Origin of the sequence: Sedimentibacter sp. MB35-C1 (assembly GCF_030913635.1) — a bacterium.
In the GTDB taxonomy this organism is placed as follows: domain Bacteria; phylum Bacillota; class Clostridia; order Tissierellales; family Sedimentibacteraceae; genus Sedimentibacter.
The window spans coordinates 1,960,828-2,076,170 of sequence record NZ_CP133188.1 but is presented as its reverse complement, the minus strand read 5'-3'; the positions used below and the strand labels follow the sequence as shown (position 1 = coordinate 2,076,170).

Sequence of the window (115,343 nt, the reverse complement as noted above, 5' to 3'; positions counted from 1 at the left end):
GGTATTATTATTTCGGAAATGGCATTTATGGACACCATAGAAACTGTATGCGATGTGTGTCATGGCAAAAGATTTTCCAAGGACGTACTCAAATATACGTATCACGGCAAAAACATTGCGGAGGTAATGGATTTCACTGTAGAAGAAGCAATCGACTTTTTCAAGGTAGAAAACTTCACGAAAAAGCTTGAGTCACTTGAAAAGGTAGGCTTAGGATATCTTCACCTTAATCAGTCCATGACTACACTGTCCGGCGGAGAACTTCAAAGAGTTAAGCTTGCAAGCCAGCTTAATCAAAAGGGGGCTGTTTTTATACTTGACGAACCTACAGACGGGCTTCATCTAGAGGATGTAAGAAAGCTTATGAAGCTTTTTAACAAATTAGTTGATGAGGGCAACAGCCTGTTTCTCGTTGAACATAGTCTCGAGGTTATGAAGGATGCCGATTACATAATCGAACTGGGCCCTGGAGGTGGAATTTCCGGAGGCAATATTCTGTTTTCCGGGACTGTTAAAAACTTACTTAATTCCGACACTTCAGTAACAAGGCCGTACTTGATTGACAGTCTGCCGTAATTAAAAATTATAAGATGGAAAATAACAAACTTATAATTTATATACCACTGCTTGTTTAACTTATAATCATTATATATAGAAACCTCCGAGTAATTAATATTTACTCGGAGGTTTCTATATGCTATTTTTTTTCAGATGACACATATACACGCGGAGGTCTTGGAAGAATTCTTGCAACTATTTCATTTTTATTTGTACCGGCAAGTTCACTTGCCTCCTGTATGCTCATTGTGTTATTTTTACCGTCCCCATATATTATTGCCTCATCTCCTACTTGAGGATCTGAAACACCTGCAAGATCAACCATGCATTGATCCATGCAAATAACTCCTAGTATGGGACACTTTATACCTTTTATAGTAACATATCCTTTATCTCTCATATTTCTTGGATAACCGTCTGCATACCCAAATGGAAGAGTTCCAATTTTTGTATCCTTTGTTGCTCTCCACAAATAATCGTATCCTACGCCTTCACCTTTTTTAATGTCATGAATTTGAGAAATACGTGTTTTAAAGCATATGCATGTTTCTACTCCTATAAAACCTTTATGAAAACCTCTCAGCCCATATATTAATGCGCCGGGGCGCACCATATTCATCCTATACTCAGGATAATCCACAAGACTTATGCTGTCAGAAATATGTTTATATCTAAATGTAATTCCTCTTTTTTCAAGTTTATTTATCATATCTGTAAACTTGCCAAACTGCATTTTATTCTCTTCATCATTTACAAGAGCTAAGTGTGAAAAAATTCCTTCAGCTTCTATGTTTGGATATGAACAAATTGAAGCTATTTCATCTTCATCATAAATTCCAAGTCTGTGAAATCCCGTATCTACTTTAATGTGTATTTTTACTTTTTTATGTGAACTTGCTGCTATGTCTGAAAGAATTTTTGCCTGTTCTGAGCTGAAAATTGTCGGTATTAAATTATATTTTACTATTTCTCCAAGAAGCCTGTTAGGTGTATGACCAAGAATCATTATGGGATAATATTCATAAGCTTTTCTTAATTCTATAGCTTCTACAAGTGTTGCCACCGCAAGATGAGACGCCCCTGATTCCATTAACGTTTTAGCTATTCCAACTGCACCGTGCCCGTAACCGTCAGCTTTTATTACAGGCATAACAGCTACATCATTTCCGCACATTTCCTTAATCAGCTTCATATTGTATTTAATTTTATCCAAATTTACTTCTACAACTGTATCTCTTAAAATCATTTTACCACCTTTTTTTCATTTAAATTATTATTTTTTATTCATAGAAAGCAATTTAAGAGCTCCCAACACTTCCAAAAATATTTATTGCATAACACCATTATATTTTGATTTAATTTGAGAGTCAACAGTTTGAATTATGAACATTTTATATAAAAGCTACAATAAATATTTTGTTATAAGAAAAACATATCACAATAAGCAAAATAATTAAATATTCTTTTAGCAAACAAGAAATAAAAAAAGGACGTTTCAACATCATCCATGACATTTGAAACGTCCATAATATTCTATATATTCAAAGTTATTTTAATTCCTCTGCAACTGCTTCTGCTGATAATTTTCCTGCAGTCAAAGCCCATGCATTGTTAGCGCCTGAAGGTGAATCATCACCCATTACTCCTCCGACAACTTCACCTGCTGCACTTCTCTTACCATTAGTAAATTTTTTTGGTTTTTTAAGATATAAATGTTATAAGTTGAAAGGTCATCCATCTAATTGAATAGTATTTAAATACATGTCGGTACATAATTAATCGCCGTATTTTGAGGGAATCCATTCATTATATTCAGGTTTTGTATAGCCTGTCCCGCCGCCCCTTTTATTAGATTATCAATTGCGGCAAATATGATTAATGAATTGTCCTGTTCATCCACTTCGAAATTTATATGGCACATGTTTGAATTTCTAACCCATTTTGTTTCCACATACATGCCGCGATCCAGTATTTGAACGAACTCCTTGCAATGATAATACTTTTCGTATATGCTTCTGATAAAATCATAGTCAACTTTCATTGCAGTCCTAGTATAGCAGGTAACAAGCATACCTCTCTGCATAGGGACAATGTGAGGTACAAAGGTTAATTTTACTTGTTCATGGGTAAAATGCTCAATCGCTTTCCGAGCTTCTACTTTGTGGGGGTGATTTATAATTTTGTAAGGCTTAACTGATTCGTTCGCCTCAACAAAGTGGGTTCCAAGTGTAAGAGTTCTACCTGAACCTGACAGCGCACATTTTCCGTCAACTATCACGTCGGTCAAAATTATTTTTTCTTTGATAAGCGGTAGCAGTGCAAGCTGGATTGCCGTTGCAAAGCATCCGGGATTAGCAATGTTTTCGGCTTCTTGTATCTCATTTTCATTCCACTCACAAAGGCCATAGGTAAACCTAGGCGAAAGATGAATAGATTTATGCTCCTTGCTATAATACTGTTTATACTCCATACTGTTCAATAAACGATAATCCACTCCCAGATCAATAACTGTTACATTATTTAATATATCGTCATTAAGCCTTTCCATCAAAGCACCATATGGCAGAGATGTGAAAAGCACATCAATACCGTCTGCAATAGTTTCATAATCAAGAGCAGAACAGACATTCTGGCTAAACCCGGTAAAATTCCGGTATACGTAAGAATACTTGTTATCCATATAGGTTTCCGAAATAGTTTTAATTATTTTTACTTCCGGATGGCCGTATAGCAGCCTTACTAATTCCTGTCCGGCATATCCGGTGGAGCCTATAATTCCTACTTTTATCATAATATACCTCCCATGCACATGATTTCATTGTTTTCCTCTTGTTACACGCCGTACCTCCATATTTTAAAAATACTATTCATCGTATTATGCTCCAAAACCCAGATATGCAATAAAACATGCCGCAAAAGTTATAATGCAAAATGTCAATGTAATAGTACTTTCTTTCCAGCCACTCTTCTCCAGGTGATGATGGAAAGGCGCTATCTTGAAAACTCTTTTATTAAAATATTTTAATGAAAACAACTGTATTATCACGCTGATTGTTTCAAAAATACAAACGCAAAGTACAATAAATATCCATAGGGGTATGTTCAATTCAATCAAAAATACAGCAATTGACCCTCCTAAAAAAAGAGAGCCTGTGTCTCCCATAAAAATTTTAGCAGGATATCTGTTAAAAAACAGAGTACCAAGACAGGCTCCCTCCATGATTATGGCTCCAAACAGTACTTTATCGTCCCTCAATTGGTATGCACATATTCCAATGAAAACAAAGACTATAGAACATATACCCAACGCAAGCCCGTCTACTCCGTCTGTAATGTTGACACTATTACTTGCTAAAACAATCAGAAACACCGTAAAAACACCGTACAGATATGTGTTAATTTCTATCGAGTTACTTATGAGCGGAAACATAATTTGTGTATTTATCTGTCCGGAGAGAATTAAATATATAGTTATAATTACACCTATAATAATAAGACCGGCTAACTTTTCTTTTGGAGTTATGCCATCCCTCTTCTTTTTAACTTTTATATAATCATCAACAAACCCCATCAGACCGAATAACAATAAGAAAAAGTTACTCCATATTATTCTACTCGTTGAAGCACTGTAAGCTACAGTGGAAATAAATAATGTCAAATTAATAGCAACACCTCCCATTGTTGGAGTTGCAGCTTTATGCTTATGCAATTCCTGTATGCAAGACTTCTTATTGCTGTCTATATTTTCTGTTCTTTTAAAAAAGCTTGTTTTAGATAGCTTGTCAATAAATACCTTTAAAAATAAAGCTGTAAAAAGCAAGCTAAAAGTAAAATATTGTATCATAGATCTATTTCCTCCGAAATGTATTATAATAACAATTCTTAGCTGGACTTGGTACTAAAATGAAAAATATAGGTAATTATAATATTCGCCCCAATTCTACCTATTAATTAACCAGATACATATGGCAAAAACCTAGTCCCCAAGGCGAAGATTAAACGTTAAAATTGCTTAAATTTCACTATATTGCTCTTCGCCGAAATTAATACCTTGACTCCCAGTTTCTTTCTAAATAAATTCCGTACAGAATATTTTTTATATTTATGTTTTCGATTTGGTTTGTTGTTTGATTGTATAGCTTCTTTCCATCGTTGTGTTCCACACCTTTAACGAGTTTTAGCAAAAAGCTTTTAAAAACCTCTTTATCTGAATCGTCAGGAGGAATATCCTCGAGGGCCATCACCGATTCTGAGATTTTATCGGTAGTTAATTCGGATGTATATAATTTTTTCAGATTTTCTGCTGCCTCTTTATAGTCTCCGAAATACAAATTTAGATAAAAGAGATTGTCGGGTACATAATCATCTATTTTTAATAATGTCTCTCTTGCTTTCTCCCAATTTTCGTAAGCGATATAACACCTGCTCAACAGCCTGTTACCTTCTGTTCCAAGATTTTTATCACTTTTTTTTATAGCTGAATAAATTAAGTCCTTATTTTCCTTTATTTCATCTCTGTCCATTGTGTCCAACGTTCTGAAAATCAGCTGTGTATCTCCAGTTAAGCCGGCATATTTCTTGCCAAGCTCAACTGCCCTCTCAATATTTCTCTCACCTTTTTTCCATCCAATGCCGTAAATTTTGATCAAATACATCAATGCATCTGTATTGTCAGGTTCTTCCAAGAGAATATTTTCGTAATACTCTATTGCCTCCGGATATTTTTTATCTATAATCATTTTTTCTCCGTCGGTAACACTGCCTTCTATTGTAATACTTGGTATTTGGTCATAATATGTTCGCATAGGCAGGCTTCCGGTAATAATTTTGCCGTTTTCGTCACATGCGTTTACTGTAATTGGATATTCTATTCCATGTAAAAAGCTTCCTAATACTCCTTCATAACCAAGAAGCATTTCTTCCCCTTCATATGAGATTCCTATTGATTTTTCCTTAAGTTTATCCACATCAAACACAGCATAGTTTTCGTTAAATTCAACATTTCCGTTCTTGTCAGAGATTGGTGTTGTTACACTGCTCCCGCCTTTTTCATAGGGATTAGAAAACACTACCACTTGAACAGTATAGTGATCCGCTCCTTCTACTTTTTCCCAAGAAACGGTAAATTCATTACCTGATATTTTTTCTCTTGGCTTTGGTGAACTAACATTTATGGTGCTGTTAAAAACAAAATTCATTTCTTTATCTGCACCACCAATAGTGACATATTCATAGCCCGCGCGGCTAATAACCTTATCCTCCAAAAGCGAAGTATTCAATCCCATTCCTATACTGTATATTCCGTCTTTTAAACCGATGGTCTTAAATTCTCCTTTTTCATTTGTTATTCCAATATAACTGTCACCGCCTCCTCTGAGACCTCCTGCTTCCTGTACATATATTTCAACAAAGGGCATAGGTTGCCCCTTATAGGTTACGGTTCCTTTAACAACATTGCTTCCTTTCATATTTTTGCTGAATTCATCCAGCCAGTAGTTTCTGTCGTAGTATCTTGATGATCCAAATACTATTTCATCACGCGTTTTCCAATCTATGTTCGTTATTTTTTCTGAGATTAATACAGCTTCATCATAATTTTCATTGAAAAGAGCTGTCTCCATTTTTAATATATCAAGCTTAACATCCGCGTATTCTGTACCCTCATACTCAGAAATTATTTCTTCGGCTCGCTCATTATTTCCGTTTACGTGCATTAAAAATCCATTATATATGTCTGAAATGTATTTTATATCCTGGTCATCATTCTTCTGCCCAAACGAAATCCATTCACGGAGAGTCTCTGAATCTCCCGTAGAAATTGCAATATCCATAAGCATTTTATAGGACTTGATAACATAGTGTTTTTCTGATTTTTTGTAGGAAGTTGAATTAACTATACGAGAAAATAATTCCTTTGCTTTTTCCATATCTCCAAGTTCCTGATTTGCTCCGCCCCAACCGTTTAAAAAAATAGTGTACTTATCAAAACCTTCTACCAGCTTATCTGCATAGACATACCATCCCTCTACACTTGATGTTGTTGGATAGGAAGCATATTTTTCATAAAACAAAACTGCTTTGTCAGAGTTCTTCCTATCAAGATAATCAGCTATTCCTAAAATTGAAGATGGTACTACCCACATAAATATTGCAGTAAAAATACAAACTATAAAAATCAATGTTTTTACTTTAATTTTTATTTTCATTTCAAGCTCACCTCACAGCTTTCTCTGACAATAACCTGCGAACCGCCTATGTCAATTATTTTTTCATTTTGTAATTTAAAAGCGCTTCTCGGAATCAATGTAACAGCAAACAAAGCTGCAAATCCTATTAGGACAGGCGCTAAAGGAATTTCTATTTCTCTGTTTAAAAACTCATTTATTTTTTCTTTAAGTGTTTTCTTTCTGTGATTAAGTATATTATTCAATGCCGCCTGCGACAGGACTATATCTTTTGTTTCTTCTTCCATTATTTTTTTTATTTCTAATCCAATATTGTCTCTGTTATCCATTGAGTCGTCCTCCTTTCAACAAACTTTCCTTCAATATGTTTCTTCCTCTTGACAGCCTGCTTTTTATGGTTCCTTCTTTTTCATTAAGCAGAACTGAAATTTCTTTTATGGAAAGCTCTTCAAAATAAAACAGCACCATAACTTCCATATACATAGGATGCAACTTGAAAAGTTCCTTTTTCAAAACCTCTCTGTCAATGCTTTCCTCAACATGAGATTCAACATCATCGTTGCCAAGCCATTCATCTTCGAGGGCAAGAACATCTCTTTTCTTTCTCAGCCTATCTCTGGACAGGTTGAGTGCTATAGTATAAATCCATGTATACAGTCCAGAATCCTCCCTGAAATTTCCAACCTTTTCAAAAACCTTTTCAAAAGTTTCCTGGACAACGTCTTCTGCCTCTTCTCTGTTACCAAGCATAAGGAAGCAGGTTCTCAGGAGCTTATTTCCGTAGTCCCGTACTATTTGGCTGTATGCATCTTCTTTTCCTTTTTTCAGTCCCTTTATCAATAACTTTTCTGCCACCTTTTACCCTCCCATTTATTTAGACGATACAATCCAGAAAAGGTTGCAATATATATTATAGATTTTATTATATCGACTTGCTGAAAAATAACAAATCAAAGTTAATTTTATCAACCTTCATAGATATTTTCAATAAAAAAACCGCACTGGATGTAGCAGTGGTGCGGTTAAATATATTTAAAATATCAGCATGTCATTGTCATCAAATTTAAAATTAGGTCCCCATGCAACCTCCCAGTAATAACCGTCTGGATCTGAAAAATACGCATGATATCCTCCCCAAAATACATTTTGAGGCTCCTTTACAATTTTAGCTCCAGCCCTGCGCGCCAGTTCAATAACCGCTTTAACCTCTTCCTTCGATTTAGCATTGTATGCCAGTGTAATACCTCCGAATCCGGAACATATCTCCGGCGGATTATCCTTGTCAATATCCTCCGCCAGTAGATCAATGGGATACAATTCCAGCTTTGTTCCTGATGTGCTGAAAAAAACAATTTCCGGATTATTACTCTTTTCTTCTGTGCTGAAGCCCAGTCCGTCTCTGTAGAACCTGATGGATTTTTCCATATCTCTGACCCCCAGGCATATAATATTCATTCTGTTCATACTTTGCTCCCTTCTTAATATTTAAAACAAACTAATTTGTTCGTTTACTCTTTTATCCTCATATTCACCAAGGTACGAAAATATCTTATCCATTCCAACCATAATATTATTCTTTTTGCATACTGAATGAAGAATACTCATAAGTCTTTTATGATTTAGACTGTGACATTCATAGGAACTACCGAACATTCGGATATATTTTTGTTTCATTCCAGGAAAATTCTCATCCAGCTTTTTATAGAAATATTCTCTGTTTCCCTCACGCATAGTTACGCCTATGCCAAAGCACATTATTGCATGTACCTTTGCTTCTATGCAATATTTGAGAATTGCTCTGAAATTCTCCTCTGTATCATTTATAAACGGCAGAAAAGGTCCCAACCATACCACCGTAGGTATACAATTTTTACCGAGTATCTTCAACGCCTCAAAACGTTCCTTGGTAGTTGAGACTTCGGGTTCCAGAATGCGACATAGATTTTCGTCAGCAGTGGTAAGCGTCATCTGAGCTACACACTTAGATTTCTCATTTATTCTTTTTAGAATATCTATATCCCTCAGAATTCTGCTCGACTTTGTCAGTATAGAAAGTCCAAAGCCATACCTCTCTATAACTTGAAGACATTTGCGTGTATACATTATTTCCTCTTCAATGTGAATGTACGGATCACACATGGAGCCTGTAGCAATCATGCATTTTTTGCGTTTATGCTTCAACGCCTCCTCAAGCATCTCCGGAGCATTTTTCTTTATTTCTATATCGGTAAAATCATGCTTCATCTGATAACATGTACTTCTGCTGTCGCAGTAGATACAGCCGTGGCTGCAACCCCTGTATATATTCATTCCGTTTTTAGCCGAGAGTATAGATTTGTATTCCGCATAATGCATAGCTGCTCGCCCTGCCTTTCCTGCTGTTAATTTACTTCAACGCAATATATATGTCAACATCAGCATTATTCATATCGCAATTGAGATATTCCTCAAAATCTCCAGTATAACTTCTATTTAAATTCATGCTCCATATTTCGCTCCAAGCCTGTGCCACTGCCGTTACCATATTGCCGTGAGCCGAAAACTTAGCATATTTTCCCGCAGGAATAACTTTCACAGACAGTCCTTCATTTTCTGCACCGGAAACCTCGTTACCCACCGTTACTGTGTAGTCATCGCCGGAATAATCTGAATACAATCCAATAGCATAGCTATTTACCTTATTTTTTATTGTTTGAGCTATCCCTCCCTGATAAAACTTTTCCCACAGACCTCCTATAACTTCTCCCATTTTGGGAGAATTGTTTGATGTAGATGCACCTATACCCACAAGAATTTTTTCTTCAAGATTTACTATTTCATATTTCATAGCTTCGCCTCCATATTTTTTCTGTAATTATAACAGTCAATATAGGACAACTGCATGTCATATTAAATATAAAAATTTATCATTTTCTTTAAAAGCAATTTAATTTCAACGCGAATATCTTCGGGTTCCAAAACCTCACAGTTTTTTCCGAAGCTTAGTATATAGTAAAACAGCCATTCTCCCCTTGGGTAGTCTATTTTACAAATAAAGCTGCCATCCTCCTGTTTTTCGTACTGGCTGAATTCTTCATAAACTCTGAATGCCATCTCTGCGGCCAAATGAAGTTTTAAACTTACAAATTCTTCGTTATAATCTGTCTCTGCTTTCACGTGCCTCGGAGCCGTATGCTCAACCGCTTCTCCTCTAATTTCAAGGTTTTTTATTCTGCGAAGTTTAAAAAACCGAAAGTCCATACGGGTTTTGCAATATCCGAAAAGGTACCAGGCCCCTCCCTTAAAGCACAGCTTCAGAGGTTCTACAGTTCGAAGGATTTGTTCTCCCTTTGTATTTGAATACTGAAAAGAAACTATTTTCTTTTTAAGTACACAGGTTTTCAGAGTTTGGAAAGTTTTAGTTTCGCCGTCACAGTTGTACCATGACGAAAAATCAACCTCTATCCAGTCCGCATACGCTTCGCCGAACAGGCTGATAAATTTTTGCAGTGCTTTATTTTCTTCGCTCAAATCAACAGCACCCACAGCCCTGAGAGATGATAGAATTTTTTCCTTTTCTTCATCAGTCATAACCGCTTTATCGAGAACGAAATCTGGCAATAACGAAATTCCTCCACCTTTGCCTCTGCTCATATAAATAGGTATTCCCGCAGATGACAGCGATTCCACATCTCTATAAATGGTTCTGGGTGATACCTCAAATCTTAAGGCCAGTTCCTTTGCGGTTACGGTCTGCTTTTGAAGCAGAATATATATAATTTCAAACAATCTGTTTATTTGCATACTATCACCCTTTATTTTGTAAATGCAATATTATATAAAATAGCAGCTGCTTACATATATAACTAATACCCAAGCTTACTATCAACTATTATAACTTTTATTCTGTCCTTGACAAACTGTCCTCTTATAATTGTAAAATCGTTGCATATCCTCTCAGGACTTTTGCAGTCTACACAATATCCTAATGACGTGCAGGGAGTATTTTTGCCTAATCTTTTTGCATCAATAGGTGCTGAATAATTCCTTGTTCGTTTTTCTGCTTCTTCAATTGTCCTCACAATTTTATTGATACCCGCAACTATAATAACCTGTTTCGGACCATATATAATTGGAGCCACTCTGCTGCCGTTTCCGTCAATATTGTATAGCTCACCATCCTCTGTCAGAGCATTTGTGCCGCACATGAATGTATCCGCCGAAAAATTCTGTATGTAAATCTGTTTCTTTCCTTCGCTGGTAATTCCTTCTCTGTATTTATCCAGAAAATTATATTTTCCGCTTCGCAGCAAATCTATAACACCGGTCTCAAAAAGTGTCATTGAATCTCCCACGCCTACAGTTGAATTTTCAGCTATGAGCTGTTTTAGAAGTTCTTTTAATTCATCACTATCTTTTACGAAAAAGCCCGCCATATTTCGTCTTCTTAAATTATTTATACATCTTTCAACTTGCTTTTCTAAATACCATCTTACGTTATTGTCCATATGAGCCGCAATCTCTCCTTTGCAAATAATATTTATGTAATAATACCATATTAAAAGAAAATAAACAAATGTTTGGTTGTTGTGATATGTAATCAAAACAAAATTTTATGTAATACAAAAAGGTATTCGCATTATTAAATAAATGCAGAATACCTTTATATTTATTTTTTATCATAATTATTATTTCTTCTGACAATAATTTTAGTTCCTTCATTTGCTTGGCTTTCAACCTGTGCTTCATCTACCAGCATTCCCACAATGGTTAATCCCGACCCGCAGTTACAATTACCGGCAAGGCAGCCGTAATATTCCTCAACCTCATCTCTTCGTGGCTGATTTAATGTGGTTTTTACTATCTTAAGGGTCTTATCATTCATTCCGCGACCATTATCCTCAACTGTAATTGTTGTGCTTATGTCGTCGCGTTCAACATTAACACCTATTTTTGATGCTTTGGAATTCAAAGAATTGGCTAACAGTGCCATTACTATTCCCTCAATTTTTTCTTTTTCTCCGCTCAATTAATTTCCTCCTATTTATCAGTTTTTAAGCCCTGGATCAAGGCAATAAAAATTGTGGCAACAATGCCTCCGGAAAATCCATTGTTATATAAGTTGAGCCACCCGTGAAGCACACCAACATTGCTGACTATGCATAAATGCGTAAACCCGGCAAGTATCCCAACTAACGGGCCATATGCCCCTGACAGTGGTGCCAGAGTTGTTCCAAATAACGCTGCAAGCAATGCCGTAGGATTATTGGCACTATATACAGTAAAATCAGTTAATGTAGCTAAATAAGCTCCAAACATTACAGGGGTAATATTCAGTGGATGCTTTCCAAACGCGGCAAAACCGGCCATGGTTAAAAGTGCCCCTACTGTAGGGCCATTGTAATGTCCATTTACTAATTCTATATAAATGACACCAATTAAGCCTACGAGTCCCATATTTAAAATTGTGCTTCCAAAGCCTGCAGAGTATGGAAAATCTGATATCAAAGTTCCTGGATGTTTTACCAGTTCAATGTAGTTTTTGAACTTGCCCTTTGTTAATATTATACCACATATTACCATGCTTATAAATATCGAAATAAAAATCTTTCTTAACAACTGCGAATTTTCTGTTCCCCATATCATTACGGAGCTGCTATCAAAACCAAAATTTCTAAATATACTTACAAAAAGCAATCCAATAAAGCCTGCCGCAAATCCTACATTATATAAGTTATATCCTTCATGCGTTCTTAACAGATGGCTTGCAATCGGAGATATAATAAATCCTGAAGTGACGCCAATAGTTATGCTCGCCAAATACCCCCATTGGAATTCAAATGCAACATGGGTCACCAGTGGAACCAAAGCAGTACTGAAAAGTGCAGGGAAAATATGATTTTTAAACTTTTGCTTTTTTACTTTACTATACAGATATGCACCGAAAATAACAGGAACTACAGACCATATATTTTTACCAAAAAATCCGAAACCTGTCATAGTAAATACTGAAGCTATAGCTGGTCCTGAAAAAGATACTTTATTTATTTTTAAGATAACATACCCTAAAATACCTATAAGTGATCCGTTAATTAACGCAGCTCCTACTCCTCCTACCTCCGTATAATCAGTAAGAAGGGTTCCCGTAGATAAAAAAATATTCTTCATACCAGTGTACAAAGCGGATGGAGTATCCAAAATTAGTCCTATTAGCAGCAATAAAACCAAGTAAAAAAGAATGATTTTGTCCTTTGTTTTTTCATTGACTTCAATGTAATCAAAATTCCATAGTGAATTCATAATTGGAGTGCTCCCTTTTTTCTTTGTATTATACCAAAAAAATATTTTAAGATAAATAAATTTTTCTGCTTTTTTCCAATTTATTCTTCTTGTATTTCAAATATAATTTATACCAATATTTGTTATATTTTAAATTTTTAAACAATACAGAAAAAATTTGTTCAAATAAGCAAATATTCATGATATTATATATAAGTATCATTGTGTGTTATAGGATAATTTGCTAGGAGGATAAATTGTTGAAGCATCCAGATATTCACTTACGATTATATCGAGCAATTTTGGCAGCAGGAGCCGCATTTTCTGTTATAAGTATTGTCGGTAATTACATTTCTGCCTTTCCTCTTGCTATAAGTGTTAAATGGATTTTTCTTTTTTTTATTACGGTTCTTGCATTTGTTTTTTCTTATAATGAAAAATATACTTACAACATAATGTTCGGCGTATTTATATTTGCAGTTTGTATTTTTTTACCCTTTGCATTTATTGATTCCGGAGGAAGCAATAATAATGCCTTGGGATATACTTTTTTCCTCCTCATTGCAATTACATATTTATTTAAAGACCTAAGGAGGACATTTCTAGTTATATCACTTGTCTGCATATTTGTTATAATGCATGTATTAGAATATTATTACCCTAACATTATAGCTGTTTATCATCCACACACCCAGTTTGTGGATCGCATAATACAAGTTCCTATATTATTGCTGATATCTTATTTTATAATTCTTAGGTTTGCCAAGGAATATGAAAAGGTAAATAAACGTCTTGAGGCGTTTGCTAATCTTGACGAGCTTACAGGTCTTTACAACCGAAGAATGTTTAACATTACAATGGAAGAAACCGTTAAAAATAACAAAAATATTGCAGTTTTGGCTTTTATGGATCTAGATAATTTTAAATTGATTAATGATAATTTTGGACATCATGTAGGGGATGAAGTACTTAAAGAGCTGTCATCACTATTGCAAAAAACTTTTGGCAATGACAGACATATTGTAAGCCGCTGGGGTGGAGATGAATTTGCTGTTATTTATTATGGAGATAAAATTGAACTTTCTGATAAAATCGAAAAAATCAGCAGTTTATTCAAAGAGTATGTATCCTCCTATGAAGAAACGGCCGGAATAAGCACAAGCATTGTTTCCATAGGAGATTATGATAAAATATCACAAGCATTATCTGATGCCGATAATGCTTTGTATGAAAAAAAGCTTAAAAAGCAACAAAATAGAACGAAACTATCTTAACACATAAAGTACACAGCAAATAAAAAACTCTAAATATTAGTATATGATACAAAAATTAAGGCGACCTGTAAAGGGATGTTTTTTTTTACATTTGAAACAAAATTAATGTTTAAGCACTTAGTTCATTTTATAATTTAACTCTGGAGGTCGCAATGCGGACTAGTTTTAGAAACAAAGATTTTTTTAAAATGATGATATCTATAGCATTACCGATTACGCTGCAGAATTTAGTAGCTTCATCTGTAAATATGCTTGATACACTTATGATTACAAGCCTTGGTAAGGAAAGTCTTGCCGCTGTCGGGCTTGCTAACCAGGTTTTCTTTTTTTATGCCGTTACAATATTCGGCGTAGCTACCGGCTCCTCAATATTTATTGCACAATTCTGGGGAAAAAAGGACACTAAAAACATAGCAAGAATTTTAGGAATATCCTTGGCCATAGTAATCGTTCTGGGAACTGTGTTTACTTTAGCTGCCTTAATTGTGCCTGAATTTATAATGAAAATTTTCAGCAATGATAAAGAAGTTATAAGATTGGGAGTGGATTATTTAAGGATCGTATCGCTTAGTTACATTATTACAGGCATCAGCTTTTCATATGCTGTTGCTTCCAGAAGCATAGGTCAGGCAAAAATGCCTATGGCAGTAAGCATGGTTTCCTTTGTAACCAATGCTTTGTTTAACTACCTACTTATTTTTGGCAAGTTTGGTTTTCCTCAACTTGGCATCAAGGGTGCAGCATACGGAACATTAATAGCCAGGACTTTGGAGATAATCCTTATACTATACTCAATTTATTCAAACAAAAGGAACCCTCTAGCTCACAGCTTCAGTGATATGACCGACTGGACAGCAATTTTCGTCAAAAAATATTTTAAAACAGCCTATCCTGTTATTTTAAACGAAGCATTCTGGTCATTAGGTACAGTGCTTTATTCTATAGCTTATGCAAAGATAGGTACTGAGGCTGCTGCTGCCGTTCAGATTCTAAATACAGTTCAGAATATATTTATGGTAATGAGCAGAGGTTTAGCCAACTCGTGCACAGTTATGGTGGGAAATAAAATCGGAGCTGATGAAGAAGAAAAAGCTGTTGAATATGCAAACAGCTTTATGATATTGTCAGCGGTACTTGGTCTTACTCTGGGAATATTACTATTTTTCACAACAGATGTAATACTTATTTTTTTCAGGAATCTGACGCCTAGTTTGCATGATGCTTCAAAAAAACTATTAATTGTTTCAGCTGCATTTTTCCTTATAAAATCATTTAACGGAACAATGATAGTCGGAGTACTTAGGGGCGGCGGCGATACCAAATTTTCAATGATTCTTGAAATGTGCTCGGTCTGGCTTGTAGGCGTTCCGCTTGCTTTTCTCGGCGCATTGGTATTCAAGTTTCCAGTATATTATGTCTCCCTAATGGTCAACATGGAGGAAGTTATAAAAGCATCTATAGGAATATTCAGAGTAAAATCAAAAAAATGGGTGACAAACGTAATTAAAGATATGTAAAATTAGTTAATAAGACAGTATCATCCTTGTTTTAAATATTTTTGCGCAAATAATGTTAAAGTTTTTTGTGCTTTTAATAACCATTGATTAAGGAGGACATATGAATATTAAAAACATAGTAGAACACCAAAAAATGTTTTTCATGACAGGTGCTACACGTCCTGTAAATTTCCGAACAAATGCACTGTTGGAGCTCAAAAAATCCATAGAAAGAAATGAGCATCTGATTGAAACAGCCTTAAAATCAGATTTGAACAAAACACCTTTTGAAACATATATGACAGAAATCGGTATTGTAATGGAAGAAATCAATTTTCATTTAAAGCATATAAACTCATGGATGAAAAACAGAAAAGTCCGAACACCGCTTGCACAGTTTCATTCTAAAAGCTTCATATCACCAGAGCCCTATGGAGTAGTTCTCATTATGTCTCCATGGAATTACCCGCTTCAGCTATGTCTTGAGCCGCTTATCGGAGCAATCTCCGCAGGAAATTGCGCGGTGATTAAGCCTTCGGCATACGCTCCTGAAACCAGCAGCGTAATTAATAAAATAATAAGTGAAACATTCCCACCGGAATATATAACAGTCGTAGAGGGAGGCAGAGAACAAAACAAATCGCTGCTGAAAGAAAAATTTGACTACATATTCTTTACAGGCAGTGTAAGTGTAGGAAAAATTGTAATGAAAGCCGCAGCAGAAAACCTAACTCCCATAACCCTTGAACTGGGCGGTAAAAGCCCGGCTATAGTCACAAAAGACTCAAATATAAAAATTGCCGCAAGGCGTATTGCATTTGGAAAAGTTTTGAACTCCGGTCAAACCTGTGTTGCGCCCGACTACCTGTTAGTTCACAAAAATATTGAAAAACAATTTCTGGGTGAATATAAAAAAGCAATATATGAATTTTTCCCCAACAATGATTATTCTAATATGCCTTGTATTATTAATCAAAAGCATTTTCAAAGGCTTACCAAACTTGTGAATGGAGAAAAAATATACATGGGAGGAAGCCTAGATGAAAAAAATCTATTTATAGAACCTACGGTACTTACAGATATAAAACCCGATTCCGCTATAATGCAGGAGGAAATTTTCGGACCCATACTTCCGGTAATTACTTATTCAAATATACATGAATGCATAGGTGTTATATCATCACGCCCAAAACCGCTGGCTTTATACCTCTTTACCGAAAGCAAAGAAATGGAGAAAACAATACTCAACAGCTGCTCCTTCGGCGGAGGGTGTATAAACGATACAGTAATACATACAGCATCTACCTATTTAGGATTCGGAGGTGTCGGTAATTCAGGCATTGGAAGCTATCACGGAAAGCTCAGCTTTGATACATTCACCCATTACAGAAGCATCGTTAAAAAATACTCATGGCTGGATATTCCCATAAGATATCATCCTTATAAAGAAAAAAATTATAAACTGATACGTTCTCTGATGAAGTAATACATTTGCTAATTTATAACAATTTATTATATAAGTATTGTAAAGTATAACAAATTATTATATAATATCTATACAGATATAAATTTAACAAATTATTCATTAGGAGAGAATTATATGCTAGACAACAAGAAAATTTCTAGAAAGAACTTTATTAAAGAAATGGGATATACTGCTGCAGGCATAGTTGCTGCAGGTTCGTTGGGAGGTTTGCTTACCGGATGCTCAACATCCGCACCGGCAGCAGATGTTGATACTTCACAAGCTCCTCAGCATCCATTTCCATACAAAAAACTTGATCCTTCTGTAGTAGAAGCACGAGCTTATCAGGGATATAAAGAAAAAGGCGGCTGAGGCGCAGGTGTGGCCGAAGGGTTCTTCGGCGTATTATCTGAAGAAGTAGGATATCCTTTTAATCAAATTCCTGTTTCGACATTTGTAAATTACAGTGCAGGATTCCAGCAGTCATCATTATGCGGTTCCCTGGGAGCTGCAGCAGCTTGCATAGGAACTGTATGTGAACCTGATATGGCAAAAAAGATTATTGTCGAACTTGAAAATTGGTACAAGGATGCCGTTTTGCCAATGTATCAGCCTGAAAACCTTAATCTTCCAACAACAGTTGCTAATTCACTTTTATGCAAAGACTCTGTAGGCCTGTTCATGGAAGAATCAGGATACGAATACGGTTCTCCTGAAAGAAAAGCCCGCTGTGCAGGTGTTGCAGCAGATACTACTAAAAAAATGGTTGAACTTCTGAATGAAGCGTTAGCATAGAAGTTAAATTTATAAGAAATGATGCGTTATAATGACATGCTAATATAACCGCATCATTTCTTTTATATTCAGATTAAATTTTAATATCTAAAATATCATTCATTATTTTGTATATTCAATTTATGATTGTCATAATAAATATATTATTCCTGCTAGTTAACAATGCTATCTTCTGCTAAACCATACTTTACCTTTATCCCGTCTAGTTTTTCCAGCATTGTTTCCTCCAATTAGAATCAGAAACAAAACACCTGTACTTCCCTTACGAAAATACAGGTGTTAAAATTAAATTTGTATAATTGCTATTACAAATTCCTGTACATTATTTTCACGGGTACTAAAATACCGCATATTAAAAAACCTCACAGTACAGCACAAACTTTACGTAATGCATAGCCTCTGAGGCATTTTAACTAAATAATTTTACTCTTAAAGACATCTTTATTTTAATCTTTTTAATACTTCACATAAAAATTCGAATACTCTTTTAGTAGAAGAAATGCTTAAATGTTCATTTGGCGTATGGACATCATACATATCCGGTCCCATCGAAACCATATCTATATCCCCTATTTTTTCTTTTAAGAATCCGCATTCTAACCCAGCATGAATTGCCTCTATTTCTGTATTTTTCCCAAACATATCCTTGTACGTCTTAATCATTAAATCCCTGATTGGAGAATCCTTCTTAAACTGCCATGCAGGATAGTCAGACTCAAATTTAACTTCAGCTCCAGCTGCTTCGCCTATTGCTTTAAGCCTGCCGCATATTTCTTCTTGACGGCTTTTCACAGAACTTCTTATGGAATTGCGGATAATTATTAAATTATCCTTAGTTTCTAATATTCCTATATTATTTGATGTTTCAACCAATCCTTCAATATCTGTACTCATTGCCTGCACACCAAAAGGAAGAAGACGTAACGTATTTATCAGCCTTTTCTTTGAATCAGTATCTAATATGCTTTGCTTATTATCCTCAATATTTAGATTTATAATAATATCAGGATCCGATATACTATACTCGTTTCTAAAAATATCCTGTACATTCTTAACAATCTCCTTAAATCTATCCTGCTTATCTCTATGTACAGACAAAACTGCTGCTGCATTTTTGGGTATCGCATTCATCTTAACTCCACCCTGAACATATGAAATTCCAATTCCAACTTGCTCTTCAAGAATTTGAAGCAATCTGCCCAGTAAAACAATTGCACTGCCTCTATTTTTATTGATTTCCATTCCTGAATGACCGCCAAGCAGTCCCCTTACAGAAACTCCATAAAAAACATCCTCATCTTCGGCGTTTTCTCGATCTACATGCAATGCCATATGGCTGTCTACTCCTCCGGCGCATGATGCCCAAATTTTACCTTCTTCTTCAGAATCCATGTTTATAAGTATGTCCCCTGATACAACTCCGGGTTCCAAATTCATAACACCGTCCATGCCCATTTCTTCCGATACGGTAAACAGTGCTGTAATCGGAGGGTGCTGCAAGTTTTCAGATTCTAAAATTGACATTGCCATAGCTACCGCTATTCCATTATCAGCCCCTAAGGTGGTCCCTTTAGTTCTTATCATGTCGCCGTCCACAATCAACGGAATGGGATCCTTGAAAAAATCGAATTCAATATCTTCTTCCTTTAGGGCCACCATATCCATATGTCCTTGAAGTATTACCCTTTTGCTATTTTCATACCCAGGTGAGGCATTTTTTTGAATTATTACATTAAGCGAAGGGTCCTGAATTACTTCAAGTTTATGCTTATTTGCAAATGAAACCAAAAAATCACTTACTTCTTTTTCATTTCCAGAACCTCTTGGAATACGTGTCAAATCTTCAAAATTTTTGAACACTGATTCCGGCTCCAATCCGTTTAATATTTTTTTCATTATTGAGCCTCCTTATTTATTTTATATTTTTTTGTATTTCCGTCTTTAATTTCTTTAATCGTTCCTTCTGATATCATTGTTTCAATCAGCCTATCGGCAAAAAGTTTCAAATCCGTAACATGCATTTTACTTTTGCTCCAAAACAAAGATGACTTATTCCCTTCTGTTATCTTTCTTATATCTCTATTTGTTAAAGTCTTACCGCCCCTCATCTCTTTTAAAACTTTTTCCCGGCTTTTACTTATAAGCTGATCCATTAGTTCATTATTTTTTCTCTGTTCTTTCACATATCCCCACGCATATAAAAAAGCGGTAACCATACCGAACAAAATAATCGCAAAAATAATATGAAGCATTTTAATTTCCCGCCTTTTCTAAGTGAATAATTTTGTTGTTCCTCAATATATTTATATATGTTCCCAGTCTTTCATAAAGCGGTTCGGCCTCTTCTCCGAATTTTTCTTTTAAAAGCTCCCCTATATTCATAATATTATTTGATCCGTCAATATTCATACAAATAAAACTTCCTATTAAATCAAGGTCTATTTTAAATTGCTCCGGCGTCTTAAACAATTTTCTGGCTATTTTATCAAGAATGCTATTTCTGGGCACTATAACTTGAATAAGCCCGTCTTCTTTTTGAACCCACCGATACTTTTCATTTTTCTTAGGTATATATTCCAAAAAATTATCAGATTTCATTATTTTTTTACTCACTAAGCTGCCTCCTTTCCGCAATTTGAAATTTACATGTACCTTCCTGCATAACTGTATTATACCACTTTTAAAAAAGAAAAAATTTTTTCTTTTTTAAACCATTAAAGCAAACAATGAGAGGATAGCCAAAAATTAACTACCCTCTCATAATTGAGATACTAATTGACTTTCTTTAACATAGAATGTCTTACAAGCGTATATGTCAGCAGTCCGAATGCAATAATTGACCCTATTGATCCCAGGTTTATGCCCATATCAAGATTCAAATTAAATACAGCAAATACAGCTAGTAATATTCCCAATATACCTTCTCCGGCAATTAGTCCTGAACCGAATAAAATTCCCGAATCGATTTTAGATTGTATAGTACTAATCTCACTATCATTTTTAGTCTTTTGCAACCTTGAATCTATAACTCCTCTAACTATGCCGCCTATCATTATACCAACACTAAGATGTATAGGCAGGTACAGACCTATGGCAATTGGCAGCACAGGAAGTCCAAATATCTGTAGTCCAACTCCCAGGAATATTCCGACCAATATGAACGTCCACGGCAGACTTCCTCCCATAACACCTTCTACGATGACCTTCATTAAGGTTGCCTGCGGCGCCGGTAGCTGAGTAGTACCGAAGCCCCATGCCGAATCTAACAAATTTAAAATTCCGCCGATTGCAAAAGCCGCAACTATCGCGCCTATAAATTCACCGTACTGTTGATATTTTGGAGTAGATCCTACAAGAAATCCTGTTTTTAAATCCTGTGAAGCATCTCCCGCAATTGCCGCAATAATTGCCACTATCGAGCCTACGGTCAGTGCAGCAATCATTCCAGAATGTCCTGTATTTCCTGTTGCTTTAAATATAAATGCTGTTATAATCAATGTCGCTATGGTCATGCCGGATATTGGATTGTTAGAGCTTCCTATTAATCCAACGATTCTGGACGAAACTGTTGCAAAGAAGAAACCAAACAGTGCTACGAGCAGCGCTCCGCCAATTCCTACCGGTACAGCCGGCGTCACAGCCATTGCTGCAACCATAGCCAAAACAATTATAATAATTGTCTTCATAGATAAATCTCTATCAGTTCTGATAGCGCTGTTTCCTCCAACCCCTTTTGAATAGTCCTTCATTGCATCCCTAAATGTTCTGACTATAAGAGGAAGGGAAGTAACCAGACTGTAGATACCTCCGAAAGCAACTGCTCCTGCACCTACATATTTTATATAATTTCCCCATATATCCCAGTGATCCATTTCAATTATAGGATCCAGCGCAGGTGCCATTATGATAGGAGCAAGACTTCCTATATATGTAATAAGCGGTATAAGCACAAACCATCCCAAAACTGCTCCGCCCAACATATAAGCTGAAATTTTAGGCCCTATAATAAATCCAACACCCAATAGTGAAGGAAGCACATCAACACCTATGGCAGCACCGCTATAGCCTGGTATCGTAGTTTCTATTTCATTTGGGAATAAATGTAGACCTTCACATATAAACTTGTATGCTGCTCCGAATCCTAATCCCAGAAAAGTAGTTTTGCTCTTTTCTCCGCCTTCTTCACCAGCAAGCAAAACCTCCGCACATGCTGTTCCTTCAGGATACGGCAATACACCATGCTCCTGAACTATTAAAGCTTTTCTCAAAGGAACCATAAACACTACTCCGAGAATTCCTCCTATTAATGCAACAACTGTAATTGTCATTATATTAGGAGCCGCTGTTCCCCATTCCTTGGCCCACAAATAAAGTGCAGGCATTGTGAATATTGTACCTGCAGCAAGTGATTCCCCAGCTGAACCGATAGTCTGTACTATATTATTTTCCAATATCGAATCTCTTTTTAAGACACCTCTTATAAGTCCCATTGATATTACAGCAGCAGGTATGGAAGCACTTACTGTCATACCTACTCTCAATCCTAAGTATGCATTAGCGCCGCCAAAAACAATCGACAGCAAAATTCCCATTATAATTGATGTTTTTGTAAACTCAGGAAGTATTTTATTCGCAGGAATAAAAGGCTTAAATTCCTGAACACCGTCATTTTTCATTATCTTTTCCTCCAGTATTTATCTTACACTTCACTTCTTATTTGTTAACAAATTCGCTGTTCTTTTTATGCAAACGTATTTTATGTTTTGTTGTAAATATTAGGGCAATATATGTTAATATTATGCCCCACAAACAAGTAATATACTTATTTGAAATCCTTTTCACTTCATAAATAAATAATGCATTATCGTGTATCTAAAACAAAAACGTTTACTCTATTTTGTTTTTGTTTTACGGTTAAAGTTTAACATATAAGTAATTAGTTGTCAATAAGAAGTATGTACGTTTTTTGAAAATTTATGCTTTGTTTAATTTCTTTAAATCAGATAATTTATACTAATGATACATGTGCTTCTTTAATTTTATAATTGTAAGCTATACAGCGTTAAAAGGGAAGCCGGTTAAATTCCGGCGCGGTCCCGCCACTGTAACAGGAAGTCCTGTTATTTTAATGCCACTGTTTTTTATAAACGGGAATGTAATACCCGAATGATGATCTGAAGCCAGGAGACCTGCCATAAAGAACGATTTTATAAAGACAAACTTATACTAAGGCCTCAGGAAATCAGCAACTAAAGAGACACATAAAAAATACCGGTTTCTCCGGTATTTTTTTATTATAATTTAATTCAATAATTCAAATGGGGTGTCGGCCACTACTTGTTAATCAACATTTAGCATAGTACTTTTAATAGTAACATTCCGGCAAACAGCTCGACCTAAACATGAGCGTTAATACTTGGAGGTGGCTGCGGCTCGCATTCGCAACGTTTATAACGTCAGTTTATACAGCTACCGTTCAAAACTAATTAGCAAACAGACTAAGAATATCTTTGTCGGTTTCATACTTTATGGAGAATATTGCGCCCGACAACCCTTGAATGCAAAAACACCTGCATTTTCTATACGAAAAACACAGGTATACCACTCTATATAAACTAAGTAATTATTATTCTTTACTACCTGTACATTATTTTTCGTTGGAAAATAATAATACGCACCTGTTTTAACACATATCCTGACTCAGCCTCAATGCTCGCTCCGCCTTCCCGCTTTCTACAGTGGCATATCACAGTCTCACTCACCAAATTATTTGCTCCCTGACGGTCGCATAATTCGGAAGTTCGTTGTGGTTGACCTACCGCCATCTTTTCTGCGCTATCGCTTGAAAAAATGGGGTTAGGGCATACTGGAGTTCGCTCCGCAACACAGTAACCCGATTGTCCGGGATTTTCACCCGATTCCGTGATTTAAACAGTTATTTATGCAAATGTTCTTGTTAAAAAATTATATCATTGCGAAACGGCAATGTCAACCATATGGACGTCAAAATTATACAGATCAGAATTCTATACCTTTTCTTGCTTCCAATCCTTTAGTATAATAGTGCTTGATTTCTTTCATTTCAGTAACTAAATCAGCCATTTGAATTATCTCCTCCGGCGCATACCTTCCGGTTATAATTACTTCCACATTATCCGCTCTGCTCCTGATAGCATCCAGAGCTTCTTCAACAGTGAACAATTTAAAAAACAAAGCAATGTTTAATTCATCCAGCACAACTACGTCATATTCGCCGGATTTCAATATTTCCTTAGCTTTTTCAAGCCCTTTTAACGCAGCATTAATATCCTCTTCATCCGGAGCTTCATATATGAAACATCTGCGTCCAAACTGCTCAATCTTCAAATTACTGATAATTTCTGTACATTTCAGCTCACTGTATTCCATCCCCTTCACAAACTGTCCAAAGTATACCTTTTTGCCAGCGCACACCGATCTGATTGATAAACCGAGAGCCGCTGTGGTTTTTCCTTTTCCGTTACCCGTATATACATGAACATATCCTTTTTCCATGCTTTCCTCCCATACTATAAATATATTTTAAAAGAACAAATAAATGAATATAACTTATTTAAAATAATTTTGTCTTTACATATTATAACACCTGCATTTTCTCAAACAAAAAATACAGGTGTCTATTTATTTTAAGCCATTACATTTGTATTTATCAGAAAAAGTACTTCTCTTCCTTCTTATCTCTCTGCATAAGCTTATTTACAGTATCCTTAACATTCGCGTCATTTTCGAGAACGTCGTACATAGCATCTACTATTGGCATTTCTACTTTGAGTTTTTTTGATAGTTCGTATGCTGCATATGTAGTCGGAATTCCCTCAACTACCATTCCTATTTTTTTAATTGCCTCGTCTTTTGTCAATCCCTGCCCTATTAAGTAGCCTGCGTTCCAGTTTCTTGAATGTTTGCTTGTGCAAGTTACTATTAAGTCGCCTATGCCGGTAAGTCCATAAAATGTATGTACGTCTGCTCCCATAGCTATTCCAAGTTTGGATATTTCTACAATTCCTCTATTCATCAGAGCGGCCTTGGCATTGTCCCCATATCCGACTCCATCCGATATTCCTGCGCCCAGGGCTATTATATTTTTCAGTGCTCCGCCGATTTCAGCTCCTTTTACATCATCATTTGTGTAAACTCTGAAATATGAAGACATAAACATATCCTGTATTGTTTCCGCAGTGTCCTTGTCTTCGCATGCAACAGTTATGGCTGTGGGCATGGAAAGGCCTACTTCTTCAGCATGGGACGGGCCTGATAGAACTGCGAAGATGCAGTTTGTCGTTTCTTCCTTTACTATGTCTGAAACGAGACACATTGTACCTCTTTCAATTCCCTTTGAAGCATTCAATATTATTTTGCCGGTTTTGTTTTCACTGTCTATTTGTTTCAGGACGCTTCGTATCATCTGCGTAGGCGTTACTATAAGGAGTGCTTCCGCATCCTTTACAGCCTCATTTATATTTGAAGTAAATACTATGTTCTCCGGAATTTGCACCTTTGGCAGGTATTTTTTGTTTACCCGGTCAGTGCTGAGCGTCTTGCATTGCTCTTCATCTCTCAGCCACACGGTAACTTCCTGTCCGTTTTCAGAAAGAAGTTTGGCAAGAGCTGTTCCCCAGCTTCCGCCTCCCAGCAGCGTTATTTTCTTTTTCAATTCCTCATCTCCTATAATTTATTTTCTTTGCCTTCCAGCAATCTTTGTATGTTAGATTTATGCCTGTATATGGCCATACCTGCTATGAACAGGCAGAATATAAGAAGCCCTGCGTCAAACGGCCTTACAAATACAACCGCAACAATCGGCGCAGATGCCATCCCACATATTGAACCTAGGGATACGGTTCTTGTGAATACAATGATAAGCACTCCGAATATAACGCATATTAACGTTAAAAACGGATTTACGAATACCATGACCCCTATGGTGGTTGCTACTCCCTTACCGCCTTTAAAATTTAAAAGTACCGGCCAGTTATGTCCTATTATTACAAAAGCTCCGGCAATATATGCACCGGTCTGTCCTCCGAAATTTCTTCCTATTATAACAGCAAGGACACCCTTCAGTATATCTCCCGTAAATACCATAATGCCAATTTTTTTGCCAAATGTCCTGAGAGCGTTGGTTGCTCCTGCATTTCCGCTTCCAAAATCTCTTACATCCTTTTTAGCAAGCAATTTACCCAGAATGTAAGCAAATGAAATGTTTCCTAAAAAATAAGCTATGAGTGCTATAACTATGAATTTCATGATTGCTCCTTAGTATATTTAATAACAAATATTGAATAACCTGTCATTTTGATGTCGTCCAAAATGACAGGCTTTTTCTGTAGCCTGAGAACGGTAGTACCGCTCCGCTACAGATTTTTCTCGTTTTTACTTCTGAATTCTATTACAATTGGAGTTCCCTTGTATTCAAATGATTCTCGTATCTTATTTTCCATGTATCTCTCATATGAGAAGTGTACTATGGAACTGTCGTTTACGAATATGAGAAACTTTGGCGGATTAACTGCAACCTGAGTTCCGTAGTATAATTTAAGTCTCTTTCCTTTAACCATTCTCGGCTGATTCATGAGAACCGCTTCTGTTATAATATCATTTAAAACTCCCGTAGATACTCTCAGATTTCTGAAGCTGTATACTTCGTTGACTTCATCCAGTATCTTGTTCACCCTCTGTCCGGTTAACGCCGATACCGTCATAATAGGCGCATATGTTGCATATGCAAGACTCTTTCTTACTTCCTCCTGAAATTCCTTGAATGTATTGTTGTCCTTATCAATTAAATCCCACTTATTTATGACAATAATCATTCCTTTGTTGCTGTCATGGGAATATCCTGCAATTCTAACGTCTTGCTCGGTTACTCCCTTGTCCGCATCTATTACCAATATGCATATATCAGCTCTTTCGACAGCCGTAAATGCCCTAAGAACACTGTATTTTTCAACAGATTCGCTTACCTTGCTCTTTTTTCTTATTCCTGCCGTATCAATCAGAGTATACTTCTTCCCGTCTGCCTCAAACCTGGTATCTATTGCATCTCTTGTGGTTCCGGGTATATCGCTTACGATGACCCTGTTTTCTCCGATAATGCGGTTGATAATCGATGACTTACCGGCATTCGGTTTTCCTATTACCGCTATCTTTATGCTGTCATCATCATCATCCGTATCCAAGGATTCATCAAATTTATTTATTACTTCATCTAACAAGTCTCCAATCCCTAAGGCTTCTGAAGATGAAACAGAAATCGGTTCTCCTATACCAAGATTGTAAAATTCATATACGTTGTTATCATTAACGAATTTATCCATCTTGTTAACTACTAATATTATTTCCTTCTTCGCCCTTCTGAGCATATGTGCAACTTCCATGTCTGCAGCCGTGACGCCTTCCTTGCCGTCAACCATAAATAAAACAACATCAGCCATATCTATGGCTATTTCAGCCTGTATCCTCATCTGCGAAAATATGGTATCAGTAGTATTGGGTTCAATACCGCCTGTATCTATCAATGTAAAATGCTTATCTAGCCATTCGCATTCGGCATATATTCTGTCTCGTGTTACTCCCGGTGTATCCTCTGTTATAGAAATTCTCTTTCCCGCTATTCTGTTAAATAAAGTAGACTTTCCCACATTTGGTCTGCCTACAATTGTCACAACTGGTCTTGCCATTTTTACCTCCGTATTTACTCCTTCTGATATGCTGTCAATAATGCTGCTACCTTGTAATAAGGTTTAACAGCATTTCACCATCTACATCGCAGACCGAAATATTTGTATTTAATTCTTTTTTCAAATCTTCAATTGTTAAGTCATCCAACATGACATTATTATCGTTTATCATATTTCTCGGAAGGATTAGATTCTTATAATTTTTATCCTTCATCTGATTTATGATATCCGTACCCGTTGTTAATCCGGATACAGTTATTTTCCCGCCAAAAAAATTGTTTATAACTTTAACCACATTAATTTTAAGCGATATTTTTTTCATTATCTTTTCGGATAATTCCACCATAAGCTCGTACGCTGCATCTCCCGTCACAAAAGTAATCTCTTTTTCGGTAGGCTCAAAACCTGCATAATCATCTAATAATACCTCTACCTGATGTTTGAACAGCCTGCTCATGCCTATTCCATTTTCTAGTTGATCGAACTCTTCATAGGCATCATACTTCGGGAAATCTCTTTCGCTTGTAATATAAAATTCATCTGCGATAAATATAAATCTCGTTCCCAGCTTTTGATATAATTTATCTTGTATACGAGACACCTGATTTACCACTTCTTCTGCACTTGCTTTGTCAAAAGGAATGATCTCAGTCAGTCTGTCTCTGTATCTTGTAAGCCCCACAGGTACAACTGCAACACTTCTTAGCCCCGGGTGGAGAGATGATAAATCATCGATAGTTTTTTCAAGCTGCTTCCCGTCATTTACGCCTCTTACCAGCACGATCTGACAGTCCACGGTTATTCCCGCATCTATAAGTTTTTTGAGATATTCCAGAACATCAATATGTTTATTGTTGCCCATCATATATTTTCTCAATTCAGGATCGGTTGTATGCACCGATACCTTAATAGGGCTTATTTTGTACTTTATTATTCTTTCTATCTCTTCGTCTTTTAAATTGGTCAATGTTATAAAATTTCCATAAAGAAATGACAGCCTTGTATCATCATCTTTAACATAGAGTGTTTTACGCATTCCTTTGGGCAGCTGATCTATAAAGCAAAAAATGCATTTGTTTGAGCACACCTTTATGTTGTCCATAAGAGAATTTTCAAATACTATCCCTATATCCTCGTCATATTCCTTTTCGATTTCAAGCTCCCAAATCTCCCCATCGGGCTTTTTTATTTCAAACAATATATTTTCGTCTGATATCTGGTATTTATAATCTATATAATCCTTAACCGGACAATTGTTCACCGAAACAAGCTCATCTCCCGGTTCAAGCTCCATTTCCTCAGCAATCGAATTTTTTAAAACTTTAACTATTATGTTCTTCATTAGCTTTTCCTTTATACGCAATTACTTCACGGACATTATAACATATCTGTTTTATGAACTGCAATTTATTTTTTAACAATATAGATTTGTTGAATTTAAATCTCTTGTACACCTTTATTAAAATTTTTCTTTATTTGTATTTTTATGGCTTTTTGGTATAATAATAATATCGGAAATTTTTACTAATTTTCGAAATCAAAAAATTGTTGAGGTGAACTATGAAATTCAACGAATATGAATACAAACGACCTGATTATGACAGCATTAAGGCCAAATACACTGAATTAATAGAACTGTTTAACAGATCAAACAGCTCTGACGAACAGTATGAATATGTACAAAAAATTAATAAGCTTCAGAAAGATGTCGAAACAATGGCTCAACTGGTTATGATAAGAAACTCCATTAACACTTCGGATGAATTCTATGATAGAGAAAATGAATACATTGATATGATTTCTCCAAAACTTCACGGATTAAGAGTCGAATTTTACAAAGCACTTTTGAATTCAAAATTTAAAGATGATCTAAAGGAAAAAACTAAGCCCCAGCTTTTTACTTTAGCTGAAATTGAAATCAGAACATTTTCAGATGAGGTTGTTCCTTTAATGCAAGAAGAAAACAAGCTGGTAAGCGAATACTCTAAATTAGTTTCCTCCGCACAAATAAGCTATGATGGCAAATTGCTTAACCTGTCCCAATTGCAGCCATACATGGAATCCACAAACAGAGCAACAAGAAAAGAAGCTTCTGAAAAATGGAGCAGCTTTTTTATGGAAAACGAATCAAAGTTTGATATTATTTATGATAAAATGGTAAAGGTGAGAAATGAAATTGCTCACAAGCTTGGTTTCAAAAACTTTGTAGAGCTGGGATACCTAAGAATGGGAAGATCTGATTACAATGCCCATGATGTTGCTGACTTCAGAGACCATGTCCTTAAGTATATTGTACCTATTTCAAATGGTTTAAGAGAAAAGCAAAGGATACGAATAGGAGTAGACAAATTAAAGTATTATGATATTCCTTTGAACTTCATGACAGGAAACCCTGCACCCAAAGGAAATAAGGAATGGATAATGACAAGAGCTAAGAAAATGTATGAAGAATTATCTCCTGAAACGGGTGAATTTATAAACATGATGCTGGAAAGAGATTTGTTTGACCTTGAAACAAAGCCGAATAAGCAAGCCGGAGGCTACTGCACATTCCTGCACAACTTCAAGTCACCGTTTATTTTCGCAAATTTTAATGGAACTCAGGATGATGTAACAGTTGTTACCCACGAAGCCGGTCACGCTTTTCAAACTTATGAGAGCAGATTTTTAGATTCTCCGGAGTTTGGCTTTCCTACTTCGGAAGCATGTGAAATTCATTCCATGAGCATGGAATTTATCACATGGCCTTGGATGAAGCTTTTCTTTAAAGATGCTACTGATAAGTTTAAATTTTTCCACCTTGCGGATTCATTGATGTTTATCCCCTATGGAGTTACGGTAGATGAATTCCAGCATGTTATTTATGAGAATCCTGATATGACTCCTGATGAAAGAAAAAAAGCATGGAGAGATATAGAAAAGAAATACACTCCGTACAAAGACTATGACGACAACAGATTCTTAGACAAGGGAACTTTTTGGTTTAAGCAGGGTCATATTTTTAACGGACCGTTTTATTACATCGACTATACGCTTGCCCAAATATGCGCCTACCAGTTCTGGATAAAATTCAATGATGACAGAAAAAAGGCATGGGATGATTATATGAACATATGCAAAGTTGGAGGCAGCCAGTCTTTTCTTGAAATACTAAAAACCGGCAATTTGAAAAGTCCTTTTGATGAGGGTACTATCAGAAGTATCACAAATCATATAAAGGATTACCTTGACGGTATTGATGATACAAAACTATAAAAGTTAAATCTCGCAGAATTTAGGATTAATAAAAAAAGCCGTAATAGGCTTTTTTTACTTAAATATTATTAATCCTGTTGAGGAGCTTCTACCGGACATACGCTAGCACATGCTCCGCAATCAATGCAAGTTGATGAATCGATCTGGTATTTATCATCACCAGCTGAAATTGCGCCTACTGGGCATTCTGGTTCGCATGCGCCACAGCTTATACATGCATCAGTAATTTTATAAGACATTAGATTTCACCTCCCCCAATATCATCATTTATCATTTTAACACTATTTGTCCGCATTGAAAAGAACTTTTTATCTAAAAATACAAATATTTTAGAATGTGCAAAAAACCGGCACAAATGCCGGTTTCATATTAGTCTTCCAATTCCTTTAATTGTTCAAAATCCACATCTTCCTTTTTATGCTTGATTGCTCCTTCTTCCACAACCTTAAGGTCAGATCCGTTTATTTCTTCTGCTTCATACGTTCCGTCAGGCTTGTGTATGTTGACCTTGGCAGTTTTGAATAATGGATTTACATCAATTACTATACCGTTTTTGTTAGTTCCCTTGACCAAAACTCTATCTCCCACATCCGGAAGCTCTTTTATATTTTCCTCATACACTTCATGCTCATAGTTTAAACAGCACATAAGCCTAGAGCATATACCTGATATTTTTGCTGGGTTAAGAGACAATTTCTGCTCCTTGGCCATTTTAATAGATACGGGATAAAATTCTCCTAAGAATGATGAACAACACAGTGGCCTTCCACATGGACCTAGCCCGCCTATCATTTTAGCCTCATCTCGAACTCCAATCTGTCTCAATTCAATTCTTGTTCTGAATATTGAAGCTAAATCCTTTACAAGCTCCCTAAAATCAATTCTTCCATCTGCGGTAAAATAGAATATTACTTTGTTGTTATCAAATGTGTATTCTATATCAACCAGCTTCATTTCCAGTCCGTGAGCTTCAATTTTTTTAAAGCACAAATCAAAGGCTGTTTTTTCCTTGTCCTTGTTTTCCTGATTTAGTTTTATGTCTTCATCGGTTGCTATTCTTAAAACTTTTTTTAAAGGCTGAACAATATCTTCTTCCTTCACAAGCTTAGGCCCTACTACAACCTGACCAAACTCAATTCCTCTTACTGTTTCTACTATTACATTGTCACCTTCGTTTATCCATTTCCTATCAGGATCAAAATAGTATATTTTCCCTGCCTTTTTAAACCTTACGCCTACTACTTTTATCATTTAAAGACCTCCTGAATCTTTAAAAGCATATTATCTATTGCAAGCTTATAGTTAACATTGCTCTTTATATTATCACATGTATACTGCATTTGTTCTATTAAATCTGTATTTCTTTTCATAATGCCGGAGTGAATTTCAGCAAGCTGAATGAAGTCCTTATTGATTACAAGATCAATCATGCCGTTTTGAACAAACATAATGTCTCTTATCCACACCATTATTATTTCAACAATTATATCTATATTATCTTTATTTTCTTCAAAGTAATTTTCTAATTCATAAATAATACCGGAATCTGAATTTACAATCTTGTCAAACAGCTTAATTATATCTTCTCTCTGCCTAAGTGTTCCGTCATTACCCTTGACCATTTCAATTGCTTTTTTCAGCACGCCTTTTGAATATTCTGACGCTAGTCCGGAAAGTTCCTCTGACGCCCCACAGTTTTTAATTAAAAATTCCTTAATCTTATCCTTGCTCATGCTTCTAAACTTCAGCATCTGGCATCTGGATACGATTGTAGGCAGCAATAAATTTGAATTTGTTGTTAAAAGTATTATAACAGAATCCTCTGGGGGTTCTTCCAGTGTTTTTAAAAATGTATTGGCTGCCTGAGTTGTCATTTGATGAACGTCTTTAATTATAAAAACCTTTTTACTCGATTCATAAGGTTTTTTATATACCGATTCTATAAGATTATCTATTTCTTCCCTTTTGATTGTTGTTTCGCCGCTGTTGATTACATGAATATCAGGATGGTTGTTTGAGTTAAACTTGACGCAGCTGGAGCATTTATTGCATGGTTCTGATGTAAAATTTTCACAGAATAAAGACTGGGCAAATATCAAAGCTGTTTCATACTTGCCCATGCCTTTTGTTCCTTCGAATATATAGCAGTGGGATATTTGGTTGTTATTTATCGCCTTTGCCAGCGATTTCATTATTTCTTCCTGGACTATTGCCTGGTCGTAAAACATTCTATCACCTAAATCTTCTCAAATCGCTCAATATTTGTTACAAAAACAACCGCTCCTCCAACTGTTACTTCGATTGTTTGAGGCAAATATCCTCCTACTGTGCTAAATGAACTGGGAGGTATAGCTGCCGTAATTTTCTTTTTTGATTTGCATATTTTTCTGATTATCTCTATTTCCTCATCAACCTTGTCATCTTCAACCAACGAAATTATTGTTGTGTTTCCGGAGCTTAAAAAGCCACCGGTTGACGACATCTTTGTGGATGAAAAACCATTTTCTCTCAATGCTGATATCAGTTTATTGGCATCATCATTTTGAACTATGGCAGTTATTGACTTCATAACAATTCCTCCTATATTGAATTTATTATTTCTTTTATATCTCTAAAAATTTCATTAATAGTCCGTTCAGCGTTAATTGTTTTAATTTCAGGGAAGAGAGGCTTAAGTTTGCCATATCCTCTGTATACTTTCTCATGGAATGAAATATCCTCATTCTCAAGTCTGTCTCCTCCGTTAATACGCCTTTTCCGTCTCAAACCCTTCTCAGGATTTACATCCAAAAACAACACTTTATCAGGTACAAGTCCTGCAATGGCAAAGTCATTGATTTTTTTCACTTCTTCAATTCCGATGCCTCTTCCAATCCCCTGGTAAACAAGGCTGGAATAAACGTATCTTTCGCTTATTACAATTTTACCTTCTTCAAGCCATGGCTTTATTTTTTCGGCAACCAGTTGTGCTCTTGCCGCAGCGTAAAGAAGAGCTTCTGTTCTGTAATCCATTTCTGTATTATTGTTATCCAAAATTATGTTTCTTACCTTTTCGCCTATTTCAGTTCCGCCAGGTTCTCTGGTAAATTCTATTTCTCTTCCATTTCCCCTGTAGTACTCACCTATTTTTTTTGCCATTGTACTTTTGCCTGAACCGTCCGGGCCTTCTAATACTATAAATATTCCTTTCATTTAACAACTCTCACTTGATAATTTTTGTCAACACCGTTAACATTAATGCTGTTTTCAAGCATGACTTTTACATAATCAACGGTGTCCTGTATAATTATTTCACCCGGGCAAACCAAAGGAATTCCCGGAGGATAAGGTATTATGAATTCAGCAGCAGTTCTCCCTATTGCATCATCCATATTTACCAGCTCGTTAACAGCATAAAAAGCCTTACGCATTTTTCTTTCGTGTTGCAACTGCGGGAAAGGTTCTATTTCAATGATTTCTCTCTTTTCCTTGCTCTTGCTTTCTTCAAGATAAATTTCCTTAACCGCGTCAAACAGTCTATCTATATCTACAATTTCATCAGTTGCCGTAATATATCCTACAGTATATTGCAAGTCTGCAAATTCCATCTGAATCTTATACTTATATCTAAGAATCTCTTGCAGCTCTGTACCTGTTATACCTAGTTCACTCATGCTGATTACGGCTCTCGTAGCGTCAAAATCATAACATCCTTCACCTATGAGAAAATCATCTTCTAACACATTGATTCCCATATTTCTTAGCTCAAGGGTTCTTCTCTTAAACACCTCGATATTTCTTTTTAGTCTTTCTTCCCCATGCTGATTCATCCAGTGCACAGCATTTTCTATTGATGCCATGAGCACATACGAAGGAGAAGTAGTTTGAAGCATTCTAAGCATTGACTCAATATTGCTTGTATCTACTCTGTCAGAACATACGTGTAAAATCGACCCTTGTGTTAAACACGGAAGTGTTTTATGTGTGCTTTGTGTAACAATGTCAGCTCCTGAACTTTCAGCTGACGGCGGAAGCATATCCTTGCAAAAATGCAAGTGTGATCCATGAGCTTCATCAATCATAAGGATTTTACCATACTTGTGAACTATTTCAGCTGCTTTTTTAATATCAAAGCAAATACCGTAAAATGTAGGGTATGTTAATACTACCATCTTTACATCCGGATTATCAGCCAGCATTTGTTCCAGTTTTTCCAAGCTGATGCTGAAATTCAAGCCATGTTTCTTATTAAATTCCGGATATAAATAATATAACTTTAAATCTCCTAATATACAAGCATTATAAACGGATTTGTGACAGTCTCGCTGCACAATTATCTTATCTCCGGGGTTAGTACATGCCATTATGGCCGATATAATTCCACAGGATGTCCCGTTAACGACCATGTATGATTTTTTAGAGCCATAGGATTCCGATATATAATCCAAGGCATCTTTCAAAAAACCTGTCGGGTAATGTAAATTATCTGTACCTAAAGTTTCTGTGATGTCATAAAAATTAAGCCTGTTTCCTATCTCGTTCAATATACCGTCTTTACCCTTGTGACCCGGCATATGAAAATTTGTATCTACCTCGCTTCGATACTGCTGGATCCCCGAAATAATATTAAGTTTCTTCATTGTTTATCTCCCGTTAAATATTGATACTTGAATAAATCAGAACTATGTTCCTGACTCATTGTTGTATATTGGGATTAGTACTCATCTCCTTCTTCATAATATTGCTGTCATTTAATAGTATTGTTATTTCTCTTTCTTGCAATGCTTTTAGTGGTGTGCACGGTCTCTACAACCAGCACAACCATTATTGATAATATCATGGCTACGATAGAAAAAAGAACAATGTATTCAATCCACATAATGCACCCTCTGTTATAATAATAAAAACGCTGTGAGTATCTTACAAAAAAGCTGCCCTTTGCATTTTTCCTTTTATATACACCATAGTATATAAAAATTAATAAGCGTTAATTCTATTATATAACAGCAACAATTTCTTGTCCAACAAAACTTCTTTATGCATTAAAATATCTTCAAATTTTAAGTATAAATATATTATTTGCTAAATCAGAAATTTTAGCAGCAATAATGCAATAAAACCGGGTATTCCTAAAATTCCCAGCATCAATGCGGTAAATATGTTCACTCCTATAAATATCCCCGTGAATTTTCCGAAAAAATTAAATATTATCAAAAATAATGCACCTAAAAATGAATTTAATATCAATCTGCCTAAAATTTTGAACGGTTTCACAAAAATCCATGATAACATAAAGATTAACATGACTCCGGCTGAATATGCCAGAACAATTCCTACATCTGCTATTCCCACGAGACAACCTCCTATTTACCTTTTTCTAAATTTTATGAAGTTGTCCTTGTTTTTATGCTTCATGATAACAAAACATACATTACATTAATGAGGTCCTGTTGTCAATAATTAATTTTAATTTGCATCAACTTTTTCGTTGATTTCAATATGAGGAGTAGAATTTTCTTCAGAGTTTATGCTTAATTCTTCCGATAATTTATCCGTCTTTTCAAGAAATGTTTTATTTCTTGCACCAGAATTATCACCAGATAGGTTAAATTTCAGCACTTTTTTTAGTCTATCGGGTAATAACATATATTTGTTAACCAAAAGAGCAATTAAAATTCCAAGCGTGGTGTCGAGCACTCTGTTAAATGTGTACATAACATAGCTGTCCTCATGCCCCTTGGTTACTAGAATAATAAGATAAACAACAGAGCAAATTACTACGGACTGCCGCATATCAATAGAAACGCATATCTCAATTAATACAATAATTCCCAGCGGTATAATAAATATTAAAAGTTCATCACGGCCGAGGGATGTGACAATGAACAATATAATAATACCTGCTACACCTCCGATTACTGTACCGATGATTCTCTCAATACCCTTTTTGAATGAATTTACAATTGTGTTCTGCATGCATATAACTGCAGCAATACAAGCATAAATTGAGCTTTCTCTGTTTACAAACTCGAAAAGCAGCAAACACATAAACACAGCCGTAGCTGTTTTAATGTTTCGCATTCCTATACTAGGGATTTTCATAACTACCTCCGTTTGCTATGTACTATAATTCCTACCCTATAATCAACCCATAAATCATATATTTCAAACACTTATATTGAAACTGTATTATAAAAATAAAGCCTTTCGGTTTACCCGAAAGGCTTTGTCTTCTATTTTAAGAAAAATTAGCCGGATCCTTAAAACTGAACTGGCTTATTAAATCCTGTTTGCAGTTCCAGAGTTCAGGAGAAAGATCCACATAATAACTATGAGGGTTAATAAACCTCTTGACTTCATTCCACAAGTTTGAAACCTCTTTCAGACAGTACTCTCTTATCTCATCCAGTGTAGGACTCTTATACACACATTCTCCTTTTATAAATATAGGTACCTGAAGGTTTTTTGCATAAAAGTCTTTAATTTTTTTCTTCTTCCATACATGTATTTCATCAAATATGGTATAGGGCTTTGTATCATCAATAGTTTCATGTGACAGACACACAACATCAGCAATAGGATTGTTTTTCTTTCTGTCATATAATCTCCAAACTCTCTTATAGCCAGGATTAGTTATCTTTTCTTCATTTTCAGATAATTTAATTTTAGGAATAATTTGTCCTTCATTCTCTATTGCCACAAGCTTGTATACACATCCAAATACAGGTTCGGATTTAGCTGTAATAAGTCTTTCTCCCACACCAAAGGAATCAATTTTTGCCCCTTGATCCAGTAAATCGGTTATTATAAACTCATCCAGACTGTTTGAAGCAACGATACCGCAATCTGTAAGCCCAGCTTCATCCAGCATTTCTCTGCACTTTTTACTCAAATAAGCAATATCACCTGAATCAATACGTACACCTTTCAGTCTCTTGCCCATTGGCTCAAGAATTTCTCTTGAAACCTTAATAGCATTTGGAATTCCACTTTTTATAACATTATATGTGTCTACCAACAATGTACAACTATCCGGATAATTCTCCGCATAAGCTTTAAATGATTCGTATTCGTTTTCAAACATTTGAACCCAAGAATGTGCCATTGTCCCAAGTGCCGGAACGCCAAACATTTCGTCAGCCAGCGTAGTTGCAGTCCCTGCAACACCTCCAATGTATGCGGCCCTTCCGCCATATATTGCACCATCATATCCCTGGCTTCTTCTCGCTCCAAATTCCATTATAGGCCTGCCCTTGGCAGATCTCACAATTCTGTTCGCCTTTGTTGCTATAAGGCTCTGATGATTAATTGTTAAAAGCATCATCGTTTCTATAAGCTGCGCATCTATAGTCTTGGCTCTTACTGTAATCAGCGGCTCTCCCGGGAAAACCGGAGTGCCCTCAGGTATTGCATAAATATCTCCGGAAAACTTAAAGTCCCTCAAATATTGTAAAAATTCTTCTTTAAACAAATTCTTATTTCTTAAAAAATCGATATCATCATCAGTAAACTTTAACTCTTTTATATATTCTATAACCTGCTCCAGCCCAGCAACTATAGAAAAGCCTGCTCCATCAGGGTTTTTTCTAAAAAACATATCAAAATAAACAATTTCATCTTTCATCCCGCTTGAAAAATATCCATTAGCCATCGTAAGTTCGTAAAAATCCATAAGCATGGATAATTTCCTGTCACTAAAATTATTGTGGTACATCAGTATTCTCCTGCTAAATTATTTTTTCTACTATTTCTATTCCACTGTTATGCATATTGTAAAGAGCAAACAAATTCATAAGATACCCGTCGTGAGCTCCACCATCATAAGTCTGCACACAATTCATAGGAATTATTACTCTTTTATTTTTATTTATTTCATTAAAATATGATTTTAAGCTTAATGCAAACTGCAAAACACAGATATCAGTAACACATCCTGTAATAATATAGTTATCAACTTCTTCTTCATTATTCGCAAGCCACTCTTTAAATATAGCGCTGTGAAACCCATTTGTGCTGTTCTTCTCTGCATATACGGTTTCAACCCCCTTGGAATCTTCATTGTCTAGTTCCTGTATCAGAGCAGCTTCCTCTGTTCCGGACACACAATGAGGCGGAAAATATCTAAACTCCTGGGAATCATTTTCATGACTGTCTAAAAAAAATATTTTTCTATAACCACTTGTTTTCTTATTCAACTCTGCAATATTATCTACAATCGATGCTACGCGGGGCGATGATAATGCTCCTGAATAAACAAATCCTACTACCATATCCATTACAAACAGGGCTGTTTTCTTCTTTCCCAGAGATTCCAAATCCAATGTCGTCCCTCTTAACTCCTGTTCCATTTTCTTAGCTGCATCCATAAAATCATCCTCTATAAATTTAATTTTTTTACAATCAACATATATTATAATTCGATAACCAAATTTTGTCAAAGTTAATTAATCCTGTAATATATTTTACAAAAATAAAAACCGTGACAGCACGGTTTTTATTTTTACTTTTATTTATTTTCTAATATTGTTAAATCACCTTGTATTGCTTTTGTAGGACATTTCTGTACGCAGACCATGCAATGTGTACATTTGTCGTAATCAACTTTTGCAAGGTTATCAACAACGTGTATGGCATCGAAAGCACAGTTCTTTTCACAGATTTTGCAGCCGATACAGCCTACCTTACACACATCCTTAACCGCTTTTCCAAAGTCTTTGTTGTTGCATCCAACAACCACATTATTCTTGTACGGCACAAATTCTATTACCGATTTCGGACATTCCGCTACACATTTACCGCATGCTGTACATTTTTCTTTATCTATTACTGCTATCCCGTCAACTATCTTAATAGCATCAAAGTCACAGACAGCAACACAGTTTCCAAATCCCAGGCATCCTCTGCTGCAGGATTTCGGTCCGCCCTGCACCGCAGCAGCAGCCTTACAGTCTCTTACACCGTCATATTCATATTTTTTAACAGCTACGCTGTCACAGCCCTGACACAAAACATGTGCGACCATCTTTTCTGTTTCTTCTGCCGATGTTCCCATAATAGCAGCTATCTGCTGATGCTTTTCACTGCTTGCCACAGGACAACCATTTACAGGTGCTTTTCCTTCAGCTATTGCAGCTGCCATACCGTCACACCCGGGAAAACCGCATGCACCGCAGTTTGCACCAGGAAGAATGTTTCTTATATCAATAATTTTCTGATCAACATCCACATGGAAAATTTTAGAGGCTACTGCCAATAATCCTCCGGATAGGACGCCTAATCCAGCTAATACTCCAATTGCCTTTACTATAACCATAATCTATTCCTCCTAAAGTTTTAATCCTGAGAATCCAAGGAATGCAATAGACATCAAACCTGCCGCCACTAAAGCAATCGGTGAACCTTTTAAGCAACCAGGAACATCTGCAGAATCAACTTTTTCTCTGACTCCCGCAAATAATACAATAGCCAATAAAAATCCTCCCGATGTACCGATGGAATATATCAATGCCTGAATAAAATTGTACTCATATCCAAAGTTATTGATAGCAACACCAAGAACCGCACAGTTTGTTGTGATTAACGGCAAATAAACGCCAAGTGCCTGATATAAACCAGGACTTGATTTCTTTAAGAACATTTCAACAAACTGAACCAATGAAGCTATAACCAATATAAAGACTATCGTCTGCAAATATTCAAGTCCAAATCTATCTAAAACAGCTGTCTGAATAATATAAGTTATTATTGATGACAGAGTTATAACAAATATAACTGCAATACCCATGCCTGCAGCAGTATCAATTTTTTTGGAAACTCCTAGGAAGGGACAAACTCCCAAGAACTGCATAAATATAATGTTATTTACTATAAATGATGAAATAAATATACTAACTAAATCCATTTAATATACCTCCTATGCTTTCTTTTTTCTTGTCAAGAAGTTAACAAGACCTATTAGCAAGCCTAATGCAATGAACGCTCCAGGAGGCTGAACCATCATCATCATAGGTTCATAACTTTCTCCCATAACTTGTATTCCTAACAAAGTACCGTTACCTATAAGCTCTCTTATAGCACTTAATACAACTACTGCGAATGTATATCCCATACCCATTCCTAAACCATCTATTATTGAATCAACGATGCCATTTTTAGAAGCAAATGATTCAGCTCTTCCAAGTATAATACAGTTAACAACAATAAGTGGTATAAATACACCAAGAGACTTATACAAATCATACGTGTACGCATGCATAAATAAATCTATTATTGTTACAAAAGTTGCTATTACTATTATAAATGCAGGTATACGAACCTCATCGGGTATAACTTTTCTTAAAAGTGATATAACAAAGTTTGATCCTATTAATACTACAGTAACGGCAACACCCATACCTATTCCATTCATAACCGATGTGGTTATTGCAAGTACAGAACACATTCCAAGCAGCTGAACAAAAACAGGGTTTTCTTTAATAAAACCGTTTGTTAATATTTTTCTCTTGTCCATCTCTACCTCCTATTTATTTACATATTGATTATAAACACTGATTGCATTATTCAAGGCGCTTGTAAATGAAACAGAAGATTTTGTAACACCTGTTATTGCATCATAATCTGTTATTTCGGTACTTGCGTCTTTTCCGATAAACTGGCTTTGGAATTCAGGTTCTGTTGTTCTTGAACCAAGTCCTGAAGTTTCCTGATGAGATAAAACGCTCATACCAGAAATTTTACCGTCTGCGAAACCTACGAATAATTCCATATCTCCACCGTATCCTGCAACAGTGCTCAATGTTTTCACAACGTATCCCATCTGATTGCCGGAATCATCAACCGCAACATATAAATCTTCAAATTTTGTGTTCTCTGATTTAATTGTTTCAACAATCGCCTGATCTTCATATGGTTCAAACATTGTAGAACCAGGCATAACAGCCTCAAGAACCGCAGGATCCATACTTGCTTTTAATTCAGCCTCAGCAATTTTATCCTTTGTAAAATCATTTACAAATGCAAGAACACCGCCTGCTATAGCGCAGATTAAGCATAATACTCCACCGAGTTTAAATATATTATTTTTCATTTTTACCTCCTGCAACTCCAAATACATTAGGGGTAACGTACTTATTAATTAAAGGAGTGATAACATTCATTAGAAGTATTGAATAAGAGACTCCTTCAGGGTATCCGCCGATTTTTCTTATTAAAATCGTAAGAGCACCCGCTCCTACTGCATAAATAATTTTACCTTTATCTGTAATAGGGCTTGTTGCATAGTCTGTAGCCATAAAGAAAGCACCAAGCATCAGTCCGCCTCCGAACAAATGATACAAAGCCATGCTTCCGCCGTCAAATATCAGTGCTAAAACCGCAACAGTTCCTATATAAAATACAGGGATAATCCATTTAATAGTTCCTCTGTATATTAAGTATAAGCCGCCTAGTATTATTAATATTGCTGATGTCTCTCCAATGCAGCCCGGGATGTTTCCAAGAAGCATATCAAAAATTGAAGGTAACTGTCCTGTTGAACCACCTTTAATCAATGTTAAAGGAGTGGCAGCAGAAACAGCGTCAGTAACAGGATCTATAAATCCGCCTGTCATATGAGTTGACCAAGATGACATCAAAAATGCTCTTCCAGCTAATGCTGGGTTTACTATATTGAACCCTATTCCTCCAAAAATCTGTTTTACTATTGCAATAGCAAAAACAGATCCCATAACAGGCAACCACCATGGTGCTGATGCGGGTATGTTGAATGCTAATAATATTCCTGTTACAACCGCACTTAAATCACCAATTGAAACCGATTTTTTCATTAATTTGTTACATATATATTCTGTTATAACTGCTGATATAACTGAAGCCACCACTAATACAACTGAATTAAATCCAAAATAAAATACACTTGCTACTAATGCCGGCAGCATTGCAATAATTACGTCCAGCATTAAACCTTGAGTTGTTTCATTCGATCTAATATGAGGTGACGATGAAGCAATTAATTTGTTTTCCATCTGTATTTCCTCCTATTTTACCTTTCTACGTCTTGCTAAAATTTCTTTTTTTGCAACAGATATAGTTTCTTTCAACGGTCTTTTTGACGGACATATGTAAGAGCATCCGCCGCATTCTATACAATCTGCAGCATGGAACTCATCAGCAGCATCAAAATTCTTTTGAATAGAATATCTACTGATTTTATATGGCTGAAGGTGAACAGGACATGCTTCCAAACATCTTCCGCACATAATACAGTTGGATGGTTCCCCAAGATCTGCCTCTTTTTTGCTGAACGCAAGAATTCCTGAAGTGCCTTTTATAACGGATACTTCATCTGTAAATTGTGCAAATCCCATCATAGGTCCGCCACTTATAAGCTTCCCAGGTTCTTCCTTATATCCTCCGCATTGTTCAATTACATCTTTGTAAGAAGTACCTATTCTAACATAAAGGTTCTTTGGATTTTGAACCGCACTTCCTGATACAGTAACAACTCTTTGTATCAAAGGCATGCCTGTTTTAAAAATATTGCCTATTGTAGCAACAGTGCCGACATTTTCAACCACGCATCCAACTTCCATAGGAAGTCCGCCTGATGGTACTATCCTTCCTGTTATGGCATTAATTATTCTCTTTTCGTCTCCCTGAGGGTACTTTATTTCCAATGGAGCAACTTCTATGCCTTCCTGTCCTTCAACTGCCTTCTGAATTATTTCTATTGCATCAGGTTTGTTCTTTTCAATTCCGATAAAGCATTTATCAACACCAAGAGCCTTCATTATTGCTTTAACACCCAATAATACAAGCTCAGGTTTTTCAAGCATTATTCTATGGTCGGCAGTTAAATAAGGCTCACATTCTGCGCCGTTAACAAGTAAAACATCAATTGGCTTGTCTTTTGGAGGACTTAATTTAATGTGAGTAGGGAATGTTGCCCCTCCCATACCTGCCATACCGCCTTCTTTGATTATTGATAAGATTTCTTCTTTTGTAAGGTCTTCAATGTTTCCTTTCGGTTGAACAGATTCATAAACCTCAAAATTGCCGTCTGATTCTATTACGATGCAATTAACTTTAGAACCGTTCGGCACATAATGCTGCTCAATTTTTTTAACTGTTCCTGATACGCTGGAATGTACCGGTACTGACATAAAGGCTTTTGATTCGCCTATTTTTTGTCCAACTTTTACCGTATCTCCCACAGCAACTAATGGGTCGCATGGTGCTCCTATATGCTGTGATAAAGGTATAACAACAACTTTAGGATCAACTGCATTCTCAATTGGCACATTTTGTGTTAGCGTCTTGTTTGTGGGTGGGTGGACTCCGCCCTTAAATGTAAACAATTTTGTGCTCATATTTTCACCTCTTGTTTTAATGTTTTATATAAGTGATATATAAAAGTTATTTAATAATCAAACAAATCGATTATATCAGATAATCGACAACTTTTAAACACCTTTTTTGATTATTTTTTTAATTATTATTTAAATTTCTAATTATTTAAAACAATTATTATCGATTTGCTCCGTTTTCCTTGTTAAATAATAGATATACTTTTTATATTTTCATTAACATACTCTTTAACCCAGAGTAAGATTTTACCGCTCTTTATGCTGGCACCGTCAAGCACTTCTCTCACTTCAGTAGTGTTCAAGGAAAATGTTCCCTCGTCGGTCTTATGATTGTATATTAATTCACATTCTTCGAGGCTATTGACTATTGTCATAATTGTGTCACCCATATTTCCAAGGGGCGCTCTATCTATATTATTTCTTTCAAAACAGCATTTAATTACTGTCCCCTTACCTATTTCCGAATTTATTTCCATGCTTCCGTTGCATCTTTCACATGCTTCCTTCAGCATTGGTATGCCCAGCCCCACCTTTCTTGTTGTCCTGGTAGTAAAAAACGGATCAGTTACAAGCTTAGCTGTTTCACTGCTCATACCTATTCCGTTATCCTTTATTGTAATTATTAAACAATTATTTTTAATGCTGTCGTATATATTGATTTCTATTAATGTTGCTCCGGCTTTAATGCTGTTCATTACAATGTCAAGTATGTGCATTGATATTTCTTTCATGATCCCTCCGTACCGCAGTCATTTAACAAACTGTTTATAAAAAGGTATTTGTAAATCTCATCTGCATTGTTAAGCTCAATACTGTTTACTGCCTCTGATATATCCGTTAAATAATGTGCATCTGAATTTTTTATGATGTTGTATTTTTTTATAACTTTTTCATTTATTTCCGATTTAGAGTGAATTTCCACAAAATTGATTTTAAGTCCTGGAGGGATAAACCCAAGTATACCCAGGACACTGTTAGATTTTTTATTTATATGAGCAGGAATCATTGTTCCACAATGTTTATGAGCTAAAGAACACACTTCTTCAAGCGAATAGCCTGAAGCACTCAGCAAAAGCTTATCCAAAGTTCCCGTTACTTCATCTTTGTTGTTGTAAATATTCTGCTGCCCAAAAATTGATGGAATGTTTTTTATATCCGGAAGAGAATCATATATTAGTCTTCCGAAGTCCATCGCCCTATCAAGTTTCATGAAATAGCAAAGAGCATGTACTTCTTCCTTTGTAGTAACCTCAATACCCGGTATAAATTTAATTCCTCTATTGTCACACAATTGTAAAAACGAAGGAAGATTTTCAGTAGTGTTGTGGTCTGTTACTGAAATAATATTTAATCCTTTTATATATGACATGTTTACAATATTGCTTGGAGTCATATCTTCGCTTGCACATGGCGACAAATCAGAATGGATATGCAAGTCATAATAATATTTCATTTTATTCCCATGCTTTGCAGCCTGCATGCTGTTTCATAGGCGCTTTCTTTCGATTTATACAGAGGAATTCCGTGTTCCTTTGCCTTTTCAATTGTTTCCTGCTCAACCTCCATGTCCTCAACTACAATAATGCAGGACAAATCCAGCAGTTCAGCAACAGCTACTATGTTAACATGTGTTTGAATTGTTATCCATGCATAGTTCATTTTTGCCTTTGACATCACTATGCTAAGCAAGTCACCTATATATACTCCTTCTATTTCAATATCGTCTTTTGAATCATATAACTGATATAAATCCATTTTTTTTGCAAAATCTATAATTTTCATCTTCCCTCCTCAGTTATTTTGTTGGCTCTCAACACTACACAATTATAAAGAGTTGATTCATTATTATATATATCCTCTGCATGAGCATAACAGGTTGGCGCTCCACATGAGCCACAGTCCAAACCGGGAAGTTTATCATATATTTCTTTTATTTTTTCTCTTTTGATAATTGCTTCCTTCATATTAAATTTCCCTTGGTTTTCTTCCGGCTTAAGAGAAAATTTAAAGACCCCAGACTCATACATTTCATCAAATTCATCAAGTTCTTCTATTATGCTCTCATCTTTTGTGTTTCCCAAAATATAATTAATATTGCTTTGGGCTATAAACGGATTTATTACATTGAACGTCCCTCCTACGCACCCCTGAACACAAGCAAGTGTCTCAACATAATCAACATTAGTAAGATTTCCATTTTCTACTTCGTCAAGAATCTGAATTATGTTTTCCATCCCGTTTACGGCAATATAATTTGTAAGCCCAGCTGATTCCGATTGACCTCCCGATACAGCCCATTTTGTACCGTTCAGTGAAGGATGTGAGCATAATCCGTTGTCACCCTTAACCAATTCTCTGTATAATTCTCCGTAAATAGTATTAAGAGGTATAACCCAATCCACATACGGCTTGTAATCACCAACAGGATCCGTTACCGCAAGCAGCTTGGCCGGGCATGGTGAAAGGTAAAACACACCGATTTCGTCATCTTTCAGGTCCAGTTTCTTTTTTGCTTTTTCTCTGGCAAGCATTGCTGCAATTACCATTGGCTCCTTTATCAAAATCAAATGATCCATTAACGAAGGATATCTGTTTTTTATTAATCTTACCACTGCAGGACAGTTTGTAGAAATAAATGGCCTTATTTTTTCTTCATTAATTTTTCTTTTTATGGCCATTCCTACCATTTCAGCCGCCCAGCTGGCATCATATACAGAATCAAATCCCAGTTTTAGTATGGAATTCTGAACCTTACATATATCAGTTCCTTTGGGAAACTGTCCGTATAGCGGTGTGGATGAAATTGCAATTTTATGTTTATATGATGAAAAATGCATTTCTTCGTACCATTCAATTGGCTCAGGCGTATACGCATTATATGGACAAACCTTTATGCATTCGCCACAGTGTATGCATTTGTCATTATTTATGAAAGCTTTTCCATCCACCAGCCTTATAGCTTGTGTTGGACATCTCTTGATGCAGTTTGTACAGCATTTACATTTATCCTTATCAAACATTATTGAAAAATTCATGTTTGCCTCCTATAATAAAATAGTAATTTTAATAACCGTGCCGTCACTGCTTGAAGTAATTTCAAAGTCATCAGAATATTTCATCATATTCGGCAGACCCATGCCTGCGCCAAAACCAAGTTCCCTGACACTTTCAGTCGCAGTGGAGTATCCTTCAGTTAATGCAAGCTCCACATCTTTAATTCCGGGACCGGTATCCTGAGAAACAATAACTATTTTATCTTCATACAAATCACAGTGAAGCTGACCTCCATATGAATGTATTACAATATTTATCTCCGCTTCATAAGATGTAATAGCTATCTTTCTGATAAGATTTGCTTCTATTCCCATTGACTTTAGTAAATTCTTGATGGTGCTCGACCCCTTGCCGGCAGCTATGAAATCATTTGCAACGATGTCAAAGCTGTAACGCTTTAAGAAACTTTCAGTCATCCGATTCTATTCCCTTCATACCGTTTAACACTAATTTTCCGCATGTTTTAAACATGGTATAATTTGTTGCAAGTACCGTTATTGAATTCTCCCGTGCAAGCTCTATTACTTCCTTGCACGGCTGCTTGCCTCTTACAAACAACACAGTACACATGTCCAACATCTCTGCAGTTCTTATAACCTGACCATTGTTTAATCCGGTAACAAGCAGCGACTCACTGTTGGCATATGCCAGTACATCACTCATCAAATCACTTGCAAATCCATGTTTTATGTCAGTATCATCCTTACTAAAATCAGTCAGTATTTCAGCGTTTAAAATTTCAGCCATCTCCTTAATTTTCATAAAGTCCCCAACTCCTATACTTATTTTTTTATAAAAGAAACATTGCTGTCAACATAACAGTTATTCATCATCTATCAGCTTTTTCATTTAAAGCTGATTGGTTTATTTAACCGATTTACGTTACAGTCTTCCGATTAATACATTTGTTATTTGTTTGTCAAATAACATTATGCCTGTTTTGAGTAAAGGATTTCCATATTGCATTATGCACACTTTAACTATATATTATAATATAATTATAATCCATTCAGGAAAATATTACAAGAGAATTAAGGTCTGAATTTTTAGTATTCTTACCATGAATATTCATATTATACCATAATTTTCTTGAAAATTTCTCTTTACAAATTCCTTTGCATCACTTATAATAATAAAGCAGTTCGCGGTCGTGGCGGAACGGCAGACGCACTAGCTTGAGGGGCTAGCGAATGTATATTCGTGGGGGTTCAAATCCCCCCGACCGCATTAAGAAAGACATATCCACATAAGTGTTGGATATGTCTTTCTTGTATATACCATGCTCTGTTTTTATCTAACAATATTTATCTTGTCGGTTTCATTTTCTTGACTTTGAGAAAACGTCATTATATAATAAATTTATTGCAAATGATACGCATTTGCAAATACTTGGATTTATATTTGCACACCAAAATATTGGAGAATTTTATGGCTACAGATATTTAAAAAGCTTAATTCAAAATCTCGTATTTTTTCAGAGTCTTTGGATAAAATTAATTCGAATGAACTTTTATTACATACAGACAAGCTATTCAGCATAAATGAATTAAAAGACAAGATTAACTTTATGGAGCAAAACGCATCAGGAACTATTCTCAGGGCAAAGGGAATTTTGTGCAGTGAGAACGGATATTTAAATTTACAATACATTCCGGGAAACATTCAGTTGATAAAGTGCACAGTTGAAGGCAGTCCCATATTATGCATTATAGGCAAAAACTTAAGCTCTCGTGAGCTTGAATATATTTTTAGCGGAGAACAATAATGAGCATACCTGTTTATATAGCTACCGGATTTCTGGATTCCGGAAAAACAACCTTTTTGAACAATTTGCTAAACAAAAATGAATCCAAAGAAATAAATATTCTTGTAGCACAGTTTACAAGACGGTTTATTGGAAAGCTATTGTTTACCATATTTGCAGTATTCTTTTTTGCGGTATTTATGTTTTCAATGGGAGGTATTTAGATGAAAGCAAGATCGTTCAACGCTCAGGTTTTTTTAGAATTTATTTCTTATTTGATTTTCGGCGGATACATGTTTTATTTTATAACAAGTGACAAATATCTTTTGTATGTTACCCCCAAAATGAAACCTTATCTGTATTTTACTGCGATAATTATGATTATATGGGCATGCATGAGCCTTTTTAGAATGTTCAGACCCCATCACAAAATACGCGCTTTTCACTTCCTTGTGCTGGTGCTTCCATCCTTGCTTCTGTTATTGCCCCACAAGCCTCTTGATATGGCAAATCTGGCATCAAATTACGCAGGAGGCAGTACTTTTTATCAGGGAACTTCCAATAGGAGCAACAATCAAGCTTTGTCAGACAATTCTGACTTTAATCTGGATTCTATACCCGGCATTACTGAAAATGATTTTGGTGGAGAGGAAATCACTCAACCTGATACTGCTAATTCATCACCTGAAGATACCGTTCCTTCAAGCGAGGACAACAGCCTTGACCTTACCGGCTTAGATAAGGAAAATAAGATAATAACTGTGAGCAACGAAGAATTTTACCCGTGGATTGCAGAGATATACGGAAACTTAGATGCTTATGAAGGCTATATGATTACAATAACAGGTTTTGTATTCAATGACATGGAGTATTTCGAAGAGGATGAATTCGTAGCTGCCAGACTTGCAATGGTATGCTGCGCAGCTGATCTGGCTCCTATCGGAATACTGTGCAGGTACGACAAGGCATCTGAACTTGCATCCAATGAGTGGATAACTGTAGAGGGTGAAATTATCAGAGGTCAGTACGAGGGGCAGGTCGAACCCCAAATAGCTGTAACATCTATTATGCCTGCCCTGGAAATTAAAGGTTATATTTATCCTTATTAATTAGGAGGTTCGATTTTTTCAGTTTTAATGTATTATAACAGCAATTTTTTAAGTATATGCTGTTATTTTTTTAAGTTTAGTTGTATTGCAAATAATTTGCATTTGCAAATATAATTATATTACTCACTGTTATAAATGTAAACAACTTTTTCATAATAAAATGACGACTAGTTTTATACAATAAAAAATCGTCATTTATTTGATGCCTCCTATTGAATCGTTATATATTGTCTACTTACATAGCCGTCTGTTCCGTTATATAAAACTCTATACCAGTCCCCAACCTGCTCTGTAACTGTAACCACCGTTCCATTTGGAGCCATACCTATGACTGGTGCATTTAGAGACGGTCCGTTTCTGATGTTTAAGTAACCACTTGATAACGTCACTCTTCCGGTCCTTGCGGCACCCGGTTGCATTTCGGGCTGAACCTCGGGCTGAGCTCCTGCAAAGAATTCATTTACCGATTCAGCCAAAGTTCTTGCAATTGTATCAATATTATTCTCTATCCAGTTTGCATCTTCTACATTGTCATGATAAGCAACTTCAATTAATACCGACGGTGCAGATGTTCTTGAAACTTCTCCCAAGCTCGTTGTAGCTACTGCTCTTACTTCATTGGGAAGCGGATATACTTCTCTGAAATTATCAACCATTATATTAGCCATTCTTTGGCCGTTTGTACTTGTAGGGTAATAGAATACTATAACACCCCTGTTTCGCCCTTCCTGTCCCGGACCTGATGCATTTGAATGAATCGCTATATGAAAATCAACATCTCTAGAATTTGAATCTCTGAGCGAAGAGCCCGCTGTCATTTCAGGTGTATTTCTGTAGTAATCTATCCCAAACTGCTGAAGATACGGTATCATTGCATCAGCTATCATATTCATAAAGTATTCTTCGCTTCCGTCACCTGTAACAAACATGTTAAAGTCCTGTGTAGACGGACTTAAATATACTGTTGGCATTATAACCCTCCATTTCTAAACTATATGTTCTATTTTATGCAGGGCTGGATATGACTGTTCTTTTATTTTCAATAATTATCAATTTATTATTATTTCAACATATAATAATTATAGAACCGGGGGGATTTTAATGATATGCAAATTATACGATTTTATAAAAAAAGAAATATATATTATTATATTTATATTCTGTGTGCTGATTGTTGTTCTGTCAATAACATGACTGCAAAAAAGGGCAAGCCGTGGTTTCCCACGGCTTGAGGCAAAAAATTTAAGAGGCATTTATAAATTCTCATTTACAAATGTAATTCTATTATACCCTATTTATAGATTTTTTCAAATATTTTTTTTGATTTTTTGATTAATCTTCATAATAAGCTGATTTTATTTTTTAAACTTGATCAAATTATATTTTTTTCTTATTGTTTTCTCTATTAGCATCCTGTTCTCTTCAAGTATTCCCTTTAGCCCCATCAAAATTAAAAGAAGGTACAGATAGTTTTCATGCATATGTATTATTACTAAAAATAATACAATAAAAAATGTATTGGTCATTATCATATACCTGCATACGGATTTTATATTCAAAAACATTTCCAAAAAAGCCTTACAGATATTTCCTCCATCTAAAGGAACTATGGGTATCATATTTATCACTGCCAAAAAAAGATTTATGTCTGCAAATTCTTTATACTCGGTTTTTGTAAATATAGAGTACAGGCATATATTGCATACAGGGCCTGACAAAAATAAAAACAATTTTTTGTACAATGCCAGACTTTCCAGCTCCGCATTTAAATTGAAACCAAAAAGTGTAATTTTGATTTTGTAAAATTTTATTCTCAGTATAAGAGCAGAAATTAAATGTGCTGTTTCATGTGCAGCCAATGCAATCAGAATGAACATTTACATTTTATTCGTTCATTTTAAACAATTTAGATGGATTTAAGGATTCACCGTCTTCCCATATTTCTACATGCAAAAGCATATTTTCTTCATTGAGAGCTCCTATTATATCTCCCTGTGAAACTCTGTTTCCTTCACTGACAAAAGCCTCATTTATTTTTCCATATACAAAAGTTTTTCCGTCATCTTCAATGACTACATAGTTTGACAGCTTTTCATTATTCCCTATCTGAGTTACCTTTCCTTTTGAAATTGCTCTTACAGATTGAGTATTTGATATAATATCTAATCCGTGGTTGTAGTATGAAACATTTTCTGTTTTATTAAGCCCGTAGTTTTGATATATTTTCCCGTTAACCGGAGCAGAGTATTCCGCTGAATCTTCTGCTAAAAACGGGATTTTATTTTTTAACCCCGTAAAAAATCCAAAAAATGAACTTTTTATTTTTGCAGGTTCGATACTTTCGCTTATCTTTTCATCAGCAGTATTTAGAAATTGTTCAGATAAATTCGTGTCCAGCTGCTTTGTAACAATTACAGCTGCAACCAGCACAATGCTGAATATTATCTGCAATGCTAATTTTCTGTTAAGCTTATCTTTTCTTTTTAAATTGAATTTTTTTCTGGTAATTTTATTCATTTCACCCACCCCTTCCATACATTTTATTAAAATGTTAGTACTTTATTACAAAATATCGCAGACAAGTCATAAATAATTTGACAAGGGAACTGGGGGTTAAAAAAGCAAAAAACTTTTGACATATGCAAAAGTTTTTCATTTTCTACTTTAAATTATCAAACAACCAGATATGGATTTAATTGACTTATTAAAGGAACTTTCATCAGTACTTAGCAGGAAATCATAATCGACATCATTATATTTCATGCTGTCCTCAATTATGGTGCATGTGTTTAGCTCGGTCATTTTACGAATATCTTTTGCACTCATAAAGGTTCCTCTTTTTGCATTTTTTTTGTTGTATTTGTTCAATATGGTATAAATGCCATCTACATTATACCTTTCTGCAAGCATCTTATCATTGTTAATTTCTTTAACACATGAAAAATCATTATTGTTTATTGTAATAATATCATTAATTAAATTAAAATCTATATAACTCTGAAAAACTTTGTCAACATCAGCTATTACTACATCATATGACTTTTTTGTTTCATCTATCAGTAATCGAAATGCGTCGGCACTTATATTTTTTAATTTGTCGTAAATTCTCGGTCCGGGAAGCAGAGATAAATTTTCATTTATTTCTATTATGGCCTGATCTAATGAACATGTTGAATCCAACACATCCTTAATATCATATATAATATTTTCGCTGACATTAAAGTATTCTGCAATCTTTCTTTTCCCTGATGATAAATCTGCAATCAGAACCTTCTTGTCCTTCGAAAGATTCATTCCCAACTTTATGCAAATAACAGTCTTCCCTATGTCTCTTTTTTGTGAGCCTATCAATACTGCCTTTCCCATAATTGCCTCCCAACTATAATTTCATCTTTGTTCTTTTTTCTACTCTTCTGTCTGCGGTTCCTCGTTGTTAAGTTTGAGATATTCTCCGATAACTTCCCTGACTATTGGAGTCGGGTAACGTCCCGAACCCCCTTCAAACAGCACACATGCAACTGCAATCTGAGGGTCATCATAAGGAGCAAATGCAACATACCATGCAAAGTCATCGTATGGCTCTCCTGTATCTGGATTTATTCCCTGATTCTGCGCCGTACCGGTCTTGCTGCCGACTTCAACCGGAAAGCTTGAATATGGTTTAGCTGAATCATCCAGAGATACCAGCCTCATTCCTTCTTTTACAACATCCAGATAGCTGTAATCTGACAAACCAATAGGCTCTGCTTCTCTCTGCGGAACATAATCAGTATTCTTTCTGTCGTATGTTTTTATTTCTTTTATTATGCTGACATTGTTCCTGTATCCTCCGTTGGCTATTGAAGCTATATAATTTGCCATCTGCATTACAGTATAAGCATTATTTCCTTGCCCTATGCTTATATTCAGATTATCTCCCACATTCCATACGGCCTGGTTTAAATATGAATATTTTATTATATCAACGAGAGGAACGTTGTAATCATTTGTTTTTTCAGGATTGAGTCTAAGAGCCTTAAGGCCTTCGTAAACTTCACCTCTTGTCATTGGTTCATCCCGATCAACCCAGCTTACTATTTCCTCCACTATCTCATTTTTCATTCCTGCCTCTATTTTATATCCGGTTTCTAAATATTTTTCTATATTGGCTTCCAAAAACATCCTTAAATAAACCCTGATATTAATTTTTTTACCATCTATACTTGGAACACCGCCTGAAGCTTCCTGAGGAATGTCTATTTCAATCCCGGTTTTTGAATCCAATCCGAATTTTTTTGCCATTTCTATTATTTCCTCAGCTGATACTTTGACAGTATGCTTCTGATGTGTGGCCAAGTTTTCTCCAAGCATAGTTGTATAAAAATAAAAGTTGCAGGAATTCATAATAGCCTGGTACATGTTCTGACTGCCGTGTGCTCCTCCAAACATATTGTATATCCAGCAGCTGAAATATCTATCACCGACCTCCATAGTACCTGAACAATATACAGTTGTATTCGGATCTACTCCTTTTTCTAGAGCAGCAAGTGAAGTAATCATCTTAAACGTTGACCCGGGCTGAATTGCTGTAAGCATTGCAATATTGTAAAGCGGCCTCGGAGCCAAAGGGTTCTTTGAATCATTTAACAGGCCGTTCCAGTCATCTTGAGATATACCTGTAGCAAACATGTTCAAATCATATGACGGGTAGTTGGCCATTGCGAGAACTTCTCCTGTATTTACATCAAGCACAACCAATGCTCCTGATTTAGCATTTTCATATTTATCTTTAAAATCAAAGTCTCCCCATTCACTCTCAAAGGTTCCGCCGATCTGTATTTGTTCCAGTCCTTTTTTCAAAACGTCCTGAGCTGTTTTTTGAAGTCTTGAATCCAGTGTAAGATATATGTTATCTCCCGGTTCCGGAGCCTCACTTGAAACAGACCTTATAGTCCTGCCGACATTATTCACCTCAACTGTTTTCTTACCTTTTGTTCCTCTTAAATACTCTTCAAATTTCTCTTCCAGCCCCGTCTTGCCTATTATGTCATCAGGGCTGTAGCCTTTTTCAACAACATATTCCTGCACCTCATAGTCTTGTGCTATCTTTCCCAGATATCCTATTGCGTGGGCAGCAATATCATTTTGAGGATATACTCTCAAAGGCTCTATTTCAACATTTATCCCTGTAAGTTCATGAGAACGCTCTGATATCATTGCAACAGATTTTTCTGATATACCGTAGCATATATCAACAGGATGGTATGACAAATAACTGGTCTTATTATATCTTTCTCTTATAACCATCATATTTCTCATGTCATAATCATTTATGCTTGAATCAATTTTCAATGTTTTGCGAAGCATTAAAAATACTTCTTCTGCTGAATAGTTTAATTCTTCTTTACTATCTATCTCAACATTTTTTTGTATCCAGTTCCTTTTGTCTCGTATAGGAGTGTATTCCCAATCCGAAATTGATATAGACGGATTTTCATGCTTTAAAAGTTCAGATTGAGCATAATATTTAATGCTTTCGTCAGTTATGAAATTTTGAAGCACATCGTAATTTTTAAATGAAATCTGCTTAACAAAATCATAAGGCTGAGTATCCTGTTCCAAATTATGCTGATCCAAATATTTGTTCTTAAGCTGCTCATCCGTGTATTGATATGATCCAGATCCACTTTCCTCAACAAACATAACAGGCAGATCGGGATATATTTCCTTAAGCCTTTCTATCAGCACCTCACCTGGAGCTACTTTTCCTGTTTCAGTTTCATACACAGACTGAAGCAAACTTTCCAGCGAGTACGTCATTGTAAGCAAAACAAAATCGTCCTTAGCCGATGAATCCTGTGTTATTCCCTCATGATTAGCATTCAGGCTTCTTTTTATATTTTTATAATTTTCATCCTGTACAAATGCATATTCAACTAGCTTTATATTTGATCCAAGTCCATTTGAATTAATAAAATCAAATGAAAGTTTCCTTATTTTTGAATTTGAAAACAGTCTCGTAAGATATTTATTATTTTTAGCAAGAAGCTCGGCAATCAGCTGTTCAGCACTTAGGCTTTTATCAAAATCATTTTCTTCCAACCATCTTTTTACGGGATCCTGCTCGCCCTCGATAATCTGTGTTTCATCTTCCTTTTGAGTTGCATCTGTCTGTTCAACTACTGTTATTTCAGAATTTCCACCATCGCTTTCTTCTGATTTCTCCTCAGGGAAATAAAATATAAACTGGTCATTTTCCAGCTTAACAGGAATGTCTTTATATCTTAAAATAGTATCTAGCGCTCTTTGCTTGGGATTGAATTCTTTACCGTAAATTAAGGTTCTGTAATTGAGCCATTCATTTATGTTATTCTTTACCGCATTTATGACAGTTTCTTCAGCAGTTATATAAGATGCAGAATCTGCTGCATCATCTGATGTTTTATTTGCTTCCTTGCTTTCGTCAATATAATCAAAAGTATCAAGCTCAATGGGAAACTCGTCAATAGGTTTTTCGCCATTTTCTTCAAATATTTCCGCTAAAATATAGGATATGTCATTGAAATTTTCAGCGTCAATTTCGTCTGTGTACATTTGAACAGTAAAGCTGGAGACATTATCAGCAAGGATTACTCCGTTTTTGTCATATATTTTGCCCCTTGGTGCTTTAACAGGAATGTCCTTTATTTTCTTAATATCTGCAACAGCCCTGTATTCCTCGCCTTCAACGATTGTAAGTACAGCCATTCTGAATCCCAGCACGCACAGAAGGAACAATATTATCATGTATAAAATGTTGTATCTGTTTTTAAAAAATTTTTGTAAACTCAAATATTCCACCTCTATTTAATGTTAAATTTATTAAATGTAAAATTAATAAATTTAAGTACAAAAACAACCAAAAAAGTATTCATTAAAACCTCTACAATTATGCCGCTCCATATTCCTCCCGCATTTCCAACTTTGTACCTCAAAAAAAACAAAATAAGATACATAAAAAAGTTGCATGCTATTGTTGCTGCCGCAGTAACAGACGTGTATGCAATATAATTGTCTCTAAGCATATCTTCACTGTATGTTCCTATTATTGCCCCTATAATAAAGTATACCAACGTATAAATACCAAAAACATCATACAACATAGCATCGTATACTACTCCGGTTAAAATTCCCAGAACTCCTCCTGTTATACCATCAGACATCATTGAAAAAACAACAATAAGAACAAGAGAAAGATTAGGTACTGTACCAAATATATTAAAAAAATTAAATAGGGATGTCTGAGCAATAAAACCTAAAACAATGATAGCAGCCATTAAGCTAAATTTTTTCATTAATTTCTACCTCTCGCTGTTACTATCTGTCCACCTTAAGCACATAAACTCTGCTCAGCTTTGTAAATTCCACAGCAGGTTCAATAATAATCCTCTGAGTTGATGCGTCAGTGGTTGGGACAATCTCTTTTACATTTCCTATATACAAATCCGGAATATATATTTCACCTATTCCTGATGTAACAAGAGAATCATCAATGCTTACATTAGCCTTGCTATTAAAAAAATAGCCGGTAATGTTTCCATCAACACTTCCCTGCATTATTCCGCTTTCATCGCTGTTTATGTCTCTAAAGCTTATTTTGCAGCTTTCATCAAGCAAAGTTATAACTTTAGCCCAATTAGACGATGTCTGCGTAACTACGCCAACCAGTCCTATCTGAACAACTCCCTTTTTGGTCTTCACCGCATTAATTACAATGTCATTTTTCTTTATACCGTCTTTTTCGCCTTTGTCTATTGTAATCCTGCTGAACCAGTTTGAATCATCAAGTGATATCACTTGTCCAATTATATGATCACTCTTTAGATTTTCTTTCATTTCATATTCAGTTTCTAATGCCTCAGATTTGTTTACAATGTTTTCTAATATTCGAACCTGCTCATTAAGCTCATGCACCGTATCTGTAAGAATATTGTTTTCTTCACGCATTTTAACAATATCCTGTATAGAATAAAACGAACTGGTAACTGTCTGCCCGGTATTAAATATGATTCTTTGGGCACCGGCTAACACGCTCCCAAAGAATCCTAAGTCAGTTCCGTTAACTTTTCCTATTGATGATAGCCCTATTAAAATAACCAAAACAAAAATTGTAAACAAAAATAGTATTCTTTTAAAGTATTTTTGTATAAAATTCATTTATTCACCACTTTACAGAGATTCACAAATTTTTCCCGCTCCCATAGCAACGCTGTTTAATGGATTCTCGGCAATAAAAACTTTAAGTCCCGTCTCCTTTTCTATGTAAATGTCAAGGCCTTTTAGCAATGCTCCCCCTCCGGATAAGTAAATTCCATTGGAATAAATATCCGAGGAAAGCTCAGGAGGCGTTTTTTCTAAAACCCTTTTTATTGCATTTACAATATTATTTACTGTTTCAATAATTGCCTCTCTTATTTCATCACTGGTAACAGTAATATTTAAAGGAAGACCCGAAACAATGTCTCTTCCTCTTATTTGCATTTCTTGAGGATGAGGCTTTATATTTTCACCGTCCTGGTCTTCATCGTCACTGTAGCGAGCTATACTGTAAAACTTTTTGCTGGCATTGCCTATTGTCATTTTAATCTTTTCAGCAGTTACCATCCCAATTTCCATTTTATACTTATTTTTTATATAATCCTTAATATCAACATCCATGTCATCTCCAGCAATGCGAAGAGAATCAGACACAACAATACCCCCCAGCGAAATCACCGCTATTTCTGTTGTCCCTCCACCAATGTCAATTATCATGTTTCCAATAGGCTTATCTACGTCTAACCCTGCACCGATTGCCGCAGCCATAGGTTCTTCCACCAATTTAACTTTTTTTGATCCCGCATCGTATGCAACGTCCTCAACTGCTTTTTTTTCAACGGAAGTAACACCAACAGGTACACAGATTACTATATTTGACTTAACAAATCTTCTTTTGCTTAACGCTTTGTTTATAAAATATTTAATCATCGCTCTTGTAATTTCAAAATCTGCAATTACGCCGTTTTGAAGCGGCCTGACTGCATTTATTGTTTTCGGTGTTCTATCAAGCATAGCTTTTGCGGATTCGCCTACGGCACACACTTCGTTTGAGCTGACCTTAACTGCTACAACCGACGGCTCGTTTACTGTTATTCCTTTATTGCTTACATAAACCAATGTATTTGAAGTTCCAAGATCTATTCCTATCTTTTGTGTAAACATATCAAAAAATCCCATTTTAATTTCCTCTCGATATTAATTAAAGTAAACCTTCTTCTTTAAAACTGTAAAATGTACCATCACCTATTATTATATGGTCAAGCACTTTTATTCCTAGAAGCTTTCCGCATTCATCCAGCCTGTTTGTCAAAGAAATATCCTCGCGACTTGGCTCTGTTTCTCCACTTGGGTGATTATGCGCAAGAATTATAGCTGAAGATGAACTAATTACCGCCTCTAAAAACACTTCTCTGGGATGAACAATTGACGAATTCAGGCTTCCGATTGATATATCAGAAATTTTCTTAATATTATTTTTTGTATCCAGCAATATTATTTTAAAATATTCTTTCCTATAGTAACGCATTTCCTCCATTAAAAGGATTGCAACATCGCTAGGAGAGGATATTTTTATTTTTTCAATTTTTAATGTACTTATCCTTTTGCTTATCTCAGCTAAAGCCAAAAGCTGAGCTGCTTTTACGTCATTTATTCCTTTAAATGATTTGAACTTTTCAACACTGCCCTCGGCAATATTCCTGAGCCCTTTTTGATCCTCATTCAATATTCTTTGAGCAAGCATTACAACATTTTGATTTTTGCTTCCTGTCCTTAAAATTACTGCAATGAGTTCTGAATTAGACAAATTATTGGCACCATACTTAAGAAGTTTTTCCTGAGGCCTATCATCCTTAGGTATTGATTTTATGGTATAATTAGTATTGTCCATTTAAACCTCCAATATGCAATATACTTGATTTCTAAAGCAAATTATAAGAAAAATGTTTTGCCAGTAATTTATTCAGTTTTGATAATGGCATGCCTTTGACGTTATTGTAGCATCCATGTATTCCCTTAACAAGCAGTTCTCCATACCCTTGAATTCCATATGCGCCGGCTTTATCTCCATATTCGCCTGTATCTAGATATCTCTTGATGAAATTATCTGACAGTTTGTTAAATTCAACCAGGGTTTCCTCGTAATCAACGACCTTTCTATTATTTTCGTTATCTATAATACAAATGCCTGTAAAGACTTTATGTGTTTTTCCGGAAAGTAATTTAAGCATTTCAAAACCTTCATCATAATCATTAGGCTTTCCCATTATTGTATCAAGATAAACGACAGTGTCCGCAGCTATAATAATTCCTTTTTCGTCGCATGTTTCTGCGACTTTTGCAGCCTTTTCAAAAGCTAACCTCATAACAGTTGTTTCAGGCAAATCATTTTCGTCCACTGATTCTTCCATATCAGGTGAAAAAATTTTAAGGTTTTTCACATATTTTTCAAGCATTTCTATGCGCCTTGGTGATTTTGAAGCTAAAATTATATTTCTCATAGTTATCAATCCTCAAAGTTTCTTATATACTATTATTGCTATTAAAATACCTAGTATTCCTGCAACAGTCAGACTCGCACTGAAGCCAAATGTTACAGAAAAAATACTCAAATCCAATGTAGCCGGTCCAAATCCTATAGATTCACCGTAGTTTAATATGGGTAAAAACTTAGAAAATGCCTTTCCCAATATGGTACCTATTATTACAGACGTCAAAAGCAATAAAATAAAATATATGGAGTTACCACCTTTTCTCATTTTAACTCTCTCCCAAGCCTCGTAAAAGTTTTATTCAAGTTATTAGTTACAAAAATGGAAGCATACCCTACAAAACATCCTGTAAATATACTTACAAAAGACAAAATAGGTAAATAGTAATAAAGATTTGCAGTTTCAAATAATATAGCTGCAACAGATATCTGCGAAGCATTATGAGCCATTGCACCCAAGACACTTATACCAATCAGACTTAATTTTTTGGCATGTTTTAGTCCTATGCTCATTACTATAGTGCTGACTATTCCGCTGACTATACTGTATGTAAATGTTATTGGATTTGTTGCAACCAACATGAATAAAATGCACCTGATAACAACAACCATCAATGCATCCTTAAATCCAAATACTACTATAACCGATAATGCCACAATATTCGACAATCCAAGCTTAGCTCCCGGAGCTATGTATGGTAGAGTCATCATTCCTTCTAATATGCTTAATATCAAAGCTCCTGCCGTTAAAACCGCTAAAAATATGTATCTTCTTAATTTATTCATAATCTCTCTTTCTTTATTCTGCTATTTGACTATAACGTCTAATTCATCTTCTGGGTTATTATCCTTGATTTGCACCATCAACCTATTTGGAAGGCATACTATAACTTCTCCATCATTGCTTATTCTACCTTGGTGCAGGCAAATTTTATCAGGGCAGGTTGCTTCTTCAATCCATACGTATCCGTCTTCGATATGTATTTTGTTAGAGCCGCTTTCACTTTCGACAACAAACTCTGTCTTGTAATCGTCGGTTAATGTGTATTCTCCTACTAACCGGTTGTCCGAATAGATATACGCAATTTTTTTCCCCTTATCAACAGTGTTTAAAGTTCCGTATGCCAAAATCAATATATTGACTGCAATAATGGTCAAAATCAAAGCAATATCGTACTTATTAATCTTTTCTCTCATGATAGTCCTTTATATGTTTTCTAGATTACTCATTTTATCATTTATTCAATATTATTTCAAGATTCTATGTTCATTTTATATCATTTTATTGCTTGCAATTTTTATAATTGTTAACTTGTTATTTTTAAAAAATTTGTTAAAATATATTAAATACTATATTCCTTAAATCTACATTAATAAATAGAGGTGATTTTATTGACTGTGTATAAAATACTTCAGGACAATCTTGTTGAATCAAACATGGAAGAACTTGAAAAAGATGAAAATAATAAGTATTGGGTCATACTTACTCCAGAAGAGATAAATGCAAATAATAACTTCTTTCATTTCAGCTACCAGACAATTTATGATTGCATCCATAACGAAGATACGCCGAAACTGGATGTATATGACAGTTATAGCTTTGGAATTTTAAACATAATCGGCCCAAATGAAAGCTTTTTTTCTGTATCTGAGTTGAATTTTTATATTACAAAAAAGTATCTGGTATTTATATCTGACAAGTATTTGGATTTGTTCAGAGAAATACAAAATGACATTTACAGCAAAGGCTTAATGGGCATAAGCACAGAAAAAATCTTATATAATTTAATTGATAAAATGACTTTAAAAGATTACAGCATGCTGTCAAATTTGGAAACTGAAATTTCAAGCGTTGAAGAGGATGTTTTAAAAGGAAAAACAAAAGATTATATAAAGGATATTGTCCTACTGAAAAATAAGCTTTTGTTTTTAAAAAAGCACTATGAGCCCCTGATGGACGTTGTTGAAAATTTAACAGAAAATGAAAATAGCATACTCGATAAAAAATCAATTGCATACTTCGTAATACTACTGAACAGAATTGAGAGGCTAAACCGAAAAGTAGGAAATCTTCGCGACTATGTCACCCAGATAAGAGAATCTTACCAAGCTCAGCTTGATATAAACCTTAACAATATCATGAAACTTTTTACCGTGCTTACGGCTATATTTTCTCCACTTACATTCATAGTTGGGTGGTATGGAATGAACTTTTCCTCCATGCCTGAGCTTCACTGGAAGTATGGCTATATGTTTGTCATAATTTTGAGCATGTCTACTTTAGCGTTCTGTCTGTGGATATTTAAGAAAAAGAAACTATGGTAAAAACAGCTGCATGCAGCTTTCACTACCTAATTTAAAAAAGAGCAGCTTGATTCGCCATGCTGCTCTTAATAATTTATTTTTCTATAACCATAAAATCCGTAACAAGTCTTGCAAGTTTTTTATTTTTATCATATCCGTAATAAGTTGGGAATGTACCCTCATTCCATCCACTTGCAAAAATAATTATATTTCTGCCTGTTGGCTCATCAACTACTATATTTGCACAGGAACATTCGTTCAATCTCACTGCATCCCTTACAGATTTTTCATATTCATCAAGCTCTTCCTCACTCATAGTATCCAAAATATTCATAACTGATTCATCCATAAAGCAGCCAAGTCCGTTTTCTACCTCGTAGCCCATAAACTCATCCTGAGCAAATCCGTTTGAAGATTCTCCACTGAGAAGTGCCATCTCCCACTTAACCGGAGGATTATCATTAATTCTTAGTTCTGCCGCGACTGTCTGTTTCTTTCTGTTTTCAGTTTTCCCAACATATATGTACACACTGTATGTGCCCGGTTTTACGCGCTCAGAATAGCTTTCGTCATCATACATCAAAATAGGATCTGTGGCAATTATTTTCCCAGTTGTCGATTTTAACTTTCCTGCTTCGATTTTCTCTATCTGCATTCTTCCGAATTCAGTGTCTGTCATCTTTGTATTTCCGTTTGTTATGTTAAGCACATCAAAATTAATATACATATTATGCTCCTTTTACTATTTTTTTCTTTCATCAAGTATTTTTGTTAACTCATCCATGAAAGTATTGATATCCTTGAATTTCCTATAAACTGATGCAAACCTCACATATGCTACATCATCCACCCCTTGAAGTTCATTCATCACCAATTCACCTATAACTTCAGTTGACACCTCGTTCTGGAATGTGTTCAAAAGCTGTTTTTCCACTTTGTCAGCGATATTCTCTATCTGCTCAAGACTGACTGAACGTTTGTCACAGGCTCTTATTAGTCCGTTTATAATTTTATCTCTGTTGTAGCCCTGTCTTGTTCCATCCCGCTTTACCACCACTATTTGTGTTTCTTCTATTTTTTCATATGTTGTAAATCGATGTCCGCATTCCATGCATTCTCTGCGTCTTCTTATCTTAAAACCGTCATCTGTAGGTCTGGTATCAACAACCTTACTTTCAGAATAATTACATTTAGGGCATTTCATAATAATTATCTCCTTTTACTGATTTTACTAAAAAAACTGTATAAAGTAAACAAAATTATTATTTTAAATTATCCATGAACTTTTTTTCGTCAATTATAAACCGCTCATGAACTCCCTCACCAATCTTCTTGTCTTCATCATACGCATTCACCCTGAATACAAGACGCTTTCTATCTATTTCAATCAACTCGGATTCTGACCAAACCTTTTTTCCAACAGGGGTTGCGCTTACATGCTTTATATTAACGCTTATTCCTACAGTTGAAAAGCCTTCGGGTAAATACTCCTTAACAGTATTCATGGAAGCTCCTTCCATCATACCTATCATCATAGGAGTTGCAAATACTTCAGCAGCTCCGCTTCCAAATACTTTTGCGGTATCGTTCATCGTAACAATTTTTTCTAATTTGTTTTTCATCCCGACTCTTAAATTAAATTCCATTTATATCTCCCTTCCTATTTTGCCAAAACTTTCTATTACTATGCAAAATTTTGAAACTATTTACTCATATATACGCTCATGCTAGGGAATGCAAATTCTATGTTTTCCTCTGTAAATATCTCCATTATTTTAAAATTAACGTCGTTGGTAATATCCATAAACTCAGCATAGTCTGCTGTATTTGTAAAATATTGAACCGCAATGTCCAAAGAACTTGGCCCAAAGCCAGTAAATTTAACAATAGATGTATCCCCAGCAACCCTCGAATGAGAATCCAGCATTGATTTTATTCTTTCTATTGCAATTTTCATTTTTTCTTCCGGTGTTCCGTATACAGCGCCAAGTGTAAAACTTGCCCTTCTGTTTTCCCTGTTGCTGTAATTTATAACTTCTCTGTCGGCAAACCTTGAATTTGGTACAATAACCAATTCTTTTCCTATTGTTCTTATTTTTGTACTTCTCAACCCCAGTTCTTCAACTGTACCTTCAAAGGAATCTACCCTTATCCAGTCTCCTACACTGAATGACTTGTCAGTAAGTATGACGAATCCGCCGAAAAAGTTTTTTATTAAATCCTGAGAAGCTAAAGCTAATGCTGCGCCTCCTATTCCCAGGCCTGCCAGTATGCTGCTAAGTTGCTTGAAATCAAACTCAACAGCTATTGCAACAACAGCAAGGATTACAACAACCGTCTTTATAAGTTTTGATAAAACAGGAAATACTGTTTTAGCCATTTGTGAACTTGATTTTTCATTTATGTAATTACTGTTAAGGGCCTCTGAGTATGATGTAATTAATCTAAGCAGCCCCTGTGTTACCGTTATAATTAACATAGCCCTGTATAGTCTGCTTATAAATACATATATTGACGGATTTATGGGAAATACTATGATTCCTAAATAAACGGCAGTGTATGTAATTAAATTTAAAAGAGGTTTTTCAATAGAATCAATTATTAATACGGCATAACTTAATTTATATCGTTCAGTAAGTTTGCGTATGATTTTTATTATCGACTTGGTTATCAAACTTCTGAACATTAATAATGCCACAATTATGAAAAATGATTTTACAATTGTTGATGCTTCTAAATTACCTGTTAATATCATAATTAACCTTCCTTAAGTATAAGTTTTTTGACTTACTGCAGAACATCTAAAACTGCATGCAATAGCTTGTAACGCATATTATATAACAAATATGGTAAATTTAAAAGAGGTTTTAAAATAACTAAAACCTCTTTTAAAAAATTTATTGTCTTTTCAAGGCTTCTACAGGAGGAAGGCTTGATGCGTTTATTGCCGGATAAACTCCAAACAAAAGTCCCGAAGTCAACGCTACAAATACTGATATTTTTATTGAATCAAAACTTACAACTGCTGACAGTCCGTATTTTGATACTATGCTTACTGCCCACGAACCAATTAATATCCCTACTACACATCCAATAATGCTTACATATATTGCTTCAAGCAAAAATTGAATAAGCATATCTTCTTTTTTTGCTCCCAACGCTCTTCTTACGCCAATTTCGCTTGTTCTTTCCGTTACAGCAACAAGCATGATATTCATAATTCCTATGCCGCCTACCAACAGCGAAACCGCCGCTATTCCTCCCAGCAGCACCGTCATTATTCTATTGGCCTGATCAGCTTCCTTGACCAGGTTATTCAGGCTTGTAATTGTGAGAGGTTCTTCTCCCTTTTCAAATACATTTTCATCATTTCCCGAAGTTTCCGTACCAGTTTCCGGCGCCGGTTCCGCTTCGGAAACAGCAACGCTCTCTTCAACAATTTCCCCTTCTTCTGTCATTTCACCTTCCTGTCCGTTGCTAGGACGAATATTGCTTCCCATCCCAATCTTTCGTTTATAAATTCTTCCAAGCTGAACCATAGCAAGCTCCGCATCCTCGGCGCTGTTTGATTTCGCCCAAATTTCCAAAATATCTTTAGTATTGGTAATTTTCATTGCCGAGGTGTACGGAATTACTATTTTATCATCTATTCCGTCACCATTCCCTTCACCCTTCTCTGAAAGCACTCCTACTATAAGATAGTTAATTCCATTTATTTTCAGCGATTGTCCCACAGGGCTTCTTCCGTTTAAGAAATTATTAGCAACATTGTATCCTAATACGGCAACCGGTGATCTTTGTTTTACATGAAGCGATGTAAAAAAGTTTCCCGAAACTACTTGGTGGTCCTTTATTTCAGGGTAATTTTGATTTACACCGACTATATTCATTTCACTTTCATCTCTTCTCCATCTAACCGGAGTATCTTCCGTATACACCACAGGTGTTGAATACTCTATGCCAGTTATTCTTTCAGACATTGACTCAGCTTCATCATTATCAAAGACAACATTATCTGCATTTGATTTGATTACAATAACATTTTCGCCGAGGCTTTCAAATTGAGAAACAATAGACCTTCTCGCACCTTCACCTATTCCCATCAGACTTACAACTGCAGCAACCCCTATGGATATGCCAAGCACAGTCAGAAATGTCCTCAGCAAATTAGACGTTATTCCGTCAAATGCCATTAATGCCGAAAACTTCAATCTAACAAGAGAAGATAGAATTTTTCCCTTATCACGCATTGTCATCACTCCTTAATTTCCGGCCGGCAGCAATGAGTCATTTTCAGGCACCGACTGACTTGGCATTAAATCCTTCGTACTGCCTGTTACAACAAGCTGTCCTTCTTCCAATCCACTTAATACTTCGACATACATGTCGTTCATTAAGCCGACTTCAATTTCCACAACCTCTGCTTCTTCTGCTTCATTAAGCACTTCAACCTTTTGCTTTCCGCCTTCCTCAAATACTGCTTCTATAGGAACCAACAGTGTATCATCAGATTCTCCCGAATTAACAAAGCAGTTGGTATTCATACCAGGTCTCAGCCCTTCTCTTCCTTCAACTTTTATCTGCACATTGTATACAGTCTTTCCCTCTCTGTTGGTATATTGATCCAGCCCCATGACGGTACCTTCAAATTCTTCTCCGGGAAGAGCGTCCACAGTTACTTCAACAGGAGCATCCTGTGTAATATACAGCACGTCAAGATCGCTTACGGTGGTGTTTATATACATTTCATCGGTGTTGTACATATCCAAAAGCTGCAGTGACCACTTGTCGCTGCTTTCAGATGCCTCTATAGTGTCTCCCACATCGTACATAACATAAGATACCATCCCGTCCGACGGTGCTGTTACCATTAATTTTGTTGTCAGTTCTGAAACCTTATCAATTTTCTTATAAATATCTTCTATATCCTCGTTTAATGTATCGATAGATTCATAGATTGTTTTAATAGCATTCACTTCAGTCTGAATGGAATCAACAACATCACTTCCTGCGATTTTTGCCAGCACATCTCCCTCTTCGACAAATTCGTTTGTGGATACATAAACTTCGGTTGCAATTATATTTGCATCATCTCCGCCTGAGAATCTGCTGTATGATACCTTTTTTTCATCTACAAAGGAATCAACATCTCCGCTGTAAGAAAAACCGGTTCCCGGCAAACCATTGTTATCCGTATAAATTGCAACTATCATTCCCGGCTGCACAAGTCCAGGATTATCGGCTTCAATAACTCCTGTATGTACATATGTCATTCCGTCTGAATTAGGAACAGAATTTGCATTTATTTTCTTGATGGTTCCCAGGTAGAAACCGTCAAATGCAGTCTGTGATCCACCGCTTTCAAGTTTTTTCCTGTACTGCATCAACACTTTTTGTCCGACTTTAACGTTTGAATATTCATATGTATTTACTTTAAATGATATTTTTACTTTACTATCGTCAACAATGGTTGCAATATTATAATTTTCAACTCTCTCGCCCTCTTCAATATTAAGTTCTGTGATTCTTCCTCTGATAGGAGCAGAAAAAACAATGCCTTCATAAGGATTAACCTGACTTATATCTGTTACATCTCTGTTTAGGAGTTTTCCAAGATCTTTTGTTTTGGTACTTATTTCCTCATTTTTATCTTGAATTTCTTCTTGCTTTTTCTGGATGCTTTCTGTTAATTCATCCAATATATCAGTAAGATTGTTTGCTGAAAGCCTAACCAGGTTATCGTCTTTTTTAATCATTTGATTCGGCTGTACAAAAACTTCTTCAACAGTGTATGTAACACTTATAGGCGAACCATTTGAATCAGTCACACCCTCCGGTTTGGGAACGGTAATGGAACCTCCCCAGTTTCCGTTTAATTGACCTGAAATGTTTACACCCTGAGTTATATCTCCTCTTTCAACGGCCTTCGTTGCATATCTGGGGCCGGTTGAGACCTGAGCGGAATCAGGTACTAACTGCTTCGCCGTAAAATAGCCCCCTGCGAATACGACTAATAAAACTGCTAATATTGACGCTACTTTTTTATACATTTACTTTACCTCCACTGCTTTCGTCAGAAACTATTTCTCCATCTACCAATCTTATAATTCTGCTGCCATATTCGGCAATTTCTTCCTCATGAGTTACCTGAACAATTGTCATTGAACTCTTCTGATTTAATTCAACAAATAATTCCATAATCAAATCCCCGGTCTTCGTATCCAGTGCACCCGTAGGTTCATCCGCAAGAATAATTGAAGGATTTCCAACTATTGCTCTTGCAATTGCAACCCTTTGCTGCTGACCACCGGACATTTGTGAAGGAAGATGCTTCATTCTCTCCTTCAACCCTACCTGCTCTAATGCATTTGACGCAAGTTCATGCCTGGTCTTCGCATCCATTCCTCTATAGATAAGAGGAATTTCAACATTTTTTATCGCAGTCATTCTCGGCAGCAAATGAAAGTTCTGAAACACAAATCCAATAAATTTGTTTCTGATATCTGACATTTTAGAATCACTCAATTTATCTACATGGTTGCCTGAAAGCTCATATGTACCTTTTGATGCTTGATCCAGACACCCTATGACATTTAGCAGAGTAGATTTCCCCGAACCCGAAGGACCCATTATTGATACAAATTCCTTTTCTTTTATTGAAAATGATATGTTCTTTAGTGCATCCACCTCAATCTGTCCGGATTTGTAGAGCTTTGAGATATTTTCCATTCTTATAATTTCCATATTTCACCTCTTTAAGATACAGTCCATTTTATATGACGTATAAAACATCAAAAAAGTTCTTCCTTTTTAAATTTTTCTTAATTTTTTTTAAACAATCTAAAGGCCCTGATTATCACATGTCAATGATAAATCCGGACCTTTCCGTCATTGCAAAGTTTATTTAATAACATCAATGTTTATAGAATCAATCCAAATCTTATTTTTTCCTTCATATTCTATGTATATGTTCAGTGAATCCGCATCAGTTACATTTATAGGTACTGTAAATTGAGACCATATGTCATTGCTGATTTTTGTATTTGTATGAAAATTTGATGTCAAGGATCCGTCTTTGTACGCTTCAATAACCACCTGTGCCGTTACATCTGTTTCAGATTTCATTTTAGCTGCTATACCTATTTGTTTCTTTAGCATATAACTGAATTTATCATCCCCGAAGTTAACAGCGGCAAACAATGATTTGATTTTTTCATCTGTCTCGTTGGAAACAACAAGAGAATTCTTACCTTCTACATATATGGTATCATCTATCCCGGCTTTGTTTCCCGTATACCCGATACTAGTCAGAAGATTATCGTTAAAATATACTTCTGTTGAATCGGTTATTGCACCAGCCGGTGATTCTTCATCCCCCGTCTGATTTTCTGATGCAGGAGGAACTTCCGGCGGCGTTTCATTTTCTGCGCTGCCGTTCGTATTATCTGAATTCGCCGGATCAGCTTTATTGAATGACTTTATTATCTTATTTCCCAAAAACAGCACTATTACTACAACAAGTATTGTAAGCACAATTCTTATAAGCTCTTTTTTATTAAATTGATTTTTATTGTTTTTCTCTGGAACAGGGCGGCTGTCATTAACATATATATCAAGAACCGAACCATCATCATCGTACTCGCCCAAGGCAGATTCCTCATAGGCTGTATTTAAATCCTCCTGTTCAATAACTGTATCTGGTTTGATTTCTTCATTCGTACCATACTCAGGCAGAGCCGTTTTTTCTCCGAAAATCATTGCATATATTGGAGATTTTTTCATTTCACCTATTACATCATTAGGAAATATGTATTCCTTTGTCAGGCACCTTACTATAATCTTAAGAATATCTGGTGGAATTGAATCTGAAATATTGTAATCAATTATTTCGGAACCGGCAAAAATAAAATGAATTATATTTCCCAGCCTCTTAAATGTTTCATTGTCTGCAATATCATACTCCTGTTCAAATATAAGGTTGCAGTCTGCATATATGTTATTTTCGGAGTCAACATAAAGCTTGTCTGTATCCAAAATCTTCTGCTGCACAATATCTGTCATATTAAAAATATTCTGAGCTAGATTTATTACATTTTCAGATAAAGCAAACTGCTGCTTCAATGTAAGAGAAGAGTCAAGATACTCTTTTAAACCCTTGCATTCCGCCTTAAGAGGCTTCGTGTATATATATATTCTGTCTTCAGTGTTAAAACACTCCAAAATGTTGGATGGAATTTTCTTCAATTCTTCCAAATTGATAAGATTAATTATTTTTCGACTCGTTATAACATTGCTGTAAAACACATCTCCTGTATCATTATCCTTACATTCCAACACTCTTTGGAATACATTTTCAAAAATAGTGCGGACGATTTTGTAATTGTTATTCATAATCCACCCTCCAATATGGTAGTCCAACTATATCTTAACAGTAATTTCGACAAAAATAAAGATATTTTTAATAATATTTTAATATTTTGGAATATTATTGTTAAATTATTTTTCTGTTTCTATATAGCCTAAGCACCCGAAGTCGAACAGTATAAGGCTGGAAAATTTTTAGACTTTTTCCGGAATTAAGCCTATTGATGTAATGAATGGTTAGATTATTTAACAACTTTATATTTTACTTTAACATCAAGCAGGTAAGAGTTTATCAATCTTTCATCATCTGATTCAATGATCGTTTCGGAGGAAATCTCCTTTTTTTGTCCCGGTTCAATTCTGTATACTTCGGTTACATATACCTCCGGAATAAGATCATAATATGGATACCATTTTTGGGACTTTTTATCTTTATAAAAATATAATTTTAAATCTATATGTTTTTTACTCCTGTTTACAACGGTTGTTTGAAATGACAGCAGCTTAACAGCAGGATTATCTCTGTCAGGCGTATTTATTTCTATTTCTTGAAAAGAGGGGTATAGTATTACAGGCGACGGTTTAACAGTTTTATAGAATATAAATAAGCTCAAAACCATATAAATTACGGCAACAATAGCAATCAATGTCATTTTTGCTGATTTAAACAATTTGCTCATTTTTTCCTCCACTTGCTATACTATTAATTGTACCTTTAACATTATATCATAAGTATAATGCATTTTATACCAAATTTTATAATATTTGTTAATATTGCAAAATTGGATAAAAAAAGGACGAACTACTGTTCATCCTCATCATCTTTTATTTCATATTCTACATTATCAACTATATTTTCTTGCTGATTTTTTTGACCTTTATCTTTTTTATAAGCATTTCCGTAATATTTTTTTGTTTTGCCGTTTATTACACTTAGTAGGTATAAAAACACCACTGCATCATCAATGATACTTAATCCCAACACCGGTGCCGGTATCAAGTCAATAGGGCTTACAATATAAATCATCGGTAGTATAATCCACCATTTTTCCTTAATCGGAATGTTTTTATCAAATAAAAATTTAAAAATCAAATAAAATCTGTTCATCTTAGATTACAAAGGCCCTGTCCGGCAGTCTTTTCTTGAGCTTTGAAGCGAAATCATTGGCAGGATCCTTTTTCCCCGGGTTTCCCAGCACAATATGGGTTATTTTCATTTCTTCCGCAAAATCAACTATAGTTTTAATAACATCCTTAGATCTTTTAACTGTCAGTTCAGCTCCTACACCTTTAGTAATATCAAATAAATACTCTAATGCATCTCCATCACTGAGGTTATACAGCAGCTTATCTTTTTCATTTACAACATGCAGAACATATAAGCCGGAAGGCTGATCCTTTGATAATTCAGCGCCTTGATGTATGAGCCTCTCGCATGTCTTTTGCTGCGTAACGCACACTAATACATTTTTATGCATCATTATTCTCCTTAAATGGCGGGAATATGTGGGAATTGAACCCACCCAGGACGAGCAAACGCCCCGCGACTGGTTTTGAAGACCAGGAGGCACACCAGCACCTATCTATCCCCATCGGATAACATGATAACATATACTCAAACTAAATTCAAGCATTTATTTTAGCTGCATATATTATAAACATCTGTATCCTCATCCATAATTTTCAATTCCATAATATCTGTCAATGCCGACAATGTATCTAAGGAAGTAAAAACGTTGATGGAGTTTTCGATTGCTGTTCTTCTGATTTTAAAGCCGTCCGTATTTGAATTATTTGCCTTTGTGGGAATATCCACAACAAATCCAACATTTCCGCTTCTTATCAGATCAATTATGTTAGGGCTGTCCTCTCTGACTTTTTTGACCATTGCAGCCTTTATTCCGTTATTATTGAGGAATTGAGCAGTCTTTTCTGTTGCTGCAAATTTATACCCCAATTGATTTAATTTTACCGCAACAGGCTTAAAGTTTTCTTTATCCCTGTCCCTTATTGTTGCAATAATTATTTTATCGACACTTGGCTCTTTGAATCCGGCAGCTTTAAATCCCTTGTACATCGCTTCTCTGTAGCTTCTACCTACCCCCAGAACCTCTCCAGTTGATTTCATTTCAGGCCCAAGGCTTACTTCCACCCCTTCAAGCTTTTGTGTGGAGAATACGGGAACTTTTATTGCAACCAATTCTGATTCCTTATATAGTCCAGTGCCGTATTCCATGGATTCAAGTTTTTCACCGAGCATAACTCTTGTAGCTATTTCAATCATAGGAATTTTTGTTACCTTGCTGATGTACGGAACCGTCCTGCTTGAACGAGGGTTTACTTCTATAATATAAAGTTCGTCTTCAAATTCTATAAACTGGATATTAACCATTCCAACTGTCTTTAATGAAGTTGCTATTTTTTTTGTTATTATTTCAAGCTTCTCTTTTATCTCAGCACTTAAATTCTTAGGAGGATAAATTGAGATACTGTCTCCCGAATGAACTCCTGCTCGCTCGAGATGCTCCATAATTCCTGGAATAAGTATGTCTTCTCCGTCGCAAATAGCATCTACCTCTATTTCTCTCCCTACAATATATTTGTCAATCAACACGGGATTTTTTGAATCATTTGCAAATGCATTGCTGAGATAATTTACCAGTTCCTCTTCTGAATATGTTATTTCCATTCCCTGACCGCCAAGTACATAAGAAGGTCTCACAAGCACCGGATACCCTATATTTTCTGCTGTTTTTTTACCATTTTCAATATTGGTTACTGCTTTTCCTTTAGGCCTTTTAATATTCAGGCTTTCCAGCATTTCATCAAACTTTTCTCTGTCTTCCGCCATATCTATTTGTTCGGGATCAGTTCCCAAAATTGCTATTTTCTTTTGTTTAAAGAAATTTGCAAGCTTAATTGCTGTCTGGCCTCCAAACTGAAGTATAACTCCGTCAGGTTTCTCCTTCTCAACAATATTCAGAACATCTTCTTCTGTAAGCGGTTCAAAATACAGTTTATCTGCTATATCAAAATCTGTACTCACCGTTTCAGGATTATTATTTACTATTATTGTCTCTATGCCGCATTTTCTAAGAGCAAATATGCTGTGAACCGAGCAATAGTCGAATTCAACACCCTGACCTATTCGTATAGGCCCTGAGCCAATTACAAGTATTTTTTTATTTTCTGTAACATTGACTTCATCGTATTCATCATAGGTTGAATAGTAGTATGGGGAAACTGCATCAAATTCCCCACCGCAGGTATCCACCATTTTATATGATGCAACTATATGGTTTTTCATTCTCAGTTTGTAAACATCCTCCGGACTGCTTCCGGTCAAGTCTGCTATTCCCTTGTCTGAAAAGCCCATTTTTTTTAGCTTCTTAAGCCAGTTTTTATCAAGCTCATGCAAGGAAGAATTTCTGAGAAGTTCTTCTTCTTCTATTATGTTACATACTTTGTACAGGAAAAATTTATCAACACCTGTAAGTTCTGCAATTTTATCAATCTTATATCCTCTTCTCATCATCTCGGCGATGCAAAAAAGTCTCTCGTCATCAGGATTTTGAATTCTGGCCTTTAAATCCACTGTACTTTTTTGCGATAATTTTTCATTGTACAATGTATACTGCTTTATTTCAAGAGAGCGTACAGCTTTTAACAGCGCCTGTTCAAACGAGCTGCCTATTGCCATTACCTCGCCTGTTGCCATCATTTTTGTACCTAATATTCTTTTAGCATTAAAGAATTTATCAAATGGCCACTTAGGTATTTTTAATACAACATAATCAAGAGTAGGCTCAAACGCAGCATATGTTTTTCCTGTTACCTGATTTAATATTTCATCAAGCCCGTATCCCAGAGCTATTTTAGTTGAAACTTTTGCTATTGGATAGCCTGTTGCTTTCGAAGCAAGCGCGGATGAACGGCTCACTCTCGGATTTATTTCTATAACCGCATATTCGAGGCTGCTCGGATTTAATGCAAGCTGCACATTGCAGCCTCCTTCAATACCGATTGCATCTATAATTTTAATAGAGGCGGTTCTGAGCATCTGATATTCCACATCTGACAGCGTCTGGGAAGGTGCCACAACGATACTGTCACCTGTATGAACACCTACGGGGTCAAAATTCTCCATGTTACACACTGTAATACAAGTGCCGTTTTTGTCTCTCATAACTTCATATTCTATTTCCTTCCAGCCTTTAATGCTCTTCTCTATCAGAACCTGTTTGTTCATGCTCAGGTGAAGACCTGCTGACAATATTCCCTTCAGTTCGTCTTCATCTAATGCGATTCCGCCGCCTGTTCCTCCAAGTGTATATGCAGGTCTTATAATTATGGGATAGCCTATTCTGGATGCAACTTTCAGCCCTTCATCCATGCTGTTTACTATTTCAGAATCGACAATGGGTTCATTTATTTTATTCATCATTTCTTTAAACTTTTCCCTGTCTTCCCCTATTTTAATCGACTCCACACTTGTTCCTATTACATTTACATTGTACTTATCCAGTATTCCTCTGTCGTATAATTCTACGGTAAGATTAAGACCTGTCTGACCTCCCATTCCGGCGATAACGCTGTCAGGTCTTTCTTTCGCAATTATCTTTTCAACGTACTCTGCCGTAAGAGGCTCTATATATACCTTGTCCGCAATATCCGTATCCGTCATAATTGTTGCAGGGTTGGAATTTATCAAAACAGTTTCAATTCCTTCTTCTCTCAGAGCTCTGCAGCACTGCGTGCCTGAGTAATCAAATTCGGCCGCTTGGCCTATAATAATAGGGCCTGACCCTATAACCAATACTTTTTTTATGTCTTTATTTAACGCCATTATTTTTCTCCTTATACATATTTATAAAGTCGTCAAAAATTATGTTTGAATCGTGAGGTCCCGGACTTGCTTCTGGATGATACTGCACTCCCATGACAGGTAACGTCTTATGTCTTAACCCTTCAATGGTTCCGTCATTTAAATTCACATGTGTTATCTCCAGAAAATCACCTAGAGAATCTTTGTTTACCACATATCCATGATTTTGTGACGTGATTGTAACCTTGCCTGTTTTCAAATCCTTTACAGGGTGGTTGCATCCCCTGTGTCCATACTTCATCTTCTCAGTCTTAGCGCCTAATGAAAGAGCAATTATCTGGACACCTAGGCATATTCCCGCTATGGGTATTTTTCCCGTTAATGCTTTTACGGTCTCTATTGCCTCAGGAATGTCCTTGGGATCACCCGGACCATTTGACAGAAAAATACCGTCAAAGTCATATTTCAACAGTTCATCGGCATTCGTAAATGCCGGAAAAACCGTAAGTGAGCAACCTCTTTCAATAAAGCATCTTAAAATGTTATTTTTAATTCCAAAGTCCAGAACTCCTATTCTCAAAGGTCCGCTTCCCATGGTTTTTATTTCTTTTGATGATACTGCTTCCACTGCACTCTTATTTGAAAAATCATCAAAATATTTTTCTATTTCACTTTGGCTTAATTCGTTTACTGTTATAATCCCTTTCATGGTTCCTGTATTTCTTATTACTTTAGTAAGGTATCTTGTATCAATTCCTTCAATTCCGATTACGTTATTCTTTTTCAAATAAATGTCCAAATCTATTTCACATCTGAAGTTATTTGGAATTTTGCACAGCTCTCTCACTATAAACCCCTTAACCTTCGGTGAATCCGACTGAAGGTCATATAAATTAGTACCGTAGTTACCTATCAAAGGATATGTCATGGTCACTATCTGACCGTAGTAAGATGGATCAGTTAAAATTTCCTGATATCCTGTCATGCCTGTATTAAATACTACCTCTCCTACGGAATCGGCTATTTTCCCAAAACATTGGCCCTCAAATATCATCCCGTTTTCCAGTATTAGTCTTCCTTTCATGTTTTCCTCCAAAAATATTTATTAAAATACTGCATATAAAAATAGCTGTCGCAAATGCGACAGCTAAGAAAAATAAACAATAATACCATTAGTAATAATAGATCCAATAATTGCTGTTTTGTTTATATTAAATTTTATTTTTTTATAGATAAAATTTTTCATTACTCTTAGACCTCAAATACATTTTCAATAAAAAATATCACAAGTCAGGCAATTTGTCAATATGTATTTTTAAAATATTTTACGAATATTTTTGAATCAAAAAAACACGATTTATGTATAACGCTTTCACGTTATACCATATATCCTGAAGGGAGTGTATCCTTAGCGGATATTCCTGAAGTAATATCCTACTCCCCATTTTGTAAGTATATATTCATAATTTTTGTTTTTGTTTTCTATTTTTTCTCTCAGCCTTCTAACATGAACATCGACAGTTCTAAGGTCTCCGAAATACTCATAGCCCCAAATAATTTCCAAAAGCTCTTCCCTTGAAAACACTTTGCCCGGATTGGTTGCCAGCAAGAGAAGCAAGTCAAACTCCTTTGCGGTAAGGTTAATTTCATGTCCGTGAAGACTAACTTTTCTTCCAAGAGAGTTGATTACAAAATCATCAACAACTAATGTCTGTTCATTTGGCTTCTGAGCCGACCCCTTTGTCCTTCTGAGAATAGCCTTAATTCTAGCCTTCAATTCCAATATGTTAAAAGGTTTGGTTATATAATCATCGGCTCCATATTCAAGGCTCAATATTTTATTCATATCTTCATTGCTTGCAGTCAATATAAGGAGAGGAACATTTGAAATTTCTCTTATTTTCTGGCAAACCTCAAGGCCGTCAATATCAGGTAGAATCAGGTCAAGAATTACTATGTCAAATTCATTCAACGAAATCTTTCTTAATGCATCGTTTCCTTCAAGGGCAGTATCAACTTCATATCCATCTTGTTCCAAGCTGTACTTAAGTCCCTTGACAAGCAGAAGCTCGTCATCTACTAGCAAAACCTTCATTTGTTACACTCCTTAAATTATTTTGTTACAAAAATTAAACTTTTAATTAATCTTACATTGGATTGAAATAATTGTCAAGGGAAATATTGAATTATCATTATAAATTAAGACAATATCCTGTCATTTCCAACCCTTTTTGTAACTCTGCTCATATCAAAATATTCAAGAAGGGCTATGGCTATCTTTCTGTTTGTATTCAAAACATCGCGATATTCTGCTGCCGTAATTTTTGAATTTTTCTTAATATATTCAACTAACAGTTCTTTGGCTTTATAAAAAATTTCCACTGTTGTAATTCCAGCCTCATTAATTTTAACGATCTTTTTTTCATCAATCATAAGTGATATAATTTCCTCAGCCTTGTCGCTGTTAATAGCTTGAATCAAATCATCCAGTTTGACGAAATCGAACATGGCTTTATTTAATGTATTTGTTACATTATTTTCACATGCTCTGTAAAACTCGTCATATTGAATTTGAAAATATGGAAGTGATACAAATTCTCCTTCCAGTTTAATTGTCCCTTTTTTCTCAAAAGAATTCACAACCACGTCAAATACGTTCTGTTTCATCTTAGGCAGGAACTTGCTTTTTATCTCTGCCTTTTTCGCTCCTTTTGAATATTTGTTATTTTCATGATATTTAAACAAATATTTATCGATATCCTCTTCAATTTTCCTCTCAAAGCTTTTATGCCATATATATCTATCATTCTTAAGCCTGAAAACTGTTATTTTTTCTTCTTCCTCCAAAGCCTCCACATTTTTAGTTACTTCTTCCTCAGACAACGCAGTAATTTTAGCAACTTCTGTTAATGTGGGTATATCTTTAGAATTTTCTCTTATAATTTTTTCGATTACATCTGCATTGCTTCCCTTTTCTTTTATCTTCAGCTCTTCTAAAAGATTCTCGTCAAATCTCTTCTTTTTAAGAGGCATGGGCTCTATTATTTCTCCTCCGCCAATAGTTTCCATAGGTGAATAGAATCTGACTATAAACTTATCCCCTCTTCTAACAGCAAGTTCTTCTTCCAGTCTAAGCTGTGCATAGCAACTTTCTCCCGGTGAAAGTTCATCTCTATCCAAAAGAACAACTCTGCAAAGAACTTCGCTTGTTCCTGTATAAAGATGAAGCCTTGAGCGATTTTCAACAATACGTCGTGAATTTTTCAGAAGATTCAACTTTACATCAAGCATCTTCGTATCTTTCATAGAATTAACAGGGGCAATTACACACCCTCTGTGCAAATCTGTTTTTTTGACGCCTAACAGGTTTACAGCTGTCCTTTGCCCTGCATAAGCTATATCGGCATCCTGAGAATGAACCTGCATGTTACGTATCTTGCTTATCTTGTTAACAGGGTAAATCTCTATTTCATCACCCTTTTTAAGCTGACCGGATATTAGCGTCCCGGTAATTACAGTACCGAACCCGTTTATAGAAAATACCCTGTCAATAGGAAGTCTCGGTATTGTATTTATATTTCTGTCTTCCACCTCAATTTCAGTCTGCTGTACAATGATGTTTGCCAGATTATCAATTCCGTACCCCGTCTTTGATGATACTTCTGCTATAGGTGCGCTTTCAAGGAATGTATCCTTCAGCCCTTCTCTCACATCATCTTTAACAAGTTCAAGCCATTCCGGATCTATTATGTCATACTTGGTAAGCACAACTATTCCTTTCTTAACGCCAAGCATATTAAGTATATTAAGATGTTCCACCGTCTGCGGCATCATTCCCTCGTCAGCTGCTACCACTAGGAGCACAAGGTCCATTCCTATTACACCTGCAAGCATATTTTTAATAAATTTTTCGTGGCCGGGGACATCAATAATGCCCGCCTTATTACCATTAGGCAAATCAAAATATGTAAATCCCAAATCTATGGTTATACCCCTTCTTTTTTCTTCTTCCCATCTGTCTGTATCTCTTCCTGTCAATGCTTTTATTAAAGTGGTTTTGCCATGATCAATATGACCTGCCGTACCTATTATAATATTCTTCATCTTACCTCCGAATCAATTGAAAATGCATTTAAATGCTTCAGCAATAGTTGCTTCCTGACCCTCAAGAACGGTTCTTAAATCTAAAATCAGGTTGTCATTTACAACTCTGCCTATAACCGGGGTCTCCATGTGTCTTAATTGCTTTTCCAGCGCCGCCGTAGTCATATTTAACGGCCTTATTGAAAGACAGACGCTTTTAATTCTTTCAAGAGGAAGAGATCCTCCTCCTATTTGAGACTCACAACTCTCAATTCTTATATCGCAATATTCGCCTGCAACAGTCGTTAATTTTTCTTGCAACAGTTCTGCCGCTTTTTGAATATCTCCAAAACTTCTATTAATCAATTTTAAAACAGGAATATTATTTACTGCTCTTTCTTCATCAAGATACTCGTGGAAAACTGACTCCAAGGCAATTGCCGTAAATTTATCTATCCTGAAAGCTCTTGTCAGAGGATGCTTCTTGATTTTATCTATCAGCTGCTTCTTTCCGACTATAACTCCTGCCTGAGGCCCTCCTAAAAGCTTATCCCCGCTGAAGCACACAATGTCTGCTCCAGCCTTGATAGATGCCTGAACTGTGGGCTCATATTCAAGACCGTACCTGCTTAAATCCACAAGCACACCACTTCCAATATCTTCAATCACAGGAAGGCCATATTTATGCGCAAGTTCTGCGAGCTCTTCCACCGTAACCGATTCCGTAAATCCAACAATTCTATAATTACTTGTATGAACCTTTAAAAGCACTGCCGTATTTTCGTTTATTGCGCTTTCGTAATCATGCAAATGCGTTTTGTTCGTTGTTCCCACCTCTACCAGGTGTCCTCCACTCTGCGCCATTACGTCCGGGACTCTGAAAGAGCCTCCTATTTCCACAAGTTCTCCCCTTGATACGACAACTTCCATATCTTTTGCTAAAGCTGACAGTATGAGCAGTACGGCTGCTGCATTATTGTTTACGGCCATAGCTGCCTCAGCACCGGTAATTTTTGTTACTATTTTTTCAAAATGAGAATATCTTGATCCTCTTTTGCCCTCTTCCAAATCATACTCAAGATTTGAATAACCCGTTACAAGCTTTAATACCCTCTCAGCGATATTTTCTGAAATTACCGCTCTTCCAAGGTTTGTATGTAAAACAGTGCCTGTTGCGTTTATAACTCTTTTCATGTTATAAGAAGAAAAGCTTCTTACTTCTTTTTTGATATCATCAGTAACACTTTCAATTTTCTTTGCTATTTCATCTTCATCATCAGAATTGTTTATAAATTCTCTTAATCTCTCTGTAACATCTCTTGCAGCATCAACCACAAGATCTCTGCTGCAATCTGTGAAAAGACACTTTATCTCATCTCTTTCCATCAGGTTGTCAACCTTCGGAATCAGTCTATAAAACTTATTTTTCTCCATGATCGCTCCTCATTATCCCAGTGAATCCTTTATTATTATGTGTTTACCCTGTTTTTCCGTTACTTTTCCTACCAGTGCAAATTCCGTATCAAGACTTTCTTTTAATCTCTCCAGAATTTCCACAGCATACTTTTCGTTGACTGAAAATAAAAGTCCTCCCGATGTCTGTGGGTCAAATGCCAAATCAGCATACTTCTCTTCGACACCTTCGTATGATACTCTGTCGTCGAAAAATTTTCTGTTTCTATATGCTCCTGCTGGGACAAGGCCCATTTCTGCATATTCAAAAACATCTCCTATAACCGGAACCTTCTTTATATCTAAGACAAATGTTACATCGCTAGCTTCAGCCATTTCAGCCGAATGTCCAGCAAGCCCAAAACCGGTAATATCTGTACAACTGTTTACTGGATAATGCTCCATTACTCTCTTGGCATTTTTATTTAGTGAAGCCATTACATGAATTGCCTTATTCTCCGTATCTTTCGAACAAATTTCCGCCTTGTAAGCTGTATTTATAATGCCTGTTCCAATAGGCTTTGTAAGTATAAGCACATCTCCCGGCTTTGCTCCATAGTTTTTCAAAACTTTATCGGGCTCAACAAATCCTGTAACACACATTCCGTATTTTGGCTCATCATCTTCCACTGAATGGCCGCCTGCTATTGTTGCCCCCGCTTCCATTACCTTGTTTGCTCCGCCTTTCAGTATTTCTGCCATAATATCAGGGCTCAGGCAGTTGGGAAACGCCATTATATTAAGAGCAAGAGCAGGCTCGCCTCCCATGGCATATACATCACTTAATGAATTTGCAGCTGCAATCTGACCGAAAGTATACGGATCGTCAACCACAGGAGTAAAAAAATCCACTGTCTGTATCATTGCAAGCTTATCATTTATCTGATACACACATGCATCATCTGACGTTTCCAATCCCACTATTAATTTATCATTTTTAAATTTCGGAAGCTTGCTCAACACTTGAGCAAGGGTCTCTGGACCTATTTTGGCTGCTCAGCCAGAAGCTTTTGTCATCTGCGTCAAACGCACTTTATCTATAGACATGCTGCACCTCTCTATTCTATTGTTATCATTTCTTTAACTTTTTCGAAGGTTTTATCTCCGATTCCGTTAATATTTTTTATTTCCTCAATTGAGGAAAATATTCTTTCTTCTCTGTATTCAATAATTCTCTGAGCATACACTTGGCCGATTCCCGGTAAGGATATGAGGTCATCCGCCGATGCTGTATTTATATTTATTAATTTTTCACTTATATATTTTTTTGATTCTTCTACTGAATATACGTATATTTTTTCTCCATCCAATAATTTTCTAGCTTTATTAAGATTTTCGGTAAAGGAATTTTCCTTAAGGCCTCCCGCCGCAGTTATGGCATCATTAACCCTGTCACCGTTTTTCATCTCATACACCCCGGGATTTACAACTGAACCGTCGATATCAACCACTATTATGCCGTCATCATCATTCTGTTCGACTTCTTCAGCAATTTTCTCATACATATGTTCCTGGCTGTTAAATTCTATTTCTTCTTTCTTGCCGGAAAGCTTAATCCCCACAGCAGTCATAATTATTATTGCAATGATTAAAACAATCGCAAGCCCCTTTTTATTAAGGTTATTGTACATATTGCCCCCATTTCCGCAATTATTTGACATACTACAAATACATTATACATTATTTTGCTGAAAAATCAAAAATTTTAATTACAAATCTTTTGATTTCTGCTATACTATTACTTGATTTGTATTAAAGGAGTTCACATATGATTAAAAAAATAATTGCCTATCTATTGTTCTTTTCAATTTTTTTATTAATTTTTAGCAAGGCTTATGCCGTCCCCAGTCTTTTGTGTGAAACTGCGGTTCTTATAGATGCTGAGACAGGAACCATTCTTGCAGAAAAAGACGCAAGCAAAAAAATGTATCCTGCCAGTCTTACTAAAATAATGACAGCCATACTTGCAATAGAAATGGGAGAATTATCAGATGTTATAAAAATCGATGATGATACCCCTTACGAAATTTCCGGGAGCCATATTGCCCTTGAACCCGGCGAAATACTTACATTAAAAGATTTGCTCTATGCATTGATGCTACCTTCAGCCAATGATGCCGCACTTGCAATAGCCAAGCATTACGGCGGCAGCGAAAAAGAATTTGTAGATCTTATGAACGAAAAAGCTAAAGAACTCGGTGCCTATAACACACATTTCGTAAATCCTCACGGGCTTCATGACGATAATCATTATACAACAGCTGCAGACCTTGCATTAATAACCAAGTATGCCATGAATAACGAAACCTTCAGAAAAATCGTTAAAACTGTCAAGTATGAAGTTAAGCCCACTAATAAGAAAGATGAAACCCGATACTTCGCAACTCTTAACAAATTGTTACACCCTTCCGGATACGGCCAAATTTGTGTGGACGGCATGTATATAAGTCCCGAGTACGAATATGCAACCGGCGTAAAAACGGGATACACTCCTGAAGCTGGTAACACCCTTGTAGCAAGTTCCGAAAAAGACGGTACAGAGCTTATAGCTGTTGTAATGAAAGGGGTTTCTCTTGAAATGTACCAGGACGCACATAATTTGTTTAATTACGGATTCGATGAATATGAAAGCTTAAAACTAGTAAGCAAAAATATGTTTGTTCAAAATATACAGGTAAGTAACGGAGACAGCAGGGAAATATCTGTGATCACCGAAAATGATTGCACGGCTTTAATTAAGAAAGATTCTGAGAACGATATAGAGTCAAAAGTTACCATAAACGAAATTGCACTGCCTCTTGAGAAAAACAGCGTAGTGGGAAAAATTGACTATATGCTGGACGGCAGCGTTATAGGAACTGTAAATTTAATAACTCCTACTCATGTTGAAGGCATGGATACCGAAAAATCAGGAAATAAATTATTCTCGGCCATAGTAACAATTATGGGATATATCGCTCTGTTTCTAGTTGCGGTGTTGTTGTTTTTAAAAATTTACAATGATTTAAGAATGAAAATTTACAGAAAAAAAAGAAGGAAAAGATACAATAATTAGTTAACTAATCTATCTACAACGTCATTCCACATTTACTTATTAGAACTCATTCTGACAAATAAAAATTCAGGTTTTTCAACCTGAATTTTGTATTTTAATATTAATTTAATTGTCAATAATACTTAATTAAACAACAGCTATAGCGTCAATTTCCACGTTTGCGTCCTTTGGAAGTCTGGCTACCTCTACGCAAACTCTTGCAGGTTTAGTGTCACCGAATATTTCTGCATACATTTCGTTTATTAGTCCAAACTGGTTCATATCCTTGATGAACACTGTGCATTTAACAACATCTTTCAATGATGCTCCTGCCTGCTCCAATATTGCTTTGACATTCATTAATGAAATTTTTGTCTCTTCCTTGATGTCTCCACCTTTGTAAAGTTCTCCTGTTGCCGGATTAATTGGCAGCTGGCCCGAAACATATATTGTGTTTCCGGCTTTTATTGCCTGTGAATAAGGCCCTACCGCTGCCGGTGCGTTGCTTGTCTGTATTACTGTATTTGACATAATATCCTCCTATTTCCAATTTTTTATACCATATTGTTCAACATCTATTGAGTTATTGTCAAACCACAAAGACTCCAAATCATATACTTCTCTTTCATCTCTGTGAAAAATATGAACAATAATGTTATCAGTTTCTAATAAAATCCATCTTCCCGTACCGAAACCTTCTTTATAATAAAAATCTAATCCGGCTTCATATCCTTTTTCTAACACTTCTTCCCCGATTGCAACAGTCTGACGTTCATTATTTCCACTGCATATTACAAAATAATCCGTAATTGAGCTGGTTTTTCTTACGTCAAGCACTGTAAAATTATACGCCTTCTTATCATCACAGGCTTTTAATATTAATTCTATATTCTTATGGTCTTGATTCATTTTGCCTCCTTAGAAATTTTAACGTTTTTAGTGAATCATTGTCAAGCTCTAAATTTCTAATTTTCACATATTCTATGGTGCTTTCCAGTGACATTATTATAGCTTTATCAAGATTAGTATATGCAGCTTTTCTTATTTCCGCTATGCCTTCATAATCCCTTTTTGGTTCTATTTTATCCGCAATAAATATGATTTTATCCAGCATGGTCATATTTTCTCTGCCTGTTGTATGATACATAATGGCACTTAATATTTCTTCATCTTGTATATTGAAAACCTCTTTTGCAAGTCTTGCACCTGTTTTAGAATGGGTTATATTGTCACCTCTGCCCGATTTTTTTTTACCGCAGTCATGCAAAAGCCCTGCTATCTTTGCCTTCTCCACATCTTCACCATAATGAACAGCAAGTTTATCTGCTTCCTCCATAGTTCTTATGCAATGTTCATATAGCCTAGGATTGTAAACTTCGAGCTTTTTTTTCAACTCGCATAAACCTGTTTTTCCGCTATATAGATTATTTTTAATTATGTACTGCTCCACAGCATCTGTAATCAAGTACTTCGCAGAGATACCCTTGCTAAATCTGTCCCTGATATCTGTAGATGAAATCTGAAGCATTGGGATTTGAAGAAGATATATTTCTCCACCTAACTCTTTTTTTATTTTTTCTATCTTTGATTCAACAGCTTCCATGCTAATTCCCGGCCTGGAAACGGCAATGAATCTGCAAAGCTTTAGAAGCTCTTTAGGCTCACGCCAATTAGGCAGTTCAATGACCGCATCAGCCCCTGTTATAAAGTAAAATTCGGTGTCTGGATATAATTTGTGCAGTTCTTTCAATGTGTCAACAGAATAGCATTTATCTTTTTTCTTAATTTCTATATCAGATACCATGAATTTACTGTTTGACATGGTGGCCATGCTAGTCATCAAGTATCTGTGCAAGGAACTTGTTGCTAACCCGTCCTTATGAGGAGGATTCCCAGAAGGTATATATATAATTTTGTTAAGTTTATAAATATTCAAAACTTCATTGGCAACCACCAAATGGCCCAAATGTATAGGATCAAAGGTGCCTCCCATAATTCCAATTTTTCTCATTGTTGATTCAAGCTCCTTTTTATTTTAACCGTGACATAACTTAAAGAAATTATACCAATCAATAAATAAACTGTCAAATTCTTTGACAAATTATAAGTAGTTAATAGTCTTCCTAATGAAGACCCTAATATTCCTGAAAAAATATATGAAAAATAAAATTTAATCTTGCTGTTTTTAACAATATTTATTCTTTCAATTAAGCTCTCCCTGCCTAAATAATACCCTTTCATAAAACCTGTATAAGAAATAGCTAATATTATCAATGCCAGCATAATTACAGGTATAATGGATGCTATATACCTGCCGTCAAGACAGAGAAGCACGGACATTGAAATAAACAGCGGTGTCAGTACCACCTGGGTGTAAGAATCACCCATCCCTGCAGCTATCCCCATCATTCCTTTTTTCATAAACATAACATTCTTTTCATCACTATTATTCTTAATGTTGTTTTCTTCAAGAGATATAATATATCCGTGTATAGGTGTACCTATGTTCGGCTCAGTATTAAAAAATGCACTGTGCCTGTGAACAGCTTCGTACTGCGCGTCACTGCCGCCATATAGCTTTCTGAATATTCTTTTCATACTCTGAGCATATGCCATTCCCTGCATCCGTTCAAAGCTGTAGCATGAATGTGAGAAATTCATCCACACCGCCCATGAATAAAATAAGTCTGTTTTAGAAATTATGCCGCTTTTTTTTGCTTTATTATAATCTGTCGATATAAGATTTTTGTCTGACAAGTATGCTAATACAAACAAAAAAATCGCAAAAATAATATAAGAGCTAAAATTCATAATCAACATACTCATAAATAGAAAAATAAAAATCAGATTGCTCTTTTTGTCCATTTTATACAGAGTATAAAACATTGAAGTAAATATAAGAAAAAAGCCTGCTAAATACAGTGCATTTCTTATTCCATAAATATATTCCCCAAGCAAAGTTACAACAATTACAGCCGGCACAGCTATAACTGTACTGACAACATATAATAGGATCTGCGGCATAAACCCGTTGTACAAAGTAATATCGGGATTTATCTTTTTCGAAAATGCATTATCATATTTTTTCACAAATACGGTATTTATTTTCAGACGGTATTTCCAAATAAGCGTACCTAAGTATCCGAAAGGATATGCAACAGCCAGCGCTTCAACCGGAGTCAGTCCGAGAAGCACAGAACTCACCGCAGATATAATTGCCGTAAGGCACTGATCCGCCTTAAGTGATCCTCCGGTGGACACAAAATCCATATATAAAATATTAACAACTGCTCCTGCTGCCATACCTACATAAGGCCTACCAAGGACAATGCCTGTCAGCAATCCCGTTATCACAGGCCTGTACAATGTATAATAGCCTACACCAAATGAAAGTGATGTGCTGCTTGCCCAAAAATATAATATACTCAATAAAAAATATTTTTCTAAATTCATACTATACCATTCTAATTCCTTTATCGTTCGGCAGCATTTTTATTTCAACTTCCGTTTTCTTGGCGATGTCTTTTAAAAGCTTCAATTCCTCATCGCTTAAATAAACAGAATTGTAATGCTGTTTTCTCTCAGGGGCACCTCCGAGATTACCAACATTAATTTTTTTTATTTCTACACCTGAACAAATCAGCTTTTTTAAATATTCCACAGTTCTCACTAAAACAAGAATCCTCTCTCCTTCACCTTTGCCATTTAAATAAGCCTCGCAAGCATCTGAAGAAAGAATGTGAATCTTGATATTATCCGGAACAGCATTTTTTATCAGCAATGACATAAACTCATCATCAGCATACTCATCATCTAAGATAACTATCTCATCTGCCTTAAGATAGGGTATCCAGGAAACCACAACCTGTCCGTGTAAAAGTCTGTCATCAATCCTGGTCAACACAATATTTTTCATTATTCCTCCGTTATTCCGCTAAAAATGTCTCATTAACAAATACTATACTCTTCTTTCCGTTCTTAATTATTTTTTCCGCCAGCTCCTCTAGGCTGTATGTATCTCTGTTCACCGCTATATCAATAAATAGAGGAAAATTCACTCCGGTAATATGATAAAAATTATTTGCTTTCATGGTTCTTGAAACCGCATTAAAAGGGCTTCCCCCATACATGTCCGTAAACACAATTAAATCATCAACGGACAAACGCTCTACAGCTTCCTCAACCTTACCCAGCAATTCTTCAAAGTTGTCTCCCTGCTGAAAGGATATACTTTCTGCATTTTCTACAGGACCTATTATAAGCTCCGAACTTTTTAATAATTCCTTTCCCAGATTGCCATGTGTTACAATCAAAATATTTATCATAAATTCAGCTCCTTTGTTGTATTAAAACCATGATACTATATTATAACATAAAAATCCTTCATTAATAGTTTATATTTCCTTTTCGACCCACCCGTTTTTTGTCAGATGCCTAATATTCTTAAATCCAATTGATTTAATCAAGCTGTACATTTCAGTAAATTTGCCGCTAATTGCTTCTTTTGAGTGAGCGTCTGAACTTACTGTAACCGGTATCCCTCTTTCCCTGATAAGCTTAAGAATAAATGTTGACGGATATTGTTCTTCCGTATATCCACGGATAATTCCTCCGGTGTTTATTTCAACTACAGATTCAGTATTCTTTATGACATCAAGACATTTTACCACAGATTTGATGTACCAGTCACTTTTTTCATCAAACAAAATATTGTTTTTGTTTAACTTCTTGATTAGATCAAAGTGCCCTATTATTGGAGGTTCATACATTTCGGCCATTTCAGCTAACATGCTGAAATATGTTTCCACAGCAAGCCTTGTACTTCCTCCAAAGCTGTCCTTTATTCCGGATTGTATTTCTTTAAGATTATAATCCACTGTCCACTTAGTACCGTCGCTGAGTTCCCCCAGGAAATGAACCGAACCGATGTAATAATCCAGCCTTTTTATTAGAAGTTCTAAAGATTTGTCAAATCCTTTTCTCGGCAAGTAATCCAGTTCCATCCCCAAATAGATTTCAATAATATTCCTGTATTTTTCTTTAAGCAATAAAATTTCATCGATATATTTTTCAATATTTTTATGCTTAATATTCCAGTCCGTTTCAAATGTTACAGGACCGTGAGTAGAAATTCCTATTGAATGAAATCCTGCTTGTACTGCAGATTTAACCATTTCCTCTGCACTGCATGTGCCGTCGCAATAGTCGGTATGAGTGTGTAAATTTGATAAATGCATTTATTATCTCCTATGTGTAGTAAATATATTTTAAATGAAGTTGATAAATTAGTAAAGAAACAATTTAATTTAATTCACCTAATTTGCATTTGCTACGTATATTGATTATAAGAAATAAATTAAGTATTGGAGGATAGTATGAATTACCCAAATTATAAAAATATGCCTCATTATGATTCAATGCCGTTCAGTTTTAACTCAGGCTATTACCCAGATATGATGCAATATAAAAATCCGTATCCACACATGGCAAACTCTCAGTCAATGCCCGGTGACATGATGCAGGAACTGCCTTTTATGCCTGAAGATCTCATGCAGGAGCTGCCATTTATTGACGGAGATACACCGGCGCTTCCAAACATGCCGAGCAGCGGACCAATGCCATTCATTCCCGAAGATCTTAATATTTATCCGGGGATTCCGGGATTCCCCAATATTCCAGAATTTCCAGGATTCCCTGCTGTTCCTGAAATGCCCGTAATGCCTGAAATGCCCGTAATGCCTGAAATGCCGGTGTCACCTGAAACAACCGCTCCGACAGAACCGACGGCTGAAACACCTCAGGAAGACATGACTGAAATGCCGCAATATACCTGCGAGCAGTTAATGGAAATGATGAGGCGCATGAATTGCAACATGAATCACATGAATAACATGAACAACATGAATAACATGAACAACATGAACAACATGAACAATATGAACAATATGAACAACAATACGCAAAACAGAACAATGAGGTAAATGAAATATATGTAATATTCAAAATTAATTTTGAATATTACATATATTTATTTAGGCTGCTGCTTATTAGTCGAATTTTATCATATTTTATATATTTCCGGATAAATAGACGTATTTTTTTATTGTATCAATTATTTAATAAAGTGTACATACAGTTTTTTGAGCCTTTCCGCATATAATGTATAACTCTGGGGGTGGTTTTTTGTTAGAAAATATATTGCAGCTCTTGTTTCCATTGTCTATTTTTATTTTTGGATACATAACTAATGGGAGTTCCTTTCCTCAGCCTTTAGATAAAGAAGAAGAAGCCGAGCTGATACAGAAATCTAAGGACGGAGATCTGGAAGCACGCAATATTCTTATAGAAAGGAATCTGAGACTGGTTGCTCATGTAATAAAAAAATATAAGACTGTTGGAATCGACCAGGAGGATTTAATCTCTATAGGAACTATCGGCTTAATAAAAGCAGTATCTACATTTGACAACAACAAAGGTATACGGCTGGCTACATATGCTGCAAAATGCATAGACAACGAGGTACTCATGACTATAAGAAGTGATAAAAAACTAAAAAAAGAGGTTTCTCTTCAGGGACCTCTGGGAACAGACAAGGAAGGAAATAATATCTATCTTATTGATATAATCAAGTACGAGGGTGAGGAAATCGTAGGAAGGCTCGATAAAGAAGAAAAAATCAAAGCTCTTGATGAACTTCTCGATAAAACACTCCAAAAAAGAGAAAAAACAATTATAGAAATGCGTTACGGCATAAGAAACAACGAGCACAAAACACAGAGAGAAATAGCAAAAATGCTGGGTATTTCGCGTTCCTATGTTTCCAGAATCGAAAAAAAAGCTTTAAAAAAGCTTTATGACGCTTTGGTATCAAATGTTGGAAATTAGAGCTACATAAAGAGCTGCGGCATGATGGCCTGCAGCTCCTTATATTATCCTACTTTTTTTCTCAATATATAATATGGTTCAACGTCATGGTCTATTTCTATTTTTACAATCATTTGAGCATGAGGTGCCGAAATAATTTTATTTCCTTGCTCATCATGCATATTTTTTGCTGTCACTTCAAAATGCATTCCTTTAGGTCCGAAGCATTCCAGCGCATCTCCCTCAGAAAACTTATTTCTCTGCTCTATAACGGCAGTTCTTGTTTCTTTATCATAGGATCTTACTATACCTACTACGTCATAAGTTCGAATATAGCTGCTGGAAGTATAGAGCTGACCGTCTTTGTATGGATTTCCGAAAAAAAATCCGTAGGAAAAATCTCTGTGAGAGGACTTTTCTACTTCTTCTTTCCAATACTCAGTATTTCTTTCACCAACAGGCTTATCAAGCTCATCCAGAGCATTTCTGTATGATCTTACGGCAATTGCCGTATAATACTCACTTTTATTTCTTCCTTCAATTTTTAATGCTTTTATACCTAAATCCTTAAATTTCTGCAGATGTTCTACCATACACATGTCTTTAGAATTCATAATGAAAGTTCCTTCATCATTTTCTTCTATGGGATAATATTCACCAGGTCGTTTTTCTTCAACAAGGTTATACTTCCATCTGCAGGCCTGCGCGCAGTCGCCCTTGTTTGAAAATCTACCTGTCATGAAGCTTGACAGCAGGCATCTTCCCGAATAAGAAATACACATGGCACCGTGCACAAATGTTTCAAATTCTAAATCTTTAGGTGAATTTTTTACTATTTCTTCTATTTCTTTAAACGAAAGTTCCCTTGCAAGCACTACTCTGTTAACTCCCTGCTTGTGCCAAAAATTGGCAGTGCGGTAGTTTGTTGTGTTTGCTTGAGTAGATAAATGAATTCTCATATCGGGAACAGTCTGCTTTATAATTTCAATAATACCTGGATCTGCTGCTATTATTGCATCTGCACCTATCTTTTGAAGATATTTCAAATATTCTTCTATTCCCTTTAAATCCTCATTGTGTGGTACTATATTTACTGTAATATTTGATTTCCTGCCATGCTTGTGACAGTAATCAACTCCTTTTTCCAGCTCTTTATTTGTAAAATTTTTGCCCCCTGCTCTCATTCCCATTGACTTTCCAGCAAAATATACTTCGTCCGCACCATATTGTACGGCCATAATCAATTTATCTAAATTACCGGCAGGTGCTAATAACCTTGGCAACATATTATCTCCTTTTTTATTTTATTAGTGTAACCGCAAGTCCGTCTCCCAACGGAAGTACGGAAGTAATGTATCTGTCATCGTTTGAAATGTATTCCAAATAACTTCTCAAATTTCTTACAAGAGTTTTCTTTCTTCTGACAACAAGATCATCAGAAGCAATCATTCCTTGATACAACACATTATCCGACAGTATGATTCCTCCAGGCTTCATTTTCTCACAGCATTTGTCAAAAAATAATTTGTAGTAGCTTTTGGCTGCGTCAATGAACGCAATGTCAAAAGTTTCTTTTACGGTATCAAGTATTTCAGCAGCCTCACCGAAATAAACGTCTATATTTTTTTCCATGCCAAAGCTTTTTATGTTGTTCAATGCCTCGGTGTAAAATTTTTCGCTTCTTTCCATTGTCACAACTTTACCGTTATTGTTCATAACATGGCTCATAAAAATAGATGAATATCCTACATTGCAACCAACTTCAATTATTTTTTTTGCTTTTGCATGGTTTATGACTAACTTTATAAACTGTCCCACTTCTCTGTGAATAATTGGAAGATTTCTTTCTTCACATTCTTTCCTGAACGCATCAAGCTTCTCGTTTTCGCCGTCAATCAAGCTGTTTATATACGTATCTACATATTCTCTGTTTATATTATCCATAATTCATTCCTAATCCAAGTATTCATTCGCCGCATCTATATGCTCATCATATGTTCTGGAAAAATAATGTGAACCGTCACCCTTTGCAACAAAGTACAAATAGTCAACATCCGCAGGCTCCAGCACGGCAATTATAGATGCTTTTCCTGGAGAATTTATGGGTGCCGGAGGAAGTCCTTCAATTACATATGTATTAAACGGCGAATCAATTGCTATGTCTTCGTATGTAAGCCTTTCTTTCCATTCTCCGTGAGCATAGTTCACTGTGGCACAGGATTGAAGCTTCATATTAATATCCAGGCGATTTAAAAACACTGCAGCTACTTCATCTCTCTCTTCATCAAGTAGTGCTTCTTTCTCTACGATGCTGGCGAGATCTATAACTTCGCTAAAGCTCAACTCCGAGTCTTCCATTCTTGGAACTATTTCACCCTCATAAAATTCATCAAATTGAGAAAGCAATATTTTTATTATATCCTCCTCTGAAGAATTTATATAGACATTGTACGTGTCCGGCATCAGATAACCTTGAAGACTCTCAATATCAGGATTGTCTCCTAAAAACGCAAAGTCCTCCCTAAATAACTGAGGATTGTTCATCATTTCAAGGAGTTTGTCGTAATTTAATTCAAGCTGTTCAGATATTGATTCTGCTGTCTCCTCTATTGTAAGTCCTTCAATCAGGGTAATGTCTAAAGTATTTCCTGAAGAACCGCCTTTCGTTAATTCCTGAATCAGCTCTTCCACATTCATGTTTTTGGACAAAACATAACTTCCTGCTTTCAGGGAACTGTCCTTTCCGGTTTTTTCAGCATAAAACTTAAAAGCAAGTTTATTCTTAATTAAATTGTTTTCATACAGTATGTCAGCAATATCATTTGTAGTGCTGCCAGAAGGTATTTCCACGACTAATTTGGTATCATCGTTAGTATCTGTCGCTTTCAAGTTTTCATCAATATAGCTGCTAACAAAAAAATATGCAAAAACAGCTAATATTAAGACAACTGCAACAGCAATTAGTTTTTTCATAAATTCCTCCGATTGTTATCAAAATCCATTAAATTATACAACTTTTAACCAATAATTACAATATAAAATATTTAGTTGCCCTGAATGACAAATTCTCTAACATATTTTATCTTTAACTTTCTTGTATATTTCATAAAGCATATAATCAATTTATTTAAAAAATTATAAAAACAATTATAATTTTCAGGAAAGCCATCCATAGTTTTTTACATAAAAAAGTTGCCCTCCATGAATAATAATCTGCCATATTGCCATAATAATAATGCTTATTACTTTCAAGAGAGGGTTGGTTCTGTTGGACTTGAAAAAAGGTAAGATTGAACATGAGTAACACTCCTGAAAATAATGCTGATAAAAAATTAGGTGAAGTTAAGAAAAAAAGAGATGGCAATTTGCAGTTAGCCAGATTAAATGGCAAACTTGAACCAGATTTAAATATTCTTTCCAAAAAAGAGAATACAAAAGTGGTTGATAAAAAAATTGTAAATAATAAACCGTCTCAATTTGGGCCTATACTAGGTGTAAACTTTCACATGATTAAAAAATAATTGAAGTAATAAGCACACAAGCAGCCGGTGAATTATCGCCGGCTGCTTCATTATTTTATTGCTCCAATTAAAATGCACCCTTTCTACTTAGAAAGGATGCATAAAGATAAACTAAAACTCAATATTGTTCAAATCAGTAAAATCATCTGTCTTAACATCAACGATTATAGGCAGTATCATAGGGTTTCTTTTTATTTTTTCATAAATGAAACTGCTTAAGGAATCTTTTATCATCATTTTAATGTTATTCCATTCTTTTATATTAGATTCCTCACACTTGGCAAGTGCTTTTTTAATTACTGTTTTGGACTCCTCAATCAAATCTATGTTTTCTCTGACATAAATAAACCCTCTTGAAACAATTTCAGGTCCGGATAAAACTTTACCTGTTCCTTTTTCAGTTGCCAAAACAACAATTATCAGTCCGTTTTCGGATAACAGTTTTCTGTCACGAAGCACAATATTACCAACATCTCCAACGCCTAAACCATCAACAAGAATATTTCCGGATGAAACTGTCCCGTTTACAGCTATTGATTTTGTCGTGACTTCTATTACATCTCCGTTCTTGCCTATTACCGTGCGTCCCTCCGGAAGCCCCAGCTCCTGAGCAAGCATTGAATGTTGCATCAGATGCCTGTATTCTCCATGCACCGGCACGAAAAACTTCGGTTTTAGAAGAGTAAGCATCAGCTTTAATTCCTCTCTTCTGGCGTGTCCGGAAACATGAACCTGTGTCAACGCATCATAAAGTACATTTGCTCCTTTTTCATAAAGCATATTAATAACTCTTGATACGGTTTTTTCATTTCCGGGAATCGGATTAGCTGATATAACAACCAAGTCTCCAGATTTGATTTGTATTTTTTTATGGGCATTGTTTGCCATCCTTGTGAGGGCAGACATAGGCTCTCCCTGGCTTCCCGTCGTTATGATTACAACTTCGTTATCCTTATGGCTTCTCAAATCATTTACATGAATAAGAGTTCCATCAGGAACATCAAGATAACCCAACTCCTGTGAAACCTTTACAGCATTTACCATGCTTTTTCCGGAAATTGCAACCTTTCTGTTATTTACAACAGCAGCATCTATTATTTGCTGAAGCCTGTGAATGTTCGATGCAAAGGATGCAACTATTATTCTTGATTCGCAGTGTTTAAATATTTCCATAAGTTTTTGGCCTATGGTTTTTTCAGATTCAGTAAAGCCTGCACGCTCTACATTCGTACTATCAGACATAGCAAGCAGAACACCTTTTCTTCCCAGCTCAGCAAGCTTTCCTAAATCCATAACATCTTCATTTATTGGAGTGTAATCAATTTTAAAGTCACCAGTATGAACAACCATTCCTATCGGGGTGTCTATTGCCATAGATACAGCATCAGGTATACTGTGGTTGTTTCTTATGAATGTTACTTTAAAACATCCAAGATTTATTGTTGTTCCTGCTTCAATAACATTAAGCTGAGCATCTTCTATTTTATGCTCCACAAGCTTATTTCCCAATAATCCCAGCGTAAGCTTCGTTCCATATATAGGAACATTCATTTTTTTCAGCAAGTAAGGAATTGAACCAATGTGATCCTCATGCCCGTGTGTCAGGCATATTCCCTTTACTTTGTCTTTATTCTTTATTAAATATGTTATATCCGGTATTACTATATCAATACCGAGCATTTCATCCTCTGGGAACGACATTCCGCAATCTATCACCATGATATTTGCACCATATTCAATAACGGTCATGTTCTTCCCGATTTCTCCTAATCCTCCCAGAGGTATAACCTTAAGTTTATGTTTTTTTTCTGTTGCCATCTTCATTCTCCTTATTTCTGCATAAATCACAGATTCCGGTGAATTTGACTACATGATTTAATATTTCAAAATTGTATTGTTTTTCAATCATTTCTTCCAATGAGTTCATTAAATCTTCCTTGACCTCAATTATCCTGCCGCATTTTTTGCATAACAAATGATGGTGTTGATGAACTTCGTTGCTGTTCGGAGATAAAATTTCATATCTTGAACAACCATCATCAAAGTTATGCTTATAAACCAGTCCTATTTCTTCAAAAAGTTGAAGGGTTCTGTAAATGGTAGCTATTCCCATATTGGAGTTCTTTTTTTTTACTAGCTCGTAAACTTCTTCAGTACTTAAATGCTGGTCCTTGTTTTCGGAAAGTACTTCATATACCAAAGCTCTTTGACTGGTAGTTTTATATCCGTTATCTCCAAGCGCTTTTAATAAGTAATCTGATTCGTTCATAATTCACCCCTAATAAATTGACATTTAACATTATATTAAATCGTCAGCTATTCCTTCATAGACTTCCATTACTTCCCTGATTTCCTCTTGATCTTCAACCTTGATTAATATTCCGTTACCATCTTCCGCTTCTTCCACACAATAAATCATACCCTCATCTGAGTCGACTTCATGAAGAACTGCGTACAAGGTATCGTCAATATGAAAAGTAGCTTCAACAACAAGCTTTTCCGGTTTTCCGTTTTCATTGATCAATTCTATAATGTTGTTTTCCATATTACTCTCCTCCATTTTTCTTACGCTGCATATAACCTGAAAGAATATGGACCGCGGCTAATTTGTCTATTACTTCTTTTCTTTTTTTTCTACTTACATCGGCATCTATAAGCATTCTTTCGGATATAGTTGTGGTGAACCTTTCATCTTCAAATTCAATCGGCAAGTCTACACGGTTCTTTAGCTTTTCTATAAATCTGAGTACTTTTTCTCCTTGAATTCCGACTGTTCCGTCAAGCATTTTCGGCAATCCCGCAATAATCTTCGTAACTTGGTACTCTTCAATTATCTTTTTCAGCTCGCTGATATCATTTTTTATATTCGTTCTTTTAATCGTAGTTACACCCTGAGCAGTAATCATCAATAGATCACTTACAGCAACTCCAATAGTTTTGTCTCCCACATCAAGACCCATCAATCTTTCCATAGATACCTCACACAATTTTGATAAAAAAATCCGTACATTCACCTGCGCAATAACTGCACAAAACACATTTATTCATATCGACAACACATTTACCGTCAATAATCTGAAGTGCGTTTTGACTGCATTTCTTTGCACATTTTCCGCAACCTACACACCACTCTTCTATCATGAGAGTGCGTTTTTGATTTCTTATTTTATTTTTTATATTAATATTTAACTCATTGTTTTCCAAATAACAGATATTCGCATCTATTTCCTCAAATGTGCTCATACCTACTGCTATGGAATCAATCTCACTTATGTTCCGAGCAAAATCAAATGCTTTTTTTGCCTGGTTAATTAAGTGGCCTCCTCCATAAATTTTCATTGCCATAATAAATTTGTTGTGTTTTTTGGCATTTTTTATTGCTTCCGTCATTTCATCCACAGTTCCATCCTGTATACCTATCCCCATCATATTGATGAGTGGAAATACGAATTCAATTTCATCAAATTGTAGGCTGTCTCTTACAGCCGCAACCCTGTGAGTGGATATTCCGAAGTGCCTTATAACGCCTTGTTCTTTATATTTCATAAAGCGCTCAACAGCTTCATAATGGCCTCTAAAATTATTTCCATTTTCTTGTTCATGAAGCATAAAAACGTCTAAATAATCCGTATTTAGTTCCTTCAAAGCTTTATTGACACTAATTTCTGCAGTCTGCTTGTCATAGGCATAGCTTTTTGTAGCTAATGTTAGTTTATCCCTGTCTTTATCTTTTATGAATTCTTTTAATATATTATAGTTGTCATAAAGCTCTGCTGTATCATAAAAATTAATACCTCTTTCAAAAGCATAATTCAAGAGGTTTACCTTGTTTTCAAGGCTATCAAAATTCTGCAGGAAACTTAAAGCCAAAGTCCCGTAGCATAACTTTGATACATTTTCTTTTTCAAATAAATTTGTATATTTCATAACTGATTATTTCATCTGTTGTTCCGGTAATATAAATAGAGCAGTATATGTTTATATACTGCTTCCCGTTCTTAAAGGTCTATCACATCTAAGTAAACATTTAATATTTCTTCCAACAGTTCGTCTCTTTCTATTTTCCTTATTAAACTTCTTGCATTGTTATGATTCGTAATATAAGTTGGATCTCCGGATAGTATATATCCTATGAGCTGGTTATTAGGATCGTATCCTTTTTCTTTCAATGACTCATAAACTTGAGACACTATTTCCCTAGCTTCATTTAACGATTCCATTTTGTAATTAAATTTCGTAGTGTTATTTGCATTACTATCCATATAAACCACCTCTTAACATCTGTCTTAATTGTACTACAGTTTTGTTTTAAAATCAATTAATATTTTATATATGTTTAGGCAATGACAGCGACAATTCAATTGGTTGACAATAAACCCAATTAAATTGCCATGTCAACTACATTATAAATTTATCATTTTCTTAACAGCTTCAATTGCTTCGTCAGCTTTGCCGGGATTCTTGCCTCCAGCTTGTGCAAAGTCCGGTCTTCCACCACCGCCGCCGCCAGCAACTTTTGCGGCTTCTCTAACCATATTTCCCGCATTCAGGCCTTTCTTAACTAAATCCTTTGTAACAGCAGCCACAAACAGTACTTTATCTCCCAAATCAGATGCCAGTAAAACTGCACAGCTTTCATTCTTGTCTTTTATCTTATCAGCAATTTCCCTTAAAGTATTGGCATCTTTATCTTTAAACTTAAGAGCAAACAACTTGATTCCGTTTATTTCATCATAATCTTCAAGCATCTTATTCAAGTCTTGTTTTAACAGCTCCGTGTTCAATTTTTGTATTTCTTTTTCTTTATCTTTAATTTCTTTTTTGAGAGTGTTAACTTTACCTATAAGCTCATCCTTTGATGCCTTCATTGACAACGAAAGTTCATCTGTAATATCTGAAAGCTCCTTGAGGTAATTCAGCGCTGCTCTTCCTGTAATGGCCTCAATTCTCCTTACTCCAGAAGCAATGCCTCCTTCAGATAATATTTTAAATAAACCTATTTTAGCTGTTTCGTCAATGTGAGTTCCCCCGCATAGCTCTTTACTGAAATTGCCTACACTTACAACTCTTACAGTATCGTCATATTTTTCGTCGAACAATGCCATAGCGCCTGATTTTTTTGCTTCCTCAATATTAAGTATATCTGTATTAACAGCATAGTCTGCAAGAATCGCTTCATTAACTCTCTTTTCAATTTCTTTCAGCGTATCATGATCAACTGCTTCAAAATGAGTATAGTCAAATCTAAGTCTGTCCTGAGATACATACGAACCAGCCTGGTTTACATGATCTCCCAGCATTTCTTTCAATACTTTATGCAAAATATGTGTGCATGTATGATTTTTAGCCGTATTTTTTCTTCCATCAGCATTTACATGAGCTGCAACCTTGTCACTTACAGATATGCTTCCACTCACAACAGTCACTTCATGAAGATAGATTGTTTTGTTGTATTTTTTTGTGTCATGAACCTCTGTCATAGCATCATCAGATTCAATTCTACCTGTATCTCCCGTTTGTCCTCCGCTTTCGGCATAGAATGGAGTTTTATCCAGAACTATAATTCCAAACTGACCTTCGGAAATTGTATTGACTTGTTCACCATCAACCACAATCGCCTTAACCTCTGCGGTATCATCCAATGTAATATATCCCGTAAATTCTGTCTTAGGAACATCGAGATTAAAATCTTCGTCCTTCCAACCTGAGCTTCCTGTTTTTGCTCTTGCTTCTCGTGCCATCTGTCTGTGTTCATCCATAATAGCGCTTAAAGCATCTTTATCAAATTTTATAGAATTTTCAGCCAGTATTTCTTCGGTAAGTTCCGAAGGGAATCCATATGTGTCATACAGTTTGAATGCCACTCCAGCATCCAGTATATCCTTGCCGGCTTCCTTCAGGGCTTTTATTTCTTTCATTAAAAGTTCAAGTCCCTGGTCGATTGTAATTTTAAATTTTTCTTCTTCAAGCTTAATTACTTTAAGTATGTAGCTTTCCTTTTCACCAAGCTCAGGATAAGCATCCTTCCATTCATCTATTACTACCTTTACAGTCTTTGTCAAAAACTCATTATGTATACCAAGAGATTTTCCCTGTCTTACAGCTCTTCTTATTAATCTTCTAAGAACATAGCCTCTGCCTTCATTAGATGGTATGACTCCATCACCTATCATGAACGCTGCTGCTCTGGAATGGTCGCATATTATTTTCATAGAAACATCATTTTTTTCATCAGAACCGTATTGTATACCGGATATTTCAGAAATTTTATTCACTATAGATAAAAGCGGCTCCACATCAAATACAGTTTCCTTATCCTGCAAAACAGCTGCAACTCTTTCAAGCCCCATTCCTGTATCAATGTTTGGGTTTGGAAGAGGATGATATACTCCATTTACATCCTTGTCAAACTGTGTAAATACCAAGTTCCATATTTCAATAAATCTGTTGCAGTCACATCCCGGCTTGCATTCAGGCGACCCACAACCTCTGTCGGATCCTGTGTCATAATATATTTCGGAACATGGCCCGCTGGGTCCAACTTCCAATTCCCAGAAATTATCCTCTTTTCCAAGCCTTATTATTTTTTCCTTAGGCACTCCAACAACATCATGCCAAATATCTGCAGCCTCATCATCGTCCAAATAAACGGTTACCCATAATCTGTCCTTTTCTATTTTCAAAACTCCAGTCAATAACTCCCATGCCCACTGAATTGCTTCCTTTTTAAAATAATCTCCGAACGAAAAGTTTCCAAGCATTTCAAAAAAAGTAAGATGCCTTGCAGTTAAACCTACATTGTCGATATCTCCCGTCCTCACACATTTTTGAACGGTCGCCATTCTTTTACAAGGTGGAGTTTCAATACCCGTAAAATATTTTTTCAGCGGTGCCATGCCGGCACCTATCAGTAAAAGACTCTTATCATTTTTAGGAATCAATGAAAAGCTGCTTTCGGTTAAATGTCCCTTGCTCTTAAAAAAATTCAAATACTCTCTTCTTATGTTGTTTATGGAAAATCTATCTAATGTATCCATTGCTCCTCCAATATGTATAGTACGTTCATTATTCTTATTGCAAATGCAACAAGATTCCCTGGCAATCGGCAGCAATCTTTAATTGCGTCGCCGAGCGGGGTTCTTATTATGAAATTATAATGTATTCTTTCCCGTATTGTCAACTATATTTCATTTATTCTAACATCTACTTCCAAAATTATATATTTTTAATAATTAAATAGGAGCTAAATAAAATTTTATTTAGCTCCTACCAAATTATTAATGACAGTGAATATCTTCTGAATCTTCAGGCTTGTAGTTTTCCAATCCTTTGATTGTTTTACCTGTTTTTTGTGAGTAATCGTACAACGCTGCCTTAACTGCCTGTTCAGCCAATACAGAACAGTGAACTTTAACCGGTGGAAGCCCTCCCAGCGCTTCAACAACTGCCTTGTTTGTCAGTTCTACGGCATCGTTGATGTTTTTCCCTTTTATAAGCTCTGTTGCCATGCTTGATGATGCAATTGCAGAGCCACATCCAAATGTTTCAAATTTTACATCCTCTATTACTTCGTCATTTATTTTTAAATAAATCTTCATTATGTCTCCGCACTTTGGATTTCCAACCTGACCTACTCCGTCAGGATTATCTATTGAACCAACATTTCTTGGATTTCTGAAGTGATCCATTACTATTTCCGTATACATATATTCTCCTCCGTTAAGTGTGAATTATTTTTTATATAAATCCGAGTCGTTTTTAATTGGTGACATAGCTCTTAATCGCTCGATTATTTTCTTCATCGTATCAACAACAAAATCAATATCTTCTTCCGTAATATCCTCGCTTACCGTAAAACGTATTGAGCCGTGAGCAGTTCCGTGGTCAAGACCTGTTGCCAAAAGAACATGGGAAGGATCAAGAGAGCCTGATGTACATGCGGAACCGCTTGATGCCGCTATGCCGTCCATATCAAGCAAAAGCAATATTGATTCTCCTTCAACATATTTGTATGAAAAATTTACATTGTTAGGAAGCCTATTAGTAGGATGACCGTTAAGAATAACATCAGGTATGTTGTTTTTTATACCTGTAATCAACCTATCTCTTAAAGCCGAAAGCTTTTTAACATGGCTGTCAAAATTCTTATTTGCAATATCAACGGCTTTTCCAAAACCAACTATATTCTGTACGCCTTCTGTCCCAGCTCTTCTTCCTCTTTCTTGTGCGCCTCCGTGAATAAAGTTGTCTATTTTAACACCTTTTCTTATAAACATTCCACCTATTCCCTTAGGACCGCCTATTTTGTGGGCCGACATGGACAATAAATCAATATGCTGCTTTTTCACGTCAATTTTTACGCTACCCAAGGCCTGAACCGCATCAACATGAAAAACAATTCCGTTTTTCTTTGCAATTTCTCCTATTTGTTCTATAGGCTGAATAGTTCCTATTTCATTATTTGCAAACATTACTGATATGAGCATAGTTTCCGGTCTGATTGCTTTTTTTAGTTCTTCAAGATCTATCATGCCGTACTTATCAACATTCAGATAAGTCGTTTCAATGCCGAATTTCTCCAAGTATTCACACGTATGTAATACTGCATGATGCTCTATTTTAGTAGTAATAATATGATTCTTTCCTTTGTTGAAATTTGCAAATGCAATACCTTTCAGCGCCCAGTTATCAGATTCCGATCCGCCGCCGGTAAAATAAATTTCCTTTTCATCTGCATTTATAAAATCAGCAACCGTCTTTCTTGAGTTTTCAACAGCTTCCTTGGATTTTCTTCCAAGCTCGTACAACTGAGACGACGGATTACCGTAATACTCTTCAAAATATTTCTGCATCGCGTCCAAAACTTCTTTTCTTACTCTTGTTGTAGCAGCATTGTCAAGATATAATTTTCTGCTCATATGTTTTCCTCCGTTAAAATTTGTTTTTGCTGTTCATGCATATCCGCTAAAGTTATATTATCAATAACATCGTTAATGCTCTTTTCTATCTTTTCAAATATTACTCTGGTAGCACATATTGATTCTCTGGAGCATACCTCTTTATTTATACAATCTGACGTGGTTATATCGCCTTCGAGCGTTCTTAAAATCATACCGACGGTTATTTCCTCCGGGTTTCTGGCAAGCATGTATCCTCCATACGGTCCTCTTACCGTATCAATATAGCCGCTTTTTTTAAGTTTGGCAAAAAGCTGTTCCAGATAGCTTTCAGATATATCATATTTGTCCGATATCTTCTTCAGAGAAACAGGCCCTGAACCATAATTCAGTGCAAGTTCAAATACCGCTTTTAATCCATATCTGCCCTTTGTCGATAAAATCATGTCTGTTCTCCTTAATTTTAATTCCCACTATTTTAGTGGGGTACGATTTATTATAGTATACCCCACTAATTTTGTCAACAATAAACGAAAAAAATTTTTTTATTTCAAACTCACTGAATTAAAGGCTTGCAGTCAAAAATAAAAAACCTGACTATCTCATTTCGGAGCTCTTCAGGTTTTCTTTCTCAATAAAACTATTCTATAAATTTTCGTTCATTAATTAGCTGCTGCGCTTCTTACAGTCAGAGCATTTACCAGACTCTTCCCAGAGCTTATCTGCCACAGGTGCCCAATTAGCAGCCGCATCACTGCATTTTGCACTCAGGTTTCGTACATTCTCAGGGCTTATGAAGTCTGTTGAAGCTGCGCCTGATTTTTCTACCATATCCGTAAGACGTCCAGCGTTATCCAAAAGCGGACAAGGTCTCAAATGATTTTTATTAAACGGCTGATTTTGCCTGTACTGCATAAACAATGGCTTTTTGTATGCCTCCAGCAATGTGTTTTTGTGAATATTTGCATCCGAGTAATGTATGAACGCACATGGTTCAATATCTCCGTTTGCATTTATGTGCAGGTAGCACCTTCCCCCTGCTATACATCCGTCCACATATTCTCCGTCATTCCAGAAATCAAGGGTAAATATTGGTTTTGTTTTTCTGAACTCTCTTATTTGATGATACATGTACTCTCTCTGCTCTGCGGTTGCTAGAAGTTCAGGCACTGCATCTGTTCCCACTGGCATGTAAGTAAAAAACCATGCAAATTTCGCGCCTTTTTTAATCATGTCATCAAAATATTTCTCGCTGCCTATAACATCAGCATTTTTTCTTGTATAACAGCAAGATATACCAAAAGGAAGCTTCTTGTTCTTGAGTATTTCCATTGCCTTTATAATTGCTTTGTATGCCCCGTTTCCCCTTCTGAAATCTGTCTCATCTTCAAAGCCTTCAACACTTATGGCAGGGATGAAATTTTTAACTCGCAGCATATCGTCAGCAAATTCCTCATCAATCAGCGTTGAATTTGTAAATGCCAAAAATGCACAATCACTATGTTTTTCACAAAGTTTAATAATGTCTTTCTTTCGCACAAGAGGTTCTCCGCCGGAATAAATATACATGAACGTCCCCAGCTTTTTGCCCTGATTAATAATACTGTCCAGAGTTTCATAGTCCATGTTCATCTTATTTCCATAATCTGCAGCCCAGCATCCTGTGCAGTGCAGATTACATGCCGAAGTTGGATCCATAAGAATTGCCCACGGAATATTGCATTCATTTTCCGCTCTAGCCTTTCTTTGCCTCTGTCCTCCTATTATCGTGGCATTTATTATAAAATTCTCAAATATTTTTTTTCTTACTTCTGGGTCAATATCTGTGTACAGACTCTTTGTAAGCTTATACCAGTTTCCATCTTTATTCTTAAGAGACTTTTTGATGGTGTTCATCTGCCTTTCCACAACACCATCCCTGTCAAATTTTTCAACCCAGTCCAATATTTTAGGAATATTATTGTCCGGATCTGCGTCCAAATATGATAATACTTTTTTCAATCCATAGGATTCAAGAAGTTCAACCATTGTCATATTGCCCATATCCTCCCTTCAAAATAATTCACTTTATAATGCCATTATATTAACTTACATCGATACTTACACTAGACAATAATTTTTTTTGTCTTAATTTCAGACACATTTAATTTTTTGTATAAATTTTAGACATTTTAAATTTTTGTCTATATAAAAATCACATAAAAGCTATAGTATATAAATATAGGTATACCTTTACAGAAAAGGGGATATGAAATGGAAAACAACAAATTGATTTATACTGTTATTAAGACGGCGGTGGAAAACGGAATACGATACATTGAGGATAACCCGAAAAGAGGTGTACGAAATCTCTTGGATTTAGGCGAATACTTTGCATCTGGAAATTTTCAAAAGAATTTTTTTAAGCTTTCTCATGAAATATTAAGCAATGAAAACAGCTTCTACTATAATATAATTGACAGCCTTGTAAAAGAAATAAGCCATAAAAAGTTGACCGTTTTCGGAATAAACATCGGATATAACAGCTTTACATACGGGACGCGGACAATAAGAGAAAACGAAAAAAAACTGGGATATAATATCCCTTGGGCAATAGTTTTTAATTTTGAAAATGATGATCATATTGAGCTCACGGAAGAAGAACTTTTAAAAATAATAAGCGCCGGCAAAAAGGTCGGAATTTACAGCTATTTTATATTATTGGAAAAAAATATGCCCCTAAAGGCATTGAGCAATATATTACTTGAAAATGATGATTGCGCATTCACTTTATTTGTAGAGCCTGATGCCTTAAATTATGACGTAATCGAAAAATTAAGCCTGCATAGTAACTTATGCATTTTTGTATCAATCAATTGTGACAAAAAAAATAAAACAGCAACTGAAAAATTCAATGTTCTTAAAAAACACAGGTGCCTGTGCGGATTATCTTACAGTTATGATGACAAAAATGCAGATTATATATTAAGCGGCAAATCTGCCGAAACTATGATGTCACTGAAAACAAACTTCGCCATGTATATTAAAAAACGTAGCTGCAACATTAAAACTGCACAAGAAATTCGAAATTTTATTAATAGTCTGAGAGTAAAAGATAATTACCCGGTATTTATGATGGATTTGTATGGTGATTTGGAGCGCATTAACGAAATCATCTCAGTAAAATCCTGCTTTTTAAGCATAAACAGCCGAGGTCAGATAAGTATTTCGGACAGTTTGAATGAAACATCACTAAACATTCAGAACAAAAGTCTGAATGAAATTCTTGCTTCAACAATGCCGAAAGCAAAATATACCTAATTTTTTTCCAGTATTGACATAGCAACGCCTTCAATTGCATTTCTCAATAGAGCTACAAACTGCTCCGGAGGAATTTTTGCTTCCTCAAGCAGCCATCTTGAAATTGCAACTCTTATAGCATCTGCATAAAACGTAGCATAGAAATCCACATCCTTATTGTTTTTAAGTACGTCATTAAGATGGACCACAAGTATAGGATGCAAAACTTCTATAAAATACTCTGAGAATGAATTCTGGCCTGTAACCTTAAAAGCATTTTTATAAAATTTTTTGTTTTCATAGAAAAAATCGCATGTTTTCTCAAGAATTTGCCAAGATGACATGGGGACATCCTTGATTGTAACTATGAATTCAGTATAATAAATCCAGTTGACCAAATCATATTTGTCTTTGAAATGATAGTAAAAACTCTGTCTGTTCATATCGCAGCCTTCAACTATATCACTAATATTTATTTTTTTCATGGGCCTTTCTTCCATTAGCTTCTTCATAGATTCAGCCAGCGCTTTTTTTGTTATTTGTGAATCCGACATACGGTACCATCCTTTCCATAATGTAACAAAAAATTCTTTGTTCCAACTATTTTAACATTAATTTCATAAAATTTAAAGAGAATTCATTCAAATTCACAAATGTAAATCAAAACAGCCGACGAAAATATCGCCGGCTGTTTCATTATTTCATCAGGGCAGTAATTTATAAACCGTCCTGCCATCCTGCTTTGCTTCCATATATACATTGCTCACCGGATATCTTTTCCTGCACTCATTCAGCACAATATCCAATGTTTTTCTGTCATACATTTTAATGCACATATCGCATTCACCCTTGATGCTGAAAGGGGTTTGGGCCACCTTAATATTTTTTAAACCGTAACCCTGTAATTTATTATATGCTGCAATAGCATAACTTCCATGCATAAATGTTATAATATACAGTTCCATGAAATTCCTCCTTTATAATGCTGCACCCTATATTATTTTATTAACAATATTTCATAAGGTTACAAAGGAGGTGAACTGTTAATTTAAATACTGCATTTCATCCTCTTTTTCGTAAATATTCAGTTCATCCTTGAGAATTTCTAAATTTGATTCATAGTCTTCTTCTGATATTTGATTGTTAAAAAGAAGGTCGTCTAATTTATTTTTACTGTCTTCAAAGATAAAGATTTCCTTGCAAGGCCATACGGTGTTGCTTTTTTTATCATAGTTTGACTTTAAAATTGAAATACTCATTTCATTTTCTTTTAAATCGATAATAGTACCCATCAGGTGAAACTTATTGATTTTTATATTGTGTTTTTCAAACAAATTTCTGACTTCTTTTATAAATACATAGTGCTTTCTTTTTATTTCAAAGGCTGCATTTTCGTTTAACATCTCTTCATTCAGATCATTGTTGTAATATTCAACAGAAATATCATAGATATTATTTTCGTCAAGTCCGTAAAAATCGACCTTGTTTTCGATAGTTTCGAAAACATTTGAATCAGTAATATTTGATTTGAATAGTTTATAGTCCATAGCTCCCCCTAACTCTGTTTCAGGTACTCCAAAAATTTTTTCATTTTGCTTTCGTAACCTGATTCTTTTGGCTCATAAAAACTTGTGTTCTTCAAAGTTTCCGGAAGATAACTCTGTTTAACATAAAATTTATCATAATCGTGAGGATATTTATAGCTGACTCCTCTGTTAAGCTTTTCAGCTCCTCCATAGTGGGAATCCCTTAGATGTAAAGGAACCTCAAGTGAATTTTTTTCGACGGCATCCATAGCTCTAGATATGGCTATGATCGAGGCATTGCTTTTAGGTGCACAGGCTACGTAAATTGCTGCCTGAGCCAATGTTATGCGCCCCTCCGGAAACCCTATTATCTCCACAGCCTTAAAAGCATTAACCGCAACTTCCAGTGCTCTCGGATCAGCATTACCAACATCTTCCGAAGCACATATTATTATTCTTCTTGCAATAAACTTAGGATCTTCTCCTGCTTTAATCATTTTTGCCAGCCAGAACACAGCAGCGTCCGGGTCTGATCCTCTCATACTTTTAATAAATGCAGAAATTGTGTCATAATGACTATCCCCGTTTTTATCATATTCAATTTTCTTCCTTTGGATGCATTCAACAGCTACATTAATGTCAATTATTATCCTGCCGTTCACTTCGGAAGTAGTTTCCACTCCCAGTTCCAATGCACTCAAAGCCTTTCTTATGTCACCGTTTGAGTTCTCCACTATATGATTCAGCGCATCATCTTCAAGCTCAATGTTCTTTTTTCCGTAGCCCCTTTCTTCATCCTTCAAGGCATTTCGAACAACCATTTTAATATCTTCATTTGTTATTTTTTGAAATTCAAAAACCAACGAACGTGAAATCAAAGCCTGATTAACCTCAAAATAAGGATTCTCCGTTGTTGCTCCCACCAGTATAATCGTTCCGTTTTCAACATATGGAAGGAGGGCATCCTGCTGAGCTTTATTAAACCGGTGAATTTCGTCAATAAAGAGTATTGTCCTTCTATTATAAATAGACAGCTCGTCAACCGCAAAGCTAATTTTTCCCTTTATATCCTTAATTCCGCTGGTAACTGCATTTAAAGTTGTAAAATTGTTATTGGTGTTTTCAGCAATAATTCTCGCCAGAGTTGTTTTTCCTGTCCCGGGCGGGCCGTAAAATATTGCCGAAGAAAGCTTGTCAGCCTTTATTGCTCTGTTCAATATCCTGCCCTCACCGACTATGTGTTTCTGCCCAACAAAATCACTAAGATTCATTGGTCTCATTCGCTCAGCGAGAGGCCCTTTTTTCTTAATGTTATTTTCATATTGCATTTCAAATATATTCATTATTTATCCTTCAATGCTTCACAAAAATTATAGTTTTTTCCCCAATGTAAATTTAAGGGTATTTTTCTTCATTTCTTTTTTATCATAGGCTTTCAAAATAAAGTAAGATACGGCAAGAGAAGCAATGGATGCAACGGCTGAAATCATATCTTTGTTGGCATTGTTCATAAATATAAGCTGTACTATCCCTATTGTAATTAACATAATTACAAACGGTATGCCGTAAAGCATTAAAATTTGCTTGAGGACCACTGAATTTTCAGTTGTAATTTCAACATAATCTCCAACCTCATAATCACCGCTTATTTCTGTTTCAAACATGACGCTGGGTTGCCTGCAAGATGATCCGCAGCTTTTACAGTTGTCACCGCAGCTGGATACTCTCTTCACCGAAATTATCGCCTTGTTTCCTTCAATTTTCTCTATTTTACCTACTTGCTCCATTATTCCATTCCTTTCTGGCACTTACGAAATACGACCGCTATGGCGAACTAATTCGCCCTGCTTGCCTATTCCTTATCTTTTACTTCTATGCTCAATTCATTAAGTTGATTTTCGGAAGCATACGTAGGTGCTTCTGTCATCAGGCATGTAGCACTCTGAGTTTTAGGGAAAGCTATAACGTCTCTGATATTATCACTTTCTGTAAGCAACATCATGAAGCGATCCAGCCCGTAAGCAATTCCGCCGTGTGGTGGTACTCCGTACTTAAATGCTTCAAGTAAAAATCCAAACTTTTCATTAGCTTCCTCATCTGTAAATCCTAACGCTCTAAACATTCTGTTTTGCAACTCTCTGTTAGTTATACGTATACTTCCTCCGCCTATTTCATCACCGTTTATTACAATATCATATGCTTTTGCTCTCACTTCTCCCGGATCAGATTCTATCTTCTCAATATCTTCATCTACAGGTGAAGTAAACGGATGGTGCTTTGCAACGTATCTGTTTTCTTCTTCATCAAATTCGAAAAGCGGAAAGTCTGTTATCCAAACCAACTCATATTTATTGTTGTCTATAAGACCTTTTTTCTTTGCTATCTCAATTCTTAATGCCCCTAATGCAGTATTTACTACGGATTCCTTATCAGCTACAATAAATACAATATCCTTCTCTTTTAATTCAAGAGATGATTCTAGCTGTTTGATTTCTTCTTCACTCAGGAACTTCGCTATTGGAGAGTCAATTGCTCCGCCTTCATATTTCATCCACGCTAACCCTTTAGCTCCATATGTTTTAACGAATTTTTCAAGCTTTGATATCCCTTTCTTTGAAAATTCGTCTGCATCTCCTTCGATTTTAATGCACTTAATGAGCCCTTTAGACTCACATGTGGACTTAAATGCATTGAACTCTGTATTTCTAAAAATCTTTGTTATATTTGTAAGCTCATATCCAAAGCGCAAATCCGGCTTATCACATCCGTACTTATCCATAGCAACCTTGTATGGCATGCGCTTTATAGGTACCTCTATATCAATATTTTTGACTTCTTTAAAAATTCTTTGTATCAGTTTTTCATTAACTGAAATAACATCCTCTACATCAACAAAAGACATTTCAATATCTACCTGAGTAAATTCAGGTTGTCTGTTTGCTCTTAAGTCCTCATCCCTGAAACATCTTACAATCTGGAAGTACCTGTTCATTCCTGACACCATCAGCAATTGCTTAAAAAGCTGAGGAGACTGAGGCAAAGCATAAAATTTTCCAGGATTGACTCTGCTTGGAACAAGATAGTCTCTCGCTCCTTCAGGAGTCGGTTTTGTTAAAAACGGTGTCTCTATTTCATTAAAATCATTTTCGTACAAAAATTCTCTTATAACTTTAGATGTTTTACTTCTTATTATAAGATTATTCTGCATGTGAGGTTTCCTTAAATCAAGGAATCTGTATTTTAGACGCATCTGCTCTGACACATCGTCATTATCCTTAATATAAATAGGCGGAGTTTCCGCAGTATCAAGTATCTTTAATTCTTCAGCATAAACTTCTATATCGCCGGTTTTCATTTCCGGATTTTTGGATTTTCTTTCAAAAACCTTCCCTTTTACAGCAATAACAAATTCACTTCTCAAACTTCCTGCTTTATCAAATGCTTCATTATTCACTTCAGTATCGAATACAACCTGAACTAACCCTGTTATATCTCTAAGATCGGCAAAAATAAGTCCTCCAAGGCTTCTTCTTTTTTGAACCCAGCCCATAAGCACCACTTCTCGTCCTATATCACCAAGGCATAATTCTCCGCACATATCGGTTCTTTTTAATTGACCCATCGTATCCATAATTTCCTCCATATATCAAAAAAAATAACCCCTCCCTGCTAGGGACGAGTTTAACCCGCGTTGCCACCCTAATTGGACCGTACAGTCCCGCTCAATTAGAAATTGCTATTTAGAGGTGTCTTTCATCACAAGTTAATAACAGGCTTCCATCGTCCCTGTCTCGCTAAAATTAATGCAATTATGATTACTCTTCCCCATGCAATATATACAATAAAACTACCACAATAATTTTTCTTTGTCAACGATTTTTTGCATAGGTGAAAAATATTGCATCTGCTGCAAAAAAATACTATGTTGCCGCTACAGTAGAGACCTACATACCCCTCTACTGATTATTAAAAAATAAAAGAAATTGAACAAAAGTCCAATTTCTTTTGAATTTCTTTATTCAGCGCAATCGAAAATGCTATTTTTCTGTTTCCTCTGTTTTTTCTGCCGCTTCAACAGATTCTGATTTTTCAGCTATTACGACCGGTTTTTCTTCTTTTTCGGTCTTTTGGGGTTTATCTTCTACAGACAGGTCATCTTTAAATTCCTTGGATACCTTTTTAAATTCATTTAATGTCTTTCCAATTGATCTGCCAAGCTCAGGAAGTTTAGCCGGCCCTACTATGATTAATGCAATTATTAGTATAAGCACTAATTCTCCTGTACCTATTCTGCCCATAATTATTCTCCTCTCAATTACGTTTCTTGTACAATTATAACATAAAAGATCTATAAAATATATATTAACTCAATCCAGTTGATAATTTTTTTCTCAATAATTCTTTTTTCCTGCAAACTATACATACTTCCTCATTTTCATTTTCAGGCATATGCTTCTTCCCACAAACGCTACAGATTTTCAGATTAATTTCTTTTTTCAAAGCAGAGCTAAAAACCTGACTTCCGTCTGAACATCTGTATATTGCCTTCTGTGGGCACATTGTTTCGCATAATCCGCATTGATAACAGTTAGCAACACTGTAGTACAACCTCTTTGACAGAGTTTCTTCTTCAATCTTCCAAGCATCTCCAGGACATACATCCTGACATTTACCGCAACCGTCACAAGCAGCACCGACTTCAAAATCTGCCCAAAACGTATTTACATTCTTAGCCCGGTCTGACAATCCCTTGTCTCTTATAGCTTTTAGAAGCAGCCTTCTGGCTGACAGGTTATTATCATCATCAATAATTGAATTTATAGTCTTCAGCACAATATTTTCTGATTCTTTTTTTACAAGCTTAAATAAATTTCTTCGCGATATTTCCTCATCGATTAAGTCCGCAATATCTCTGTTTTCAGTAATAATTTCATAATTAGGAAGCCTTCCAATATTTTTAAGAAAAGCTGTGGCTTTTTCCAAAGATTGTTTAAAAAACGAATCATTATACCCTGCTTCACAATCAGAACACCTGCTCAAGTTAAAATAAATTTTCTTATCTGCGCATAAAATTAATACTGCTGCAATAAACTCAGGGTGCATTCCATTCAGGCAGCTCATATTAATGTTTCCTGCTGCAGATTCCTTTAAACAAGAAAAAACAAGTTTTTTCTTGCCGCATGCATGCAAAAGAACATCTTCCTCCTGAGCATTATTAAATGTTATTGCCTGCGTAGGGCAACTTGATCTGCACACACCACACTCAGCGCACATTTTTTCGCTGAATTTTATTTTTTTATCCTTTAACTGAATAGCTCCTTCCGGACAATTATCAATGCATCTGCTGCATGGTATGCCTTTGTTATTAATACATTTTTTGGCAGAAACTTCCGGAAGATTTTTTTCAGTCATTTTGTTAAACAAATAATCTAATATCATATTGGCACCTTTGTATTGTAAAGTAAAACAGGAAAGCAAACTGCTTTCCTATTATACCGATACAGCTTTGCTATCCTAATTTAAGGAAGCAGGTTCAAAGCTTCAAGCTCATCTGCCACATCCTTAAGACCTAGTCTTTCTAATGTAGCTCTTGTAGGAGCTCCTGTTTTTTCATCCCATCCATATTCTCTATACAGCAGTGTCAAACCTAACTGCATATCATCTCTGTCAAGTTTTACCGTACCTTCAGTAAATGGTTTAACATCTGGATCAGCTTCAAATACCCATTCTGGAATTGTATCATGTTCATTTCTCATATCAATTGTATTCATTTCTTTAACACATGCAGCCCTGTGCATTGTTGAAATTCTTTCTGCTGCAAGATTCATTTCTTCCTCTGAAGTCTCTATGCCTGTTGCCAAGCTGAAGAATTTAGCTTCCAGTGCAGTATCTCCTCTATAGTTTCTTTCCTTTGAAGGTGATACAGTCATAGGCCATACCCAGTTGCACAATGTAATTGAATCATGCAGGAAGTTTCTGTCCAGCGACCATTTAGCAAATTTAGCTTTATATTCATTCATAGGAGTGTAGTTCATCGGTGCATCCAACGCATCAGGCGAACCCCATACTTCTCCTGCAACTTCTTTAAGAATTTCAATAGGAAGTCCAGCACCTATCATATTCATGTGAGTGTGCGAATTTGCATCCCTATTGAATATTACGTTAACCAATGCACCTACCTGTGCTCCTGATTCATTACTGTGATGTTTAGGATATGCCATTTTAGACCACAAATTATTTCCGTATGAATTCCAATATTCTTCTCCTAAATTCCATCTTTGATCAAGCCAGTACGGTCCATCAAGCAAATGGCCGAACTCTCCACCTTTAATCAAGTTTCCGTAATACTCTACCATCCAGCCCGGATCACCGCTCTCCACTAAATCCCAGTTT

Annotated in this window: 122 protein-coding genes, 2 tRNA genes and 2 riboswitches (2 of these 126 only partly in view); of the genes, 17 read left to right on the top strand and 107 right to left on the bottom strand. The window is 35.6% G+C overall.

Going from position 1 to position 115,343, the window contains the following annotated elements:
* Positions 1 to 576: the 3' portion of an excinuclease ABC subunit UvrA gene (locus RBQ61_RS09915; protein WP_308137168.1), read on the top strand. It extends 1,686 nt beyond the left edge of the window; 576 of the gene's 2,262 nt are visible here — the last part of the coding sequence; the start codon falls outside the window, past its left edge; the stop codon is at positions 574 to 576.
* Positions 577 to 697: 121 nt separating this feature from the next.
* On the opposite strand, the gene alr is transcribed toward RBQ61_RS09915, so the two are convergent.
* The 13 genes from alr to RBQ61_RS09850 all read right to left on the bottom strand — a co-directional run bounded on the left by alr (position 698) and on the right by RBQ61_RS09850 (position 13,022).
* The gene (gene alr, locus RBQ61_RS09910) at positions 698 to 1,804 is read right to left on the bottom strand and encodes an alanine racemase (RefSeq protein WP_308137167.1); all 1,107 of its coding nucleotides are present in this window, start codon (positions 1,802 to 1,804) and stop codon (positions 698 to 700) included.
* Positions 1,805 to 2,311: 507 nt separating this feature from the next.
* On the bottom strand, positions 2,312 to 3,349 hold the full coding sequence (gene argC / locus RBQ61_RS09905; protein WP_308137166.1) for an N-acetyl-gamma-glutamyl-phosphate reductase: 1,038 nt from the start codon (positions 3,347 to 3,349) through the stop codon (positions 2,312 to 2,314).
* 84 nt (positions 3,350 to 3,433) lie between these two features.
* Positions 3,434 to 4,402: a phospho-N-acetylmuramoyl-pentapeptide-transferase gene (gene mraY, locus RBQ61_RS09900; protein ID WP_308137165.1), complete on the bottom strand. Its 969-nt coding sequence runs from the start codon at positions 4,400 to 4,402 to the stop codon at positions 3,434 to 3,436.
* Between the two features lie 199 nt (positions 4,403 to 4,601).
* A complete protein-coding gene (locus RBQ61_RS09895; RefSeq protein WP_308137164.1) occupies positions 4,602 to 6,764 on the bottom strand; it encodes a lipopolysaccharide assembly protein LapB in 2,163 nt (720 codons plus the stop codon).
* Positions 6,761 to 7,072, bottom strand: a complete 312-nt coding sequence (locus RBQ61_RS09890) for a hypothetical protein (RefSeq protein ID WP_308137163.1) — start codon at positions 7,070 to 7,072, stop codon at positions 6,761 to 6,763. The genes RBQ61_RS09895 and RBQ61_RS09890 overlap by 4 nt, the downstream gene beginning before the upstream one ends.
* Entirely contained in the window at positions 7,065 to 7,598 is a 534-nt protein-coding gene (locus tag RBQ61_RS09885; protein WP_308137162.1) for an RNA polymerase sigma factor, read from the bottom strand. The genes RBQ61_RS09890 and RBQ61_RS09885 overlap by 8 nt, the downstream gene beginning before the upstream one ends.
* 177 nt (positions 7,599 to 7,775) lie before the next feature.
* The gene (locus RBQ61_RS09880; protein ID WP_308137161.1) at positions 7,776 to 8,207 is read right to left on the bottom strand and encodes a VOC family protein; all 432 of its coding nucleotides are present in this window, start codon (positions 8,205 to 8,207) and stop codon (positions 7,776 to 7,778) included.
* Between the two features lie 21 nt (positions 8,208 to 8,228).
* A complete protein-coding gene (locus RBQ61_RS09875) occupies positions 8,229 to 9,098 on the bottom strand; it encodes a radical SAM protein (protein WP_308137160.1) in 870 nt (289 codons plus the stop codon).
* A gap of 31 nt (positions 9,099 to 9,129) precedes the next feature.
* A complete protein-coding gene (locus RBQ61_RS09870) occupies positions 9,130 to 9,570 on the bottom strand; it encodes a GyrI-like domain-containing protein (protein ID WP_308137159.1) in 441 nt (146 codons plus the stop codon).
* 62 nt (positions 9,571 to 9,632) lie between these two features.
* The gene (locus tag RBQ61_RS09865; protein WP_308137158.1) at positions 9,633 to 10,526 is read right to left on the bottom strand and encodes a YafY family protein; all 894 of its coding nucleotides are present in this window, start codon (positions 10,524 to 10,526) and stop codon (positions 9,633 to 9,635) included.
* A gap of 62 nt (positions 10,527 to 10,588) precedes the next feature.
* Entirely contained in the window at positions 10,589 to 11,230 is a 642-nt protein-coding gene (locus RBQ61_RS09860) for a lactate utilization protein (protein WP_308137157.1), read from the bottom strand.
* A gap of 161 nt (positions 11,231 to 11,391) precedes the next feature.
* Positions 11,392 to 11,751: an ATP-binding protein gene (locus tag RBQ61_RS09855; protein ID WP_308137156.1), complete on the bottom strand. Its 360-nt coding sequence runs from the start codon at positions 11,749 to 11,751 to the stop codon at positions 11,392 to 11,394.
* An 11-nt stretch (positions 11,752 to 11,762) separates the two neighbouring features.
* Positions 11,763 to 13,022: a DUF1576 domain-containing protein gene (locus tag RBQ61_RS09850; RefSeq protein ID WP_308137155.1), complete on the bottom strand. Its 1,260-nt coding sequence runs from the start codon at positions 13,020 to 13,022 to the stop codon at positions 11,763 to 11,765.
* A 236-nt stretch (positions 13,023 to 13,258) separates the two neighbouring features.
* On the opposite strand from RBQ61_RS09850, the gene RBQ61_RS09845 reads away from it, so the two are divergent.
* The 5 genes from RBQ61_RS09845 (at position 13,259) to RBQ61_RS09825 (ending at position 18,031) form a co-directional block, all read left to right on the top strand.
* Positions 13,259 to 14,275 (top strand): GGDEF domain-containing protein, encoded by a 1,017-nt coding sequence (locus RBQ61_RS09845; RefSeq protein WP_308137154.1) that lies wholly within the window; start codon positions 13,259 to 13,261, stop codon positions 14,273 to 14,275.
* A 152-nt stretch (positions 14,276 to 14,427) separates the two neighbouring features.
* A complete protein-coding gene (locus tag RBQ61_RS09840; protein ID WP_308137153.1) occupies positions 14,428 to 15,792 on the top strand; it encodes an MATE family efflux transporter in 1,365 nt (454 codons plus the stop codon).
* Between the two features lie 100 nt (positions 15,793 to 15,892).
* Positions 15,893 to 17,257 carry an aldehyde dehydrogenase gene (locus tag RBQ61_RS09835; RefSeq protein ID WP_308137152.1) on the top strand — a complete coding sequence of 455 codons (1,365 nt, stop codon included), beginning with the start codon at positions 15,893 to 15,895 and terminating at the stop codon, positions 17,255 to 17,257.
* Positions 17,258 to 17,371: 114 nt separating this feature from the next.
* On the top strand, positions 17,372 to 17,608 hold the full coding sequence (locus RBQ61_RS09830) for a hypothetical protein (protein WP_308137151.1): 237 nt from the start codon (positions 17,372 to 17,374) through the stop codon (positions 17,606 to 17,608).
* Between the two features lie 9 nt (positions 17,609 to 17,617).
* Entirely contained in the window at positions 17,618 to 18,031 is a 414-nt protein-coding gene (locus RBQ61_RS09825; RefSeq protein ID WP_308137150.1) for a C-GCAxxG-C-C family (seleno)protein, read from the top strand.
* A 441-nt stretch (positions 18,032 to 18,472) separates the two neighbouring features.
* Here RBQ61_RS09825 and RBQ61_RS09820 read toward each other — a convergent pair whose 3' ends face one another.
* From RBQ61_RS09820 to RBQ61_RS09780, 9 genes are all read right to left on the bottom strand, one after another.
* Positions 18,473 to 19,927, bottom strand: a complete 1,455-nt coding sequence (locus RBQ61_RS09820; protein ID WP_308137149.1) for an aminoacyl-histidine dipeptidase — start codon at positions 19,925 to 19,927, stop codon at positions 18,473 to 18,475.
* Positions 19,927 to 20,283, bottom strand: a complete 357-nt coding sequence (locus RBQ61_RS09815; RefSeq protein WP_308137148.1) for a hypothetical protein — start codon at positions 20,281 to 20,283, stop codon at positions 19,927 to 19,929. The genes RBQ61_RS09820 and RBQ61_RS09815 overlap by 1 nt, the downstream gene beginning before the upstream one ends.
* Before the next feature lies 1 nt (position 20,284).
* Positions 20,285 to 20,644 (bottom strand): PqqD family protein, encoded by a 360-nt coding sequence (locus tag RBQ61_RS09810; RefSeq protein WP_308137147.1) that lies wholly within the window; start codon positions 20,642 to 20,644, stop codon positions 20,285 to 20,287.
* Between the two features lie 158 nt (positions 20,645 to 20,802).
* Positions 20,803 to 22,707 carry an OPT family oligopeptide transporter gene (locus RBQ61_RS09805; protein ID WP_308137146.1) on the bottom strand — a complete coding sequence of 635 codons (1,905 nt, stop codon included), beginning with the start codon at positions 22,705 to 22,707 and terminating at the stop codon, positions 20,803 to 20,805.
* 352 nt (positions 22,708 to 23,059) lie between these two features.
* A riboswitch (cobalamin riboswitch) is annotated at positions 23,060 to 23,243 on the top strand.
* A 455-nt stretch (positions 23,244 to 23,698) separates the two neighbouring features.
* Positions 23,699 to 24,007, bottom strand: a riboswitch (cobalamin riboswitch).
* 42 nt (positions 24,008 to 24,049) lie between these two features.
* Entirely contained in the window at positions 24,050 to 24,565 is a 516-nt protein-coding gene (gene cobO, locus RBQ61_RS09800) for a cob(I)yrinic acid a,c-diamide adenosyltransferase (protein ID WP_308137145.1), read from the bottom strand.
* Positions 24,566 to 24,719: 154 nt separating this feature from the next.
* Positions 24,720 to 25,724, bottom strand: coding sequence for an NAD(P)H-dependent glycerol-3-phosphate dehydrogenase (locus RBQ61_RS09795; protein WP_308137144.1), 1,005 nt, complete (start codon positions 25,722 to 25,724; stop codon positions 24,720 to 24,722).
* Between the two features lie 11 nt (positions 25,725 to 25,735).
* Positions 25,736 to 26,317 carry a glycerol-3-phosphate 1-O-acyltransferase PlsY gene (gene plsY, locus RBQ61_RS09790; RefSeq protein ID WP_308137143.1) on the bottom strand — a complete coding sequence of 194 codons (582 nt, stop codon included), beginning with the start codon at positions 26,315 to 26,317 and terminating at the stop codon, positions 25,736 to 25,738.
* Between the two features lie 107 nt (positions 26,318 to 26,424).
* Entirely contained in the window at positions 26,425 to 27,750 is a 1,326-nt protein-coding gene (der, locus tag RBQ61_RS09785; protein WP_308137142.1) for a ribosome biogenesis GTPase Der, read from the bottom strand.
* 46 nt (positions 27,751 to 27,796) lie between these two features.
* Positions 27,797 to 29,092: a DUF512 domain-containing protein gene (locus RBQ61_RS09780; protein ID WP_308137141.1), complete on the bottom strand. Its 1,296-nt coding sequence runs from the start codon at positions 29,090 to 29,092 to the stop codon at positions 27,797 to 27,799.
* Between the two features lie 218 nt (positions 29,093 to 29,310).
* Between RBQ61_RS09780 and RBQ61_RS09775 the strand changes: the two genes are divergently transcribed.
* On the top strand, positions 29,311 to 31,005 hold the full coding sequence (locus RBQ61_RS09775; protein WP_308137140.1) for a M3 family oligoendopeptidase: 1,695 nt from the start codon (positions 29,311 to 29,313) through the stop codon (positions 31,003 to 31,005).
* 68 nt (positions 31,006 to 31,073) lie between these two features.
* Here RBQ61_RS09775 and RBQ61_RS09770 read toward each other — a convergent pair whose 3' ends face one another.
* The 23 genes from RBQ61_RS09770 to RBQ61_RS09660 all read right to left on the bottom strand — a co-directional run bounded on the left by RBQ61_RS09770 (position 31,074) and on the right by RBQ61_RS09660 (position 48,164).
* Complete coding sequence (locus tag RBQ61_RS09770; RefSeq protein WP_213925203.1) at positions 31,074 to 31,244, bottom strand: 4Fe-4S binding protein; 171 nt, start codon at positions 31,242 to 31,244, stop codon at positions 31,074 to 31,076.
* 130 nt (positions 31,245 to 31,374) lie between these two features.
* The gene (locus RBQ61_RS09765) at positions 31,375 to 32,256 is read right to left on the bottom strand and encodes a stage 0 sporulation family protein (RefSeq protein ID WP_213925204.1); all 882 of its coding nucleotides are present in this window, start codon (positions 32,254 to 32,256) and stop codon (positions 31,375 to 31,377) included.
* Positions 32,253 to 33,233 (bottom strand): DNA polymerase III subunit delta', encoded by a 981-nt coding sequence (gene holB, locus RBQ61_RS09760; protein WP_308137139.1) that lies wholly within the window; start codon positions 33,231 to 33,233, stop codon positions 32,253 to 32,255. Before holB ends, RBQ61_RS09765 begins: the two co-directional genes overlap by 4 nt.
* Before the next feature lie 8 nt (positions 33,234 to 33,241).
* Entirely contained in the window at positions 33,242 to 33,574 is a 333-nt protein-coding gene (locus RBQ61_RS09755; RefSeq protein ID WP_213925206.1) for a cyclic-di-AMP receptor, read from the bottom strand.
* An 11-nt stretch (positions 33,575 to 33,585) separates the two neighbouring features.
* Positions 33,586 to 34,197 carry a dTMP kinase gene (gene tmk / locus RBQ61_RS09750; RefSeq protein WP_308137138.1) on the bottom strand — a complete coding sequence of 204 codons (612 nt, stop codon included), beginning with the start codon at positions 34,195 to 34,197 and terminating at the stop codon, positions 33,586 to 33,588.
* Positions 34,194 to 35,624, bottom strand: coding sequence for an aminotransferase class I/II-fold pyridoxal phosphate-dependent enzyme (locus RBQ61_RS09745; protein ID WP_213925208.1), 1,431 nt, complete (start codon positions 35,622 to 35,624; stop codon positions 34,194 to 34,196). Before RBQ61_RS09745 ends, tmk begins: the two co-directional genes overlap by 4 nt.
* A 107-nt stretch (positions 35,625 to 35,731) precedes the next feature.
* The gene (locus RBQ61_RS09740; protein WP_308137137.1) at positions 35,732 to 35,863 is read right to left on the bottom strand and encodes a hypothetical protein; all 132 of its coding nucleotides are present in this window, start codon (positions 35,861 to 35,863) and stop codon (positions 35,732 to 35,734) included.
* Positions 35,864 to 36,066: 203 nt separating this feature from the next.
* The gene (locus RBQ61_RS09735) at positions 36,067 to 36,336 is read right to left on the bottom strand and encodes a pro-sigmaK processing inhibitor BofA family protein (RefSeq protein ID WP_213925209.1); all 270 of its coding nucleotides are present in this window, start codon (positions 36,334 to 36,336) and stop codon (positions 36,067 to 36,069) included.
* Between the two features lie 114 nt (positions 36,337 to 36,450).
* A complete protein-coding gene (locus RBQ61_RS09730; RefSeq protein ID WP_308137136.1) occupies positions 36,451 to 37,086 on the bottom strand; it encodes an aromatic acid exporter family protein in 636 nt (211 codons plus the stop codon).
* 136 nt (positions 37,087 to 37,222) lie between these two features.
* Positions 37,223 to 38,698, bottom strand: coding sequence for a nicotinate phosphoribosyltransferase (locus RBQ61_RS09725; RefSeq protein WP_308137135.1), 1,476 nt, complete (start codon positions 38,696 to 38,698; stop codon positions 37,223 to 37,225).
* A 13-nt stretch (positions 38,699 to 38,711) separates the two neighbouring features.
* A complete protein-coding gene (locus RBQ61_RS09720) occupies positions 38,712 to 39,350 on the bottom strand; it encodes an isochorismatase family cysteine hydrolase (RefSeq protein WP_308137134.1) in 639 nt (212 codons plus the stop codon).
* A gap of 140 nt (positions 39,351 to 39,490) precedes the next feature.
* Entirely contained in the window at positions 39,491 to 40,297 is an 807-nt protein-coding gene (locus tag RBQ61_RS09715) for an RnfABCDGE type electron transport complex subunit B (protein ID WP_308137133.1), read from the bottom strand.
* Between the two features lie 12 nt (positions 40,298 to 40,309).
* Positions 40,310 to 40,885, bottom strand: coding sequence for an electron transport complex subunit RsxA (gene rsxA / locus RBQ61_RS09710; protein WP_308137132.1), 576 nt, complete (start codon positions 40,883 to 40,885; stop codon positions 40,310 to 40,312).
* Between the two features lie 12 nt (positions 40,886 to 40,897).
* Complete coding sequence (gene rsxE / locus RBQ61_RS09705) at positions 40,898 to 41,494, bottom strand: electron transport complex subunit RsxE (RefSeq protein ID WP_308137131.1); 597 nt, start codon at positions 41,492 to 41,494, stop codon at positions 40,898 to 40,900.
* A gap of 9 nt (positions 41,495 to 41,503) precedes the next feature.
* On the bottom strand, positions 41,504 to 42,070 hold the full coding sequence (locus tag RBQ61_RS09700; RefSeq protein ID WP_308137130.1) for an RnfABCDGE type electron transport complex subunit G: 567 nt from the start codon (positions 42,068 to 42,070) through the stop codon (positions 41,504 to 41,506).
* Entirely contained in the window at positions 42,060 to 43,007 is a 948-nt protein-coding gene (locus RBQ61_RS09695) for an RnfABCDGE type electron transport complex subunit D (RefSeq protein ID WP_308137129.1), read from the bottom strand. Before RBQ61_RS09695 ends, RBQ61_RS09700 begins: the two co-directional genes overlap by 11 nt.
* 12 nt (positions 43,008 to 43,019) lie before the next feature.
* Positions 43,020 to 44,351, bottom strand: coding sequence for an electron transport complex subunit RsxC (gene rsxC, locus RBQ61_RS09690; protein WP_308137128.1), 1,332 nt, complete (start codon positions 44,349 to 44,351; stop codon positions 43,020 to 43,022).
* A 182-nt stretch (positions 44,352 to 44,533) separates the two neighbouring features.
* Positions 44,534 to 45,079 (bottom strand): ATP-binding protein, encoded by a 546-nt coding sequence (locus RBQ61_RS09685; protein ID WP_308137127.1) that lies wholly within the window; start codon positions 45,077 to 45,079, stop codon positions 44,534 to 44,536.
* Positions 45,076 to 45,801: a PHP domain-containing protein gene (locus RBQ61_RS09680; RefSeq protein WP_308137126.1), complete on the bottom strand. Its 726-nt coding sequence runs from the start codon at positions 45,799 to 45,801 to the stop codon at positions 45,076 to 45,078. Before RBQ61_RS09680 ends, RBQ61_RS09685 begins: the two co-directional genes overlap by 4 nt.
* Entirely contained in the window at positions 45,798 to 46,130 is a 333-nt protein-coding gene (locus RBQ61_RS09675) for a serine kinase (RefSeq protein WP_308137125.1), read from the bottom strand. The genes RBQ61_RS09680 and RBQ61_RS09675 overlap by 4 nt, the downstream gene beginning before the upstream one ends.
* Complete coding sequence (locus RBQ61_RS09670) at positions 46,127 to 47,383, bottom strand: [Fe-Fe] hydrogenase large subunit C-terminal domain-containing protein (protein WP_308137124.1); 1,257 nt, start codon at positions 47,381 to 47,383, stop codon at positions 46,127 to 46,129. Before RBQ61_RS09670 ends, RBQ61_RS09675 begins: the two co-directional genes overlap by 4 nt.
* A 9-nt stretch (positions 47,384 to 47,392) precedes the next feature.
* Entirely contained in the window at positions 47,393 to 47,818 is a 426-nt protein-coding gene (locus RBQ61_RS09665; protein WP_308137123.1) for an ATP-binding protein, read from the bottom strand.
* Positions 47,811 to 48,164 (bottom strand): DRTGG domain-containing protein, encoded by a 354-nt coding sequence (locus tag RBQ61_RS09660; RefSeq protein WP_308137122.1) that lies wholly within the window; start codon positions 48,162 to 48,164, stop codon positions 47,811 to 47,813. The genes RBQ61_RS09665 and RBQ61_RS09660 overlap by 8 nt, the downstream gene beginning before the upstream one ends.
* Positions 48,165 to 48,546: 382 nt before the next feature.
* Between RBQ61_RS09660 and RBQ61_RS09655 the strand changes: the two genes are divergently transcribed.
* The 4 genes from RBQ61_RS09655 (at position 48,547) to RBQ61_RS09640 (ending at position 50,255) form a co-directional block, all read left to right on the top strand.
* A tRNA-Leu gene (locus RBQ61_RS09655) sits at positions 48,547 to 48,629 on the top strand.
* Between the two features lie 256 nt (positions 48,630 to 48,885).
* Positions 48,886 to 49,167, top strand: a complete 282-nt coding sequence (locus RBQ61_RS09650) for a hypothetical protein (RefSeq protein WP_308137121.1) — start codon at positions 48,886 to 48,888, stop codon at positions 49,165 to 49,167.
* Positions 49,167 to 49,370, top strand: a complete 204-nt coding sequence (locus RBQ61_RS09645; protein ID WP_308137120.1) for a GTP-binding protein — start codon at positions 49,167 to 49,169, stop codon at positions 49,368 to 49,370. Before RBQ61_RS09650 ends, RBQ61_RS09645 begins: the two co-directional genes overlap by 1 nt.
* Positions 49,371 to 50,255 carry a TIGR03943 family protein gene (locus RBQ61_RS09640; RefSeq protein ID WP_308137119.1) on the top strand — a complete coding sequence of 295 codons (885 nt, stop codon included), beginning with the start codon at positions 49,371 to 49,373 and terminating at the stop codon, positions 50,253 to 50,255. It begins immediately after the preceding gene.
* Between the two features lie 209 nt (positions 50,256 to 50,464).
* Here RBQ61_RS09640 and RBQ61_RS09635 read toward each other — a convergent pair whose 3' ends face one another.
* The 13 genes from RBQ61_RS09635 to RBQ61_RS09575 all read right to left on the bottom strand — a co-directional run bounded on the left by RBQ61_RS09635 (position 50,465) and on the right by RBQ61_RS09575 (position 61,998).
* The gene (locus RBQ61_RS09635) at positions 50,465 to 51,226 is read right to left on the bottom strand and encodes an SH3 domain-containing protein (protein ID WP_308137118.1); all 762 of its coding nucleotides are present in this window, start codon (positions 51,224 to 51,226) and stop codon (positions 50,465 to 50,467) included.
* A gap of 384 nt (positions 51,227 to 51,610) precedes the next feature.
* Positions 51,611 to 52,132, bottom strand: a complete 522-nt coding sequence (locus tag RBQ61_RS09630) for a site-2 protease family protein (RefSeq protein ID WP_308137117.1) — start codon at positions 52,130 to 52,132, stop codon at positions 51,611 to 51,613.
* A 7-nt stretch (positions 52,133 to 52,139) separates the two neighbouring features.
* Positions 52,140 to 52,772 carry a M23 family metallopeptidase gene (locus tag RBQ61_RS09625; protein ID WP_308137116.1) on the bottom strand — a complete coding sequence of 211 codons (633 nt, stop codon included), beginning with the start codon at positions 52,770 to 52,772 and terminating at the stop codon, positions 52,140 to 52,142.
* 147 nt (positions 52,773 to 52,919) lie between these two features.
* Entirely contained in the window at positions 52,920 to 53,621 is a 702-nt protein-coding gene (locus tag RBQ61_RS09620; RefSeq protein WP_308137115.1) for a hypothetical protein, read from the bottom strand.
* Positions 53,622 to 53,660: 39 nt separating this feature from the next.
* The gene (locus tag RBQ61_RS09615; RefSeq protein ID WP_308137114.1) at positions 53,661 to 57,065 is read right to left on the bottom strand and encodes a penicillin-binding transpeptidase domain-containing protein; all 3,405 of its coding nucleotides are present in this window, start codon (positions 57,063 to 57,065) and stop codon (positions 53,661 to 53,663) included.
* A gap of 11 nt (positions 57,066 to 57,076) precedes the next feature.
* Entirely contained in the window at positions 57,077 to 57,568 is a 492-nt protein-coding gene (gene mreD, locus RBQ61_RS09610) for a rod shape-determining protein MreD (RefSeq protein WP_308137113.1), read from the bottom strand.
* 22 nt (positions 57,569 to 57,590) lie between these two features.
* Positions 57,591 to 58,430, bottom strand: coding sequence for a rod shape-determining protein MreC (gene mreC, locus RBQ61_RS09605; protein WP_308137112.1), 840 nt, complete (start codon positions 58,428 to 58,430; stop codon positions 57,591 to 57,593).
* Between the two features lie 12 nt (positions 58,431 to 58,442).
* The gene (locus RBQ61_RS09600; protein ID WP_308137111.1) at positions 58,443 to 59,489 is read right to left on the bottom strand and encodes a rod shape-determining protein; all 1,047 of its coding nucleotides are present in this window, start codon (positions 59,487 to 59,489) and stop codon (positions 58,443 to 58,445) included.
* 22 nt (positions 59,490 to 59,511) lie between these two features.
* Entirely contained in the window at positions 59,512 to 60,201 is a 690-nt protein-coding gene (gene radC, locus RBQ61_RS09595) for a DNA repair protein RadC (protein WP_308137110.1), read from the bottom strand.
* A gap of 31 nt (positions 60,202 to 60,232) precedes the next feature.
* Complete coding sequence (locus tag RBQ61_RS09590; RefSeq protein ID WP_308137109.1) at positions 60,233 to 60,811, bottom strand: nucleoside triphosphate pyrophosphatase; 579 nt, start codon at positions 60,809 to 60,811, stop codon at positions 60,233 to 60,235.
* A gap of 12 nt (positions 60,812 to 60,823) precedes the next feature.
* A complete protein-coding gene (locus tag RBQ61_RS09585; protein ID WP_308137108.1) occupies positions 60,824 to 61,069 on the bottom strand; it encodes a DUF4321 domain-containing protein in 246 nt (81 codons plus the stop codon).
* Positions 61,066 to 61,587, bottom strand: a complete 522-nt coding sequence (locus tag RBQ61_RS09580) for a Gx transporter family protein (protein WP_308137107.1) — start codon at positions 61,585 to 61,587, stop codon at positions 61,066 to 61,068. Before RBQ61_RS09580 ends, RBQ61_RS09585 begins: the two co-directional genes overlap by 4 nt.
* A 21-nt stretch (positions 61,588 to 61,608) precedes the next feature.
* Complete coding sequence (locus RBQ61_RS09575; protein WP_308137106.1) at positions 61,609 to 61,998, bottom strand: NusG domain II-containing protein; 390 nt, start codon at positions 61,996 to 61,998, stop codon at positions 61,609 to 61,611.
* Positions 61,999 to 62,199: 201 nt separating this feature from the next.
* Here RBQ61_RS09575 and RBQ61_RS09570 point away from each other — a divergent pair, with 201 nt between their 5' ends.
* Positions 62,200 to 63,126 (top strand): CorA family divalent cation transporter, encoded by a 927-nt coding sequence (locus RBQ61_RS09570; protein WP_308140106.1) that lies wholly within the window; start codon positions 62,200 to 62,202, stop codon positions 63,124 to 63,126.
* A 73-nt stretch (positions 63,127 to 63,199) separates the two neighbouring features.
* Here RBQ61_RS09570 and RBQ61_RS09565 read toward each other — a convergent pair whose 3' ends face one another.
* The 19 genes from RBQ61_RS09565 to RBQ61_RS09475 form a co-directional block, all read right to left on the bottom strand.
* Positions 63,200 to 63,832 carry a DUF4241 domain-containing protein gene (locus RBQ61_RS09565; RefSeq protein ID WP_308137105.1) on the bottom strand — a complete coding sequence of 211 codons (633 nt, stop codon included), beginning with the start codon at positions 63,830 to 63,832 and terminating at the stop codon, positions 63,200 to 63,202.
* 15 nt (positions 63,833 to 63,847) lie between these two features.
* Entirely contained in the window at positions 63,848 to 64,309 is a 462-nt protein-coding gene (nrdR, locus tag RBQ61_RS09560) for a transcriptional regulator NrdR (protein ID WP_308137104.1), read from the bottom strand.
* 58 nt (positions 64,310 to 64,367) lie between these two features.
* Entirely contained in the window at positions 64,368 to 64,751 is a 384-nt protein-coding gene (locus RBQ61_RS09555) for a thioesterase family protein (RefSeq protein WP_308137103.1), read from the bottom strand.
* Positions 64,752 to 64,807: 56 nt separating this feature from the next.
* Positions 64,808 to 65,860 carry a mechanosensitive ion channel family protein gene (locus RBQ61_RS09550; RefSeq protein WP_308137102.1) on the bottom strand — a complete coding sequence of 351 codons (1,053 nt, stop codon included), beginning with the start codon at positions 65,858 to 65,860 and terminating at the stop codon, positions 64,808 to 64,810.
* A gap of 142 nt (positions 65,861 to 66,002) precedes the next feature.
* Entirely contained in the window at positions 66,003 to 67,355 is a 1,353-nt protein-coding gene (locus RBQ61_RS09545) for an ABC transporter permease (RefSeq protein WP_308137101.1), read from the bottom strand.
* A 12-nt stretch (positions 67,356 to 67,367) separates the two neighbouring features.
* Complete coding sequence (locus tag RBQ61_RS09540) at positions 67,368 to 69,155, bottom strand: efflux RND transporter periplasmic adaptor subunit (RefSeq protein ID WP_308137100.1); 1,788 nt, start codon at positions 69,153 to 69,155, stop codon at positions 67,368 to 67,370.
* Complete coding sequence (locus RBQ61_RS09535; RefSeq protein WP_308137099.1) at positions 69,148 to 69,849, bottom strand: ABC transporter ATP-binding protein; 702 nt, start codon at positions 69,847 to 69,849, stop codon at positions 69,148 to 69,150. The genes RBQ61_RS09540 and RBQ61_RS09535 overlap by 8 nt, the downstream gene beginning before the upstream one ends.
* A gap of 156 nt (positions 69,850 to 70,005) precedes the next feature.
* Positions 70,006 to 71,496: a hypothetical protein gene (locus RBQ61_RS09530; RefSeq protein WP_308137098.1), complete on the bottom strand. Its 1,491-nt coding sequence runs from the start codon at positions 71,494 to 71,496 to the stop codon at positions 70,006 to 70,008.
* Between the two features lie 215 nt (positions 71,497 to 71,711).
* Complete coding sequence (locus tag RBQ61_RS09525) at positions 71,712 to 72,149, bottom strand: hypothetical protein (protein WP_308137097.1); 438 nt, start codon at positions 72,147 to 72,149, stop codon at positions 71,712 to 71,714.
* 122 nt (positions 72,150 to 72,271) lie between these two features.
* The gene (locus RBQ61_RS09520; RefSeq protein ID WP_308137096.1) at positions 72,272 to 72,577 is read right to left on the bottom strand and encodes a YkvA family protein; all 306 of its coding nucleotides are present in this window, start codon (positions 72,575 to 72,577) and stop codon (positions 72,272 to 72,274) included.
* Between the two features lies 1 nt (position 72,578).
* The gene (locus RBQ61_RS09515; protein ID WP_308137095.1) at positions 72,579 to 72,950 is read right to left on the bottom strand and encodes a universal stress protein; all 372 of its coding nucleotides are present in this window, start codon (positions 72,948 to 72,950) and stop codon (positions 72,579 to 72,581) included.
* Positions 72,951 to 72,963: 13 nt separating this feature from the next.
* Positions 72,964 to 73,060 (bottom strand) — tRNA-Sec (locus RBQ61_RS09510).
* 48 nt (positions 73,061 to 73,108) lie between these two features.
* Positions 73,109 to 76,315 (bottom strand): carbamoyl-phosphate synthase large subunit, encoded by a 3,207-nt coding sequence (gene carB / locus RBQ61_RS09505; RefSeq protein WP_308137094.1) that lies wholly within the window; start codon positions 76,313 to 76,315, stop codon positions 73,109 to 73,111.
* The gene (carA, locus tag RBQ61_RS09500; protein ID WP_308137093.1) at positions 76,302 to 77,378 is read right to left on the bottom strand and encodes a glutamine-hydrolyzing carbamoyl-phosphate synthase small subunit; all 1,077 of its coding nucleotides are present in this window, start codon (positions 77,376 to 77,378) and stop codon (positions 76,302 to 76,304) included. The genes carB and carA overlap by 14 nt, the downstream gene beginning before the upstream one ends.
* 324 nt (positions 77,379 to 77,702) lie before the next feature.
* Complete coding sequence (locus RBQ61_RS09495; protein WP_213925250.1) at positions 77,703 to 78,389, bottom strand: response regulator transcription factor; 687 nt, start codon at positions 78,387 to 78,389, stop codon at positions 77,703 to 77,705.
* A 104-nt stretch (positions 78,390 to 78,493) separates the two neighbouring features.
* Positions 78,494 to 80,398 carry a selenocysteine-specific translation elongation factor gene (gene selB, locus RBQ61_RS09490; protein ID WP_308137092.1) on the bottom strand — a complete coding sequence of 635 codons (1,905 nt, stop codon included), beginning with the start codon at positions 80,396 to 80,398 and terminating at the stop codon, positions 78,494 to 78,496.
* 12 nt (positions 80,399 to 80,410) lie between these two features.
* Positions 80,411 to 81,811 (bottom strand): L-seryl-tRNA(Sec) selenium transferase, encoded by a 1,401-nt coding sequence (gene selA, locus RBQ61_RS09485; protein WP_308137091.1) that lies wholly within the window; start codon positions 81,809 to 81,811, stop codon positions 80,411 to 80,413.
* Positions 81,812 to 81,823: 12 nt separating this feature from the next.
* Entirely contained in the window at positions 81,824 to 82,876 is a 1,053-nt protein-coding gene (gene selD / locus RBQ61_RS09480; protein WP_308137090.1) for a selenide, water dikinase SelD, read from the bottom strand.
* Between the two features lie 11 nt (positions 82,877 to 82,887).
* Positions 82,888 to 83,460, bottom strand: coding sequence for a ComEA family DNA-binding protein (locus RBQ61_RS09475; RefSeq protein WP_213925254.1), 573 nt, complete (start codon positions 83,458 to 83,460; stop codon positions 82,888 to 82,890).
* 137 nt (positions 83,461 to 83,597) lie between these two features.
* On the opposite strand from RBQ61_RS09475, the gene RBQ61_RS09470 reads away from it, so the two are divergent.
* Positions 83,598 to 84,884: a D-alanyl-D-alanine carboxypeptidase family protein gene (locus RBQ61_RS09470; RefSeq protein WP_308137089.1), complete on the top strand. Its 1,287-nt coding sequence runs from the start codon at positions 83,598 to 83,600 to the stop codon at positions 84,882 to 84,884.
* Between the two features lie 126 nt (positions 84,885 to 85,010).
* On the opposite strand, the gene RBQ61_RS09465 is transcribed toward RBQ61_RS09470, so the two are convergent.
* The 7 genes from RBQ61_RS09465 to RBQ61_RS09435 form a co-directional block, all read right to left on the bottom strand.
* A complete protein-coding gene (locus tag RBQ61_RS09465) occupies positions 85,011 to 85,394 on the bottom strand; it encodes a RidA family protein (RefSeq protein ID WP_308137088.1) in 384 nt (127 codons plus the stop codon).
* 9 nt (positions 85,395 to 85,403) lie between these two features.
* Complete coding sequence (gene rsfS / locus RBQ61_RS09460) at positions 85,404 to 85,772, bottom strand: ribosome silencing factor (protein WP_308137087.1); 369 nt, start codon at positions 85,770 to 85,772, stop codon at positions 85,404 to 85,406.
* Positions 85,756 to 86,874, bottom strand: coding sequence for a nicotinate-nucleotide adenylyltransferase (gene nadD / locus RBQ61_RS09455; protein WP_308137086.1), 1,119 nt, complete (start codon positions 86,872 to 86,874; stop codon positions 85,756 to 85,758). The genes rsfS and nadD overlap by 17 nt, the downstream gene beginning before the upstream one ends.
* Positions 86,871 to 88,316: a PTS system mannose/fructose/sorbose family transporter subunit IID gene (locus tag RBQ61_RS09450; protein WP_308137085.1), complete on the bottom strand. Its 1,446-nt coding sequence runs from the start codon at positions 88,314 to 88,316 to the stop codon at positions 86,871 to 86,873. Before RBQ61_RS09450 ends, nadD begins: the two co-directional genes overlap by 4 nt.
* A 1-nt stretch (position 88,317) precedes the next feature.
* Entirely contained in the window at positions 88,318 to 88,779 is a 462-nt protein-coding gene (locus RBQ61_RS09445; protein ID WP_308137084.1) for a PTS sugar transporter subunit IIB, read from the bottom strand.
* Positions 88,780 to 88,789: 10 nt separating this feature from the next.
* Entirely contained in the window at positions 88,790 to 89,188 is a 399-nt protein-coding gene (locus tag RBQ61_RS09440) for a PTS sugar transporter subunit IIA (RefSeq protein ID WP_308137083.1), read from the bottom strand.
* A gap of 69 nt (positions 89,189 to 89,257) precedes the next feature.
* Positions 89,258 to 90,100: a histidinol-phosphatase gene (locus RBQ61_RS09435; protein ID WP_308137082.1), complete on the bottom strand. Its 843-nt coding sequence runs from the start codon at positions 90,098 to 90,100 to the stop codon at positions 89,258 to 89,260.
* A 138-nt stretch (positions 90,101 to 90,238) separates the two neighbouring features.
* Here RBQ61_RS09435 and RBQ61_RS09430 point away from each other — a divergent pair, with 138 nt between their 5' ends.
* Both RBQ61_RS09430 and sigK read left to right on the top strand, forming a co-directional pair.
* Positions 90,239 to 90,844 carry a hypothetical protein gene (locus RBQ61_RS09430; RefSeq protein ID WP_308137081.1) on the top strand — a complete coding sequence of 202 codons (606 nt, stop codon included), beginning with the start codon at positions 90,239 to 90,241 and terminating at the stop codon, positions 90,842 to 90,844.
* A gap of 178 nt (positions 90,845 to 91,022) precedes the next feature.
* Positions 91,023 to 91,748 (top strand): RNA polymerase sporulation sigma factor SigK, encoded by a 726-nt coding sequence (sigK, locus tag RBQ61_RS09425; RefSeq protein ID WP_213925264.1) that lies wholly within the window; start codon positions 91,023 to 91,025, stop codon positions 91,746 to 91,748.
* Between the two features lie 44 nt (positions 91,749 to 91,792).
* Here the strand turns inward: sigK and RBQ61_RS09420 are convergent, their stop codons facing one another.
* From RBQ61_RS09420 to mltG, 3 genes are read right to left on the bottom strand one after another with little or no spacing between them, the layout of a single operon-like run.
* Positions 91,793 to 93,010, bottom strand: a complete 1,218-nt coding sequence (locus RBQ61_RS09420; RefSeq protein WP_308140105.1) for a U32 family peptidase — start codon at positions 93,008 to 93,010, stop codon at positions 91,793 to 91,795.
* 16 nt (positions 93,011 to 93,026) lie between these two features.
* Entirely contained in the window at positions 93,027 to 93,671 is a 645-nt protein-coding gene (locus RBQ61_RS09415; protein ID WP_308137080.1) for an O-methyltransferase, read from the bottom strand.
* A gap of 9 nt (positions 93,672 to 93,680) precedes the next feature.
* Positions 93,681 to 94,700 carry an endolytic transglycosylase MltG gene (gene mltG, locus RBQ61_RS09410; protein WP_308137079.1) on the bottom strand — a complete coding sequence of 340 codons (1,020 nt, stop codon included), beginning with the start codon at positions 94,698 to 94,700 and terminating at the stop codon, positions 93,681 to 93,683.
* A gap of 323 nt (positions 94,701 to 95,023) precedes the next feature.
* On the opposite strand from mltG, the gene RBQ61_RS09405 reads away from it, so the two are divergent.
* Positions 95,024 to 95,248: a hypothetical protein gene (locus RBQ61_RS09405; protein WP_308137078.1), complete on the top strand. Its 225-nt coding sequence runs from the start codon at positions 95,024 to 95,026 to the stop codon at positions 95,246 to 95,248.
* 111 nt (positions 95,249 to 95,359) lie between these two features.
* On the opposite strand, the gene RBQ61_RS09400 is transcribed toward RBQ61_RS09405, so the two are convergent.
* The 11 genes from RBQ61_RS09400 to RBQ61_RS09350 form a co-directional block, all read right to left on the bottom strand.
* Positions 95,360 to 97,066: a ribonuclease J gene (locus RBQ61_RS09400; RefSeq protein WP_308137077.1), complete on the bottom strand. Its 1,707-nt coding sequence runs from the start codon at positions 97,064 to 97,066 to the stop codon at positions 95,360 to 95,362.
* Complete coding sequence (locus RBQ61_RS09395) at positions 97,044 to 97,517, bottom strand: Fur family transcriptional regulator (RefSeq protein ID WP_308137076.1); 474 nt, start codon at positions 97,515 to 97,517, stop codon at positions 97,044 to 97,046. The genes RBQ61_RS09400 and RBQ61_RS09395 overlap by 23 nt, the downstream gene beginning before the upstream one ends.
* 30 nt (positions 97,518 to 97,547) lie before the next feature.
* Positions 97,548 to 97,793 carry a DUF1292 domain-containing protein gene (locus RBQ61_RS09390; protein WP_308137075.1) on the bottom strand — a complete coding sequence of 82 codons (246 nt, stop codon included), beginning with the start codon at positions 97,791 to 97,793 and terminating at the stop codon, positions 97,548 to 97,550.
* Position 97,794: 1 nt separating this feature from the next.
* The gene (gene ruvX, locus RBQ61_RS09385; protein WP_308137074.1) at positions 97,795 to 98,220 is read right to left on the bottom strand and encodes a Holliday junction resolvase RuvX; all 426 of its coding nucleotides are present in this window, start codon (positions 98,218 to 98,220) and stop codon (positions 97,795 to 97,797) included.
* Between the two features lie 7 nt (positions 98,221 to 98,227).
* A complete protein-coding gene (locus tag RBQ61_RS09380; RefSeq protein ID WP_308137073.1) occupies positions 98,228 to 99,175 on the bottom strand; it encodes an aldo/keto reductase in 948 nt (315 codons plus the stop codon).
* A gap of 71 nt (positions 99,176 to 99,246) precedes the next feature.
* The gene (locus tag RBQ61_RS09375; protein ID WP_308137072.1) at positions 99,247 to 99,510 is read right to left on the bottom strand and encodes an IreB family regulatory phosphoprotein; all 264 of its coding nucleotides are present in this window, start codon (positions 99,508 to 99,510) and stop codon (positions 99,247 to 99,249) included.
* 141 nt (positions 99,511 to 99,651) lie between these two features.
* Positions 99,652 to 102,285, bottom strand: coding sequence for an alanine--tRNA ligase (alaS, locus tag RBQ61_RS09370; protein WP_308137071.1), 2,634 nt, complete (start codon positions 102,283 to 102,285; stop codon positions 99,652 to 99,654).
* 240 nt (positions 102,286 to 102,525) lie between these two features.
* Positions 102,526 to 102,954, bottom strand: a complete 429-nt coding sequence (gene nifU, locus RBQ61_RS09365) for a Fe-S cluster assembly scaffold protein NifU (protein ID WP_308137070.1) — start codon at positions 102,952 to 102,954, stop codon at positions 102,526 to 102,528.
* 24 nt (positions 102,955 to 102,978) lie between these two features.
* Positions 102,979 to 104,166 carry a cysteine desulfurase NifS gene (gene nifS, locus RBQ61_RS09360; protein ID WP_308137069.1) on the bottom strand — a complete coding sequence of 396 codons (1,188 nt, stop codon included), beginning with the start codon at positions 104,164 to 104,166 and terminating at the stop codon, positions 102,979 to 102,981.
* Positions 104,163 to 104,591 carry an Rrf2 family transcriptional regulator gene (locus tag RBQ61_RS09355; protein ID WP_213925278.1) on the bottom strand — a complete coding sequence of 143 codons (429 nt, stop codon included), beginning with the start codon at positions 104,589 to 104,591 and terminating at the stop codon, positions 104,163 to 104,165. Before RBQ61_RS09355 ends, nifS begins: the two co-directional genes overlap by 4 nt.
* A gap of 220 nt (positions 104,592 to 104,811) precedes the next feature.
* Positions 104,812 to 106,188: a radical SAM protein gene (locus RBQ61_RS09350; RefSeq protein WP_308137068.1), complete on the bottom strand. Its 1,377-nt coding sequence runs from the start codon at positions 106,186 to 106,188 to the stop codon at positions 104,812 to 104,814.
* Between the two features lie 210 nt (positions 106,189 to 106,398).
* Here RBQ61_RS09350 and RBQ61_RS09345 point away from each other — a divergent pair, with 210 nt between their 5' ends.
* Positions 106,399 to 107,445: a hypothetical protein gene (locus RBQ61_RS09345; RefSeq protein ID WP_308137067.1), complete on the top strand. Its 1,047-nt coding sequence runs from the start codon at positions 106,399 to 106,401 to the stop codon at positions 107,443 to 107,445.
* On the opposite strand, the gene RBQ61_RS09340 is transcribed toward RBQ61_RS09345, so the two are convergent.
* The 9 genes from RBQ61_RS09340 to RBQ61_RS09300 form a co-directional block, all read right to left on the bottom strand.
* A complete protein-coding gene (locus RBQ61_RS09340; protein WP_213925280.1) occupies positions 107,442 to 107,978 on the bottom strand; it encodes a TetR/AcrR family transcriptional regulator C-terminal domain-containing protein in 537 nt (178 codons plus the stop codon). The genes RBQ61_RS09345 and RBQ61_RS09340 overlap by 4 nt on opposite strands.
* Positions 107,979 to 108,128: 150 nt before the next feature.
* On the bottom strand, positions 108,129 to 108,389 hold the full coding sequence (locus RBQ61_RS09335; RefSeq protein ID WP_308137066.1) for a putative Se/S carrier-like protein: 261 nt from the start codon (positions 108,387 to 108,389) through the stop codon (positions 108,129 to 108,131).
* 78 nt (positions 108,390 to 108,467) lie between these two features.
* The gene (locus RBQ61_RS09330; RefSeq protein WP_308137065.1) at positions 108,468 to 108,971 is read right to left on the bottom strand and encodes a hypothetical protein; all 504 of its coding nucleotides are present in this window, start codon (positions 108,969 to 108,971) and stop codon (positions 108,468 to 108,470) included.
* Positions 108,972 to 108,979: 8 nt separating this feature from the next.
* The gene (locus RBQ61_RS09325; protein ID WP_308137064.1) at positions 108,980 to 110,293 is read right to left on the bottom strand and encodes a replication-associated recombination protein A; all 1,314 of its coding nucleotides are present in this window, start codon (positions 110,291 to 110,293) and stop codon (positions 108,980 to 108,982) included.
* 27 nt (positions 110,294 to 110,320) lie between these two features.
* Complete coding sequence (locus tag RBQ61_RS09320) at positions 110,321 to 110,737, bottom strand: SoxR reducing system RseC family protein (RefSeq protein WP_308137063.1); 417 nt, start codon at positions 110,735 to 110,737, stop codon at positions 110,321 to 110,323.
* Between the two features lie 65 nt (positions 110,738 to 110,802).
* A complete protein-coding gene (gene aspS, locus RBQ61_RS09315) occupies positions 110,803 to 112,581 on the bottom strand; it encodes an aspartate--tRNA ligase (protein WP_308137062.1) in 1,779 nt (592 codons plus the stop codon).
* Between the two features lie 406 nt (positions 112,582 to 112,987).
* Positions 112,988 to 113,248, bottom strand: a complete 261-nt coding sequence (locus RBQ61_RS09310; RefSeq protein WP_308137061.1) for a twin-arginine translocase TatA/TatE family subunit — start codon at positions 113,246 to 113,248, stop codon at positions 112,988 to 112,990.
* Positions 113,249 to 113,312: 64 nt separating this feature from the next.
* A complete protein-coding gene (locus RBQ61_RS09305) occupies positions 113,313 to 114,389 on the bottom strand; it encodes a 4Fe-4S dicluster domain-containing protein (protein WP_308137060.1) in 1,077 nt (358 codons plus the stop codon).
* An 80-nt stretch (positions 114,390 to 114,469) separates the two neighbouring features.
* On the bottom strand, positions 114,470 to 115,343 hold the final stretch of the coding sequence (locus tag RBQ61_RS09300; protein ID WP_308137059.1) for an aldehyde ferredoxin oxidoreductase. 1,229 nt of this gene lie beyond the right edge of the window; only the last 874 of its 2,103 coding nucleotides appear in the window; the start codon falls outside the window, past its right edge; its stop codon occupies positions 114,470 to 114,472.

Coding starts and splice junctions, on each gene's coding strand:
- alr (WP_308137167.1), bottom strand. CDS start 1,804: ATGATTTTAAGAGATACAGTTGTAGAAGTAAATTTGGATAAAATTAAA.
- argC (WP_308137166.1), bottom strand. CDS start 3,349: ATGATAAAAGTAGGAATTATAGGCTCCACCGGATATGCCGGACAGGAA.
- mraY (WP_308137165.1), bottom strand. CDS start 4,402: ATGATACAATATTTTACTTTTAGCTTGCTTTTTACAGCTTTATTTTTA.
- RBQ61_RS09895 (WP_308137164.1), bottom strand. CDS start 6,764: ATGAAAATAAAAATTAAAGTAAAAACATTGATTTTTATAGTTTGTATT.
- RBQ61_RS09890 (WP_308137163.1), bottom strand. CDS start 7,072: ATGGATAACAGAGACAATATTGGATTAGAAATAAAAAAAATAATGGAA.
- RBQ61_RS09880 (WP_308137161.1), bottom strand. CDS start 8,207: ATGAACAGAATGAATATTATATGCCTGGGGGTCAGAGATATGGAAAAA.
- RBQ61_RS09875 (WP_308137160.1), bottom strand. CDS start 9,098: ATGCATTATGCGGAATACAAATCTATACTCTCGGCTAAAAACGGAATG.
- RBQ61_RS09870 (WP_308137159.1), bottom strand. CDS start 9,570: ATGAAATATGAAATAGTAAATCTTGAAGAAAAAATTCTTGTGGGTATA.
- RBQ61_RS09865 (WP_308137158.1), bottom strand. CDS start 10,526: ATGCAAATAAACAGATTGTTTGAAATTATATATATTCTGCTTCAAAAG.
- RBQ61_RS09860 (WP_308137157.1), bottom strand. CDS start 11,230: ATGGACAATAACGTAAGATGGTATTTAGAAAAGCAAGTTGAAAGATGT.
- RBQ61_RS09850 (WP_308137155.1), bottom strand. CDS start 13,022: ATGAATTCACTATGGAATTTTGATTACATTGAAGTCAATGAAAAAACA.
- RBQ61_RS09840 (WP_308137153.1), top strand. CDS start 14,428: ATGCGGACTAGTTTTAGAAACAAAGATTTTTTTAAAATGATGATATCT.
- RBQ61_RS09835 (WP_308137152.1), top strand. CDS start 15,893: ATGAATATTAAAAACATAGTAGAACACCAAAAAATGTTTTTCATGACA.
- RBQ61_RS09830 (WP_308137151.1), top strand. CDS start 17,372: ATGCTAGACAACAAGAAAATTTCTAGAAAGAACTTTATTAAAGAAATG.
- RBQ61_RS09820 (WP_308137149.1), bottom strand. CDS start 19,927: ATGAAAAAAATATTAAACGGATTGGAGCCGGAATCAGTGTTCAAAAAT.
- RBQ61_RS09815 (WP_308137148.1), bottom strand. CDS start 20,283: ATGCTTCATATTATTTTTGCGATTATTTTGTTCGGTATGGTTACCGCT.
- RBQ61_RS09805 (WP_308137146.1), bottom strand. CDS start 22,707: ATGAAAAATGACGGTGTTCAGGAATTTAAGCCTTTTATTCCTGCGAAT.
- cobO (WP_308137145.1), bottom strand. CDS start 24,565: ATGGAAAAAGGATATGTTCATGTATATACGGGTAACGGAAAAGGAAAA.
- plsY (WP_308137143.1), bottom strand. CDS start 26,317: ATGAAATTCATAGTTATAGCACTCATAGCTTATTTTTTAGGAAACATT.
- der (WP_308137142.1), bottom strand. CDS start 27,750: ATGGCAAGACCAGTTGTGACAATTGTAGGCAGACCAAATGTGGGAAAG.
- RBQ61_RS09780 (WP_308137141.1), bottom strand. CDS start 29,092: ATGAAGAACATAATAGTTAAAGTTTTAAAAAATTCGATTGCTGAGGAA.
- RBQ61_RS09775 (WP_308137140.1), top strand. CDS start 29,311: ATGAAATTCAACGAATATGAATACAAACGACCTGATTATGACAGCATT.
- RBQ61_RS09770 (WP_213925203.1), bottom strand. CDS start 31,244: ATGTCTTATAAAATTACTGATGCATGTATAAGCTGTGGCGCATGCGAA.
- RBQ61_RS09765 (WP_213925204.1), bottom strand. CDS start 32,256: ATGATAAAAGTAGTAGGCGTAAGGTTTAAAAAGGCAGGGAAAATATAC.
- holB (WP_308137139.1), bottom strand. CDS start 33,233: ATGTTTTACGACCAGGCAATAGTCCAGGAAGAAATAATGAAATCGCTG.
- RBQ61_RS09755 (WP_213925206.1), bottom strand. CDS start 33,574: ATGAAGTCAATAACTGCCATAGTTCAAAATGATGATGCCAATAAACTG.
- tmk (WP_308137138.1), bottom strand. CDS start 34,197: ATGAAAGGAATATTTATAGTATTAGAAGGCCCGGACGGTTCAGGCAAA.
- RBQ61_RS09745 (WP_213925208.1), bottom strand. CDS start 35,624: ATGAAGAAACTTAATATTATTTCGGGGATCCAGCAGTATCGAAGCGAG.
- RBQ61_RS09740 (WP_308137137.1), bottom strand. CDS start 35,863: ATGTGGATTGAATACATTGTTCTTTTTTCTATCGTAGCCATGATATTA.
- RBQ61_RS09730 (WP_308137136.1), bottom strand. CDS start 37,086: ATGAAAATCCCTAGTATAGGAATGCGAAACATTAAAACAGCTACGGCT.
- RBQ61_RS09725 (WP_308137135.1), bottom strand. CDS start 38,698: ATGTACCACAATAATTTTAGTGACAGGAAATTATCCATGCTTATGGAT.
- RBQ61_RS09720 (WP_308137134.1), bottom strand. CDS start 39,350: ATGGATGCAGCTAAGAAAATGGAACAGGAGTTAAGAGGGACGACATTG.
- RBQ61_RS09715 (WP_308137133.1), bottom strand. CDS start 40,297: ATGGTTATAGTAAAGGCAATTGGAGTATTAGCTGGATTAGGCGTCCTA.
- rsxA (WP_308137132.1), bottom strand. CDS start 40,885: ATGGATTTAGTTAGTATATTTATTTCATCATTTATAGTAAATAACATT.
- rsxE (WP_308137131.1), bottom strand. CDS start 41,494: ATGGACAAGAGAAAAATATTAACAAACGGTTTTATTAAAGAAAACCCT.
- RBQ61_RS09700 (WP_308137130.1), bottom strand. CDS start 42,070: ATGAAAAATAATATATTTAAACTCGGTGGAGTATTATGCTTAATCTGC.
- RBQ61_RS09695 (WP_308137129.1), bottom strand. CDS start 43,007: ATGGAAAACAAATTAATTGCTTCATCGTCACCTCATATTAGATCGAAT.
- rsxC (WP_308137128.1), bottom strand. CDS start 44,351: ATGAGCACAAAATTGTTTACATTTAAGGGCGGAGTCCACCCACCCACA.
- RBQ61_RS09685 (WP_308137127.1), bottom strand. CDS start 45,079: ATGAAAGAAATATCAATGCACATACTTGACATTGTAATGAACAGCATT.
- RBQ61_RS09680 (WP_308137126.1), bottom strand. CDS start 45,801: ATGAAATATTATTATGACTTGCATATCCATTCTGATTTGTCGCCATGT.
- RBQ61_RS09675 (WP_308137125.1), bottom strand. CDS start 46,130: ATGAAAATTATAGATTTTGCAAAAAAAATGGATTTATATCAGTTATAT.
- RBQ61_RS09670 (WP_308137124.1), bottom strand. CDS start 47,383: ATGAATTTTTCAATAATGTTTGATAAGGATAAATGTAAATGCTGTACA.
- RBQ61_RS09665 (WP_308137123.1), bottom strand. CDS start 47,818: ATGACTGAAAGTTTCTTAAAGCGTTACAGCTTTGACATCGTTGCAAAT.
- RBQ61_RS09660 (WP_308137122.1), bottom strand. CDS start 48,164: ATGAAAATTAAGGAGATGGCTGAAATTTTAAACGCTGAAATACTGACT.
- RBQ61_RS09645 (WP_308137120.1), top strand. CDS start 49,167: ATGAGCATACCTGTTTATATAGCTACCGGATTTCTGGATTCCGGAAAA.
- RBQ61_RS09640 (WP_308137119.1), top strand. CDS start 49,371: ATGAAAGCAAGATCGTTCAACGCTCAGGTTTTTTTAGAATTTATTTCT.
- RBQ61_RS09635 (WP_308137118.1), bottom strand. CDS start 51,226: ATGCCAACAGTATATTTAAGTCCGTCTACACAGGACTTTAACATGTTT.
- RBQ61_RS09630 (WP_308137117.1), bottom strand. CDS start 52,132: ATGTTCATTCTGATTGCATTGGCTGCACATGAAACAGCACATTTAATT.
- RBQ61_RS09625 (WP_308137116.1), bottom strand. CDS start 52,772: ATGAATAAAATTACCAGAAAAAAATTCAATTTAAAAAGAAAAGATAAG.
- RBQ61_RS09620 (WP_308137115.1), bottom strand. CDS start 53,621: ATGGGAAAGGCAGTATTGATAGGCTCACAAAAAAGAGACATAGGGAAG.
- mreD (WP_308137113.1), bottom strand. CDS start 57,568: ATGAAAAAATTTAGCTTAATGGCTGCTATCATTGTTTTAGGTTTTATT.
- mreC (WP_308137112.1), bottom strand. CDS start 58,430: ATGAATTTTATACAAAAATACTTTAAAAGAATACTATTTTTGTTTACA.
- RBQ61_RS09600 (WP_308137111.1), bottom strand. CDS start 59,489: ATGGGATTTTTTGATATGTTTACACAAAAGATAGGAATAGATCTTGGA.
- radC (WP_308137110.1), bottom strand. CDS start 60,201: ATGGACAATACTAATTATACCATAAAATCAATACCTAAGGATGATAGG.
- RBQ61_RS09590 (WP_308137109.1), bottom strand. CDS start 60,811: ATGAGAAATATAATTTTAGCTTCAAAATCACCAAGGCGCATAGAAATG.
- RBQ61_RS09585 (WP_308137108.1), bottom strand. CDS start 61,069: ATGAGAAAAGGTGGTAACTCCATATATTTTATTTTATTGCTTTTGACG.
- RBQ61_RS09580 (WP_308137107.1), bottom strand. CDS start 61,587: ATGAATAAATTAAGAAGATACATATTTTTAGCGGTTTTAACGGCAGGA.
- RBQ61_RS09575 (WP_308137106.1), bottom strand. CDS start 61,998: ATGAGAGAAAAGATTAATAAGTACGATATTGCTTTGATTTTGACCATT.
- RBQ61_RS09565 (WP_308137105.1), bottom strand. CDS start 63,832: ATGTATATTAATTTTGATGTGCTTAACATAACAAACGGAAATACAAAG.
- nrdR (WP_308137104.1), bottom strand. CDS start 64,309: ATGAAATGCCCTAAATGTAATTATTCTGAAAGTAAGGTTGTTGATACC.
- RBQ61_RS09555 (WP_308137103.1), bottom strand. CDS start 64,751: ATGGAATTTAATTTAAGAGTCGGGATGAAAAACAAATTAGAAAAAATT.
- RBQ61_RS09550 (WP_308137102.1), bottom strand. CDS start 65,860: ATGATATTAACAGGTAATTTAGAAGCATCAACAATTGTAAAATCATTT.
- RBQ61_RS09545 (WP_308137101.1), bottom strand. CDS start 67,355: ATGCGTGATAAGGGAAAAATTCTATCTTCTCTTGTTAGATTGAAGTTT.
- RBQ61_RS09540 (WP_308137100.1), bottom strand. CDS start 69,155: ATGTATAAAAAAGTAGCGTCAATATTAGCAGTTTTATTAGTCGTATTC.
- RBQ61_RS09535 (WP_308137099.1), bottom strand. CDS start 69,849: ATGGAAATTATAAGAATGGAAAATATCTCAAAGCTCTACAAATCCGGA.
- RBQ61_RS09530 (WP_308137098.1), bottom strand. CDS start 71,496: ATGAATAACAATTACAAAATCGTCCGCACTATTTTTGAAAATGTATTC.
- RBQ61_RS09525 (WP_308137097.1), bottom strand. CDS start 72,149: ATGAGCAAATTGTTTAAATCAGCAAAAATGACATTGATTGCTATTGTT.
- RBQ61_RS09520 (WP_308137096.1), bottom strand. CDS start 72,577: ATGAACAGATTTTATTTGATTTTTAAATTTTTATTTGATAAAAACATT.
- RBQ61_RS09515 (WP_308137095.1), bottom strand. CDS start 72,950: ATGATGCATAAAAATGTATTAGTGTGCGTTACGCAGCAAAAGACATGC.
- carB (WP_308137094.1), bottom strand. CDS start 76,315: ATGGCGTTAAATAAAGACATAAAAAAAGTATTGGTTATAGGGTCAGGC.
- carA (WP_308137093.1), bottom strand. CDS start 77,378: ATGAAAGGAAGACTAATACTGGAAAACGGGATGATATTTGAGGGCCAA.
- RBQ61_RS09495 (WP_213925250.1), bottom strand. CDS start 78,389: ATGAAGGTTTTGCTAGTAGATGACGAGCTTCTGCTTGTCAAGGGACTT.
- selB (WP_308137092.1), bottom strand. CDS start 80,398: ATGAAGAATATTATAATAGGTACGGCAGGTCATATTGATCATGGCAAA.
- selA (WP_308137091.1), bottom strand. CDS start 81,811: ATGGAGAAAAATAAGTTTTATAGACTGATTCCGAAGGTTGACAACCTG.
- RBQ61_RS09475 (WP_213925254.1), bottom strand. CDS start 83,460: ATGTACAATAACCTTAATAAAAAGGGGCTTGCGATTGTTTTAATCATT.
- RBQ61_RS09470 (WP_308137089.1), top strand. CDS start 83,598: ATGATTAAAAAAATAATTGCCTATCTATTGTTCTTTTCAATTTTTTTA.
- RBQ61_RS09465 (WP_308137088.1), bottom strand. CDS start 85,394: ATGTCAAATACAGTAATACAGACAAGCAACGCACCGGCAGCGGTAGGG.
- rsfS (WP_308137087.1), bottom strand. CDS start 85,772: ATGAATCAAGACCATAAGAATATAGAATTAATATTAAAAGCCTGTGAT.
- nadD (WP_308137086.1), bottom strand. CDS start 86,874: ATGAGAAAAATTGGAATTATGGGAGGCACCTTTGATCCTATACATTTG.
- RBQ61_RS09450 (WP_308137085.1), bottom strand. CDS start 88,316: ATGAATTTAGAAAAATATTTTTTATTGAGTATATTATATTTTTGGGCA.
- RBQ61_RS09445 (WP_308137084.1), bottom strand. CDS start 88,779: ATGAAAAATATTGTGTTGACCAGGATTGATGACAGACTTTTACACGGA.
- RBQ61_RS09440 (WP_308137083.1), bottom strand. CDS start 89,188: ATGATAAATATTTTGATTGTAACACATGGCAATCTGGGAAAGGAATTA.
- RBQ61_RS09435 (WP_308137082.1), bottom strand. CDS start 90,100: ATGCATTTATCAAATTTACACACTCATACCGACTATTGCGACGGCACA.
- RBQ61_RS09430 (WP_308137081.1), top strand. CDS start 90,239: ATGAATTACCCAAATTATAAAAATATGCCTCATTATGATTCAATGCCG.
- sigK (WP_213925264.1), top strand. CDS start 91,023: ATGTATAACTCTGGGGGTGGTTTTTTGTTAGAAAATATATTGCAGCTC.
- RBQ61_RS09415 (WP_308137080.1), bottom strand. CDS start 93,671: ATGGATAATATAAACAGAGAATATGTAGATACGTATATAAACAGCTTG.
- mltG (WP_308137079.1), bottom strand. CDS start 94,700: ATGAAAAAACTAATTGCTGTTGCAGTTGTCTTAATATTAGCTGTTTTT.
- RBQ61_RS09405 (WP_308137078.1), top strand. CDS start 95,024: ATGAGTAACACTCCTGAAAATAATGCTGATAAAAAATTAGGTGAAGTT.
- RBQ61_RS09400 (WP_308137077.1), bottom strand. CDS start 97,066: ATGGCAACAGAAAAAAAACATAAACTTAAGGTTATACCTCTGGGAGGA.
- RBQ61_RS09395 (WP_308137076.1), bottom strand. CDS start 97,517: ATGAACGAATCAGATTACTTATTAAAAGCGCTTGGAGATAACGGATAT.
- RBQ61_RS09390 (WP_308137075.1), bottom strand. CDS start 97,793: ATGGAAAACAACATTATAGAATTGATCAATGAAAACGGAAAACCGGAA.
- ruvX (WP_308137074.1), bottom strand. CDS start 98,220: ATGGAAAGATTGATGGGTCTTGATGTGGGAGACAAAACTATTGGAGTT.
- RBQ61_RS09380 (WP_308137073.1), bottom strand. CDS start 99,175: ATGAAATATACAAATTTATTTGAAAAAGAAAATGTATCAAAGTTATGC.
- RBQ61_RS09375 (WP_308137072.1), bottom strand. CDS start 99,510: ATGGATAGTAATGCAAATAACACTACGAAATTTAATTACAAAATGGAA.
- alaS (WP_308137071.1), bottom strand. CDS start 102,285: ATGGATACATTAGATAGATTTTCCATAAACAACATAAGAAGAGAGTAT.
- nifU (WP_308137070.1), bottom strand. CDS start 102,954: ATGTATACGGAAATAGTAATGGATCACTTCAGAAATCCAAGAAATGTT.
- nifS (WP_308137069.1), bottom strand. CDS start 104,166: ATGAGCAGAAAATTATATCTTGACAATGCTGCTACAACAAGAGTAAGA.
- RBQ61_RS09355 (WP_213925278.1), bottom strand. CDS start 104,591: ATGATTTTATCGACAAAGGGCAGATATGGATTAAAAGCGGTATTTGAA.
- RBQ61_RS09350 (WP_308137068.1), bottom strand. CDS start 106,188: ATGGGCAATATGACAATGGTTGAACTTCTTGAATCCTATGGATTGAAA.
- RBQ61_RS09345 (WP_308137067.1), top strand. CDS start 106,399: ATGGAAAACAACAAATTGATTTATACTGTTATTAAGACGGCGGTGGAA.
- RBQ61_RS09340 (WP_213925280.1), bottom strand. CDS start 107,978: ATGTCGGATTCACAAATAACAAAAAAAGCGCTGGCTGAATCTATGAAG.
- RBQ61_RS09335 (WP_308137066.1), bottom strand. CDS start 108,389: ATGGAACTGTATATTATAACATTTATGCATGGAAGTTATGCTATTGCA.
- RBQ61_RS09330 (WP_308137065.1), bottom strand. CDS start 108,971: ATGGACTATAAACTATTCAAATCAAATATTACTGATTCAAATGTTTTC.
- RBQ61_RS09325 (WP_308137064.1), bottom strand. CDS start 110,293: ATGAATATATTTGAAATGCAATATGAAAATAACATTAAGAAAAAAGGG.
- RBQ61_RS09320 (WP_308137063.1), bottom strand. CDS start 110,737: ATGGAGCAAGTAGGTAAAATAGAGAAAATTGAAGGAAACAAGGCGATA.
- aspS (WP_308137062.1), bottom strand. CDS start 112,581: ATGGATACGATGGGTCAATTAAAAAGAACCGATATGTGCGGAGAATTA.
- RBQ61_RS09310 (WP_308137061.1), bottom strand. CDS start 113,248: ATGGGCAGAATAGGTACAGGAGAATTAGTGCTTATACTAATAATTGCA.
- RBQ61_RS09305 (WP_308137060.1), bottom strand. CDS start 114,389: ATGATATTAGATTATTTGTTTAACAAAATGACTGAAAAAAATCTTCCG.